This window comes from Lysinibacillus boronitolerans JCM 21713 = 10a = NBRC 103108 (assembly GCF_000772935.1).
GTDB lineage: Bacteria > Bacillota > Bacilli > Bacillales_A > Planococcaceae > Lysinibacillus > Lysinibacillus boronitolerans.
Genome location: NZ_JPVR01000075.1, coordinates 1 through 115343, shown reverse-complemented (window position 1 = coordinate 115343; position 115343 = coordinate 1). Strand labels below are relative to the sequence as shown.

Annotated in this window: 104 protein-coding genes, 1 other RNA gene, 1 riboswitch and 1 other annotated feature (1 of these 107 running past the window's edge); of the genes, 44 read left to right on the top strand and 61 right to left on the bottom strand. The window is 36.8% G+C overall.

Annotated features, from left to right (window positions below):
• Nucleotides 1–1495, top strand: the 3' portion of a protein-coding gene (locus tag CD31_RS12815; protein WP_036078130.1) for a DNA topoisomerase III. It extends 695 nt beyond the left edge of the window; only the last 1495 of its 2190 coding nucleotides appear in the window; its start codon lies off the left edge, out of view; it ends in the stop codon at nucleotides 1493–1495.
• A 118-nt stretch (nucleotides 1496–1613) separates the two neighbouring features.
• Here CD31_RS12815 and abaF read toward each other — a convergent pair whose 3' ends face one another.
• From abaF to dapA, 3 genes are read right to left on the bottom strand one after another with little or no spacing between them, the layout of a single operon-like run.
• Nucleotides 1614–2921 carry a fosfomycin efflux MFS transporter AbaF gene (abaF, locus tag CD31_RS12810; protein WP_036078129.1) on the bottom strand — a complete coding sequence of 436 codons (1308 nt, stop codon included), beginning with the start codon at nucleotides 2919–2921 and terminating at the stop codon, nucleotides 1614–1616.
• Between the two features lie 32 nt (nucleotides 2922–2953).
• Nucleotides 2954–4438, bottom strand: coding sequence for an aldehyde dehydrogenase (locus CD31_RS12805; protein WP_036078128.1), 1485 nt, complete (start codon nucleotides 4436–4438; stop codon nucleotides 2954–2956).
• Nucleotides 4439–4454: 16 nt separating this feature from the next.
• Nucleotides 4455–5321: a 4-hydroxy-tetrahydrodipicolinate synthase gene (dapA, locus tag CD31_RS12800; protein WP_036078127.1), complete on the bottom strand. Its 867-nt coding sequence runs from the start codon at nucleotides 5319–5321 to the stop codon at nucleotides 4455–4457.
• A 540-nt stretch (nucleotides 5322–5861) separates the two neighbouring features.
• Here dapA and CD31_RS12795 point away from each other — a divergent pair.
• Nucleotides 5862–6407 carry a helix-turn-helix domain-containing protein gene (locus CD31_RS12795; RefSeq protein WP_036078126.1) on the top strand — a complete coding sequence of 182 codons (546 nt, stop codon included), beginning with the start codon at nucleotides 5862–5864 and terminating at the stop codon, nucleotides 6405–6407.
• Between the two features lie 337 nt (nucleotides 6408–6744).
• Here the strand turns inward: CD31_RS12795 and CD31_RS12790 are convergent, their stop codons facing one another.
• The 5 genes from CD31_RS12790 to CD31_RS12770 all read right to left on the bottom strand — a co-directional run bounded on the left by CD31_RS12790 (nucleotide 6745) and on the right by CD31_RS12770 (nucleotide 14137).
• Nucleotides 6745–7815 (bottom strand): glycosyltransferase family 2 protein, encoded by a 1071-nt coding sequence (locus CD31_RS12790; RefSeq protein WP_016992355.1) that lies wholly within the window; start codon nucleotides 7813–7815, stop codon nucleotides 6745–6747.
• Between the two features lie 159 nt (nucleotides 7816–7974).
• Nucleotides 7975–8727: a hypothetical protein gene (locus CD31_RS12785; RefSeq protein ID WP_036078124.1), complete on the bottom strand. Its 753-nt coding sequence runs from the start codon at nucleotides 8725–8727 to the stop codon at nucleotides 7975–7977.
• Nucleotide 8728: 1 nt separating this feature from the next.
• Nucleotides 8729–12511 (bottom strand): DEAD/DEAH box helicase, encoded by a 3783-nt coding sequence (locus CD31_RS12780; protein ID WP_036078123.1) that lies wholly within the window; start codon nucleotides 12509–12511, stop codon nucleotides 8729–8731.
• A gap of 112 nt (nucleotides 12512–12623) precedes the next feature.
• Complete coding sequence (locus CD31_RS12775; protein WP_026023374.1) at nucleotides 12624–13178, bottom strand: NADPH-dependent FMN reductase; 555 nt, start codon at nucleotides 13176–13178, stop codon at nucleotides 12624–12626.
• Between the two features lie 128 nt (nucleotides 13179–13306).
• Nucleotides 13307–14137 carry an oxidoreductase gene (locus CD31_RS12770; protein ID WP_036078121.1) on the bottom strand — a complete coding sequence of 277 codons (831 nt, stop codon included), beginning with the start codon at nucleotides 14135–14137 and terminating at the stop codon, nucleotides 13307–13309.
• A gap of 402 nt (nucleotides 14138–14539) precedes the next feature.
• Between CD31_RS12770 and CD31_RS12765 the strand changes: the two genes are divergently transcribed.
• From CD31_RS12765 to CD31_RS12745, 5 genes are all read left to right on the top strand, one after another.
• On the top strand, nucleotides 14540–15586 hold the full coding sequence (locus CD31_RS12765; RefSeq protein ID WP_016992350.1) for a PseG/SpsG family protein: 1047 nt from the start codon (nucleotides 14540–14542) through the stop codon (nucleotides 15584–15586).
• 192 nt (nucleotides 15587–15778) lie between these two features.
• Nucleotides 15779–15964: an SE1832 family protein gene (locus tag CD31_RS12760; RefSeq protein ID WP_016992348.1), complete on the top strand. Its 186-nt coding sequence runs from the start codon at nucleotides 15779–15781 to the stop codon at nucleotides 15962–15964.
• Nucleotides 15965–15998: 34 nt separating this feature from the next.
• Complete coding sequence (locus CD31_RS12755) at nucleotides 15999–17570, top strand: ABC-F family ATP-binding cassette domain-containing protein (RefSeq protein WP_016992347.1); 1572 nt, start codon at nucleotides 15999–16001, stop codon at nucleotides 17568–17570.
• Nucleotides 17571–18005: 435 nt separating this feature from the next.
• Nucleotides 18006–18410 (top strand): transcriptional regulator Spx, encoded by a 405-nt coding sequence (gene spx / locus CD31_RS12750; RefSeq protein WP_004225558.1) that lies wholly within the window; start codon nucleotides 18006–18008, stop codon nucleotides 18408–18410.
• A gap of 23 nt (nucleotides 18411–18433) precedes the next feature.
• Nucleotides 18434–18880 (top strand): MarR family winged helix-turn-helix transcriptional regulator, encoded by a 447-nt coding sequence (locus tag CD31_RS12745; RefSeq protein ID WP_016992346.1) that lies wholly within the window; start codon nucleotides 18434–18436, stop codon nucleotides 18878–18880.
• 108 nt (nucleotides 18881–18988) lie between these two features.
• Here the strand turns inward: CD31_RS12745 and CD31_RS12740 are convergent, their stop codons facing one another.
• Both CD31_RS12740 and CD31_RS12735 read right to left on the bottom strand, forming a co-directional pair.
• The gene (locus CD31_RS12740; protein ID WP_036078118.1) at nucleotides 18989–19537 is read right to left on the bottom strand and encodes an RNA polymerase sigma factor; all 549 of its coding nucleotides are present in this window, start codon (nucleotides 19535–19537) and stop codon (nucleotides 18989–18991) included.
• A 302-nt stretch (nucleotides 19538–19839) separates the two neighbouring features.
• Nucleotides 19840–20970: a response regulator transcription factor gene (locus tag CD31_RS12735; RefSeq protein ID WP_036078116.1), complete on the bottom strand. Its 1131-nt coding sequence runs from the start codon at nucleotides 20968–20970 to the stop codon at nucleotides 19840–19842.
• 191 nt (nucleotides 20971–21161) lie between these two features.
• On the opposite strand from CD31_RS12735, the gene CD31_RS12730 reads away from it, so the two are divergent.
• From CD31_RS12730 to CD31_RS12720, 3 genes are all read left to right on the top strand, one after another.
• Nucleotides 21162–21917 (top strand): SDR family NAD(P)-dependent oxidoreductase, encoded by a 756-nt coding sequence (locus CD31_RS12730; RefSeq protein ID WP_036078113.1) that lies wholly within the window; start codon nucleotides 21162–21164, stop codon nucleotides 21915–21917.
• Between the two features lie 20 nt (nucleotides 21918–21937).
• Nucleotides 21938–22681 carry an SDR family NAD(P)-dependent oxidoreductase gene (locus tag CD31_RS12725; protein ID WP_036078112.1) on the top strand — a complete coding sequence of 248 codons (744 nt, stop codon included), beginning with the start codon at nucleotides 21938–21940 and terminating at the stop codon, nucleotides 22679–22681.
• Between the two features lie 251 nt (nucleotides 22682–22932).
• Entirely contained in the window at nucleotides 22933–24315 is a 1383-nt protein-coding gene (locus CD31_RS12720; RefSeq protein WP_036078110.1) for a dipeptidase, read from the top strand.
• A 57-nt stretch (nucleotides 24316–24372) separates the two neighbouring features.
• Here the strand turns inward: CD31_RS12720 and CD31_RS12715 are convergent, their stop codons facing one another.
• Nucleotides 24373–24945, bottom strand: a complete 573-nt coding sequence (locus CD31_RS12715) for a nitroreductase family protein (protein ID WP_016992008.1) — start codon at nucleotides 24943–24945, stop codon at nucleotides 24373–24375.
• A gap of 95 nt (nucleotides 24946–25040) precedes the next feature.
• Nucleotides 25041–25535, bottom strand: a complete 495-nt coding sequence (locus CD31_RS12710; protein WP_036078108.1) for an amidase domain-containing protein — start codon at nucleotides 25533–25535, stop codon at nucleotides 25041–25043.
• Nucleotides 25536–25717: 182 nt separating this feature from the next.
• On the opposite strand from CD31_RS12710, the gene CD31_RS12705 reads away from it, so the two are divergent.
• Nucleotides 25718–26740: a DUF2804 domain-containing protein gene (locus tag CD31_RS12705; protein WP_016992006.1), complete on the top strand. Its 1023-nt coding sequence runs from the start codon at nucleotides 25718–25720 to the stop codon at nucleotides 26738–26740.
• A 96-nt stretch (nucleotides 26741–26836) separates the two neighbouring features.
• Here CD31_RS12705 and CD31_RS12700 read toward each other — a convergent pair whose 3' ends face one another.
• A complete protein-coding gene (locus CD31_RS12700; RefSeq protein ID WP_036078105.1) occupies nucleotides 26837–27553 on the bottom strand; it encodes a glycerophosphodiester phosphodiesterase in 717 nt (238 codons plus the stop codon).
• A gap of 157 nt (nucleotides 27554–27710) precedes the next feature.
• Here CD31_RS12700 and helD point away from each other — a divergent pair, with 157 nt between their 5' ends.
• Nucleotides 27711–29939 carry an RNA polymerase recycling motor HelD gene (helD, locus tag CD31_RS12695; protein WP_036078103.1) on the top strand — a complete coding sequence of 743 codons (2229 nt, stop codon included), beginning with the start codon at nucleotides 27711–27713 and terminating at the stop codon, nucleotides 29937–29939.
• A gap of 35 nt (nucleotides 29940–29974) precedes the next feature.
• On the opposite strand, the gene CD31_RS24035 is transcribed toward helD, so the two are convergent.
• The 5 genes from CD31_RS24035 to CD31_RS12675 all read right to left on the bottom strand — a co-directional run bounded on the left by CD31_RS24035 (nucleotide 29975) and on the right by CD31_RS12675 (nucleotide 35951).
• Nucleotides 29975–30097, bottom strand: coding sequence for a hypothetical protein (locus CD31_RS24035; RefSeq protein WP_004229664.1), 123 nt, complete (start codon nucleotides 30095–30097; stop codon nucleotides 29975–29977).
• A gap of 109 nt (nucleotides 30098–30206) precedes the next feature.
• Entirely contained in the window at nucleotides 30207–31076 is an 870-nt protein-coding gene (locus CD31_RS12690) for a GNAT family N-acetyltransferase (protein WP_244905043.1), read from the bottom strand.
• Nucleotides 31077–31437: 361 nt separating this feature from the next.
• The gene (locus CD31_RS12685; RefSeq protein ID WP_036078100.1) at nucleotides 31438–33270 is read right to left on the bottom strand and encodes an ABC transporter ATP-binding protein; all 1833 of its coding nucleotides are present in this window, start codon (nucleotides 33268–33270) and stop codon (nucleotides 31438–31440) included.
• Nucleotides 33270–34991 carry an ABC transporter ATP-binding protein gene (locus CD31_RS12680; protein WP_036078098.1) on the bottom strand — a complete coding sequence of 574 codons (1722 nt, stop codon included), beginning with the start codon at nucleotides 34989–34991 and terminating at the stop codon, nucleotides 33270–33272. Before CD31_RS12680 ends, CD31_RS12685 begins: the two co-directional genes overlap by 1 nt.
• A 66-nt stretch (nucleotides 34992–35057) precedes the next feature.
• Nucleotides 35058–35951 (bottom strand): DMT family transporter, encoded by an 894-nt coding sequence (locus tag CD31_RS12675; protein ID WP_036078096.1) that lies wholly within the window; start codon nucleotides 35949–35951, stop codon nucleotides 35058–35060.
• A 186-nt stretch (nucleotides 35952–36137) separates the two neighbouring features.
• Between CD31_RS12675 and CD31_RS12670 the strand changes: the two genes are divergently transcribed.
• Entirely contained in the window at nucleotides 36138–38165 is a 2028-nt protein-coding gene (locus CD31_RS12670; protein ID WP_036078094.1) for an EAL domain-containing protein, read from the top strand.
• 53 nt (nucleotides 38166–38218) lie between these two features.
• On the opposite strand, the gene CD31_RS12665 is transcribed toward CD31_RS12670, so the two are convergent.
• Together CD31_RS12665 and CD31_RS12660 are read right to left on the bottom strand one after the other, a co-directional pair.
• The gene (locus CD31_RS12665; RefSeq protein ID WP_081010948.1) at nucleotides 38219–38695 is read right to left on the bottom strand and encodes a threonine/serine exporter family protein; all 477 of its coding nucleotides are present in this window, start codon (nucleotides 38693–38695) and stop codon (nucleotides 38219–38221) included.
• A 12-nt stretch (nucleotides 38696–38707) separates the two neighbouring features.
• Complete coding sequence (locus CD31_RS12660) at nucleotides 38708–39460, bottom strand: threonine/serine exporter family protein (RefSeq protein WP_016994658.1); 753 nt, start codon at nucleotides 39458–39460, stop codon at nucleotides 38708–38710.
• Between the two features lie 328 nt (nucleotides 39461–39788).
• Here CD31_RS12660 and CD31_RS12655 point away from each other — a divergent pair, with 328 nt between their 5' ends.
• Complete coding sequence (locus CD31_RS12655) at nucleotides 39789–41198, top strand: polysaccharide deacetylase family protein (protein ID WP_036078091.1); 1410 nt, start codon at nucleotides 39789–39791, stop codon at nucleotides 41196–41198.
• 349 nt (nucleotides 41199–41547) lie between these two features.
• Here CD31_RS12655 and CD31_RS12650 read toward each other — a convergent pair whose 3' ends face one another.
• The 4 genes from CD31_RS12650 to CD31_RS12635 form a co-directional block, all read right to left on the bottom strand.
• The gene (locus CD31_RS12650) at nucleotides 41548–43644 is read right to left on the bottom strand and encodes a beta-propeller domain-containing protein (RefSeq protein ID WP_016992931.1); all 2097 of its coding nucleotides are present in this window, start codon (nucleotides 43642–43644) and stop codon (nucleotides 41548–41550) included.
• 130 nt (nucleotides 43645–43774) lie between these two features.
• On the bottom strand, nucleotides 43775–44968 hold the full coding sequence (locus CD31_RS12645) for an acyl-CoA dehydrogenase family protein (RefSeq protein ID WP_036078088.1): 1194 nt from the start codon (nucleotides 44966–44968) through the stop codon (nucleotides 43775–43777).
• Nucleotides 44969–44977: 9 nt separating this feature from the next.
• Nucleotides 44978–46150 (bottom strand): saccharopine dehydrogenase family protein, encoded by a 1173-nt coding sequence (locus CD31_RS12640; protein WP_004229703.1) that lies wholly within the window; start codon nucleotides 46148–46150, stop codon nucleotides 44978–44980.
• Between the two features lie 26 nt (nucleotides 46151–46176).
• On the bottom strand, nucleotides 46177–47655 hold the full coding sequence (locus CD31_RS12635; protein ID WP_036078085.1) for an aldehyde dehydrogenase family protein: 1479 nt from the start codon (nucleotides 47653–47655) through the stop codon (nucleotides 46177–46179).
• A 578-nt stretch (nucleotides 47656–48233) separates the two neighbouring features.
• Here CD31_RS12635 and CD31_RS12630 point away from each other — a divergent pair.
• On the top strand, nucleotides 48234–49034 hold the full coding sequence (locus tag CD31_RS12630) for a TIGR00266 family protein (protein ID WP_004229711.1): 801 nt from the start codon (nucleotides 48234–48236) through the stop codon (nucleotides 49032–49034).
• Nucleotides 49035–49072: 38 nt separating this feature from the next.
• Here CD31_RS12630 and CD31_RS12625 read toward each other — a convergent pair whose 3' ends face one another.
• The 4 genes from CD31_RS12625 to CD31_RS12610 form a co-directional block, all read right to left on the bottom strand.
• Entirely contained in the window at nucleotides 49073–50035 is a 963-nt protein-coding gene (locus CD31_RS12625; RefSeq protein WP_036078082.1) for a 2-hydroxyacid dehydrogenase, read from the bottom strand.
• A gap of 215 nt (nucleotides 50036–50250) precedes the next feature.
• Complete coding sequence (locus tag CD31_RS12620) at nucleotides 50251–51543, bottom strand: globin-coupled sensor protein (RefSeq protein ID WP_036078078.1); 1293 nt, start codon at nucleotides 51541–51543, stop codon at nucleotides 50251–50253.
• 295 nt (nucleotides 51544–51838) lie between these two features.
• Nucleotides 51839–52675 carry an undecaprenyl-diphosphate phosphatase gene (locus CD31_RS12615; RefSeq protein WP_004229718.1) on the bottom strand — a complete coding sequence of 279 codons (837 nt, stop codon included), beginning with the start codon at nucleotides 52673–52675 and terminating at the stop codon, nucleotides 51839–51841.
• A 103-nt stretch (nucleotides 52676–52778) separates the two neighbouring features.
• Complete coding sequence (locus CD31_RS12610; RefSeq protein ID WP_036078076.1) at nucleotides 52779–53858, bottom strand: metallophosphoesterase; 1080 nt, start codon at nucleotides 53856–53858, stop codon at nucleotides 52779–52781.
• Between the two features lie 308 nt (nucleotides 53859–54166).
• Between CD31_RS12610 and CD31_RS12605 the strand changes: the two genes are divergently transcribed.
• The gene (locus tag CD31_RS12605) at nucleotides 54167–55315 is read left to right on the top strand and encodes an acyl-CoA dehydrogenase family protein (protein WP_036078074.1); all 1149 of its coding nucleotides are present in this window, start codon (nucleotides 54167–54169) and stop codon (nucleotides 55313–55315) included.
• Between the two features lie 35 nt (nucleotides 55316–55350).
• Here the strand turns inward: CD31_RS12605 and CD31_RS12600 are convergent, their stop codons facing one another.
• The 4 genes from CD31_RS12600 to CD31_RS12590 form a co-directional block, all read right to left on the bottom strand.
• Nucleotides 55351–57561: a sensor histidine kinase gene (locus CD31_RS12600; protein WP_036078072.1), complete on the bottom strand. Its 2211-nt coding sequence runs from the start codon at nucleotides 57559–57561 to the stop codon at nucleotides 55351–55353.
• A 16-nt stretch (nucleotides 57562–57577) separates the two neighbouring features.
• Nucleotides 57578–57733: a hypothetical protein gene (locus CD31_RS23330; RefSeq protein WP_016994457.1), complete on the bottom strand. Its 156-nt coding sequence runs from the start codon at nucleotides 57731–57733 to the stop codon at nucleotides 57578–57580.
• Nucleotides 57711–58403 (bottom strand): response regulator transcription factor, encoded by a 693-nt coding sequence (locus tag CD31_RS12595; RefSeq protein ID WP_016994456.1) that lies wholly within the window; start codon nucleotides 58401–58403, stop codon nucleotides 57711–57713. The genes CD31_RS23330 and CD31_RS12595 overlap by 23 nt, the downstream gene beginning before the upstream one ends.
• 76 nt (nucleotides 58404–58479) lie before the next feature.
• Nucleotides 58480–59343, bottom strand: coding sequence for a DMT family transporter (locus CD31_RS12590; RefSeq protein WP_016994455.1), 864 nt, complete (start codon nucleotides 59341–59343; stop codon nucleotides 58480–58482).
• A 155-nt stretch (nucleotides 59344–59498) separates the two neighbouring features.
• On the opposite strand from CD31_RS12590, the gene CD31_RS12585 reads away from it, so the two are divergent.
• A complete protein-coding gene (locus CD31_RS12585) occupies nucleotides 59499–59729 on the top strand; it encodes a MerR family transcriptional regulator (protein WP_016994454.1) in 231 nt (76 codons plus the stop codon).
• Between the two features lie 57 nt (nucleotides 59730–59786).
• Here the strand turns inward: CD31_RS12585 and CD31_RS12580 are convergent, their stop codons facing one another.
• From CD31_RS12580 to CD31_RS12570, 3 genes are all read right to left on the bottom strand, one after another.
• A complete protein-coding gene (locus tag CD31_RS12580; protein ID WP_036078069.1) occupies nucleotides 59787–60773 on the bottom strand; it encodes a homoserine dehydrogenase in 987 nt (328 codons plus the stop codon).
• 466 nt (nucleotides 60774–61239) lie between these two features.
• Entirely contained in the window at nucleotides 61240–61626 is a 387-nt protein-coding gene (locus CD31_RS12575) for a hypothetical protein (RefSeq protein WP_036078066.1), read from the bottom strand.
• Nucleotides 61627–61959: 333 nt separating this feature from the next.
• A complete protein-coding gene (locus CD31_RS12570) occupies nucleotides 61960–63261 on the bottom strand; it encodes an O-acetylhomoserine aminocarboxypropyltransferase/cysteine synthase family protein (protein ID WP_036078065.1) in 1302 nt (433 codons plus the stop codon).
• Between the two features lie 117 nt (nucleotides 63262–63378).
• Nucleotides 63379–63492: riboswitch (SAM riboswitch) on the bottom strand.
• Between the two features lie 155 nt (nucleotides 63493–63647).
• Between CD31_RS12570 and CD31_RS12565 the strand changes: the two genes are divergently transcribed.
• Both CD31_RS12565 and CD31_RS12560 read left to right on the top strand, forming a co-directional pair.
• Nucleotides 63648–64280, top strand: coding sequence for a glycerol-3-phosphate acyltransferase (locus tag CD31_RS12565; protein WP_036078063.1), 633 nt, complete (start codon nucleotides 63648–63650; stop codon nucleotides 64278–64280).
• Between the two features lie 195 nt (nucleotides 64281–64475).
• Complete coding sequence (locus tag CD31_RS12560) at nucleotides 64476–65957, top strand: DASS family sodium-coupled anion symporter (protein WP_036078061.1); 1482 nt, start codon at nucleotides 64476–64478, stop codon at nucleotides 65955–65957.
• 72 nt (nucleotides 65958–66029) lie between these two features.
• Here the strand turns inward: CD31_RS12560 and scpC are convergent, their stop codons facing one another.
• On the bottom strand, nucleotides 66030–67553 hold the full coding sequence (scpC, locus tag CD31_RS12555; RefSeq protein ID WP_036078059.1) for a succinyl-CoA:acetate CoA-transferase ScpC: 1524 nt from the start codon (nucleotides 67551–67553) through the stop codon (nucleotides 66030–66032).
• A gap of 367 nt (nucleotides 67554–67920) precedes the next feature.
• Here scpC and chrR point away from each other — a divergent pair, with 367 nt between their 5' ends.
• Together chrR and CD31_RS12545 are read left to right on the top strand one after the other, a co-directional pair.
• The gene (chrR, locus tag CD31_RS12550) at nucleotides 67921–68652 is read left to right on the top strand and encodes a class II chromate reductase ChrR (RefSeq protein ID WP_016994441.1); all 732 of its coding nucleotides are present in this window, start codon (nucleotides 67921–67923) and stop codon (nucleotides 68650–68652) included.
• A 204-nt stretch (nucleotides 68653–68856) separates the two neighbouring features.
• Nucleotides 68857–69282 carry a hypothetical protein gene (locus CD31_RS12545; protein WP_036078057.1) on the top strand — a complete coding sequence of 142 codons (426 nt, stop codon included), beginning with the start codon at nucleotides 68857–68859 and terminating at the stop codon, nucleotides 69280–69282.
• Between the two features lie 41 nt (nucleotides 69283–69323).
• Here the strand turns inward: CD31_RS12545 and CD31_RS12540 are convergent, their stop codons facing one another.
• A complete protein-coding gene (locus CD31_RS12540; protein ID WP_016994436.1) occupies nucleotides 69324–71003 on the bottom strand; it encodes a hypothetical protein in 1680 nt (559 codons plus the stop codon).
• Between the two features lie 132 nt (nucleotides 71004–71135).
• Here CD31_RS12540 and CD31_RS12535 point away from each other — a divergent pair, with 132 nt between their 5' ends.
• From CD31_RS12535 to CD31_RS12525, 3 genes are all read left to right on the top strand, one after another.
• Entirely contained in the window at nucleotides 71136–71786 is a 651-nt protein-coding gene (locus CD31_RS12535; RefSeq protein ID WP_036078055.1) for a lysoplasmalogenase, read from the top strand.
• Nucleotides 71787–71876: 90 nt separating this feature from the next.
• Nucleotides 71877–73106 (top strand): peptidase T, encoded by a 1230-nt coding sequence (pepT, locus tag CD31_RS12530; RefSeq protein ID WP_016994434.1) that lies wholly within the window; start codon nucleotides 71877–71879, stop codon nucleotides 73104–73106.
• A 170-nt stretch (nucleotides 73107–73276) separates the two neighbouring features.
• Nucleotides 73277–74239, top strand: coding sequence for a DMT family transporter (locus tag CD31_RS12525; protein WP_036078053.1), 963 nt, complete (start codon nucleotides 73277–73279; stop codon nucleotides 74237–74239).
• 262 nt (nucleotides 74240–74501) lie between these two features.
• On the opposite strand, the gene CD31_RS12520 is transcribed toward CD31_RS12525, so the two are convergent.
• Nucleotides 74502–74933 carry a DUF4395 domain-containing protein gene (locus tag CD31_RS12520; RefSeq protein ID WP_036078051.1) on the bottom strand — a complete coding sequence of 144 codons (432 nt, stop codon included), beginning with the start codon at nucleotides 74931–74933 and terminating at the stop codon, nucleotides 74502–74504.
• 119 nt (nucleotides 74934–75052) lie between these two features.
• Between CD31_RS12520 and CD31_RS12515 the strand changes: the two genes are divergently transcribed.
• A complete protein-coding gene (locus CD31_RS12515) occupies nucleotides 75053–75763 on the top strand; it encodes a hypothetical protein (RefSeq protein ID WP_036078049.1) in 711 nt (236 codons plus the stop codon).
• Between the two features lie 61 nt (nucleotides 75764–75824).
• Here CD31_RS12515 and CD31_RS12510 read toward each other — a convergent pair whose 3' ends face one another.
• Together CD31_RS12510 and CD31_RS12505 are read right to left on the bottom strand one after the other, a co-directional pair.
• Nucleotides 75825–76508 carry a hypothetical protein gene (locus tag CD31_RS12510; RefSeq protein WP_036078047.1) on the bottom strand — a complete coding sequence of 228 codons (684 nt, stop codon included), beginning with the start codon at nucleotides 76506–76508 and terminating at the stop codon, nucleotides 75825–75827.
• Nucleotides 76509–76519: 11 nt separating this feature from the next.
• On the bottom strand, nucleotides 76520–77632 hold the full coding sequence (locus tag CD31_RS12505; protein WP_036078045.1) for a mandelate racemase/muconate lactonizing enzyme family protein: 1113 nt from the start codon (nucleotides 77630–77632) through the stop codon (nucleotides 76520–76522).
• 80 nt (nucleotides 77633–77712) lie between these two features.
• Between CD31_RS12505 and CD31_RS12500 the strand changes: the two genes are divergently transcribed.
• Complete coding sequence (locus CD31_RS12500) at nucleotides 77713–78954, top strand: helix-turn-helix domain-containing protein (RefSeq protein WP_016994426.1); 1242 nt, start codon at nucleotides 77713–77715, stop codon at nucleotides 78952–78954.
• 55 nt (nucleotides 78955–79009) lie between these two features.
• On the opposite strand, the gene nhaC is transcribed toward CD31_RS12500, so the two are convergent.
• From nhaC to CD31_RS12475, 6 genes are all read right to left on the bottom strand, one after another.
• Entirely contained in the window at nucleotides 79010–80458 is a 1449-nt protein-coding gene (gene nhaC / locus CD31_RS12495) for a Na+/H+ antiporter NhaC (RefSeq protein WP_026023485.1), read from the bottom strand.
• 281 nt (nucleotides 80459–80739) lie between these two features.
• Complete coding sequence (locus CD31_RS12490; protein WP_036078042.1) at nucleotides 80740–81849, bottom strand: amidohydrolase; 1110 nt, start codon at nucleotides 81847–81849, stop codon at nucleotides 80740–80742.
• 204 nt (nucleotides 81850–82053) lie between these two features.
• Complete coding sequence (locus CD31_RS23530) at nucleotides 82054–82197, bottom strand: hypothetical protein (RefSeq protein ID WP_016994421.1); 144 nt, start codon at nucleotides 82195–82197, stop codon at nucleotides 82054–82056.
• Nucleotides 82198–82397: 200 nt separating this feature from the next.
• Nucleotides 82398–82949, bottom strand: a complete 552-nt coding sequence (locus CD31_RS12485; RefSeq protein WP_016994420.1) for a superoxide dismutase family protein — start codon at nucleotides 82947–82949, stop codon at nucleotides 82398–82400.
• A gap of 159 nt (nucleotides 82950–83108) precedes the next feature.
• Nucleotides 83109–83870, bottom strand: coding sequence for a 3D domain-containing protein (locus CD31_RS12480; protein WP_016994419.1), 762 nt, complete (start codon nucleotides 83868–83870; stop codon nucleotides 83109–83111).
• A gap of 394 nt (nucleotides 83871–84264) precedes the next feature.
• Complete coding sequence (locus CD31_RS12475; protein WP_036078040.1) at nucleotides 84265–85281, bottom strand: GGDEF domain-containing protein; 1017 nt, start codon at nucleotides 85279–85281, stop codon at nucleotides 84265–84267.
• Nucleotides 85282–85745: 464 nt separating this feature from the next.
• Here CD31_RS12475 and CD31_RS12470 point away from each other — a divergent pair, with 464 nt between their 5' ends.
• The 4 genes from CD31_RS12470 to CD31_RS12455 all read left to right on the top strand — a co-directional run bounded on the left by CD31_RS12470 (nucleotide 85746) and on the right by CD31_RS12455 (nucleotide 90114).
• Entirely contained in the window at nucleotides 85746–86435 is a 690-nt protein-coding gene (locus CD31_RS12470; RefSeq protein ID WP_016992180.1) for a response regulator transcription factor, read from the top strand.
• Nucleotides 86432–87418, top strand: coding sequence for a sensor histidine kinase (locus CD31_RS12465; RefSeq protein WP_016992179.1), 987 nt, complete (start codon nucleotides 86432–86434; stop codon nucleotides 87416–87418). The genes CD31_RS12470 and CD31_RS12465 overlap by 4 nt, the downstream gene beginning before the upstream one ends.
• Before the next feature lie 103 nt (nucleotides 87419–87521).
• A complete protein-coding gene (locus CD31_RS12460) occupies nucleotides 87522–88283 on the top strand; it encodes an ABC transporter ATP-binding protein (RefSeq protein WP_016992178.1) in 762 nt (253 codons plus the stop codon).
• Complete coding sequence (locus tag CD31_RS12455; protein ID WP_036078038.1) at nucleotides 88273–90114, top strand: FtsX-like permease family protein; 1842 nt, start codon at nucleotides 88273–88275, stop codon at nucleotides 90112–90114. Before CD31_RS12460 ends, CD31_RS12455 begins: the two co-directional genes overlap by 11 nt.
• A gap of 363 nt (nucleotides 90115–90477) precedes the next feature.
• Here CD31_RS12455 and CD31_RS12450 read toward each other — a convergent pair whose 3' ends face one another.
• On the bottom strand, nucleotides 90478–90918 hold the full coding sequence (locus CD31_RS12450; RefSeq protein ID WP_016992176.1) for a DUF2269 family protein: 441 nt from the start codon (nucleotides 90916–90918) through the stop codon (nucleotides 90478–90480).
• 172 nt (nucleotides 90919–91090) lie between these two features.
• On the opposite strand from CD31_RS12450, the gene CD31_RS12445 reads away from it, so the two are divergent.
• A complete protein-coding gene (locus tag CD31_RS12445) occupies nucleotides 91091–91729 on the top strand; it encodes a YfbR-like 5'-deoxynucleotidase (RefSeq protein WP_016992175.1) in 639 nt (212 codons plus the stop codon).
• Between the two features lie 103 nt (nucleotides 91730–91832).
• Nucleotides 91833–92345, top strand: a complete 513-nt coding sequence (locus CD31_RS12440; protein WP_036078034.1) for a zf-HC2 domain-containing protein — start codon at nucleotides 91833–91835, stop codon at nucleotides 92343–92345.
• Between the two features lie 52 nt (nucleotides 92346–92397).
• Here CD31_RS12440 and CD31_RS12435 read toward each other — a convergent pair whose 3' ends face one another.
• Nucleotides 92398–92736, bottom strand: a complete 339-nt coding sequence (locus CD31_RS12435) for a zinc ribbon domain-containing protein YjdM (protein WP_016992173.1) — start codon at nucleotides 92734–92736, stop codon at nucleotides 92398–92400.
• Nucleotides 92737–92983: 247 nt separating this feature from the next.
• Between CD31_RS12435 and ssrS the strand changes: the two genes are divergently transcribed.
• Nucleotides 92984–93176: non-coding RNA, 6S RNA (gene ssrS, locus CD31_RS22995), on the top strand.
• A gap of 181 nt (nucleotides 93177–93357) precedes the next feature.
• Nucleotides 93358–93822 carry a hypothetical protein gene (locus CD31_RS12430; protein WP_238542703.1) on the top strand — a complete coding sequence of 155 codons (465 nt, stop codon included), beginning with the start codon at nucleotides 93358–93360 and terminating at the stop codon, nucleotides 93820–93822.
• 22 nt (nucleotides 93823–93844) lie between these two features.
• Here the strand turns inward: CD31_RS12430 and ytxJ are convergent, their stop codons facing one another.
• The 6 genes from ytxJ to CD31_RS12400 form a co-directional block, all read right to left on the bottom strand.
• Nucleotides 93845–94189 (bottom strand): bacillithiol system redox-active protein YtxJ, encoded by a 345-nt coding sequence (ytxJ, locus tag CD31_RS12425; protein WP_036078031.1) that lies wholly within the window; start codon nucleotides 94187–94189, stop codon nucleotides 93845–93847.
• A 98-nt stretch (nucleotides 94190–94287) separates the two neighbouring features.
• Nucleotides 94288–94701, bottom strand: a complete 414-nt coding sequence (locus CD31_RS12420) for a VOC family protein (protein WP_016992170.1) — start codon at nucleotides 94699–94701, stop codon at nucleotides 94288–94290.
• Between the two features lie 69 nt (nucleotides 94702–94770).
• Nucleotides 94771–95406, bottom strand: coding sequence for a 3-oxoacid CoA-transferase subunit B (locus CD31_RS12415; protein ID WP_036078029.1), 636 nt, complete (start codon nucleotides 95404–95406; stop codon nucleotides 94771–94773).
• Entirely contained in the window at nucleotides 95406–96113 is a 708-nt protein-coding gene (locus tag CD31_RS12410) for a CoA transferase subunit A (protein ID WP_036078027.1), read from the bottom strand. Before CD31_RS12410 ends, CD31_RS12415 begins: the two co-directional genes overlap by 1 nt.
• Nucleotides 96114–96196: 83 nt before the next feature.
• On the bottom strand, nucleotides 96197–97105 hold the full coding sequence (locus tag CD31_RS12405; protein ID WP_036078024.1) for a LysR family transcriptional regulator: 909 nt from the start codon (nucleotides 97103–97105) through the stop codon (nucleotides 96197–96199).
• A gap of 374 nt (nucleotides 97106–97479) precedes the next feature.
• The gene (locus tag CD31_RS12400; RefSeq protein WP_016992167.1) at nucleotides 97480–98118 is read right to left on the bottom strand and encodes a LysE family translocator; all 639 of its coding nucleotides are present in this window, start codon (nucleotides 98116–98118) and stop codon (nucleotides 97480–97482) included.
• A 227-nt stretch (nucleotides 98119–98345) separates the two neighbouring features.
• Here CD31_RS12400 and CD31_RS12395 point away from each other — a divergent pair, with 227 nt between their 5' ends.
• Both CD31_RS12395 and CD31_RS12390 read left to right on the top strand, forming a co-directional pair.
• Nucleotides 98346–98768, top strand: coding sequence for an SRPBCC family protein (locus CD31_RS12395; RefSeq protein WP_036078021.1), 423 nt, complete (start codon nucleotides 98346–98348; stop codon nucleotides 98766–98768).
• Entirely contained in the window at nucleotides 98768–99088 is a 321-nt protein-coding gene (locus CD31_RS12390) for an ArsR/SmtB family transcription factor (protein WP_036078020.1), read from the top strand. Before CD31_RS12395 ends, CD31_RS12390 begins: the two co-directional genes overlap by 1 nt.
• A 40-nt stretch (nucleotides 99089–99128) precedes the next feature.
• Here the strand turns inward: CD31_RS12390 and CD31_RS12385 are convergent, their stop codons facing one another.
• The 3 genes from CD31_RS12385 to CD31_RS12375 all read right to left on the bottom strand — a co-directional run bounded on the left by CD31_RS12385 (nucleotide 99129) and on the right by CD31_RS12375 (nucleotide 102912).
• Entirely contained in the window at nucleotides 99129–99908 is a 780-nt protein-coding gene (locus CD31_RS12385) for a YqhG family protein (RefSeq protein ID WP_036078017.1), read from the bottom strand.
• A 17-nt stretch (nucleotides 99909–99925) separates the two neighbouring features.
• Nucleotides 99926–101440, bottom strand: a complete 1515-nt coding sequence (locus CD31_RS12380; RefSeq protein ID WP_036078015.1) for a DEAD/DEAH box helicase — start codon at nucleotides 101438–101440, stop codon at nucleotides 99926–99928.
• Nucleotides 101441–101862: 422 nt separating this feature from the next.
• Complete coding sequence (locus CD31_RS12375) at nucleotides 101863–102912, bottom strand: NAD(P)/FAD-dependent oxidoreductase (protein ID WP_036078013.1); 1050 nt, start codon at nucleotides 102910–102912, stop codon at nucleotides 101863–101865.
• A gap of 313 nt (nucleotides 102913–103225) precedes the next feature.
• Here CD31_RS12375 and CD31_RS12370 point away from each other — a divergent pair, with 313 nt between their 5' ends.
• The 4 genes from CD31_RS12370 (at nucleotide 103226) to CD31_RS12355 (ending at nucleotide 106470) form a co-directional block, all read left to right on the top strand.
• A complete protein-coding gene (locus tag CD31_RS12370; RefSeq protein ID WP_036078010.1) occupies nucleotides 103226–103804 on the top strand; it encodes a dienelactone hydrolase family protein in 579 nt (192 codons plus the stop codon).
• Between the two features lie 11 nt (nucleotides 103805–103815).
• The gene (locus tag CD31_RS12365) at nucleotides 103816–104772 is read left to right on the top strand and encodes a LytTR family transcriptional regulator DNA-binding domain-containing protein (RefSeq protein WP_036078007.1); all 957 of its coding nucleotides are present in this window, start codon (nucleotides 103816–103818) and stop codon (nucleotides 104770–104772) included.
• Between the two features lie 145 nt (nucleotides 104773–104917).
• Entirely contained in the window at nucleotides 104918–105766 is an 849-nt protein-coding gene (locus CD31_RS12360) for an ABC transporter ATP-binding protein (RefSeq protein ID WP_036078004.1), read from the top strand.
• Entirely contained in the window at nucleotides 105763–106470 is a 708-nt protein-coding gene (locus CD31_RS12355) for an ABC transporter permease (protein ID WP_036078002.1), read from the top strand. Before CD31_RS12360 ends, CD31_RS12355 begins: the two co-directional genes overlap by 4 nt.
• Here CD31_RS12355 and ldmS read toward each other — a convergent pair.
• Both ldmS and CD31_RS12345 read right to left on the bottom strand, forming a co-directional pair.
• Nucleotides 106467–107639: an L-aspartate--L-methionine ligase LdmS gene (gene ldmS, locus CD31_RS12350; RefSeq protein ID WP_036078000.1), complete on the bottom strand. Its 1173-nt coding sequence runs from the start codon at nucleotides 107637–107639 to the stop codon at nucleotides 106467–106469. The two genes, CD31_RS12355 and ldmS, sit on opposite strands and share 4 nt — an antisense overlap.
• A gap of 118 nt (nucleotides 107640–107757) precedes the next feature.
• Entirely contained in the window at nucleotides 107758–108342 is a 585-nt protein-coding gene (locus CD31_RS12345) for a GNAT family N-acetyltransferase (RefSeq protein WP_036077997.1), read from the bottom strand.
• Nucleotides 108343–108441: 99 nt separating this feature from the next.
• Between CD31_RS12345 and pdxR the strand changes: the two genes are divergently transcribed.
• Together pdxR and CD31_RS12335 are read left to right on the top strand one after the other, a co-directional pair.
• Nucleotides 108442–109803: a MocR-like pyridoxine biosynthesis transcription factor PdxR gene (pdxR, locus tag CD31_RS12340; protein WP_036077995.1), complete on the top strand. Its 1362-nt coding sequence runs from the start codon at nucleotides 108442–108444 to the stop codon at nucleotides 109801–109803.
• Nucleotides 109804–109908: 105 nt separating this feature from the next.
• Complete coding sequence (locus tag CD31_RS12335) at nucleotides 109909–110715, top strand: EcsC family protein (RefSeq protein WP_036077992.1); 807 nt, start codon at nucleotides 109909–109911, stop codon at nucleotides 110713–110715.
• Nucleotides 110716–110763: 48 nt separating this feature from the next.
• Here CD31_RS12335 and CD31_RS12330 read toward each other — a convergent pair whose 3' ends face one another.
• Entirely contained in the window at nucleotides 110764–111732 is a 969-nt protein-coding gene (locus CD31_RS12330; protein WP_036077989.1) for a quinone oxidoreductase family protein, read from the bottom strand.
• Nucleotides 111733–111796: 64 nt separating this feature from the next.
• Here CD31_RS12330 and CD31_RS12325 point away from each other — a divergent pair, with 64 nt between their 5' ends.
• Together CD31_RS12325 and CD31_RS12320 are read left to right on the top strand one after the other, a co-directional pair.
• A complete protein-coding gene (locus CD31_RS12325; RefSeq protein WP_036077987.1) occupies nucleotides 111797–112420 on the top strand; it encodes an alpha/beta hydrolase in 624 nt (207 codons plus the stop codon).
• 52 nt (nucleotides 112421–112472) lie between these two features.
• Nucleotides 112473–112737 (top strand) — a binding site (T-box leader).
• A 66-nt stretch (nucleotides 112738–112803) separates the two neighbouring features.
• Complete coding sequence (locus tag CD31_RS12320) at nucleotides 112804–114048, top strand: MFS transporter (RefSeq protein ID WP_036077983.1); 1245 nt, start codon at nucleotides 112804–112806, stop codon at nucleotides 114046–114048.
• Between the two features lie 81 nt (nucleotides 114049–114129).
• On the opposite strand, the gene CD31_RS12315 is transcribed toward CD31_RS12320, so the two are convergent.
• Nucleotides 114130–114858 carry an IclR family transcriptional regulator gene (locus tag CD31_RS12315; protein WP_036077981.1) on the bottom strand — a complete coding sequence of 243 codons (729 nt, stop codon included), beginning with the start codon at nucleotides 114856–114858 and terminating at the stop codon, nucleotides 114130–114132.
• Between the last annotated feature and the right edge of the window lie 485 nt (nucleotides 114859–115343).

The window sequence follows — 115343 nt, the reverse complement described above, 5'->3', positions numbered from 1 at the left end:
AAATGGAAATAGTCGTAGCTTCGATAAAGATAAAATCGATACGCTGGTCAAAAAAATTGGAAATAGCAATGCCATCGTTGTGGACATTGAAAAGAAACCAAAAAAATCATTTGCACCTGGACTTTATGATTTAACAGAGTTGCAGCGTGATGCCAATAAAATCTTCGGCTACTCAGCGAAAGAAACTTTAAATATCATGCAAAAACTCTATGAACAACATAAAGTGTTAACTTATCCACGTACGGATTCTCGCTTTATTTCACAGGATATTGTTGCCACATTACCTGAACGCTTAAAGGCCTGTGGTATTGGTGAATATCGCTCCATCGCCAATAAATTACTTACAAAACCTATCAAGCCAACAAAGGCATTTGTCGACGATAGTAAAGTATCAGACCATCATGCAATTATTCCAACAGAGGGCTATGTAAATTATTCTGCTTTTACAGATAAGGAACGTAAAATTTATGACCTTGTTGTGAAACGATTTCTAGCTGTGCTACTTCCTGCTTTTGAATATGAGCAATTAACATTACGTGCAAAAATTGGCGATGAAAGCTTTATTGCTCGAGGGAAAACAATTTTATCAGCTGGCTGGAAAGAGGTTTATGAGCATCGCTTCGATGATGACGACTCAGCGGATGATGTAAAGGAACAAATACTTCCACGAATTGATAAAGGCGATATGTTAAAAATTAAATTGCTTGCCCAAACATCTGGTCAAACAAAGCCACCTGCTCGTTTCACTGAAGCCACACTGTTATCAGCCATGGAGAACCCAACAAAATACATGGCGACGAATGACAAAAAACTGGCCGACACATTAAAATCTACGGGTGGACTTGGCACAGTCGCAACACGTGCAGATATTATTGAAAAGCTTTTCAATTCCTTCTTAATAGAAAAGCGTGGTGGCAAAGATATTTATATTACCTCTAAGGGTCGTCAACTACTCGACCTAGTGCCAGAGGAATTAAAATCCCCTGCCCTGACAGCAGATTGGGAGCAAAAACTTGAGCTCATTGCAAAGGGCAAGCTAAATAAAGATGTATTTATTAGCGAGATGAAAAATTACACAAAGGAAATTGTTACAGAGATTAAGGGTAGTGACAAAAAGTATAAGCATGATAATATCTCTACCAAATCATGTCCTGATTGCGGTAAACCAATGCTTGAAGTGAATGGCAAGAAAGGAAAAATGCTTGTTTGCCAAGATCGCGAATGTGGTCATCGTAAAAATGTCTCACGTACTACGAATGCACGTTGTCCACAATGTCATAAAAAATTAGAGCTTCGCGGAGAAGGCGATGGTCAAATTTTTGTTTGTAAATGTGGCTATCGTGAAAAATTATCTGCCTTTGAAGCGAGACGCAAAAAAGAGGGCGGAGGCAAGGTCGACAAGCGATCTGTACAAAAGTACTTAAAGCAGCAAAACAACGAGGAGCCTGTGAACAATGCACTTGCTGAAGCATTGAAGGGGTTAAAGTTCGATTAAAAATTAATAATGAGCATGTTTTGAAAGAAATCATCAAAACATGCTCTTCTTTATATTAATTGAACTTTTAAATTGATTCTGGTACATAATTTTAATAGTTATAGCGAGCAAACCCTATTTATTGTGCTTTCTTAAAAGTAAGTGACTTTCCTTTTGTTTCTTTCACCAGCATGATACAGGAAATAGAGATGATACTTGATATAACCAAATAAATTGAAATTGGGATGGAGCTATTAAATTTATTTAAAAGACTTAATGAAATTAATGGAGCCAACGAGCCTGCTAAAATTGGTGCAACTTGATAACATAAGGACAAGGCTGTATATCTGATATGAGTTGGGAATAACTCTGTCATTAATGCAGAGTATGGAGAATACGTCATCGATTGAATGAATAAACCAAGAGTAATAGCAGACATTATAATCCAATCATTTCCTGTATCCATCATTGGAAACCCAACAAATCCCCAAAACGCTGTTAAAACGGCTCCTGTAATATAGATTGACTTTCTACCCCAAATATCACTTAAGTGACCCATTAATGGTATGAAGAAAAAGTGAATAGCATGAGCACCAAACATTAACAATAAGATTTGCGTAGTGTCTTTATTGACGACAAGTTTTAAATAACTAATGGAGAAAGTAACCACCATGTAGTATAAGATGTTTTCTGCAAAACGAGCTCCGATACCTGCAATAATCGCTTTTTTGTGGTATTTAACTACTTCTATAATACCTAATTGTTGTTTTTCTAATTGCGCTTGTTTTTCTTGTGCTTCTTTGAAAACAGGAGCATCATCTACACTTTTACGAATCCAGAGTCCAATTAGTACAACAACGGCTGAGAACCAAAATGCTACACGCCAACCCCAATCCATAAATTGCTCAGGGCTTAAGTTTTTAGATAAAAGTAAAAGGATAATTGTCGCTATTAAATTCCCCAGTGGCACACCCGCCTGTGGCCAACTTGCCCAATAACCACGACGATTGTTTGGGCTGTGCTCAGATACTAAAATAACAGCCCCTCCCCATTCTCCACCAAAAGCAAATCCTTGAATTAAACGTAAAGTAACAAGTAAGATAGGAGCCCAATAACCAATACTACTGAATGTCGGAATACATCCCATTAAGAAAGTCGTAATTCCAACGATGATCAAGCTAATCTGTAATAAATTTTTACGTCCAATTTTATCACCATAATGACCAAAAACAAGTCCACCGATAGGTCTGGCTAGAAATCCTACTGCATAGAGTGCAAATGCAGCTAAGATGCCGTCAATAGCATTTCCTGTTTTCTGGAAAAATAATTCTCCAAAAACGAGAGCAGATGCGGTACCATATAAGAAAAATTCATACCATTCAGCTACAGATCCAATCATCGATGCAGCAACAACTTTTTTCAGTTGCTTATTGTCTGTTTTCTCCATATATTCTCCCCCATAAAAGCCGATTCAAATTATTATGACTGAACGTACCAAATTACTTTTGTTTGCACATATTGCTCAAGCGCTTCCAAGCCATTATCTCTACCACCAAAACCTGATTGTTTAAAGCCACCAAACGGGGTGGTGATATCGCCCTCGCTAAAGCCATTCACTGAAACAGTGCCTGCTTTTATAGCACGTGCCACGCGCATCGTTCGCTGTACGTTTTGGCTATAAAAAGATGCAGCCAGACCATAGGAAGTGTTATTGGCAAGTGCAATGGCTTCTTCTTCTGTTTCAAACGTACTAACTGCTAATATCGGACCAAATACTTCATTTTGGAACAAGGTCATGTTAGCGGTTACATTATCGAAAATAGTTGGTTCAATGTACCAACCACTGCCCATATCACAGTGAATATTGCCTCCAGTAACTAAGCGACCACCTTCTTGAATAGTAATGTCGAAGAATGATTTTACTTTATTAAAGTGCGCTTCTTCAATCATGGGACCAATGGATACCGACTCATCCATTGGATTTCCAACTTTCCAGCTCGTTAAGCCAGCCCTTAATTTTTCTAATAACACCTCTTTAATAGATTCATGGACGATCAATCTAGAACCACAGCTACAGTTTTCACTCATATTCCAGAATGCCGCTGATAAAATATGTGGAACTGCCGCATCCAAATCTGCATCTTCGAACACCACTTGTGGGCTCTTACCACCGCACTCTAAAATGATTTCTTTAAGATTACTTTCTGCTGAATATTTTAAGAAGTATCTACCCACTTCTGTTGAACCAGTGAACGAGACAACATCCACATCCATATGCCTCCCCAAAGGTTCACCTACTTTTTCCCCCAATCCACACACCAAGCTTAAAGCTCCTCTAGGCACGCCCGCTTCATAAGCAAGTTCAATCATACGGTATGCACTAAGTGACGTTAACTCAGCCGGTTTTACAATCACAGAATTACCCACTGCTAAAGCAGGTGCTACTTTCCAAGCAAACATTTGCGCTGGGAAGTTCCAAGGTAATACTGCACCAACTACGCCAATGGGCTCAGTGACAATCAACCCCAAAGCATCTTTACCTGTAGGAGCAACTTTGCCAAAGACTTTATCAATTGCTTCGGCATACCAATAAAATGTATCGATGGTTGCTGGCATATCAGTATTCAAGCATTCGGTAATAGGTTTACCTGCATCTACGCAATCCAAGGCAGCCAATTCTTCACTGTGTTTTTCTAGTAATTGTGCCCATCGAATCATTACTTTTTTTCTCTCACTCGGGGATAATTTACTCCAAGTACCTATTTCAAATGTTTCTCTAGCTACCTTAACAGCCACCTCTACATCCTGTGCATTACCATCGGCTATATAGCCAATTATGCTGTTGTCGATTGGAGTACGATTTTCTATTTTACAGTCTGTACTCGAAAAACCATCAATTAAGTTACCAGCCCAAAGCTTCCCTTCTTTAGCAAGTGCAAAGATTTTTTCTTTTGATACGGTCATTTATCTTTCCTCCAATTTATTTATTAAAGAAAGCCAAAAACTCCTCTTTTTCCTCTTCTGACAAATCAGATAAAGGTAGGCGCACTGTACCAACTTTGATTTCACCTTTCAGGCAACCTAACTTGGCCTTTTGGTTGTAGTTACCAGATTCCATCGAGTGAATAGCAGGATAGATATCCCTCATGATTTGACGTGCTTTGTCCCAATCCCCAGCTATGGCAGCATTGAACATAGCCACTTGCTCCTCTGGGAACACATTACCTGCTCCAGCAATCCAACTTTTTGCGCCCCAAAAGAAAAAGTCTATTGGTTGATCGTCACAACCACAAATCACTTCAAAATTCTCAAATGGTGTTTGTAGCAAACGTAATGCACGGCTAAAATCACCACTACTCTCTTTAATAGCAACAATATTCTGATTTTTAGACAAATGCACCACCGTTTCATATTCAATTTCAATGCCGATACGAGCAGGAAAATTGTACATGATAATAGGTAAATCAGTTGAGGCCGCGACTGTTTCGTAATGGGCAATCAAACCACTTTGGTCAGGCAAGCTATAAGGTGTGGGTGATAACATTAAACCTTCATACCCTAAATCTTTAGCTTGTTTGGCACGGTTAACTGCCCCTTCAGTTGATAAATCATTAATACCTGCAATTAACGATATACGACCTTTAGCAACTTCCGACACCGTTCTTAAAACTGTTTCACGTTCCACTTCATTCAAGGCGTAATATTCACCAGTTGTGCCACATACCACTAAACCATTAACACCTTTGTCAATAAATGTGTTAGTCAATTGCTTTAAAGTTTCTACATCTAGGCTTAAATCCTGTTTAAATGGAGTCACTATCGGAACCAAAATACCATGAAAATTCATCTTCATTCTCCTTTATTATTTGATAGAATACTTGATTCAATAAAAAACAGTATTGAAGTACAGCTTCAATTATTGAAGATAATAGCACACCGAATTTTCTATGTAAACTAAATTTTCCGAATATTTTCAAATGAAATCTTCTTTTATTTAGATATTACACATAATTGTTTAAGTGACACTTAAACTCGAATAAATACTCTTATTGATGATATAGATTGCTCTACACCCGAATTTTTGTAACCGTTCTGAAATTAAAGCTTTTGTGTTATCCTTATCAACGTGGCTCCTTCTATTTGGTGAAATATGTAGATAAAGGACCACTGCAATAGAAGAATCGTGACAAGGTAACTACTATCGTGTGGTTACTATAGGGTCTGAATAGTTCTCGAAAAACGGAGTTTATTGTGGCTAGTCAAATCCCAAAATAATAAAATAACCTTTAACATATATCTATGAAAAAAATTTACTTAATGAATTTCACCCAAATAATTTTCCTTGTATAGTAAATAAAACTAATATTTGTAACAGGAGTGGAGAAAAGTGACTGATATAATTGGAGCAAAAATAAAAAGTTTACGAAAAGAACGGAAGTTAACATTAAAACAAATTGCTGATCAAACGAATCTTTCAATTAGCTTTTTATCCCAGGTTGAACGATCAAAATCATCCATAACACTCGAATCATTGAAAAAAATCTCTGAAGCACTTGGTGTCAATCCGAGCTATTTTTTTTCAGAATCTGATGAGAAGATCGCACCTACAGTTATGCGTAATATTATTAATAAAACGAATACCATGCATAACCAATTTTTTTATAGAGATTTAGCAGGAAACATAGAAAATCCACTCTTTAATCCCATCTTAGTATTGTTGAATCCAGGTGCAAATCGAGAGGATTCTTATTCACATTCAGGCCAAGAATTTCTTTATGTTTTGGAAGGAACACTAACCATCGTCATTGACAAAGAGGAGCATGATTTACATCCTTATGATTGTATTTTCTTAGATTCAACCACCCCTCATAATTGGATCAATAAAACAGATTCAATTGTAAAGTTCCTTTGTATTTCTAGTATTCCAGTATAATGATTTAGCAGGTTCAAAATACTCTTTAATTGAATGAAAAATACTCACAGCTCATTACACACTGTGAGTATTTTTCATGAATACAGCTAATTGCAGACAGTTATCAACGAGCAAATTCACCTTTAAAGTGAATTTGCTCTTTTATTATGCATACTCATCCCTTCAAAACATATCTTGAATTGACTGAATATTCTATATCAAGGGAGGTTTTGAATGGAAGCAAAAAATTTTAGGCCACGCAACGTGATTTTTATGACGGTTGTGGTAGGTGTCTCTGTGTTAATTGGCCAAGCTATTTATGTCTTGTTTATTGATGTGCCTTTCCCATAAAAAAGATTTATATCCTTAATTGACTAAGTAAATATTTTTCATTATTAATTATTTCCTGATGATGCGGTTTCCATTTTTGCGCCTCTAGATTATGCTGATAGGCATTTTCAAATAACCGTAACTCCCTGTATAAAAGGCTTAATTGTAGATGAGGAATCCATGTTGAATATGCCCGTTTTTGGACAGTCATTGTATCGACAGGAGCTTGTTGCAAGGCTTGAGAGTACCAGTAAATAGCCTCTTTATGTTTTAGTTGCTCCATAAAAAATTGGCCCATTCGGCAACATGCTTCTGGCTTTGGTCGATCATATAAGAAAGATTGCAAAATAGCTTGCTGTGCTTGTTGATCATCATGTAAACGTCGATAGCATTCCCCTACATGTAAGCAAGCTTCAATGCAATCATCTGTTGTGCCTAAGTTACTATCCAAAAATAGATTGTATTGATTAATAGCTTCTAGGTAACGTTGATGTAATTTTAATTCATTCGCATAATGAAATGTCTCAATTGCTGAAAGAGAATGTCCATCCTTTATTAATCCCTCATAAATACGAATATTACGATGAATATCTTTTGTTAACGGTAAATGTGTAACAGCGATATCACTATGGTAGAGCTGCCCAGACACCCTTAAATTCTCATGGACAGCACCTTCCCATTGAAAATGATTCGCCCTTTTTACTAGACGATATTTTCGTTCACTACACTCCACTTCTCCGTCACAGTCAAGCGTCAAATAATAATCCATTGTTACAGCATCAATAGAGGGAAATAAGGATTGCTTTAGTTGGCTGAACTTGTACTGATTTTCCTTTGTCATAACATCATCAGCATCGAGCCATAAAATATAGTCTTTTGTTGCTTGCTGAAAGGAAAAATTTCGTGCTTTAGCAAAATGATCACACCAGGAAAAATCGTAAATTCGAGAGGTAAAATTTTGGACAATCTCCTTTGTTCGATCAGTTGAGCCTGTATCAATGATGTTGATCTCATCCACTAGGTGCTGAACCGAATCTAAGCATCTTTCAATCGTACATTGTGCATTTCTCACAATCATACATAAACTAATTGATAACATTTGTCCCCTCCTTAACAAGGTTTTACTATATGCTAATGTAGTATTTTATCGAAAAAATTTTCCGATTATCACCTAACTTTGTAAATTAATCATGTAAATCAAAAAAAAACCGAACGCGTCTCACGTTCGTTTTTTTCTAGCATTTGATATCCTGCTGAATCAAGATAAATATTGCTCGCGCCATGATAATTGTTCTTTGTCTGTAAGCTGTTGCTCTAAATGGTGATCCCATTGATTGAGTAATGTATTCCACACTCGTACAAATACTATATCCTGCTCCTTATCATAAAGAACAAACTCTAAACACGGGCTATCATTAATTTGTTGAGCTTCTGTTTGAACAATATTTGCGATGACTTTCTGAGAGTTCCCTTCCTCCTCTTCATCCACTTCCTGTAAAGCTGCGATCACCATTGACTCCTCAAACTGTTCCTGTTGCTCTGCTTCTTTGTCAATATAACGATAGAGCTCTGGCAATTCATCATATTCATCATTATTCGTATCGACTGTGAGAAATGATTGATGGCAAGGACTAAAGTAAAGCGTGGAGGTTTCTTCTTCTAGTTCTTCTTCAAAAATACCTCGTTCTAGCTGTTGCTGCCCTTTCTCAGTTAGTCTATAGAAATCATCTTCATTCCTCACAAGATTTACTCGAATCATTAAAGAAATCAAGTCCTCGATAAATAATGGATCTACAAGCAATAGCTCACTCAATTCCTGTGTGTTTCCAAAATCGGCCTCTTGAATACTAAGCAGAAGCATTGTCATTAAGACATCCATTGTTGAACGGCGAACTGGCTTATAGGTCACATCAACTGTCCGAATGGGAATACACCATTCAGCCGTTTTGACAATCTTAATATTACGATTCTGCTGAAGCTCACGCATAAGCCGTTGCTGTAATTTTGACAATCTATATCACCAATCCTTCATGATTACGCAAGCCATCGTAGGATTTTACTGTCTTTAATAAATTTGCATACATCTCTCTTGTATCTTGATGTTTTGCACGTTTTGCAAACATTTCTGCACTTCCAACAAGCAGTAGTAACTCACGAGCACGAGATAGCGCGACATTTAAACGACGATAATCTCTGGCAAAACCAATATCCCCGCCTTTAGGTGTATTACGAACCATACTCACTAAAACGACATCCATTTCCATTCCTTGGAATTTATCAACAGTCCCTGTTCTAAATTGCAGGTGTGGTAGCTGTAATTCCTGCTGAAGAAGGCGATTAATTTTCTTTACCTGCTCACCGTAGAAACTGATGACACCAACGCTTTTTTGAGCATCCTGTGGCATACGCCCTGCTTCTTTTGCCGCCTTCACCGCTTCATTGAGATCCAGCAAAATACGTCTAATTGTTAGTAATTCACCTTCATTATAACGACTCGTTCCACCTTTTACTTGCTCCTCTAAATAAGGTTTTTCTGTTGGAATATCAATCCATAGTAAATGGTCATCACGTTTTATAAATTGCCCCTCTAAGCCATGATCTCTTGCTGCATCCGAATCTGGTAAGCCACATTGCAAGCCATTTTCCTCTTTCGCATAAAATGGTGTGATACTTTGCATAATCTTCTCATGCATGCGGTATTGCAGTGCTAGCATTTGCTTATGTGTTGGTGGCAAATTATTAAATAAGCGCTCAAATAGAGATTCACGCAACAGATTTTTTAATTCCTGTGCACCCTCAAAGTTTGGATTTTCTTCAAGCATTGCCTTTAATGTTTCCTCTAGTGTATCATCCCCAAGCAATGGTGGTAGCTGATGATGATCACCTACTAATATAACTTTCTTCCCCTTCAGCATTGGTAAAAGTAATTCTGGGGGTGTTGCCTTTGAAACTTCATCAATAATAACCACATCAAAGGTTGGATAGTTTTCCATAAACTCCTTACTAGCAGAGGCTACGCATGTTGTTCCAATAACGTTCGCATGACGCACATATAATTTTCGAATTTCATCTAAATCATACTCTGTTGCGTTTTGTAGTTTTTCACGCCATTGTTCTTGTAGTTTTTTACGAAGTGGTAGCTGTTTTTCCTGACGTTGTAATGCTTTAATTGCTTGGTTTGCAGTTTGTATAGCTTCCTTCACCTCTTCTGCCGTTCGTTCTGGCGTAGATTGTAAAAGCTTTGTATAGGAAGCTAATTGCTTTTCTTTCTTCAATCCAGCTATATTAATGTCTTTTATCTGTTCTTCCATCTGCGTTAGCTGCTGCTCTACTTCCTGCAAGTTTGTTTGGATAGTCTGTAAAGAGGCTTGTTTAGGAACAAGTTGTACTTTAGCCTGTTCCACTGCCTCAAGCTGCTGCTTTGCTTGTTGAAGAGACTCTCTAGCTTGTGAGGCAAGAATTTTTAAATATTCTACAGATTCTTCTGGTTCTTCAGTAATCTGAAAGGCGTTTGCCAGTTGTTGTAACCGTTCAGTATGTTGTATAAAGGGTTGGAGCTGCCGCTGGTAACTTTGCACATCAAAACTAGTTATTGCACACTCCTGATGAATTAAAGTTACTAGATTTTTACGAAAAGTTTCGTATTCCTGATCTTTATGGTCTTGCTGTTGCTTTAGTGCTATTCCCTTTTGCCAAACAAAATCACGACGCATATATAGCCCGAGCAAATAACTTTCAATAACATCAGTTGCTGGTGCTTGACCATCTTGAAAAGCCGTGTTTAACTGTGCGAATACACCAGTAAGGTTTTGCAAAGAAAACGGTTGTACTGGTTGTAGTCTACTTTTAGCAAGGGCACGCTCCTTGACTTCATGCGTAACCAAAGCCTCTAGCTTCACAATTGCTTTTTGTAAACGAGCATTAATTGTTGACCATGCCTCTAAATCCTTAGCATCTTCTAAATGCTGCAAGCGACCAATTTGCTGCGAAAGTACATGAGAAGGACGAATTTGATAATGTTGTAAAAAACGCTGGATAAGCTCAAATGAGGTTAAGGTATATATATATTTTTGCGCTTCCTTCATGATAACGAGACGATTGCTTTCGATTTCATATTTCTGCTGTATCTCTTCAAATTGCTGTGTTAACTGGTGCTTTTGCTCTTGTAGTTCTTTATATTGAGCAGCAGCCTCTAGATGTTTTACTTTTTCAGTAGTTTCCTGAATCGTACTTTGTAATTGCTCAACTGAAGGGTAATCAGCAAGTGTCTGTTCAAGCTGCTGTACAATTGGCTCAATTTGTGCGAGCTGTTTTACATAATGCTCTTTTTGAGCTTCACATGTTTGTTGCTCTGTTTTAGCAGCCTTCAATTCTTTTTTTAATGCTTGAATCTCCTGCTGTAGAATGGGTTCTTCAATAGCTGCTTGCTCTTTTGCAGCAATTTCCTGTGTTAATTGCTCTAGCCATTGCTCTAATTTCTCTTGCTCATCCTTTGCTTTTACAAGATTTGCTTCTAGCTCTTGCTGACGTTCTGGAAATATTGTAATTGCTTCTTCAATCGCAGCAAGTGTCTGCTCACGCCACTGCAGTGCAACATTTTCCTCTATAAATTTTTTACCCTCTTCCTCAATACTCTCCGTTCTACCATAGCGTAAAATTCGAATTTCTTGATTGGACAGTAAGCGTCCTAATGCATTATCTACAGCTAAATTAGACTGTGAGGCAACAAGTGTTTTTAAGCCTGCTTTAACATTTTGCTGACAAATCTCTGAAATGACAGTTGTTTTCCCCGTACCAGGTGGACCCTGAATGACATACAAATCCTCAACGGATAATGCACCTAAAACGGCTCGTCGTTGATATTCATTTAAATTATTATGAAACTCAATATCTTCGCGTAGCTTGGATGCGCGAACTGTAGGACGCCGCTCAAACAGTATTGTTTCTAAATTAGGGTTTACTGCCTCACCCTTTTCTAGCTTTGTAAAACCATTACGTAGTCGTCGAATTTGGCTTAATGTTGCAAAATTACTGAAGCTCGCTTGTTTTGTACGAAGATTCAGCTGATCTCTGCGAGCTAAATCCTGTACGAAAGGTTTTAAATCAATTTCAACCGTTTGCTTTCCTGCATTCGCCTTTAAAATCTGCCCAATTTCGCCACGAACTCCTTGAATGCTAACACTTAAACCCTCTAGCTTTTTCCACTCTTTACTCTTTATGTAGGGGCATACAATGGTTAAGCGTGTAAAGTCTTCATTGAAATAGCTTTGCTTAAATTCTGTATGAATATCATCAATTGTCGCGTCTTGTTCTTGTATCTTTAGATAGCCTTCCCAGCTGGCTATACGTTTTTTTACATACTCTGTACGTTCTTCTGCAATCGGTAGCTGTCTTATTTTGCTGTGCAGCTCAAGTGGAATACCAGCTCCATTATTAGGCTTCGTCACAAATTGTAATGCGGCTGCTAGGCGACGGTTTGTGTTAATAGGTCCACGCATATGGACAAATCGTATATTGGTTGCCAGCAAACCTTCCACCTTTAGCACACAATCCATAATGACCGTTTTCTCAGCAAGAAGATCGGATAATTTTTCGTTGTCCTCCGCATTAAAATAGATGGATAAAAAGGTTTCACCAACTGTTTTTGCTTTTCGTTTTTCAATATAGACAGTAAAGGATCTTTGTAACGCAAAAAAGGCATGCTCGTTTGCTGAGCATTCCTCTACCGCTTCCTTCGCCTTATTGGTCAAAATAAGATTACAGCGTTGTTTTTCTAGTAAAGCGATGTCCTGCATGAGCAGCCCTCCTTCCTGTGTCACTAAAGTTTTATTTTATCACATCCTAAAACAATACTTACAAAGAAAAATCCCCTGCACAGTGATTTCTTACCACCGTACAAGGGCTATCTTAATGTTGATCAATTGTTTCCTTCGGCAAATTCTTGCTCATTTCACAGTACTGAACAAATACCCGTGCTAATTCACGTAAACGGCTATGAACGTCTGCATCTACAATATTATTGTTTGCATCAAAATGTGATGTATGTGTATACACATAATTTGGCGTAACAAGCGCTCGGAAGTAGTCTAAAATAGGCTTTAATTGATTTTCGACTACAAGATGATGCTGGTATGTGCCTCCATTTGCAACAATGGATACAGGCTTATAGCGCATTGTTTTAGGGTGTAAGAAGTCAAAGGCATTTTTCAAAACACCTGGAATAGACGCTTGGAAAATAGGCGTTGCAATAATGTAAGCGTCTGCCTCCTCAAATTGTTGAATCATTTTTTTCATATCATCATTTAATGGAGAACCATCCACAATTTGATGCTTATATTGACTAAAATGCATCATTTCTAACTCGAAACTAGCATCTAATTCTTTAATATATTGCTCCACTTGCTCTAAAATAGCACCAGTTTTACGACCAAACATCGTGCCATCTACGAGTAAAATTTTCATCATTACTATGCCTCCACATTCATCTTCTACAATAATATTGTAACAAATGAAAAGTGGCTCGGAAAGGATTGTCATGACTTTAGATATAAATTCAGCCTTTAGACGGAACGATAAAATTATTCCCTAAATTAATTATCCTGATCATGATGTCTGAAATGGACTTCCTTATCAATGACCGTTTCCTCAAGCTTATATTTATCTCGATTAATAACAACCTCACGATTTACTTTCTCGCCTTCATTCAGCTTATCCCAATTAAATAATATCTCTCTTGAAATGTCCTCTTCTGATACTTCTGGATACTCTAATGTTGCTAACTCATCTGATGGATAAATAGTGACTGGCTGCTGTTTACCATATAGGGCAATGATAATCATAGCCTTTGCCACTTGTGTAGCTTCGATTGCTCTAGAACGCTTTAAAGGTCCAATTAATAAAGGCTGTGCAAGCTTTAATAATTTTTCTCCTGCCTTTTCTCCTAATCGAAATTCTCCTCGGTTCCCTACTAAGAGTGAGGGACGAATAATGGAAAGTCTTTGTAAGCCTAGTTCCTGTAAATCATGCTCAAGTTTGCCTTTAACTCGATTATAGTAAAATGGAGAATTCTCATTAGCTCCCATTGCCGTAATCACAAGAAAATGAGGGATTCCTCGTTTTTTTGCTAAAGAGGCAATTGCTAATGGGTATTCAAAATCTACCTTTTCAAACATTTCACGAGAGCCTGCCTTTTTAATGGTTGTACCTAAGCAACAATACAACTCGTGAGCAAATCCTATATCGTTTTCTTCTATTCTATCAAAATCACGAATTTTCACTTCTAACTTCGGATGCGTAAAAGTTAGCCCTCTTCGTGCAATAACTGTTACTGAAATATACTCATCATTTTCACATAATTGTTCAACTAGAGCGGTGCCGGTTAAACCAGTCGCCCCTACAACAATCGCTGCACGCATACTCATTTTTTCTCCCATCCTTCTACATATTGATAGTGTATCAATGACGCCTCACGCTAACAGCATCCAGATTTTTCCGAATTCACACCACAAGCTCGTCTTCCAAATCCGCGATACCCTACGTAGGCTGTATCCTGACACATTGGAATTAAACAAAAACATGCTATCGTCTCTCCTTGTGCAGAGGGATTTTTCTAAATCAAGATAAAGACCTTCCAGTTGTTATGTATCATTCCTACCATTGGCCTTACTATCTATATCGGCCATTTCTTTAATGATTAAAACAGATTAAAGATAGCTATTTTAGAGGATTCCTCTAGAGACATTCATGATCAAATCCTAAATTTTACACATACTTGCTCTTTCTTCGCCATAATTTAAAGAGACAGAGGAAAGGATGGGATACATTTGCAAAACGAAACACACGCAATTGAACCGAAAAAAACGATTGTTTTCATTATTGAAAGCTGTATTGATAAAGGGCTGTATCCTTTTGAACGGGTTTCAACATTAGCTAAACTACTTTCGAATGAGAAGGTTTTTATCTTTGTAAAGACTCCTTCAAATGACGGAATCCAAATTTTAATGAATGAAGGAGTTTCTCCTATTCTATTTGATCACTTTAACGAATTACCTAAGCAAATCAAAGGGCTTCAACCTGATTTAATTGTTAGAGATGGGCGAAATTCTGAAAGTTGGCAAGTAGAAGAATTACGACCTTTCTGCAAAACAATTATTCATTTTGACGATTTTGGTGAAGGTGGCCAAGCCTGTGATTGTGTACTACTAGCACTCTATCAAGAAGTGAAAGATTATTTACCATCGCATTATATTGGTGGAAGCTTTGTTTTTGCTCTTCCAGATGCCTATCAACATTTCGATAATATACCTGATAGTAAAACACCTGAAAATCCGCCTCATATCGTTGTCGCTTTTGAGGATGGGGACGAGCATAATTTAACATATCGAACACTTCGACACCTAACTCAACTACAAATACCACTACAAATTACAGTTATGATTGACGACAGCTATCGCCATGCAACGGATGACTTGCAAATGATGGTACTTAGTCGTCGCAATACTGCCATTCTTCGAGATAAAAATGCACTCCTCAAACTACTACCTAAAGCAGATGTCATTATTTGTAATGCTAACTATACACCTTATAAAATTGCCTCTTATGGTGTACCATGCATTACACTTGCGCAAACTGAAGCTGAGCTTTTACACGCCTTCCCTCGCGAGCACAACGGCTTTATTCATCTAGGACTTGGTCGTAAAATGAAGCAATCACAAATACAAAATGCTGTCATGGAATTTCTTTTACACGAAGCCCGCAGTGAACGAGCAGTGAGAAAACAGCGACAGCTCAATCTTGCTGGTAATAATGAAACACTCCAAGCATTACTCTTAGATTTTGCTTATGATCGTCATAATATCGCTTCTACTTAGTGCTACTTCCAAGATGATTATGATACAATATATAAGAATTTTTCACTCCAACTCCTCTTATAGAAGTTGGGACATCAGTATATTCAACAAGTACCCGATTGATTTTAAAGAATAAGCGGTGGGGGATTAGCAAAACCTCCATCGCTTTTACACGCATTCACTATAAAAACATTCTCAAAAGGAGTAGTCATCATGCCAACAAAAAGTGATATTGAATACCAAATTAGAGAGTTAAAAATGGACTATATCAATTTACAAGGTGATATAGAAAAGTTGGAGTCCACTGGGCACAATGATCAGGTAGCTAAGGCAGAGCAACGTCTTGCGAATATGGAAGCACAATTAGCCGAACTTAACAAGCAACTTGCAGAACTATAAAATGTAAACAAGAAAGATAGTTGGAGGAACAAATATGGCAATATTAACAGTAGAAAATTTAGGTCACTCTTTCGGTGATCGTACACTCTTTAAAGATGTATCGTTTCGCTTAGTGGAAGGTGATCATATTGGACTTGTAGGAGCGAATGGTGTCGGTAAGTCTACTTTAATGGGCATCATTACAGGTCAAACGATCCACGATACAGGAAAAGTTGAGTGGCTGCCTGGTACACACTATGGTTATCTAGACCAACATACCGTCCTATCGGCTGGTAGAACCATGCGTGAAGTATTACGCGATGCCTTTTTACCATTATATAAAAAAGAAGAAGAACTGAATGAAATTACTGGCAAGATGGCAGAGGCAACGCCTGAAGAATTAGAAGTACTTTTAGAACAAATGGCAGAAGTGCAAGATGCATTAGATGCAGGAGATTTTTATTCATTAGATATGAAAATTGAAGAGGTGGCACGTGGACTTGGACTTGATGCCATTGGCTTAGAGCGTGATGTAGCTGCTCTTTCTGGTGGACAACGCACAAAGGTACTACTTGCTAAGCTTTTATTAGAAAAACCAAAAGTACTTTTACTAGATGAGCCTACGAACTATCTTGACGAAGAACATATTACTTGGTTGAAAATTTATTTAAAGAACTATCCATATGCCTTCCTTCTAATCTCACATGATACAGAGTTTATGAACGAAACAGTGGATGTCATCTTCCAACTGGAATTTTCAAAGTTAACTCGTTATACTGCAACATACGAAAAATTCCTTGAACTTGCTGAAATTAATAAACGTCAGCATATTGAAGCCTATGAAAAGCAACAGGAATTCATCAAAAAGCAAGAAGATTTTATAGCCAAAAACAAGGCACGTTACTCCACTACTGGTCGTGCAAAATCACGTGCTAAGCAACTTGATCGTTTAGAGCGAATAGATCGCCCAGAAACAGCTGTAAAACCAGAATTCGGTTTTAAAGAAGCCCGTTCATCTAGCCGCTATGTTGTAGAGGCCGAGAACTTAGTTATTGGTTACGATAAAGACAAGCCATTACTTCCCCCACTATCTTTCGCTATTGAACGAGGGGAAAAAATTGCTTTAGTCGGTATGAACGGTGTGGGTAAATCCACATTATTAAAAACAATGTTAGGTAAAATTAATGCGCTTGGCGGGAAAGTAGTCCGTGGTGACTACCTGTATCCTTCTTATTTTGAACAGGAAGTAAAAGCAGAGAAAATCACCCCGATTGATGATGTTTGGAATGCCTTCCCTTCTATGGAACAAGCCCAAGTACGTGCAGCTTTAGCAAGAGCAGGTCTAAAAACCGACCATATTACACGTCCGCTTAATTCATTATCTGGTGGCGAGCAAGCTAAAGTTCGTTTATGTAAATTAATGATGGAGGAAGCTAACTGGCTACTCTTCGACGAACCGACAAACCATTTAGATGTAGATGCAAAAAATGAATTAAAACGTGCCATGAAGGAATTTAAAGGTACTATTGTGCTAGTAAGCCACGAACCTGATTTCTATGAAGGACTCGTAACAAAAGTTTGGAATGTACAAGATTGGTTTACTTCTGGACAACAAAGCCAAGACTAATAATTATTTCAAGGGCAGCTCCAACATTTTATGGAGCTGCTCTTTTATTTTTTTTTAACTCCGATGTATAATTAGCCTCATTTAAACATACTATAATCAGTGGACTAACAATTTTACTCCAACTAACTCTCTCCTACAAGGTAAACTCAGAATCCTAGTAGTCCCTATGAACTCATCACCAATTTTATAGCTTAAAAAGTCATATTCTAAATGGTTAACATAAACTTACATCATTGTAAGCTGAATAAACGAAACTTTTTACGCTTATCTTCGTATATTTTAATATAAATGAAAAAACAATATTTCGATTGAGAAATTTTTTCAATTAACTATTGATTTATATATAGCTTACTAGTAAGATATATATATAAACTATTAACTTACTAATAAGCTATTTGTAAAATATAATCTAAAAAAGAAAGCGAGGAATGAAGAATGACAGTTACAATTTACTCACAAGCGAGCTGTTCTTCATCCAGAAAAGCACTTAAATGGTTAAAAGATCACAACATAGAATATAAAGAAAAACGTATTACTTCTCACCCACTTACATTGGCAGAATTCAAAGAAATTCTAAGCATGACTGAAGATGGTACAGATGAAATCATTGCAACAAACTCAAACGATTTTAAAAACTTAAATATCGACATCGACCAACTTTCTATTCAAGAGCTATTTGCTATCATTCAGGCACACCCAAGAATGTTGCGTAGCCCTATTATAATAGATGAAAAACGTATTCAAGTTGGTTACAATGAGATGGACATCCGTCGTTTTATCCCACGTAAAGTACGTGCTTACGAATTAAATGCGATGACAAGATTGGCACAGGAAAGTTAAAACAGTTTTGGAGATGACCTTCTATGGACCAAGAAAAACAAAAAGCCATTACCTCGTTGTTTGAAGTCGTTTCATCTATTGAGCGTAAGTGGGCAAACGAGTGGAATAATCATAATGTACTCGGCTTTTCAAAATCCCACATTTTAATTTTAGACTACTTATCGCAGGAGGGCCCAAAACGCCCTTCTGCTATTGCTGAGCGGTTAAAAGTAACTACTGGCGGTGTCACTGTTTTAACAACCAAGCTGATAAACGGTGGCTTTATTGAAAAAACGCAGCATGCCACAGACCGCCGTGCTTCTCAGCTAATCATTACTGCTGACGGTGAAAACATATTAAAAGAATCTCGTCAACAAGTGAGTGAAATCATTAATAATATGTTTGGTATGCTAACAGCAGAGGAACTGCAAACCTTACGAACTATTTTTTCTAAATGTTTACTGGACGTGGAGACAAATCGGCCAGAATAAAGCACAATAAAAAGATGCATTCGCAACTATTTGCGAATGCATCTTTTTTAGATTAGTCGACCAAATACTTCCGTCTAAGTACTGTGTTGTGCGACCAATCTGCTTTCATTACGCTGGTAGCACAGATTCCACAATAGCTGTATCTGACATGAGCATTTCTTTTAATCGAGCCTTTGCACGGAATAAACGAGATTTCACAGTACCAATGGAAACTTTCATAATTGTAGAGATTTCTGCAAGTGAATATTGGTCTATGTAGAAATACCATAAAGTCTTTCTATAAATGGCATCTAATTGCTCCATTTTATCCTGCACTAGTTTTGTAACAATATCCTTTTCAATTTTTTCTTCTGTAGAAATATCGTTATTGGGAACCAAATCTAGAATCGGTACGTCTAATGTTTCAGGTTGGTTCATCATATATTTGCTACGTCGTACTTTTTTACGATAGCGATCTCTGAATGTGTTCATTGTAATAGTCGTCAACCAAGCTTTAATGTGCTCTACTTCGGCCACGCTATCTTCATAGCGTACAACTTTTACCCAAACTTCTTGCATTAAATCTTCAGCTTCTATATTATTGCGAGTTAGTTTTAAACATAAGTGATATATATATCGATTGTATTCCTCGTATACGCCTTCTAATTTTTCATTCATTGTGTATGCCTCCGCTTCTTGTTCTTGCTTCTATACACATTCTCGCAAAATAATGTATTACACTCTATCGCATTGGCTTTCAATTTCATTACAATCGTGTAAGCTTAATCGCTTTCACTTGTAATATTCGTAAAAATTGTTTTACTACTATATTGCTTTCACTCCAAAAAGTCCATTTATGACAATAGTTACCTATTATTTAAACTATATTTTCAATAATATTTATTGTCAGAATTTTTATCAGCCATTTATTGGTGTTGGGGAAATAAAACATGCACTCCTAATTGAAGTGCATTGGTTTGTTAGCTTAACAGTCCTAGACGAAAGGCAGAGGCAACGACCTGTGTTCGATTCTTTGCTTTGAGCTTTGTCATAAGACTACTTACATAATCCCTGACCGTATGCTCGCTTAAAAATAATAAACCCGCAATTTTTTTATTATCATATCCTTCGGCAAGCAGGCCGAGTATCATCGACTCCCTTTCAGTTAAGTGAAGCTCGGTATTCTTTTCTACCTTCTCCCCCTTACGTGATAAAAATAAACCTAATCGCTTCCCTACTTCCTCAAGGAGTAATAATTCTTCCTTTGTACAATCAAATTCCTCACCTAGCTGATCAAATGTTAGCCAACCAAATAATTGGTCTTGTCTCAAAATGGGAATAAAAATAATCGAGGATAAATTAAATAATTGGATATGCTCTTCTTTCACGTAATTTTTAGGGTTTCTTAAATAAATGGGTTTTTTTGAACTAAGTATCGTATTTTCCCCAGTCAACTCCCCTTTCATGCTTTGCACCTTAGGGAGCTCTGCGCCAATAACTCCATAAAACTGATTTGACCATGGGACATATGCGTAAAATACGCATCTTTTATAACTAAAATACTCTTCACACTTTTTTAAAATATGGGCTAAATCCTGATAGCCTGAGGAACTAATGAGCAATTTATCAAGCCTATCTAATAATTGTAGGTGCTTAATTTTCTGGTTTTCGGTAGCTATGTTACTAGTTTGGTTGGCTCCCTCACAGTCATAGTAAAGCTCTACAAGTAACGTAAATAACGATAATACATACATTAAGACGGCGTTCGTTCGGCTGCTCTTCTGTTGAATCATAAAAGTAATCAATGATTTCTCGAAAATTAATTGGAATAAATTAAAGCTCTTCCTATCAATAATGGACAAGTGTGATTGAAGCCATATGTTAAAAAAATACTTATCATCATTATTTAATTCATCAATATTTGCATGTGTCATTACACGCAAAAATGAATCTAATAGTATTGCTGCTCTTTTTCGATCTGCCCCAGTTATAGAAGGTTCTAGATTAAGGTAGATATTTGTATTCTCTTCAATTTGCTTATGATGAATTTTAATAAACAACACAAACTCTTGAAGTGTAACTTCTTCAATTGACTGAAATGGATGCGTCATAGGAAATTCTTCTCCTTCACACTAAAATACCCCTATAAATAGAGGATATTCACTCACTATATTATACAGCATCTTATAGGATAGTATTTCAAATTGAAAGGAGTAAGATGAAAGTATCGCTAAATAATGCGAATACTTTTGAATCCTAAGGTAACCATATAACCAGAAATAATGAAAGGTGCGTGCTTGAAATGAGATTAGAAAATAAAGTGGCCATTATTACAGGTGGAGGTACAGGAATCGGGAAAGAAACTGCACTATTATTTGCTAAAGAAGGAGCAAAAATAGTTATTACTGATATAAATGAGCAATCTGGTAACGAGGCAGTCCGTGATATTCAAGCTATTGGCGGTGAGGCATTATTTATCCGTCACGATGTTAGTAATGAAGAAGACTGGAAAAAGGTTGCAGATGAATCAATAAAAACATTTAACAAAGTCGATATTCTTTTCAATAATGCAGGTATTTATATCATAAAACCACTTGCAGAAATCGAGCTTTCTGACTGGAACCGCTTAATGTCCATTAATGTGACAGGTGTGTTCCTAGGTATGAAACATATTATGCCACTTATGGCTAAGCAACATAATGGATCTGTTATTAATGCCTCCTCTATTGCAGGCTTAACAGGTGCTGCTGGTCACGTCTTATATGGAGCTAGCAAAGGAGCTGTTCGCATTATGACCAAAGACGCTGCTATGGAATATGCTCCATATGGCGTACGTGTCAATTCTATTCATCCTGGCTACATCGATACAGGTATGGCAGACTATGCATCAGCAACAACAGGAAGCTCAAAAGATGAATTAGGCAAAAATTTATTCCCATTAGGACGTTTGGGCTCAGTTAAGGAAGTAGCGCAAACTGTATTGTTTTTAGCTTCTGATGAGTCTTCCTTCTCAACAGGTGCAGAATTCGTCATTGATGGCGGAGCAACAGCAAAATAACATTAAAGGTGGTCATTAATATGAAACTAAAAGATAAAGTAGCAATTGTTACAGGTGGGGCTAGTGGTATTGGTGAAGCCACAGTTCGTCTCTTTGTAGAAGAAGGAGCTAAAGTGGTTATTGCCGATTTTTCTGATCGTGGACAAAGCGTCTCTGAAGAATTAAATAACAAGGGTTTTGATACACTCTTCGTGAAAACAGACGTAACAAATGAAGCAGACATTCAAAACATGATAAAAGAAACCGTTACTAAATACGGTAAACTTGATATTATGTATGCAAATGCTGGCGTAGCTGACGATGCACCAGCACACGAGCTTTCTTTCGAAAAATGGAAAAGAACAATTGATATTAATTTATCAGGTGTATTTCTTTCTGATAAATATGCCATTGAACAATTCCTGGCTCAAGGAACAGGTGGCGTCATTGTTAACGCTGGTTCAATTCATAGCTTCGTTGCCTTACCAAACCCTACAGCCTACTCATCTGCAAAAGGTGGCGTTAAGTTATTAACACAAAACCTATGTACTGCTTACGCTAAACAGGGTATTCGTGTAAATGCGGTTTGTCCTGGCTATATCGACACCCCTCTACTGGCTGAAGTAGATGCTCAAAAGAAAGAATATTTAGCATCCCTGCATCCACAAGGTCGTCTTGGTAAACCAGAGGAAATCGCTAAAGCCGTTCTCTTCTTAGCTAGCGATGACGCAAGCTTCGTCAATGGGACAACGCTTCTTGTTGATGGCGGTTATACTGCTCACTAATGGGACTTTGTATAGTCTGATAGCTAGTGCATGTAATGATGCAGTTCTAGCCATTAATGGTATGAAGCGATCTGGCTGGTGTGTCTGATCCCTTTAAACTACTCAAGTAAGACTCGACCACAATTGCTATTTAGCTCTTGTGGTTTATTTTGTAGGTGCTATGTGTAATCTTTCAAGACAATTTAAGATTCCTAAAAGCAAATTGTGCTATACTATTTCTATTATCGAAATATTGGAAAGAGGGATACTAGATGACTAATTTACAGCAAATAGATGCTTATTTTACAGAACATCGTGAGGCACATTTAAATGAACTGAATGAATTTTTACGAATTCCAAGTATCAGTTCTTTATCAGAACATAAAGAAGATATTCAACATGCAGCTCAATGGCTAGCCAGTGCATTCGAAAAACTAAATCTTGAAAATATCTCTATTACACAAACAGCTGGACACCCTGTTGTTTATGCAGATTGGCTACATGCTGAAGGTAAACCAACTATTTTATTTTATGGTCATTATGATGTTCAACCTGTGGATCCTTTAAATTTATGGGATAGTGAGCCTTTTAATCCTACGATTCGAGACAATAAATTATTTGCTCGTGGCGCTAGTGATGATAAAGGGCAAGTATTTATGCACTTAAAAATGATCGAGGCATTGTTTGCTACAACAGGGACATTACCAGTCAATGTTAAATTCATTTATGAAGGTGAAGAAGAAATCGGTAGCCCTCATCTCCCTGCCTATGTTGAACAATATAAAGAAAAACTAGCAGCCGATTTAATTTTAATTTCCGATACTGGGCTTTATGGTCCTGGTAAGCCTGCTGTGTGCTATGGACTACGTGGCTTAACAGGCATTCAAATTGATGTTCGTGGAGCTAAGGGCGATTTACACTCGGGTCTTTATGGTGGTGGCGTACAAAATGCCATTCATGCATTGGCTGAAATTTTAGCATCTTTCCGTGATGAGCATGGTACGATTCAAGTTGAAGGTTTCTATGACAAAGTGTTGCCATTAACTGAAGAGGAACGTGAAGCCTATCTTGCACTTGGCTTTGATGAAGAATCTGTTAAACAGGAAGTTGGCGTAAAAGAATTATTCGGTGAACAAGGCTATTCTTACTTAGAACGAACTTGGGCGCGCCCAACACTAGAGGTTAACGGTGTATTTGGTGGTTTCTCAGGGGAAGGCATCAAAACAGTGCTACCAGCTGAAGCTGGCGCTAAAATCACATGCCGTCTTGTACCAAATCAAGAGCCCGATGAAATCGTGGCACTTTTAAAAGCACATGTTGAAAAGCACAAACCTGCTGGTGTAGAGATCAACATTTCTGAATTCGATAAAGGCCGTCCATTTCTAACGCCTTTCGATCATCCATTTATTCAGGCTGCTGGACGCTCCTATGAAAAAGTGTATAATGTACCAACAGCATACACACGTGGCGGTGGATCCATCCCTATCGTCGCTGCGTTTGATGAAATTTTAGAATTACCTGTGGTGTTAATGGGCTTCGGTCTATCAAGTGAAAACTTCCATGCACCAAATGAACACTTCCATTTAGAAAACTTTGATAAAGGCTTACGTGTTCTTAGTGATTATTTATATGAGGTTTCAGCATTACAAAAATAAATATCGAGTAATTAGAAAATCCCCTCACTTTTAAAGTGAAGGGATTTTTTTGTTTGATTACTCACCAAAAATCGTAACGATATCAGCTGCTTGTTTGCGTTCTTTGCCTTTTGGCACTTCATCAAAATAACCAACTTGTAGCATAGCAATGACACGCTCACCTGGCTGAACCTTTAATGCTTCACGGAATTTAGGATTATCTAGGAAGCCTGGCGTTTTCCAGCAAGAGCCTATGCCTCTATCCCATGCAAGTAATTGGATATTTTGAATAAATGTACTTGCTGCTGCATAATCTTCTAAACGTTCTTTTTGACGCACATCCTCTGGCACGATCACAAAGGCATAGCCACCTGGTAATGTAAATTTCAACATCTGCTTCGCTAAATCTTCACTTGAAAGCTCCTGCCATTTCGGAATTGTCAGGTCACGTAATAGCTGATGAAGGTTTGCTAATTCCTTTCCACAGGCAACAACTAATCGCCACGGCTCACGATTACCATGGTTTGGAGCCCATACCGCATCGTCAATAATAGCCATTAAATCCTCACGCTCTACAGGCTGACCATTAAACTTTTTAATGGAACGACGCTGAATAATTGCATCTCTAACAGATAAAATTTGTTCGCTCATATCAATTCTCCTTCTACCATAAGACAACATATTAGAGTTTATCTCTTCTATCTTTCACATTATCATAAATTTGTATGCTTTAAAACTACCTGTCCTTAAGCAAAGCTGTCATCTATATGATAGAAAAAGTAGGTCATGCTTGGCGTATAGGCAGTGGAATCCTCATAAAAATAAGGTCGATTAATACTATCTGAGGTATGGGCATTCACATATGGAATACCATTTTGAATACTTGTAACAATAACAGAGTGGTCAATTCTTCCATTTCCTTGAAAATCATAAAAAATGACATCTCCAAGCTCTAGTTCTTCTGCATATTGTACACGTCTACCCTTCAATCCAGTCGTAGACCCTTCTAAATACCATCGTAATGAATGGGCAACAGACCAGCTAAAGCTCCAATTTCCTTGCTGAATCCACCAGCCTTTATCTCTATTTGGTGCACCTCGCATTGGTGCCCCCCCTGCAAGTAAACACTGAGATATATAGTTCGTACAATCTACATCAAAGTTTGGAAAAGCTGGATTACGTCTGTTCCACCACAAATTAGCATATTGAACTGCAGCCTGCCTATTATACATTTTTGCCATACATCCCCTCCTCATGCCATCATATGTCTATTCAAGTATTTCTATTAGTTAGGTCCTTCCTCATAATTCTTATTGAAATCCATTATATTCAGCATGTTCCTTTCCAATTTCAAGAACATTTTTGCTACAATAAGGATTAAAGATATGTCAATTTTATTTTATGACCAGAAGGGATGTTGAATGTGAAGCAGCATGCTGAGAAAGAGATTTTACAGCCAACTCTTTTATGCGATAAAAAAGGTAATTTAAATCCAGCAGCCATCGGATTTGCACGCAAGCCACTTATTAACAGCAATTTAAGCGGCCATCTCATGCGCAAAAAGAAATGGAACTATTGGTGTGTCTACGGTGATGAAATCTTGTTTTCAGCTACGATTAGTCATCTAGATTACGCAGCAGTCTGCTTCGTTTATTTTCTTGAATATGAAACACAGCGCTATTTCGAAAAAACGATCACAATTCCCTTCGGTGGTAAATTAAAAATGCCTACACAGGTTTTAGAATCTGTTTCATTTAAAAATAGCGAAATGATGATTGATTTAGTATATATACAAAATGAGACGCATCTATCTGTTTCCATACCAAACTTTGATGGAGATGTTTTACGAGCAAAGCTTATCATTCAGCACCCACCAGCGGATGAAACATTAAATGTCGTTATTCCTTGGAATCGCAAAACATTTCAGTTTACAGGTAAGCATCACATACTGCCAACCTCAGGTGTTGTCACAATTGGTACTCGACGTTTTAATTTCTCAGCTGAGGAGAATTTTGCTGTGTTAGATTATGGACGAGGTGTATGGCCACGTGAGGCATTATGGAATTGGGGAATGGCCTCTCAACGAGTACGTGGACGACGGATTGGACTTAATTTAGGAGGTAAGTGGACAGATGGCACCGGCATGACTGAAAATGCTGTTTTTGTAGATGGTAAAATGACAAAAATACATGAGGATTTATTATTTCAATATGATTCTGAAGATTATATGCAGCGTTGGAAAGTGGACACAAAATTTTCCAATCAGGTTTCCTTAACCTTTTCGCCTTTTTTTGAGCGTACTGCTCTAACGAATGCCAAACTAGTTAAATCAGAGGTACATCAACTATTTGGCTATTACGACGGTTCCATTTTACTCGACAATGGCGAAACACTTGTTATTCAACAAATGCTAGGATGTATTGAAGAACATCGTGCAAAATGGTAGCACAAATCCTCTAGAAGACGTTGCTTTCCGTGGATATTTTGAAAATGCAAATGATTCCACGGAAGCTTTTTGTCTCCTACCTGTCACTAATTTGCTCTAACTAAGGGCCCGTAATATTTTTTCTGGATCATCTGTAAATATCGCCTGTACACCTAGTTGCTGTAAGCTTCGAGCATCACGTTGCTCATTTACGGTATATACACGTACAGTTGCACCTTCAGTGAGGGCTAGCTTAACTGATTTGCGAAAGGAAGTTGGCAAACTTACATGTAACGCCTTAGCTGGAATAAGAGCAATGTAAGTAGGAAAATCCACCAACACCTCTGCAAACAATGCTGCACTTTCTATATAAGGCGCTATTTTTGATACAGTTTGCAATGATTCATGATTGAAAGAGGAAATGATCACCCGCTCTGTCATTTGCTGTGCTGCTACTTCTTTGAGCACGAGCGCTTCGATCCCTTCATATGCAATAATGTCTGTTTTCAGTTCAATGTTGATGCGATGATTGGTACCTGCAAAAAGCTCTAACACTTCCCCCAACGTTGGAATTACTTCATCTCCGAACTCCCGCGAAAACCACGAACCGAAATCAAATGTACGCAATTGCTGTAATGTAAAATCTTTTACATAGCCTGAGCCATTGGAGGTACGATCAATGGTTTCATCATGAATCACCACTACCTCTTTATCTGCAGTTAAATGAACATCTAGCTCTACCCCTGCTATAGGGAGCTTTGCTGCTGCTTGAAAGGCTGCCAACGTATTTTCTGGATAGTTTATCGAAACACCTCTATGTGCAAATATGTCCAAATTCATTAACCTCCTCTATTTTTTATTAAAGAAAAACCTTCCATCCCCTTGTAATAGTAGCATAATTAACTTTTTAGCTTTCACTTGATGGTAAATATTATATATAGTAGTATGATAATCTACTTTGAAATTGTAAGTACCTAGGAGGTGCTAAAAAATGACTGTACAACATCCAGATTTTCAGGCTGAAGTAGAACGGTTAGCGTATACCCAAGGCTATATGCAACAAATATTAGACGAATCACAACGAGATTTACAATCTGCTCAAGAAAATATCCGCAAATCTATGGCCGATCTTGATTACTTAGATTCAAGTTTAAGTTATTTAAATATCTTAACAAATGCCAGATTCTTTGAAATGGCACGTAATCAAAAAGAAGGTCTAGAGGCCGTTCACAAGAAGCCCTATTTCGCTAGAATCCATTTCCAAAAAACAGGTGACCCGGAAGAATTTCTTTATATCGGGAAAACGTCTCTATTTCATCGTGAAACCCATGAGCCCATTATTGTTGACTGGCGTTCACCCGTAGCGAATGTTTATTATGATGGACGTCTTGGCGATATGGAGTACGATGTCCGTGGAGAAGTTCATAAAGGGCATCTCTTTGCTAAAAGGCAATACAAGATTGAAAATGGCGAATTACTCGATATACGAGATATTGACTTAACAACAAATGATGAACTCCTACAAGAAGCATTGGCTGGAAAAGCAGATGTTCGTCTAACTGAAATTGTTTCAACCATTCAAAAGGAACAAAATGAAATTATTCGAGCACATCTTCGTCAACCAATCATTGTGCAAGGTGCTGCTGGCAGTGGAAAAACGACCATTGCTCTACACAGAATATCCTATTTCCTTTACACAATGGGTGAACATTTTAATCCTGAGCAGCTCATGATTTTAGCACCGAATAAGTTATTTATTGATTATATAGGCGATGTTTTACCAGAGCTTGGCGTCGATAAAATATGCCAAACTACTTTTACAGACTATGTTCTTTCTGCCACTAAGTTAAAGCTTAAGCTTCAAAATCCGAATGAGCAATTAGAGTCGCTCGTTGCTGGAGGTAGTCATCAGCCTACTGCCTGGATTGCTGAAATGAAAGGTTCCCTATACTATCGTGATGTCATCGAACGATACTTACAAAAGCTGGAACAAAAGATCGCAGAACAATTCGAAGATGTCTATATTGAAAAATACTGTATCATGCGCGCCTCCCACCTGAAGAAGCTGTTTTTATATGAATTTTCATATATGCCTATCGAAAAGCGACTTGAACATATTAAAAAAGTGTTAGCAAGCCATGTTCGTCAAAAAAAACAGGCTGTTTTAGCTACACTCCATAAAAAGTATGATGAAGCATTGGGTAAAGCCTTAAATGGAATACGAGATGATGAGAAACGGCGACGTGTTGTCACAAAATTCATCGATGAGCGAGATGAGCGAATTCCCGCCATTGAGAAAGAAGCTAAATCAACGGCATCAGCTTATATGCGTCGCTTTACCAAACATAATATTAAAACACTCTATCGTACCCTTCTCACCGATGCAGAACTATTAGCAGAACTCGCTCCTGAATGGCATTATCTTGAACAGCAACAATTTTTGCAGGCACATCGTAAAGAACAATGGGTACTCGAAGATTTAGCTGCACTATACTATTTACATGCACGTTTAAAAGGCATTGCAGATGAATGGAAAATGCGTGTAGTCTTTATCGATGAGGTCCAAGATTATAGTTTATTTCAGCTTGCTGCTTTAAAAGCAGGTCTTGATACGGATATGTTCACAATGGTCGGTGATTTAGCTCAAGGTATTCATAGCTATCGCTCATTAACAGCATGGGAGCCTGTCCAAAGCTTATTTCCTCGTGCAACCTTCCGAACTTTGCAAAAAAGCTATCGAACAACCATTGAAATTATGGAAGTCGCGAATCAAATTCTAGCGCAAATGAATGAACAGCTACCTCTAGTAGAACCCGTTGTTCGTCACGGTAGCGTACCAAGTTTTATTCAAGCAGAGCAATTTGATGCTTTAAAAATTAAAGAAATCTTTGAAGCCATACGTCAAAATGGCCATCGATCCATTGCTTTAATTTGCAAAACTACTGCAGAAGCCATTACTATACAACAGACATTAAAAGACAATGAGATTGCTTCACAACTACTAACGGAAAATGAATCCATTAATCAAGAAATGTTACTTGTTGTGCCAAGTCACCTAGCTAAGGGACTTGAATTCGATGCCGTCATTGTAGCTGCCTATGATACACCCTTTTACGATACGCCAATTGACCGAAAGCTACTTTATGTAGCTCTTACACGAGCCATGCATGAGCTATACTTAATCGGTCCATCTAAAAGTTCGTTCTTATTAGAAAATTAAAAAGTCGCTAATGGGCGACTTTTTTCTTTGCATCATTAATTTCTTGGTGGTAATTTATAAAACTTCCCTTTGGATAAATAAGCTTTCACAACTTTCCACCATGAGCTAGGGGCTTCCTTCGGAGGAGACTTTTTCTTTGGCAATGCTGGCATGCGCATGATCACGGCTCCTTTCTTAAAGCTTATTAATATTATATGAAGATAGTAGGTGATTATGATAAAAAAGGGCAATGAGTTGATATTAAATATCACTCATTGCCCTTTTTTTCTATTGTTTTACATAATAATCAATTTGCTGCGCTTTCATAAAGCCCGCTTTTTCATAGACAGAAAGTGCTTTTTTATTGTCTACTTCTACATCTAGCATGACGAATGCTGCACCAACCTTACTCGCATAATCCTTTGAGAAGGAAAGAAGTGCTGTCCCAATACCTTGTCCTTCACAATTCGGATGTACAGCAAGTGCTGTTACCCACTGGATTTCATTTTCCTTAGCCGTTGTCACTGTTCCAACAACTGCGCCATCCCGATAAGCAATCCAAAGCTTTCGTCCATTTTTTGATGTATTAAAGGCAATAAGCTCTTCTGATTCTTCTGGTAAATCTCCAAATGCTTCACTATAAATAGTAATCAGTTCAGCTTGTTCACCATTATAGGGTTGAATATTAATATCTTTTTGTAATGTAACGGCCTCTGCTTTTGTTTCTAGAGTAGCTTCGGAAAAACTGTAGGTAAAACCTTTGTTTTCAATAAATGTGTGCCCATAAGGTGAGCCATCAATTATTACAGCTAATTGCCCCTCTGCCCCTCTCTCTTCTAGCCCAACTTGTATACCTTCAACTAACGCTGTTCCAATACCCTTTTGTCGATATGCAGGTGTCACCACTAATGACCACTCATATGTATGAAGCCCCATTAAGTCAATTGCACTAGCAGCACCAACTAATAAATCCTTATCATCCTCATACGCTAGTACCATAAAGCCCTTAGTCTCGAAAGAGCTAGCCATTGGTACATTCATAATGGTTTCATATACTCGATAATCTTGCACTGTTGCTTCTTCACATAAAAACTTTACTTCTTTCAATGTTTCTCCATCTAATGGAAAAGACACTGTCATCACTGAAATATTCATCATTTACTCCGTTCCTGTAACAGACTATTGCCCTATTGTAGCAAGAATGAAAATAAGCTGGCAACAAAATATATTTATCCCCTCTATTAATCAGAATTTTACTCCATATAATGGGAAAATAAAAGGATTTTTACTATAAAAATTTAGAAAAGTGACTGAAATTTACTAGAAATAATAGCTATAAAATATTATACTCATTCTGCGAAAATAGAGATATTCATCCTTTTACAACCTGCTACTTTTAAACTATATACTACTTTCTGTTTTAATAATGTTTTATAATAATTATACTATTTATTCAAATTAATAACATTTTTAATTCAATAAAAAAGAGCAATTTCAAATGAAATTGCTCTTTTCCCATCTATTCCTCAAGATGGTGTGAGGATGAATGTAACATTTGTGCATAAAGACCACCTGATTCGATTAGTTTTTGCTGTGGTCCAGCCTCAACTAATTCCCCTTTATGCATAACTAAAACCATATCGGCATTATGCACAGTATTTAAACGATGTGCAATCACAAAGCTGGTGCGCCCTTGCATTAACGTATCAAGAGCCTCTTGTATCGCTAGTTCTGTCACAGTATCAATACTGCTTGTGGCTTCATCCAATAGTAAAATTTTCGGATCAGCAATAAGTGCCCTTGCTATAGATAGTAATTGCTTTTGACCCTGTGAAATCTCGCGCCCATCCGCAGCAAGAATGGTATCATACCCATCCTTGAGTTTCATAATGAAATCATGTGCATTAGCTCGCTTGGCCGCTTCCTCAATCTCAGCATCAGTCGCATCCAGTCGACCATATCGGATATTCTCGCGAACAGAAGCCTCAAACAAAAATGGATCCTGTAAGACAAAGGCCATCTGTGAACGAAGGGATTGTCGATCAATTTGCTGTACATTTATACCATCAAATAATACCTCTCCCTTTGAGACCTCATAAAATCTTGCAATAAGTTGAAGGATTGTCGTTTTCCCAGCACCAGTTGCACCAACGAGTGCTACCGTTTGACCAGGTTCCACTTTAAAGTCTACATTTTTTAGTGTGTACCCTTCTTCTTCTTGTACATATTTAAAGAACACCTGCTTAAACGCTACATGTCCCAATAGTTGATGCTTTTGTGCTGACACGTTTTCTGCCTCTGGTTGTTCATCGAGCAAGGCAAATACACGTTCTGCACCAGCAATAGCTGACAATACCGTATTAAACTGGTTTGCTAAGTCATTTAAAGGACGTGTAAACTGTCGTGCATATTCAGTGAATATCACAATTACTCCTATCGTTACATGTCCATATAATGCGAGAACTCCTCCTACACCTGCGACAATGGTAAAGCTCATATTATTTAAGAAGTTCATAACCTTAGGAATATAACCTGAGTAAGTCTGTGCCCAAAAACCAGTCCTTTTTAAGCGCAAACTTTTTTCACGAAACTCCGCTTTCATTCGCTCCTCTTGTGAAAATGCCTTCACAATCCGCTGTCCTGAAATTGTTTCTTCTATCATTCCGTTTAAGGCACCAATAGCTACCTGCTGTTCTTTAAACAGTGGTGCTGTACGACGTGTAATCCAACGCATCGCCCAAAACATCAGTGGAATAATAATCATCGTCAAAACTGTCAACAATGGGCTTAAACTGAGCATAATAATAACGGTCCCTCCAAGCGTAAGTACACTTGAAAATACCTGGATAAAAGAACTGTTCAATGTTGAGCTAACCGCTTCAATATCATTCGTCATTCTACTCATCAATTCACCATGCTGACGACGATCAAAGAATGCCACTGGCAGTCGTTGAAAATGAGCGAATACACTTGTTCTTAATCTATAGATCGTTTGCTGGGCGATGCCAATCATCCAATAGTTTTGTAGGAAAAGTGAAACGGCTAATAAAACATAAATAGCAATTAATACGCCAATCCCCTTACCTAAGCCTAAAAGCTCGCCATGCATAACATAGTGATCAATCATATGACCAATTAGATAAGGGCCAAGTAAAGCTAATATGGAGCTAATCATCACTAATAAAAGCACCACAATGAGAAGTGCACGTTGTTCATCGACAATTTTCCATAACCGCAGCAATGTACTTCTCCAATCAGCTGCACGTGGCCCCTTCTTTTTCTTCACAGCCTGTTTCAGATCATCTTTTGTCAAAATCGGTTCATAACCAAAAGGTTTCTGGAAAAATCCCATTATTCCTTCACCTCCTGTTGTGAGATAGCTATTTTTTTATAAAGCGAGGAAGTCTGTAAAAGCTCTTCATGTGTGCCATAAGCAACAACTTTTCCAGCATCAATCAGTAAAATGCGATCCGCGCCTTTTGCTGTACGTATTTTTTGCGTCACAACAAGCATCGTCGCCTTTTCTTCACTCAATGCCTCCCACAAAGACTGTTCTGTTTTAACATCTAAGGCACTAGTGCTATCATCAAGCATTAAAATATGTCCTTTTCTCAAAAGAGCTCTAGCTATGGATAATCTCTGTTTTTGCCCTCCCGATAAATTAACACCTTTTTGCCCAACCTTGGTATCATAACCATTTGGAAAATCTTCAACAGATGCATGTATTTGTGCCTGCATTGTAGCCTGTAGTACAGCATCCATTTCAGCCTGTGTATCTCCCCAACGCACATTATCTGCAATACTTCCTGTAAATAACAATGACTGCTGAGGGACATAGCCAATTATTTCCCGTAACTCTTGTAAATCCCAATGTTGAACATCCTGGCCCTCGACAAGTATTCTGCCTTGCGTTACTTCATAGAATCGAGGAATGAGCTGTAATAATGTTGATTTTCCCGCACCAGTAGCCCCCATAATCGCGAGCTTCTCACCAGATTTAACTTGAAAGCTCACATCTGACAAAACAGGAACATTTCCTCCTGGATAAGTAAAACTAACATGGTCAAACGTTAATTCTCCATATTGTGTTGCATGGCCTACTTCTTCTATAAGGGACGTATCTTCAACCTCATTTTCAATCGAAAGGATTTCTGCCATACGTTCTGCAGATGCCTTGGCACGTGCGTAGAAGATAATAATAAACGCGAACATTGAAAATGAGCCTGTCATACGCATTGCATAATTCACAATAGCCACAATATCTCCAAGCGGCGTTGTTCCTGTCGCAATTTGTTTTGTACCAAACCATAAAACTGCAAGCAGGCTCATATTCATAATTAACAAAAGAACCGGCATAATATATTCCATTATGCGTAAAGCCTTCACAGTATCAACTTTTAACCGCGATGCAACTTCATCAAAGCGTGTAGCCTCATATGCTCCTCTTAAGTAAGCCTTCACTAACCGTATTGCCTGTAAATTCTCCTGTAAAACCCTGTTTAAACGATCAACCCTCTTTTGTACACGTCCAAAATAAGTCACACCTTTTGCCACCATAAAAATAAGAAAAATAAAAATGATCGGTGCACCGATAACCAAAAATAAAGCCAATTTCGGATTTACGACAAAAGCCATAATAATACTTCCTATAACAGCAAGTGGCGCTCGAAGCATAATACGTAAGCTCATAAACAGCACTGTTTGTACTTGTGTGACATCATTTGTTAATCGCGTAATAAGCGATGCTGTGGAGAATTTTTGATAGGTTGCTAGCGTAAAGGATTGAATCCTATCAAACATGGCATTTCGAAGATCATACGAAAAGCTTTGAGCTGTATGGGAAGAAAAATAAGAATTGATAATGCCCGCCAGAAAGGCAACAAAAGATAGCGCAAGTAAAACAGCCCCCCATTGCAAAACCATTCCTTGATTTTGAGCCCTTACTCCTTCATCGATTATTTTGGCCATAATGAGTGGCTGCACTAGCTCCACAAATAATTCTAAAAGCATTAAACATAAAGCAAAAATAGCTGTCCATTTATATGGCTTTACATAGGAAAAAACTTCTTTCATATTCTTTCCCCCTTGTTGGTAGATAAAATTTCCAGGTAGTCAAAAACTACTAACACTATAGTATATTTATGCTTTTTCTCCTGCTATTGAAAGCCAAGTTACACAAACAAGCATAACGAATACTCCTATTAATTGCCAGAAACCTAAAGAGGTACCGAAAATAATAACTGAAATAACCATTGCTGTTAATGGTTCAATACTGGAAAGAATGCTCGTTTCAACTGCCGAAATGTATTTCATACTACTTAAAAACAATATAAAAGCTACTGTTCCAAAAAATATTAAAGCAACTAATAACATTAAAATTTTAAAGTCTACTAGAACACCCCATTGAGTGGACTGCCAAACACGGCTTACTAAGCCTAAAGTGAAGCCACCCACCAGCATCCCCCAGCCAACTACTAAAAGCACACTCCACTCCTTCATTAAGCGTGCAGGATACAAGGTGTAAAATGCAAATGTTAAGCCTACTGCTATACCCCACATCAAGGCTTTTGGACTAATAAGCAAACTATCAAATGATGCATTCGTTAGTAATAGAAATAACCCTATAAGGGTACCAATAATACCTAATACTTGATATTTTGGTGGCCACTTCTTTAAACTAAGAGAGACATATGCGACAACAAATATTGGCGCTAAAAACTGAAGCAAGGTAGCCAACACAGCGTTACTTTCATTAATTGCAGCAACAAAGGCAAATTGTACACCCAGCATACCTGCAATACCAAAAACGATGAGTTGCCTCCCCCATAGCTTGTGCTGCCATATTCCAAAAATATTTTTTCCTGTTAACAATAAATATGTAAGTAGTAATATACCTGCAACCGATAAACGGATTGTTAACATAAAGGATACAGTCAAAGGTGTATGATTTAGCAACCACTCCATTAAAGGGCCAGTTGCTCCCCATAACATAGCACCTGAGACGATAAATATTATTCCTTTTAAACGTTCCATACCAATCCTGCTTCCTATATACGTACTAAAAATTGTTACTTTTCTTCAAATCATTTCTTGAACTTCACTAGAAAAGTCCTATTATTTTTCACTATCAAATATTTACAAATATATTCATAATGACTAATTCCCGATTATTATCTATAATATTAGTATATATTGATTACCCAAGGAGATCGAATAATCATGAGTCATATGCATAAATCATTTACGATTGATGAACATTATTTAAATTCACTTCCTTTTCCTGCAATTATCATTAATCAAGATGGACAAGCGACAGTTTGGGGAAAGAGTGCTGAACATCTGATTGGCTTATCAGCTAATGATATTAAAGGAAATACTACTCCATCTATACACGAAAATCTACTGCGTCAGCTTCCTGTCGAAACACTTCAATCTATTTTACAAAAAGAGGACAGTACGTATCTAGAAAAAATTCAAGTACACACAGCTTCCAATGTAGAAATAACAACAGCTCTGCTTGCTAAACCTTTTACAAATGAGGAAGAACGTTTTATTCTATTGATTTTTATGCTACCAGAATTAATGACGCAAGCTATCTCTCATTGCAATACCTTTGTAAATCTTAAGCAAGGTTTAGATGCGACCTTCATGACTGTTACACTCGATCACGATGGATTTATCTTAGAATGTAATAATGAATTTTTAAAAACAAGCCAATGGACACCAAAGCGTGTTATCGGCAAAACCTTTTGGCAACTGTTCCCTGATAATGAAGCGAGTGAAAAAATAACACATACAATCTGGCGTAATTTAAATAACGGTCATACATGGCAGGGAGAAGTTGAAAAAATTACAAAAACGGGGCAATCCTATTGGGTACTACTAACGGCTATTCCCCTCGTTAATCTTGAAACAAATGAACAACAGTTTATCCTAATTGAAAAAGATGTTACAAAGTCAAAAACAATTCAACACCAACTTGAAAAAATTGCTTACATCGATACAGAAACTGGTTTGATGAATGCACATCGACTTGAAAAAGTAATTACCAATATGATTGACGATGAAAGACACTTTTCATTTGTTTATCTAAGTATTGATAAATTTTATACACTTAAAGAATTACATGATCAACAAATTGATCAAAGCCTAATTGTTGAATTTACAAATCGTATAAAAATGTATTTCCAAGATAGCACGATGGCTCGTATAAATGAAAATGATTTTGTTGTCATCACGCCTTTAAGTGAATGGTTTATTCAAGGCTTCTTATCTTACTTACAACAACATCCGATTTATAGCGGCAATATTGCTGTACCAATTTCTATTAGTGGCGGCATAACTAGATATCCTGAAGATCAATCAACATTCTCTCAGCTTATGAAGGCATCCATTGCTACTATTTCCACAGTACGTGAGGCTGGTGGAGACAAAATTGTTTCATTATCAACAGCAACACATAAAGCTTTAAATCGTAAAGCATTAATTGAAAAGCGCTTACTCCAAGCACTTGACCAAAAAAACTTGAAGGTACTCTATCAGCCACAAATCGATGTGTATTCGGGGAAAGTTACTGCTGTTGAAGCACTTGTACGTTGGGAAGATGAGGTAATAGGTGTTGTAACGCCTGATGAGTTAATTCCTATCGCGGAAGAAACAGGTCTGATTAATAATATTGGGTCCTTCATGCTGGAAAAGGCTTGTGAACAAGCCTTACTTTGGAAAAAGGCTGGCTATGATTTAAAAGTATCTATTAACTCTTCTGTACGTGAATTCCGTGATAAGAATATGGCAAAATCCATACTTGAAATGATTACAAAAACAGGTTGTCCAGCAAATCTATTACAAATTGAGATTACTGAAAAATTTGCTTTAGAAGCTGAAGCTGCATCTTCTATCGCACAGCAAATGCGTAAGCTTGAAAACGAAGGTATCGCTTTTGTATTAGATGATTTCGGTACTGGCTACGGTTCATTTAGATATATGCAAATTTTACCAATAAGTACTTTAAAAATCGATCAAACCTTTACAAATTCACTCTTGAAATCCGAAAAGAGCCAAAAGCTTATGCATGGTATGGTACAGCTAGGTAAATCCATGGAATTGAAAGTTGTTGCTGAAGGTGTAGAAACAGCTGAACAAGCAGATCTATTAATCACTTACGGCTGCGATGCCATTCAGGGCTATTATATTAGCAAACCCGTGACACCAGAAGAAATTGAACTAGTACTGACTAAAAAACAATAAATAAATAAATAAATAAATAAGGAGGCTGCGTTTATTGTGCACGCAGCCTCCTTCTATTTTTTATAAACCTTTTGTAATTTTACTTTACTTGAACGCACTGAGCGGAAGATGAGTTGAATAATTACTTCTGCAAAAACTAGTCCAATAACAATGGCACCTGTAATTAAAAATGCCTTCAAGCCATATTGCAAGCCTTGTAAGTAATCATCTTCTACCACATTTCTCATTGCATTATAGGCCATGCCCCCTGGCACTAACGGTATAATTCCACCAACAATGAAAATAATCATGGGTATTTTAAAACGTCGGGCATATAAATGAGCAACAATTGCAATGACAAATGAGCCAAAGAAAGAAGCTTTGACAACATCCATACCTTGCTCTGTTAGAACATAGTATATAATCCAGCCAATTACCCCAACGAGTCCGCAATGAAGTAGTGTTTTTCTAGGAACATTAAAAATAATGGCAATCCCAGCCGTTGCAAAAAAACTAACTATTAATTGTATAATAATGTCCATCATCTGCATATTGTCCGCCTCCTAAAATCCTAGTGTGACGGCGATTGCTGCACCAATAGCAAAGGCTGTTAAAAAGGCCTCTGCTCCCTTTGCCATCCCTGACATAAAATGACCTGCCATTAAATCACGAACTGCATTTGTAATCAAAATACCTGGTACGAGTGGCATGACGGAACTAATAATAATTTTATCAAGTTCAGTACCATAACCATACTTTACTGCAAAGAAGGCAACAAAGCCGAGGACGAGTGATGCTGTAAATTCAGAAAAAAACTTTACCCTTGTTAAATGATTGATTATTACAAGTACTAGGAAACCTAGCCCACCTGCTAAAAAGGCGATAGGAAAATCAGACCATCCACCCTTAAACATAATAAGGAAACAACCACTAGCAAGTGCAGCAGCCAAAACTTGTAAATAAGTTGGTAAAAAATAATTTGTTTTTTGTATCGACTTTAGCTCGTCATAAGCTTCTTCTAGTGTTATGATTTGAGATGTGAGTCTACGAGATACTGAATTTACCAAGGCTATTTTTTGTAAATCTGTAACCCTGCTGGGAATTGATGTAATTCTTGTTGGCTGTGTCTTGCCTAACGAAAAAATGATGCCAGTTGGTGTGGCATAACATTGAGCATTTGGCATATTTTGAGAATGTGCCATGCGCAGCATCGTATCCTCTACGCGATATGTTTCTGCACCACTTTCGATCATAATACGTCCCGCAAGCAACAAACAGTCAATCGTAAGTTCATTATCCACATCTTGTAAGACCATTGCAGCTATCTGCCTCCTTCAAAAGGTTCCTTGCCAATATTAACGAACTGCCAATAAAAACTCAACTGAAAATTTTTTCATAAGCAATGGGTTATTATCGTTCAATTTATTTTCAACTAATATTGAGCATTTTTTCTATTTTAGTAGGTATTTTACAACCTCTTATATAGAAGTACAACTACAATTCATTCACTAATTATAGAAGAAAAGTGATGTTAATAATTTTCCATAAAATAACATAAAAAGATTATAGATTTGTATAACTTTTTTAATGACTGACACGTCTGATTGTATAGAAAATAAAAAAGAGGGGAGCGTATCCAAAACCATGCAGGAACGCAGAAAAAGACGCGGTCCAATAATTGATTTCTTATTACTTAGCCTTATTGTGACCTTAACGACCGTTATACTTTTTATTATCCTTTCAAAGGATGAATTTAAGTTTCAAAAGATTAGTGCTTCAAAAGAATCCGAGACAGAATCGGTAAATAGTCATTTATCGACTGAAAGTTCTGCGTTTCCTGGCATACGTATTGTTACAGACGTTTCAAATGACAAACGAACACCATTTGCTATTCATTACCCACAAACAGATAACGAGGTTCTTAATGATGCCGTATTACAATACATATCGGATTCAAAAGAAAACTATCTAACATCGATGAAAAAAAATAAAGATAAAGAAGCAATGGGTGAATTAAATATTAGTCTTGAAACTTTTCCATACCGAGAGCATTACTATTCCTTTGTGTTAACAAAAATGCTATATCTAGGTGGTGCCAATCACGAAGTCTCAACAAAAACATTCTTTATTAACAACGAAACTGGCGAACAAATTACGATCCAAACACTCTTACAAAATGATGAGAATAATCTATCTACGTTAGCTGTAAACGTCCGAAAAGATTTGCAAAAAAACCTCCAATTAAAGGATGAGCTTTTCAACGATGAATTATTAAAAGCTACGGAACCAAAATGGTCTAACTTCAGTCGCTTTGCTATTGTTGACGATTCATTACAAATCTATTTCGATGAATATGAGATTGCTAGTGGAGCAGCAGGTACCCCAATAGTGAAGCTACCCCTTTCACTTATTAATCCATTGTTAGCCTCCGAGTTTCAAATCGCAATGGAAAATGTAAAACCAATTAATCCACCACCAACCGGTGATCCAAATAAAAAACGTATTGCATTAACGTTTGATGATGGTCCACATCCAAAAGTGACAGAGCAAATTTTAAATATTCTCGATAAGTATCACGCAAAGGCTACTTTCTTCATGCTCGGTAGTCGTGTACAATATTACCCTGACATCGTAAAAGATGTTCTTGCACGCGGTCATGAAATTGGAAACCATTCGTGGAACCACCCTGTCTTAACAAAGCTTCCGCAAGAGCAAGTGATGAAAGAGTATAACACTACTGCCACTGAAATAGAGAAGGCAATCAATCAAGATGCCACCGTTTTTAGACCGCCATACGGCGCAACTAATGACACAATTAACGCTGAAATTCCTATTCCTGTTGTGTTATGGACGATTGATACATTAGATTGGAAACACCGCAATGCACAGCAGCTTTTACCACATGTAAAAAATAATTTACACAATAATGCCATTGTTTTAATGCATGATATTCATCAATCCACTGCTGACGGACTTGACGCTGTTCTTGCCTATTTACAAGAGCAGGGTTATGAATTTGTGACTGTATCCGAGATACTGCCATATCGACAATAGTAATTAACAAAGAAAAGTCCAATGAATTTCATTGGACTTTCCTTTTTGTTGAAAAAAGATGATGTCAACGGCAGAAAAAGCAACTTTGCAAGGTGAGAGGTTGATCAGCTTCCTTTCTAGGGGGCGTCCGCTGAGCCGCTCAATCCCCTAGTAGTGACGCTGTCTCCTCTCCAATCAACCATTCTGCATAGGTCTTACTTTTTCATAGTAGTTTAGCGATCAAATAGCCCTTTTTCTGTATACTTAGAGTAAACTCTTATTTTCAATGCGGAGAAGTGATGGGTGACAACACCTCTTCATAAAGAGTAGGCTACTTGATACCTTTCAATTGACTGTTTTGTTTTTCTTATTATTTTATTGTTAATGTATCTAAAGGCTTGAAGTCATTTAACTGATAGCTTTTTATCTCGTTACGCGCTATTGTATACAGCGTATTATCTATATAGACAACACGTTGTACAACCTGCTCCCAATTTTCATATGACTCACCATTCTTTCGATTGATTATATTTCCTTTCAATACAATCCCTTTCTCAGCAGTAATCTCATAAATTTGAGCACCTTGACCTTGATAGACAACTTCATCGCCCTTACCTGCCTCATACAGTACTACAGGGAAGCCAAAATAGTTGAATTCCTTATTGCGGAATAGCGCTTTAGGATTGTATTGCACTTCAGAGGAAGAACCTTTCCCACCGATTTTTACGGTCGATTGCTCTTTCGGATTTCGGAAGTCTGATACATCAAATAGGGACATCTTCATATTGGTTGTCACAGTGAAATTACGTTTCGTATACGAATCATAGCGTTGCTCCGTATCATAACCAATACCAATTAAATGCGTATCATCTAATGGATGGAGGTAATTACTGAAGCCAGGAATCTTCAATTCACCTAGTACAGCAGGCTTTTTCGGATTCGCTACATCAATGACAAACAGTGGATCCACTTGTTTAAATGTCACCACATATGCTTTTTCTCCCATAAATCTAGCTGAATATATCTTTTCTCCAGGCGCCATATCTTTTACTGAACCAAGCGTTTTTAAATGTTCATCCAAAATAAAGAGATGGTTATAAGAAGTACTTTTTTCATTCCACGTATTACCTTCTGTTGTAAAGATTCGGAAGTTCCCCTTATATTCATCCATTGAATACTGATTTAGCACAGTTCCCTTTACTTCAGTACTTCCAACAAAGTTCAAAGTCGTTCCATCTACATTCCACTTGAAAATTTGAGTGTCAGCTGACCTCGGTAACCAAATCATATCCATGATGCGCTTTTCTGATGAAACATCAATATTACTTTCATACATTGGTGTCGTTAAATATAGAGCATTCTCTGACATATAAAGACCACTACTTCCGCCTAAGTACCCTTTCGTATTGGCCGTTGTCTTAGCTCCATTTTTTAAATCGACAGCTGTAATTAAACTATAGGTACCATCCATCGTATTTGGTAAGATCGAGATTTTTTCTAATGGTAGACTTTTGTATTCGGATCCTGCCATACTATCAAACGTTTTAGGCTTTAAATCCGTTTTATTATTTTCTTGTAGCATCCAATAATTTGGATACATATTACCAATTAAATATAATGTGTCCTTTGTTATTCGAATATCCTGTAAGAAGCCCTCTTGCCCCACATCACGTACATGCGTTGGATTGCTCGGATTTGAAATATCATAAAATGAGGCTGTTACCATAGCAGTGCCTGCTTTTTCAATATATTGATCCCCGATGGCAATTAATAGATTGTCATATAGCGCAAGCTTAGAAATGTATTGGGACTCTTTTAATTTAATACTTGTAGCCATCTTTAAATTCTTAGGATCTTTAGCATTCACAACAGTAATGCTCTGATCTTTTGCAGTGTAAATAAAGCCATCTTTTACAACTACAATGTCTCCCTCTTCTACCCCTTCTACTTGATTATTGGTAGTAGACTCATTATTAGCAGTTGCCTTATCTTCACTTGTTGCATTTTGGGCGCTCTCTTCTTCTCTAATTTCTACTCTTTGAGTTGTTAACAACTTTTTAAAATACTGCTGTAACTCTTTCTCAGATTTGACGGCTGTTAAAGTCTCGATAATTGTAAATGGGATTGTTTGTGAAGCTACATTCAGTCCGCCTTGTGCAAAGGCTTCCTTTTTCACATGCAACTGATAACTACCTGGTGCTAACTTTTTCACCACTACCGTTTTCTGATCTTCCAACAATTCAATTGTTGCAGGTACTTTGCGTCCTTTTTCCGTAGTGATATAGACATATTCTTCAGTAATTTTGTTTTTCTTTAAAGCAACCGAAAAAGATGCTTGCCAGTTTTGTGTTGCCATACTTGCACTAGCGGCCTTTGCCGTCACATCTGTATTCACTATCCATGTAAAAATGCCAGGCACGATAGCTAGAACAATAATCAGCATAATTGCGAGCCATTTACTTTTCATCATTTTCCCTCTCTTTCATATACTTGTTTATCAATTAGACTAGTAAAAAGGAGGAAAGTTACATTTTTCTGAAATTTTCTAAGTAAGTTAAACCACTACAAAAAGCGAGAGGGAAATGTTTCCCTCTCGTTTATTCTTCAAATGGCCATTTAGGCAACATATTTTTTAATGGCTTATCTTGTCGTCTTCCCAATACATAATCAGCCTGCATAATAGTATGAATTTCTCGAGTTCCTTCATAAATGACTGGAGCTTTGGAGTTTCTTAAATAACGGGCAACTGGATATTCGTCTGAATAGCCATATGCTCCATGAATCTGTACCGCATCATCAGCAGCCTTATTGGCAAAATCACAAGACTGCCATTTTGCCAATGATGTCTCTCGAGTATTTCGAACACCCTTGTTTTTCAATTCTCCAACACGATAGACAAGGAGACGACTCATTTGATAGCCTGCTTCCATATTAGCAATCATTCGTCCAACAAGCTGATGCTCACCTATAGGCTTACCAAACGTCTCTCGTTCATGACAGTATTTCACACTAGCCTCTATGCAAGCTTGGATTAAACCAACAGCACCTGCTGCTACTGTAAATCGACCATTATCTAAAGCAGACATGGCAATTTTGAAGCCCTCGCCCTCTTCACCAAGTCGGTTTTCGATTGGCACGCGTAAATCTTCAAAAAAGAGCTCACCAGTATTACCAGCCCGGATACCATATTTCCCTTTAATCGCTTTAGATGTGAAGCCAGCCATGGAACGTTCTACAATAAACGCACTAATCCCATGATGTTTCTTCGATTTGTCTGTATAGGCAAATACGATAAAGTGATCTGCAATATCACATAAGGAGATCCACGTTTTTTGCCCATTGAGGATATAATGATTTCCATCAAGAACAGCAGTTGTTGACATAGCAGCTACATCAGATCCAGCGCCCGGCTCTGTGAGACCAAAAGCGCCAATCCGAACACCCTTAGCTTGTGGAACAAGGTATCGCTGCTTTTGCTCTTCAGTCCCCCACTGCATTAAGGTCATGCTATTTAAACCTGTATGGACAGATACAGCTGTGCGAAATGCTGTATCTCCTCGTTCAAGCTCCTCACATACGATAGCAAGTGAATTATAATCCATGCCACTACCTCCGTATTGCTCAGGAACACAAACCCCCATTAAGCCAAGCTCAGCTAGTCTTGACCAAATTTTAGCATCAAAGCCACCTTCAGCATCCCACTTTGCAATATAGGGAATGATTTCATCATCAACAAACTGCCTTACTGTTTTTCGTAGCATTTCTTGCTCAGTGGACATTTCAAAGTTCATGGTCAGCACCTACCATTTCACAATCATAGCAGATTTATGTGATGTCTCTTTAATCACCACGCCGCGTTTTGCCATCTCTTCAATATACGTATCACCTGGCACGATTGCTTCAGGCGGGAATACACCATGCTCTGTAATAGCACCCGCACCAATCATCTGTGCTACAACTGAAATTGTATTTGCGGTAGCACGCGCCATAGCTGTTTCATTAATTGTCATATCCTTACGTACAACCATTTCATATTCATATGTCACCTGCTGCTGGGCTTTTTCACCAGCCACAATAACACGTAACAATACAGCATCAGGTTTTGTGCCTAATTCTAGTTTCTTTTTGAGTGCCTCTCGTACGACTGCACGAACAGGTACTTCTTGGTTATCCACTTCTACCTTATTTGCAGAATCAAGGAAACCTAAATCAGCTAAAAGTTTAAATTTCTCAGCATGGCCTTTATAACGAATGGTTTTATATTCTAATGTGCGGACATTCGGGAATGTCTTATACAATGTGGAGATACCACCAGATGTATAAAATGCCTCAAGCACACCAAAATCATCAAAATAAATAGGTTCAACGCCTGATAGGGATGGAACTTCTTCAAGCTTGCCCTTCTGAATCGTTTTTGAAGGCTCAGTATAATGATCGAATACGCCATCTAAAGAAAATACGCGTGTATAATGAAGTGGAGGCTTTGGTTCAGTTGGAATACCACCAACAAATAGTTTAATAGATTCTACTTCGTCTAATTTTGAAGCACCATAGCCCGCTAGAATATTGACCATGCCGGGAGCAACACCTAAATCAGGGATAATTGTAACACCCTTTGCCTTTGCTTCCTCATGTAAATCTAGTATCTTCTCTGTAACGCCACCGATATGACCACCTAAATCGACGGAATGGACACCTGCCTCAATAGCTGCTCTTGCTACTCGCTCATTGAACGAATAAAACAATGCATTGACGGCAACATCCCCCTTCGAAATAACGTTCATTAATGAATCGTCACGTTCTGCGTGTAGTTCTACCACTTCTACCTTATTCGTATCTAGCGTATCTACAAAGTCCTGTGCAACTTTTACATCGATATCACCTAAATACACACGCTCCACTTTATCGTTTTTTATTAAATCACGAGCTACCTCTTTCCCCATTAAACCTGCACCTAATACAACAACTTTCATCAAGAACATCCCCTTTCGTTGATCTGTTACTCTGTATCGATTTGTGCTCTTTGTAATTTACCGCTGTAGTCTACATAAATACTTTTCCACTCTGTGTATACATCTAGGGCTGCTACACCTGAATCGCGGTGACCATTTCCTGTCCCTTTAGTACCTCCAAATGGCAAATGGATTTCAGCACCTGTTGTGCCAGCATTTACATAAACAATACCTGTGTCTAAATCACGTTGTGCGCGGAAAATTGTATTGACATCTTGTGAGAATATTGAGCTAGATAAGCCAAATTTCACACCATTATTTACTTCAATTGCTTCTTCCAAACTTGCCACTTCAATTAGAGATACGACTGGACCAAAGATTTCTTCTTGGGCAATAATCATGTCAGGCTTCACATTCGTAAACAATGTTGGCTCATAATAGAACCCCTTATCATAAGGTGGTTCATTTAATATCCTGCCACCTGCTAATAATGTAGCACCCTCTTGTTTACCTATTTGTACATAGTGATTAATTTTTTCCAATGCTGCTTTATTAATCACTGGCCCGATTTTAACTCCCTCATCTAGACCATCCCCAATTGTGAGCTTTTGCATTTCATCTAAGAGACGTTTTTCTAATTGTTCTTTTACATCTTTATGCACAATGACTCGACTACATGCTGTACACCTTTGCCCAGCAGTACCAAATGCGCTCCATAAAATCCCCTCTGTAGCTAGCTGTAAATCCGCATCATTCATGACAATAACAGCATTTTTTCCACCCATCTCTAAAGAAACCTTTTTCAAATGTTTCCCGCCAAGTTCAGCTACTTTACTGCCAGTTGTTGTAGAACCTGTAAATGAAATAACTTTGACGTCAGGATGTTCAATTAATGCTGTACCTACTGTAGGTCCTGTACCAAATACGATATTAGCAACACCATCAGGTAAGCCTACTTCCTCAAAAATTTTACCCATTTCATAGGCCATCATTGGAGTCTCATTAGACGGTTTCCAAATGAATGTATTCCCTGCTACAATGGCAGGAAATGACTTCCACGTGGCGATAGCAACAGGGAAATTCCAAGGTGTAATGAGTGCTACTACGCCTATAGGTGCCCTTACACTCATAGCAAATTTATTGGCAAGCTCAGACGGTGTTGTTTCACCAAACAATCTACGTCCTTCACCAGCCATATAGTATGCCATATCAATTCCTTCTTGGACTTCTCCTCTAGCCTCTTCAATGACCTTGCCCATCTCTTTTGTTAAAACGGTCGCCAAATGTTCTTTTTTTTCTTTCATTTTTTGACCGATGGCATATAAATAATCTGCACGTTTTGGTGCTGGTATAAGTGCCCAGCTCTTTTGTGCTTGTTTAGCAGCAGCTACAGCCTCGCCTACCTCATTCGAAGTAGAGCGTGGAATGGTAGCAAGCTGCTCACCGTTTGCAGGGTTCGTCACTGCTATACTTTGTAAATGTGAATGTGTGATCCATTTACCACCGATATAGTTTTTAATCTCCACTACATACACCCCCTGAAATACTCTATGATGCCTCAGCTGTTGTACCAGTCGTATTCCATAGGTATAAGTCTATGAATTTAACCAGAATCCATTTTGCCTTTGGAAATTGTGTCCGAGCAGTGGAATGTGCTTGCACGCTTCACTATTCGTGACAGCTACCAGTGGCTTTATCTCCATACATCAATAGTTGCTCCCCACCAAAAGAAAAAATGTCTCATTAGGAATCTTGGAGTGAGCGGAGATAAAATATGTCAAAATTCCGAATTTTCAATATACACCACACCTTGTAATACTAGCATTTCAATAATAATCGGTGACAACTGCCAGAGGCTTTATTTCCACTTAACTTCATTGCCTCCATATAGAGGATGGCTTCTTAATTTAGAAGCCTCTTAGGGTTATGTATATTCACAATACCCTTAGTTAAATGAAAATAAATAATACACATTCTAGTTTTTTATATTCGACATTTTCTAACTAATTCCCTTTTTTTCTAAAATATTTAATTTTCTATTGAAACCAATGCAGCTTATAATCGTATACAATATCATTAAATTTATTTTTGGAGGAATCCCTTTATGAATAATCATGAAATTGACTACAAGTTATTTGGTGACGACATGCAATATGTGCAAGTTGAGCTTGACCCTCAGGAAACAGTTGTTGCAGAAGCAGGTGCGTTAATGATGATGGATGATTCGATCCATATGGAAACTATTTTTGGTGACGGCTCACGAGGTGGCTCACAAAGTGGTCTAATGGGGAAATTATTAGGTGCAGGGAAACGGCTAATAACAGGGGAAAGCTTATTCATGACAACATTTACAAACGTTGGCTCAGGTAAAAAACATGTTTATTTCGCTTCACCATACCCAGGGAAGATTATTCCAATGGATTTAAGCCAATTAAACGGTAAAATTATCTGTCAAAAAGATGCATTCTTAGCTGCTGCTAAAGGTGTTTCTGTTGGCGTTGAATTTCAGAAAAAAATTGGAGTAGGCTTCTTTGGTGGTGAAGGTTTCATTATGCAAAAGCTAGAAGGTGACGGCATGGCGTTTGTGCATGCAGGAGGAGCCATTCATGAAAAAACATTACAACCGGGTGAAGTTTTACGTGTGGATACAGGATGTCTTGTAGCAATGACATCCAATGTGGATTACGATATTGAAATGGTTGGAGGCGTAAAAACAGCACTGTTTGGAGGCGAAGGAATCTTCTTTGCTACATTACGTGGTCCTGGAACAGTGTGGGTACAATCATTACCATTTAGCCGTTTAGCCAGTCGTGTCTTTGCAGCTGCCCCTATTTCGCAAGGCGGAGGCGGTCAATCAAAAGGTGAAGGCGGTATCGGCGGCTTATTCGATTTATTCAATAGATAAAAAAATGGAGCATATCTTTCACCGATATGCTCCTCTTTTTAATCAATTCGATTGGATATTGCCTTGCCTTGTCCATAAGCAGTCAAAGCTTTTACATTTAACATTAGCATAGCTGTTCTCGTTTCTAATGACGCGCTACCGATATGTGGCAGAGCTACTACATTTGGAAGTGTTAATAAGGGATGATCCATCGCAATCGGCTCTTGTTCAAACACATCTAGTCCTGCAGCCCAAAGCTTCCCATTTTTAAGAACATCGTATAGCGCACCCTCATCAATAATTCCACCTCGTGAGGCATTAATTAATACCGCATCTTCTTTCATCAATGCAAGTTCCCGCGCTCCAATAAGTCCTTCCGTATCACTATTATAAGGTGTCATGATCACAACAAAATCGGATTGTTTTAATAGATCCTCCAGTGAAACATACTGGAAGCCATACATTTCTTCCGCTTCATGACGACGTCTGCGATTATTATACAAGATTTTCATATCAAAACCTTTTGCTCTTCTAGCAACGGCTTGGCCAATTCTCCCCATGCCAATAATGCCAATTGTGGCTCCTGAAACATCCTTGCCAACCAATTGCATTGGATACCAGCTTTTCCATTTGCCCTCACGTAAATATCTTTCACTTTCTGGAATTCTACGGGCAGTTGCAAGCAGTAAGCCAAATACTAAATCTGCAGTTGTATTCGTTAAAACACCCGGCGTATTTGTCGCCATAATGCCTCGTTTTTTTAAAGCCTTCACATCGATATTATTATATCCAACTGCTAAATTCGTCACTAATTTTAAGTTGGGTGCATGTGAAAGTAATTCTTCATCTACTTGGTCGGCTAACGTTACCCACAGTACCTCACAGTCAGCGACAGCTGCTAGTAATTTTTCACGTGGGATCACAATCTCTTCCTCATCCCACTGTGAGATTTCATAAAACTCCTGTAATAGTTCAACAATATGTGCAGGAAACTTACGTGCTATAAATAATTTCTTTTTCATGCTCCAAACACCCCTCTACTCAATTCCCTAATTCGCCTATAGCGTAACACTTAAAACAAGCATTTTCTAGGGTTTTGTAGTCTTCCTCTTTCTATAAAATTTGTTATTAGCTATTTCATCAGCCTATTAGTTGATTCATCCATAAAATAAGACCTTTCATCCTAATTCACATACTAAAAAACTATGCATAAATAGAATGCATAGCTATGTTTCTTTTAAAACTCTCTAATTGTTGTATTTAAGCGATTCGCCACTCTCTCTAATTCTTCCGAAGATTCACCAATCGATTCAATAATAGTAGCCAGTTCAGATACTTGATTACCAACCTTTTGAAAATTAGAGATCGAATCCTCTACAGAGCCAGAAATCGCATCAAATGCTTTTAGAGATTCAGCATTACGTTCGATACTACTATTCACAAGCTCCTGTATGTCCTGAATAGCTTGTACAACTTGAGTTGTAATACCATTTGACGTCATGATTAACTCAGCAATCTGTTCAACAGAGCTTTTCGTTTGATCCGCAAGCTTGCGTACTTCGTTTGCAACAACTGCAAAGCCTTTACCATGCTCACCAGCACGTGCTGCCTCAATCGCAGAGTTTAACGCAAGTAAATTTGTTTGCCCAGAAATACTTTTCACAATTTCTACAACGGCATTTATTTTCGAAGAAGATGCATCTAATTGCTCCACCATATTTGCCATTTCAACGGTCTTGTGATGAATCTTCCCTGTTTGCTCATCAATAGATATTATTTTAGTATAACCTTCACTAGACACTTTTTGCATAGATTCAGCCTCATATACACTTTCCTTCAAGAAAGCGTTGACACGCTTTGCGCTATAGACAAGCTCTGTTACTGTTTCAGTCGTAGTTTGAGATTGAACTTCTAATTGCGTAGAAATTCCGCCTATAATATCCTTTACATGATCCCTAACATTATTGCGTTGTTCCTCAATTAGTATGCTTGCATAGTTATCGTATTCTTCTAAAACGATTTGTTGTTCAAAATTACATATTTTACTGATAGCATCACAAAACTTCTCTTCCTCACCCTTTGGTAATCGAAGCTCATAGACTATTTTGCGAAGTGATTTCTCAAGAATTTGAAAAGCAGCTAAATACCACTTCGGATATAAATTAATCTTTACATGCATTTTTGCCACACGTCTCCGCTTCTCTAAAAAGGCTTCATCTATTCGCCCCTCAAACATTTCAATAATATGATGACGTAATGTTTGACGTAGACGTTCGCTGGAGCTATTTGATTGAATAACCTTTTGTAAGGAAGGAACACTTTCTATTGCATGATAAAATGCCCCTACCACTTCTACTACATTTCTTTCTACATATGGTTTTAAACTACTAATCAGCTGAAGATCATGAACACTTAACCCTACAAGATTTAATTGTAGTAAACGGTCTGGATCTTCTATAAAAATACCGAAAGTTGTTTCATTGCTTATTTCAATTGTATTTTTCTTAGATCTATTGATAAGTTGAAACATTTTCTCCACCTCATATTTTAATCATATATATTTAACTAAGTCTATATTCCTATTTTTCATTATAAAACAACATATAATTAGACACTTTATGTATCAATTATAATCTCAAAACAGATAAATGAACAATATATAGGTAAATGATGTCTAATATTATTATAATTTGCTATTATTTTATGTATAAAGATGATTCTTTATACTCACTTTCTTTCACTTTAATGAAAAAATGGATGGAGGATTCAATAAATTTAACGCAAAAAAAGCCACTGCTTCTTGAAGAAGAAGCGTGGCTTATTGTTTACATGAAAATAATAACGCAAAGAACTGCGGCTAAAACTAAACGATAAATTGCAAAAGGCATTAATTTTACCTTTGAAATAAGTGCTAAGAAAAACTTAATGGACAGTAATGCAAAGACGAACGAACTAATAAATCCGACAGCATAAAAACCGAAATAGTCCATTGATAAAGTATCCCAGTTTTTCAAAACGGATACGAGGCTAGCTCCTGCCATGATTGGCACAGCCATAATGAATGTAAAATCAGCTGCAACACGATGACTCATACCAAATAGTACCCCACCCGAAATAGTTGCGCCTGAACGAGAAAAACCTGGCCATAGAGATAGGCATTGTACTAGCCCTACCTTAAATGCTAAACCATAGGAAATCTTATCTAAAGAATCTACTTTTGGTTTTCTAGGTGCTAACTTATCTGCAGCAATCATTAGAATTGCTCCCGCCACTAATGCATAAACAACATGCTCTACTTTAAAAAGATGGTCGTCAATAAAATCCTTGAATGCAAAACCTAAGACAACTGCCGGTAGCATCCCAACAATAACATGCAATAAGTTAAAGCGGCCATTTATGGACTTAGCTTGACCTTCAATATTATATAAACCGACTAAGCTTAACATACGTTTCCACATAACTACGATAACCGCTAATATGGACCCAAGTTGTACAACAATTTTAAATGTGTTGGCAGGATATTTCCCTAAAAACTCCTCTGTCTTTAACCACATATCATCCACGATAATCATATGACCCGTAGAAGATACTGGTGCAAATTCCGTCATACCTTCGACAAAGCCCAATATTAATGCTTTTAATAACTCTATAATTTCCACCATGTCACCTTACCTTTTTTAATCAAATACTCACTTATTATAGAATACTCCGTTCTCATATACTACTGCCATTTCACCTAACAAGCCATTGTTAGATTATCACATACTATTGAAATTTTATATCTACTACCCAAAGCTCTGATCTACTGCCAATTCGCATCGGTGGGCCCCAGAAGCCATAGCCTGATGAAACAAGTGTATGCATCTGTTCCTTTAACTTATAACCATAATCTAGTTCAAATACACGAGCTGTTATATACTGATTTGGCCACAGTTGTCCCTTGTGTGTATGACCAGACATATGTAAATCAACGCCCATTTTAGAAGGCGTAATCAAGTCGTCAGGTGTATGATTCATCACAAGCCATGGTAAGTTTGCAGAAGGCTTTAGTACTTCAAGTGTTTTTCTTTCTTTATTCGTTTTGTCTTCTTGCCCTGTTAATATAAACGCATCTTCTATAACAATTGTTTCATCTAGGAGCATTTTTACATTGGCATTTTCCATTTCCTTAATAAATTCAGGAATTTTTTTCCCGTAATATTCATGGTTACCTAATATACCATATGTTCCGTATGTAGAGGTTAATTGTTTCATGACATCTGCCATACCCTCTTGAACAAACCATTTCGGGTCATCGTCCACGATATCCCCAGCTAACAACACGATATCTGGTTGTGCTTCATTAGCTAAACTTACAAAACGTTGCAAATGCTTTTTATGTGATAAAACACCTAAGTGAAAATCAGATGCCACAACAGCTCTTAGTGTGTTTAACTCACTATCTTTTTTATCAATTGTTATTTCTAAATGACGAACAACTGGAGAGTAGGCTAAATAAGAGCCAATGATACTTAACAAGAATAGGATTGCTACTGCTATACTACCTATTAATTGTACATTTTTTAAAGGTGTGAACCAAATAATGATTTGTGCAACTAAGCATAGCAATAAGCCATATTCAAAGATAAACATCCAGTAATTACTGATTACAGAAAACACTCGTAAAGACTCATGTAATCTTCCGATTATAATACTAAAAGCAACAAAATACAGCACTAACCAAAATAAAGCTGGAAAACGGAACCATCCCATTGCTACAAGCCACTGCTTTACTCCCCACCCTAAATAGAAAGTCAACGCACTATAAATACTAATTAAAAGAACACCGCCGATTACTTTTGGCATAACCAAGTCCTCTACTTTCTTTCTATAATTTAGTTGATTATATCATTACACTTAGCAATCATATTGCTGAAAGCACTTGAATAATCTTCTAGAGAAAATAGGAACTTGTCACTTTATGCAATGACAAATATAATTTTACCTTTTCATTTCATTAGTTACTCTCGTTTTACATGACATTTCACTGTATATAGATGTCATTTTCGTCATTTACACACTAAATTCACTTTAATTTTCACAAATCTTCCAGTAACATAGTAGATGAACGAGCAAATTTACGCATTTACGAGGAAAAAGGGGTGCTATTTCAAATGACACGTTATAAATTTGAAACAACAGAGCATGAGTTATTTCGTAAAACCTTTCGTAAGTTTTTAGCTGAAGAAGCTGAACCACATTATGCACAATGGGAAAAGGATCATCTTATTCCGCTTTCTTTTTGGCGTAAGCTTGGTGATATGGGCTATCTTTGTCCACAAGTAGAAGAACAATATGGTGGGCTAGGGCTGGATTTCAGCTTTGGCATCATTATTCAAGAGGAACTTGAACGTATAGGCTCTAGTCTTATCGGAATCGGCCTGCATAATGATATTGTCGTCCCTTATATCGAAGCATATGGAACACACGAACAAAAATCTCGTTGGCTACCCAAATGTGTTACAGGCGACTATATAACAGCTATTGCAATGACTGAGCCTGGTACAGGTTCAGATTTGGCGAATATAAAAACGTCAGCCATTCGCGATGGCGATCATTATATCGTAAATGGTCAAAAAACCTTTATAACAAATGGCATCCATACAAACTTAGCGGTTGTTGCAGTAAAGACAAATCTTCAGGCTGAGAAAAAGCATCGTGGCATCAGCCTACTTGTTATTGAAGAAGGTACACCTGGCTTTACAAAAGGAAGACAGCTCGAAAAAGTTGGTATGCATGCCCAAGACACAGCTGAACTCTATTTTGAAGATTGTCGAGTGCCTGTTCAAAACCTACTTGGAGAAGAAGGCAAGGGCTTTCAATACATGATGGAAAAACTACAACAAGAGCGATTAGCAGTAGCGATTGCCGCACAAACAGCCGCTGAGGATATGCTTGCGTTAACGCTCGATTATGTGAAATCACGTCAGGCTTTTGGCAAAACAATTGGTGACTTCCAAAATACACAATTTAAAATAGCTGAAATGGCGACTAAAATCGAGCTTGGTAAATCATTTTTGGAAACCTTGATTGAAGAGCATATTGCAGGAAATGATGTTGTGACAAAAGTATCTATGGCAAAATACTGGATTACTGAAAATGCACGTGACCTTGCTACCCAATGTATGCAATTACATGGTGGCTATGGCTATATGGAGGAATATAAGATTGCTAGAAGGTATAGAGATATACCTGTTATGTCGATCTATGCGGGTACAAATGAAGTCATGAAGGTTATTATCGCCAAAAATTTAGGCTTATAAAAAAAAGGCGGCAAATGTTTGCCGCCTTTTTACCATTAAATTGCTGAAATTCTAACAATTACTTTAAATAAATCGCCATCTACATCAATGCTCATTCTTGCTCCATGTAAATCAACAATGGATTGTGCAATGGCTAATCCAAGCCCCGAGCCCTCTGTATGACGTGAAGCATCTGCACGTTTAAAGCGTTCAAATAATTCCTCAGCATCCTCACTAATTTCATACTTCGCTACATTTTTCACAGTAAATTCAGCATCGCCATCTGCCGTACGCTTTAATGTCACATAAACACGCGTTCCCTCTAGCGCATACTTCAAAACATTGACAATTAAATTATCAATAAGTCTCCACCACTTTTGACCGTCCACATATGCAAAGATTGGATCATGTGGCATGGTCATTCGTAAATCTAGTTGGGACTGTGTCAAATCTTCTTTATGCTCTCCTACTGCTTGTTGAATAAGCTGCGTTAGATCTACTCGACTGCGGTGAAGTTCAATATTACCGCTTGCCATTTTAGATACTTCAAAAAGGTCTTCAATCAGCACTTTTAAACGTTCAGATTTTTTATCAAGTATATGAATGTATTGTTGGCGTTCTTCCTCTGTAATATTTGGTTTCTTCAGTAAATCGGTATACGTAATGATAGACGTTAAAGGAGTCCGTAAATCATGACTCACATTTGTAATCAGCTCTGTTTTTAAACGCTCACTTTTCGCCTGCTCATGCATGGACGTACGAACACCTTCTCGTAAATGGTTAAGGTTTTCCGCATGACCTGCAAGTGGAGACTTCCCTTTCACCTTCACATCACGATTCAATCGCCCTTCAGCCATATCCTTCGTATCCTTCATAATACGATTTAAGTAACCCATTCTAGATAGGAAAACGATCATAGCAGGGAATCCTATAAACATACAAATACCAAGCACAAGGACTGCGAAGCCCCCTACTCCTGCTCCTATCATGGTAGCGACAAGGCTACCTCCTCCAAAGAAGGCTGCAGCTAGCATTACAATTGAATGCAATGCAATCGAACGATTGATAAATAAATCAGTTATTGAATCCCCTAGTGACCATAGATAGCTAGATTTCACATTTTCCTCTAGCTTTTTCAAAGTATCTACTCTTGTATACAACCATATTAATTGCACGAAGAAAGCACTGCCAATTATCACTAAAACAGCAATTTTAAAAGCAACATCTAATATATAGCGTACATAATTATGTTGATAATTGTAGTCGTAAGTGTATTCAATCGATTCAAAAACAACTTGAGAAGCAATAAGATACATCAACCCTGTGATCAATACTAGAATAACTTGAAAGTCGAATCTTGCTTTATTTAAAATCTCTTGTTCCTTCATACCTTTGACAGTTTGTAGTAAATCCTTACGCCCTCTCCAAGCAAAGATTGCCGTTACAATACTAGTGAGCCACACAAAGAAAAAGGTATATTGATTCCGATGAAAACGGCTATAATCCTGCATAACCCCTAATGATTGGACTGCCTTTTTTGAGATGGTTAAGACACCCGTATATTCAGCAGTTTCATAAAGATTATCTACATTCACATAATTTTCTGTACGGTAAAAAGTATCCCTTAAATTCTCACTTATGTTCCCTACATATAATGGATTTCGCTCAGTATACTTGATTTTATAGGCACTACTTTCTGAAATATTCCCTGCACGGTACGTTTTGCCTGTTTCACTATTCGTCAGCTCATAAGACCAGTAATCATAAGCCTTTTTAAAGTTTTTAGCTTCTCCTTGTGCTGCCTTGATATATTGATCGATAAGTGCTTCTTCCCCAGCAAGAATCTTCTTTCGTACATGCTCATCATCTTCAAAATTTGTCGTAATATCTTTAATTTTATTATCGCGTTCAGCCTCTAGCTTTGCCTTTAGTTCTGTTGCATTGGCATCTACAGCTTCCTGAATGCGCTGTTCGTATTGTGCTTTAATATTATCGATTTGCTGTCCCAGTGTTCCGTAGTAATTACGATGCTCTTCTATTTCCGATTGCGTAACCTCTATTTTATCTTTCAAATCTTCAGCATTCGGTACATTTATTACTAACGGTCCTAGCTCTGCCGTGAAATTATCGATTTCATGCTGAAAATTTTCTGAATCGAAATATGATTTACCAATATACTGATAACCTACTTGCCAAAAAGTAAACATACCGAAAATCGTCCAGATTAAACACATTAATACGAGAAGGGATTTCCATTTTTTCACCATAAATCTTTACACTCCTCTAAAAAATTCTTTCTAGTAACTGTAAAACCTCTGAGGAGCGAGAATTGACAATTTGATAGGCATAAACACCAAAATAAATGAGTCCAACAACGCCTGCAACAAATCCTGCAATTGTCATATACTTCTCTAGTTTATTTTTCCATTTTATAGCCAACGCCCCATACCACCTTTAGATAGCGCGGATTTTTCGGATCAGCTTCAATTTTTTCACGTATTTTCCGAATGTGAACAGCTACAATATTTTCAGCATTATAAGCTTCCTCATTCCAAACACGTTCATAAATTTCACGAATCGAAAATACACGCCCTACATTTTTCATTAATAATTCCGTTATTTTATATTCTATCGGTGTTAGTCGAACAGGCTCTCCTTCTAATACAACCTCTTTTGCCTCTTCATCAAGAACAAGTCCGTCTATTTCCACTTTTGTAGCACCCTCACTATACGTTCCTAGCTGAACATAACGACGCAGCTGGGATTTTACACGTGCCAATAGCTCTAATGGATGGAATGGCTTTGTTACATAATCATCTGCTCCAACTGATAATCCATGAATCTTATCGCCATCCTCCGCCTTTGCACTCAGCATGATAATGGGAATATTACGCTCTTCTCTAATTTTAAATGTTGCTGTAATTCCATCCATGTTTGGCATCATGATATCTAAAATGATTAAATGTACTTCATTATTCTCTAGCTTTTTTAATGCGTCTAAGCCATCTGCTGCTTTAATGACATGATAGCCTTCATTTTTCAAATAAATTTCAATACCATCACGAATATCTTGATCGTCATCTGTAACAAGAACTGTTAATTTCGTCATGATATACACCTCGCTCTCAAATATAAGTGTATCTTCTAAATCTTAAAAACCAGCTATTATAAAAATGAAGAATTTCTTAAGGTTTTAGCTTTTTTCTCCCACCTAAAGTTAAAACAACAATGCCTCCTAAAAGCATCGCTACACCAAGCCAGGATACTATACTTAAGTGTTCTCCTATTAAAAACACACCAAGAATTGCAGCAGTTAATGGTTCTGCTAATGAAAGTGTTACAGCTGAGGATGAACTAATTTTTTGTAATCCACTTAAAAACAGTAAATACGCTACGCTTGTACACATAATCCCCATAAACAGCATTGTCCATAAGTTGTCCACGTTTCCTAGCCAGGAAAAACCACCTTCTAATGAAAATGGCAGTAAAAACAAGGTGCAAATGGAAAATGTCATAGCAACTGCGGGTAATGCATCTTCCTGTGCCATTAATTTTTTACTTATGTTTGTGTAAAATGCAAAGGATAAACCTGCACAAAGAGCTAATGTGAATCCACCAACGTGTACTGACTCTTCTCCATTATTCATGAATAATAAAAGACATCCGATAATCGCCATCAATGTAGCAAGTCCCCATACAGCTGTAGGACGTGTTTTCCATACTAGCCATTCTAATACACCAGAAAATACTGGTGCACTACCAATAGTAGCAACAGTTCCAATGGCTACACCTGTTAGACGAATGGATGAGAAGAAAAGTCCTTGGAAAAGGGCAATACTAGCCGCAGCTAAAATTGTCCATTTCCATGACCATCTTAAAAAGTTAATTTTCTTCATTATAATTGTAATAGCTAATAATAAACCGCCACCAATTGCAGAACGAATTGTGGCCACTGCTATAGGAGAGACCCCTTGTTCCAAATATGTTTGGGCAGTTCCTGTCATTCCCCATAGAATAGCTGCTAGTAATACAAACAATGAATTTAACATTTTTCAACTCATCCCCGCTTCACAACTTTATTAATACTAATCATACATATTTATCCAAAATCAAACAATTATCATTTTTACTTTTCTTTTAATTACCACAGTATGCATTCTCATTAATGGACGTTATAATAAAAACAGTAAAAGGAGCGAATCGTATGTACAAAACAATTGAAGAGACAGCTATTGATCTTGGCATGCCTGTGGATCAAGTAATGCGTCTAATTTACGAAGGACGCATCCGTTCTGTTTATGATGGCCAACAAATTTTAATCAATAGTGGACAATTCAGCACTTATTTTAATCAATTGGAACGTATTAAAGAAGAAATTGAGATTTGGCGTTCTACCCCTATTCCAGAGGATATTGATGTCAAAGATGAAGACTAAAAGCCCACCATTCATACAATGAACATTGTTGAATGGCGGGCTTTTTTAAAGCTTTTATTAGATTGTCACAACAAATCCTGCTCTTTTCCCAATGATTTCCGCATAATCCTCTACCATGACACTCGCAGTTGGATACATCCCTGCTCCAGGACCGACTAATGTTAATGTACCAATATAGTTAGTCTCTAATGCCACTGCATTAAACACATCATCGACTGGATAAAGTGGATGCTCTTTATCAACTAGTTGTGGACCGACTTTTGCAATAATTTTACCGTCAGCTCGTTTCTCCACTTCAGCAACATGGCGGTAACGCAGACCCTTTTCACACGCTTCATGAACTTGTTCAGCAGAGATACTATCGATTCCAATTACTTCTACATCTGACCAATCTGGTTGCTCACCAAAAGCTAAGGCACTTAATATCATTAATTTTTTAAATGCATCCTGCCCAGATATATCATTATACGGATCTGCTTCAGCATAGCCTAAGCCTTGTGCCTCTTTTAGAGCTGTTTCGAACGACCAGCCCTGTGCACGCATTTTTGTTAATATGTAATTACATGTGCCATTTAAGACGCCTTGTATACGACTTACATCATTAACAAGTAAAATATTTTTCATTGTTTTAATAACAGGTACGCCACCAGCAGTGGTAGCCTCATAGCCTACAAAAACGCCATTAGCTTTTGCAAGATCCTGTAACTCCAAACCTCGTTTGGCAAACATCACTTTATTAGCAGTAATAACATGACATTTATGTTCAACAGCTCGCTTTAAATAACTGTATGCAGGTTCTTCGTTCACAATTGCTTCAAACACAACCTGCATACCTGGCTCTGCTAAGACTTCATCCATACTTGTTGTCATTAAATGTGCTGTGCCAGGCACACGTTCACGACTAGCATCTGTCACTAAAATCTTCGCTACCTCTAATTCAATACCTAATTTATTTTTTAGCTCTTCTCGTTTTTCATTTAAAATATGATAGATCCCCTGACCTACCGTTCCAAATCCTAAAATCGCTGCCTTTATAGTTGCCATTCTTGTTATTCCCTCCAACTTACATTCCGCAGTTTCATTAATGCTAATTTTCCATGGGGTTGTGTCATGACTATTTGACACCCACCGCAGTCTTTAGCCAACAACTCTTCTTTGTATGAGTTTCGCTATTTCTATATGTGTTGGAACACATACAAATTCAAATAATTCAAAATTTAACTTAAAGAAAATTGTAACGCAAATACATACATTGCACAAGAAAAATCTTTCTAGGAAGGACATTTGTTTTCTCTAGATGTGCAAAAGAAATCGGTTTCATTCCCTTTATTATACGTTTTATTAATCATTCTATAAGATTTGAACAAATATTGACTCTTTACATTTCAATATATGAATGTCTTTCTTCTATTATATATATATGTATGCTCAGACATTCATAACAATCCCTTTAAAGAAAAAACTCATTCCCTGTAGCAGCAGAGAATGAGCATAAAAATATGAGGGGATTTTAACTTGCTTTTGAAAGCAATTGATAGCGATATTGTTCTAAAGCGTGTTGAACAAGACTAATTTCTTCTTCTGTAAAATCTGGTATTGCATACGTACGTTCCACTAATTGAAATGTACCATACTTTAAGTAAATCTCTGTGGCAGGAAGTGAGATATGGCTCACACCGTACTGTTCATATGTCTCAAATACTTCCTTAACAGTATAGTCTTCTTTTTCAGTAAAAACTTGTTCTTGAAATGCTGTATGACCAAAAACTTGTTGCCATTTCTTTTCGACTGATGTAAGAAGGTGTTGAATGGATTTATTGTTGACAAAAACGTGTCCTTCATTTAGCTCATATATTAGATAGGATACAATGTTTTGCGCACTATAGATGTTACCCATTTTAAACACTCCTTTATCATCAGTTTTTTGGGAAGAGCAGTTACTGGCTAGGCAACTACTCTTCTATATATTCAAAAGTGGGGGAGCACTTATGAAAACATTTTCCTTTTTAACAATAATTTCCGTACTCTTAACTTATTTCCTAGTATATAGCATGGATTTAATTAAGTCAATAATACATATATAATTACTTGGTATTATTTTTTATAAGGTTCTGATAATTAACGGATGCTGTAAATAGTTGATGTAGCAATGTTTAACGCATTACCAAATGAGGCAAATCGAATGAGAAAATACGTAAACGCTACACCATTCTTCCCTCTGTTCTAAATCTTAAGCTTCTACAGTTTGTTCACTTGTTGTTGCCTGTGTAATGGCTTGATCTAAATCAGCAATAATATCCTCTACTGCCTCTAAACCGATGGATAAGCGAATGAGCGACTCGGTTACACCAGCTTGAACTAATTCGTCTGCTGATAGCTGCTGATGGGTAGTGGAAGCAGGATGTATAATTAATGACTTAGCATCACCTACATTTGCTACATGTGAGAATAGTTTCACGCTATCAATAAGCTTTCGCCCAGCTTCACGTCCACCTTTGATGCCAAATGTAAGCACTGAACCGAAGCCATTTCTTAAATATTTTTTTGCCAACTCATGTGTCGGGAAATCTTCTAGGCCATTATAATTTACATACTCCACAGATGGGTGGTTTTGTAAATATTCAGCCACTGCCAATGCATTCTCATTGTGTTTAGGGATACGCAAATGAAGCGTTTCTAACCCTTGCAATAAATTAAAGGCAGCATCTGCACTTAATGTTGGACCAAAATCACGTAATAATTGTACGCGTAGCTTTGTAGCAAAGGCTGCAGAAGCTGTATCAATTCCATAGCGTAACCCATGGTAAGAGGCATCTGGTTCAGTAAAACCTGGGAATCGCCCACTAGCCCAATCAAACTTACCAGCGTCTACAACAACGCCCCCTAAGGTTGTACCATGGCCTCCTATCCATTTAGTTGCTGAATGAACAACAACATCTGCACCATATTCAATAGGTGTAGAACCATAAGGAGAAGCAAACGTGCTGTCAATAATTAGTGGTAGCCCATTATCATGTGCAATCTTAGCTACTGCTTCAATATCTAAAACCTTTAAGCTTGGATTACCATAAACTTCTGCAAAGACAGCTTTTGTTTTATCAGTAATCGCCGCATTGAAATTCTCTGGGTTTGTTTCATCTACAAAAATTGTTTTAATACCATAGTTTGGTAATGTGTTAGCAAATAAATTATACGTACCGCCATATAAAGAACTAGCTGCTACTATCTCATCACCAGCTCCAGCTAGATTTAAAATGGAAAATGCGATAGCCGCTGCACCAGATGAAAGTGCTACTGCTGCTGTTCCACCTTCCAATAAAGCCACACGTTTTTCAAACACATCAACAGTCGGATTGGTAATTCGTGTGTAAATATTCCCTGCTTCCTCTAGGGCAAAAAGACGTTGCGCATGAGCAGTGTCTTTAAATACAAAAGCAGTTGAGCGATAGACTGGAACTGTCCGAGAACCCGTCACTGGGTCTGGCTCTTGACCACCATGTAACAGCAATGTTTCTGGTTTAAAATTTGTCATTGTGTACCTCCAAATGGTTATTTTTTTACGATGGTACCGGAGATGAGGAGGATTTTTCTGTAGAAAACAAAAAACCCTCTTCAGCTAAGAAGAGGGTTGCGGTTGCAAGTTTTCCTCCCCTTATCTGCCAGATCCAAGTTAGAATCTGTAGGAATTAGCACCTTAGTAAGCTCATTACTTACTGGTTGCCGGGCATCATAGGGCCTATCCCTCCGCCGCTCTTGATAAGAGTATGAGATTCAATTTCCATCGTTGTTACACAGTATAAACATAGAGTTTTTTTCTGTCAACATGTAAATTTTATTTTTTCCGAAACTTCTGTCTGCTCTTATACGTAATATGAACGCATACACTATTTTAGAAAAAATTTTGAGAGGAGTATTTTTATGGTAAAGGCCGTGATCATTTTTCTTATGATTGGCTATTTAATAGGCTGTATTCACGGCTCTAAAGTGGCTCAATTTTTATCTGGGGTTGATTTAAAAAAAGCTGGCCACGGAAATGCGGGTGCCTCGAATGCTACTCTTTCCCTTGGCTGGAAATATGGCGTTTTAGTAGCCCTCATCGATATAGGCAAAGGCGTTGTCGCTATTATCGGTGCACATTTTTATCTAGCTGATGCCACTCATTTGACACAAGAACAAATATGGCTGCTTACTTACATTATGGCTGCTGGGGTTATTTTAGGTCATAATTTCCCATTCTATATGGGCTTCAACGGCGGGAAAGGAACGGCCTCCATCATTGGCATTTTACTTGCTGTTGATTGGAAAATTGGTTTATTTGCACTTATTTTATTTGTTATTTTATCCTTTGCAACAAATTTTTTAATTGTTGGTGTTCTAGAATTTTATCTCGTTTTTTGTACAGCAACTTATTTATGGATTCCAGGCATTGGCCCAACCATTATAGCTCTTCTTCTTTTTGGCATAGCTATCATCCTGCATATAGAAAATATTAAACGTTTAGTTAATGGGACAGAGCCTAAAGTAACTACTGCTTTTAAGAAAAAGAAATAATATTTTATGGATATTTTTGTATTTTGTGTGACCATATATTTTCTCTTTATCTACTAATATTGCTGTAAAAAACATCTATTTTACACAGGTTTTTTTCTACAATAAAATAGACATATTCTTATCTTAATAAAACATTACGGAGTCCGATGTTATGGATAATAATCGTCATTTTTATCGTAGAAAGGATGAGAAATTATGTCTTCACCAAAACAAGCAGCTACAAAACGTAACTTAAAGCCACTATGGATTGGCTTAGCATTCGCTTTACTAATCATTATTACTTTTTTACCTAATAACGGCGATTTACCTATAGCTGGGCAACGAGCTTTAGCCATCTTAGCTTTTGCAGTCATCCTTTGGGTAACAGAGGCTGTTTCATATCCTGTTAGCTCGGCCATGATCATTGCACTAGTAACTGTTTTACTAGGACTCGCTCCGTCAATGGATGATCCATCTACAGAGCTAGGAACAGCTGGCGCATTAAAATTATCCTTAAGTGGATTTAGTAATTCTGCCGTTGCTTTAGTAGCAGCAGCTCTTTTTCTAGCGGCTGCAATGCAAATTACTAATCTACATAAACGACTTGCTCTGTGGATTCTTTCACTGGTAGGAACGAAAACAAAAGCTATCGTATTTGGCGCCATTTTAGTTTCTATCGTCCTCGCATTTTTTGTTCCTTCTGCTACAGCACGAGCTGGCGCTGTAGTACCTATATTGCTTGGAATGGTGGCAGCATTTGGTTTACCACGTGATAGTCGGCTCGCTGCTTTGCTAGTTATTACTTCGGTACAAGCCGTTTCCATTTGGAATATCGGCATTAAAACTGCAGCAGCTCAAAATATGGTGGCTTTAAACTTTATCCAAGAGCAATTTAATGTGGATATTTCCTGGGGTGCTTGGCTACTTTACGCTGCTCCCTTCTCGATTATTATGTCTATCGTTTTATTTTTCATTATGATTGCGTTAATTAAACCTGAGACTAGCAATATCGAAGGTGGTAAAGAGGTCATCAAAAAACAGCTTGCAGAGCTTGGCCCATTAAAGGCTCCTGAAATTCGCTTAATCGTTACTTCCTTAGTTTTACTATTTTTCTGGGCAACTGAAGGTAAATTACATCCCTTCGATACGACAACAGTCACAATAATTGCTATCGCTATTCTATTAATGCCTAAAGTTGGTGTGTATTCATGGAAGGAAGTTGAGCCTCATATTCCATGGGGGACAATTATCGTCTTTGCTGTAGGCATTATGCTAGGAACCATTTTACTGAATACGAAAGGTGCTGCATGGTTATCAGATAAAGTTTTTGGTTCACTTGGGCTAGATGCAATGCCTTTACTAGCAACAATCGCACTCGTAACTTTATTTAACATTTTGATTCATTTAGGCTTTGCAAGCGCAACTAGCTTAGCCTCAGCACTTATACCTGTGTTTATCGTTTTAGCCTCCACATTAACGGCTAATGTGGATCAAGTTGGTTTTGTTATTGTGCAACAATTCGTCATAAGCTTTGGCTTCCTATTACCGATTAGTGCACCACAAAACATGCTTGCCTATGGTACAGGTTCCTTTACAACAAAGGATTTCTTGAAATCAGGCATTCCATTAACCATTATTGGTTTCCTTCTCGTACTTTTGTTCTCTGCAACTTATTGGAAATGGATTGGATTATTATAAGACTTTGATTAAATAAAACGTAAAAGCCTTGAAGAAACAGACCAACTGTCCTTCAAGGCTTTTAAAGTAGTATTATTGTTTCGTGAAAGCAGGGTCCTTCATCGTACCATTTTTCGCATAATTAACGTGCCATGATAGTGCTTTTTCTAGGTCATGTGGTGTATGATGTCCGCCCGTTGCCTCATTGGCATCATTAAAGTACTGCCACAGCTGTTCCCTATAATCAGGATGTGCACAGTTATCAATGATAAGCCCAACTCGTTCTTTTGGAGCAAGTCCTCGTAAATCTGCTACGCCCTGTTCAGTTACTATGACATCAACATCATGCTCTGTATGATCCACATGTGAGACCATTGGGACAATACTCGAAATATCTCCACCTTTAGCATAAGACTTTGTCACAAATATCCCTAATCGTGCATTACGTGCAAAGTCTCCAGACCCACCGATACCATTCATCATCTTTGTACCAGAAACATGAGTCGAATTAACATTACCGTAAATATCTAATTCCAATGCCGTATTCACTGAGATTAATCCGAGTCGGCGAATAATTTCAGGCTGATTTGAAATTTCTTGAGGGCGCAACACTAATTTATCAGCATATTTTTCAAAATTCCCATAAACACGTTTTCCTACTTGCTCAGAAAGGGTAATAGAAGTTGCAGAAGCAAAATTCACTTTCCCTGCATCAATCAATTCAAACACTGCATCCTGAAGAACTTCTGAATAAACTTCTAAGTTCTCAAACTCAGAATCTTTAAAGCCTAGCAATACAGCATTGGCTACTGAACCTACCCCAGATTGAATTGGTCGCAAACTTGTTGTTAAGCGACCTACTTTAATCTCTTCACGTAGGAAATTTAATAAGTGAGTAGCCATAACATCTGTCTCTTCATCCGCGGGGACAATAGTTGATGGCGCATCTAATATATCCGAAATGACGATGCCTTTTACTTTATCTAAATCTAGTGGAATTCCAATTATACCAAGACGATCAGAAACATTCTGTAAAGGAATTGGATCACGTTTTCCTTGTGGTGCAGGCACGTAAATATCATGTATACCTTCTAATGCATCAAGCTGTGCTACGTTTAATTCAATGATGACTTGGTCTGCTTCTTGCACAAAAATAGGAGAGTTACCAACTGAAGTTGTAGGAATTAATAAGCCATCTTCTGTAATTGCAGCCGCTTCAATGATCGCAAAATCGATTGGTCCAATAATACCTTGACGAACAAGCTCAGCATTATGGGAAAGATGGGCATCGACAAATGTGATATCACCGCTATTGATTTTATTACGAATGCCAGCATCTGCTTGGAAAGGACCGCGTTTACGAATGACCCCTGCTTCTGCTAAGTATTGGTCTACCTCAGGGCCAAGTGATGCACCTGTAAAGACATCTACTTGGAAATCCTCTTTTTTCGCTTTCTCTACAAGTGCAAGAGGTACAACCTTTACATCGCCAGCACGTGTGAATCCACTCATCCCTAATACCATGCCATCCTTAATCCAAGATGCTGCTTCTTCGGCTGTTACAACCTTACTTCGTAATTGTTCATGACGAAGCTTTTTTGCTAATTTTTCTTCCATTCCCTATTCCTCCATTCCACTTTATTTTTGTTCAACTTGCATATTTGGTTCCAGTAAATCTGTGACATCCGTCAGAGGCTATATCTTTATTCCAGGAGCATTTCATCACCTAATAGCTAATGCTGTCTAAACATTTGAGAATAAAGATTTTGTAATTTTTGGTAGCACAACCAAATAAACAGTCGCACCTATAATTTTATACTATTTAGAATATTTAATCTATATCAAATGAAATATTTTACTTTACGAGATAATTTCTACATTTATAAATTATTGATGTATAACTTTTTATCCCTCATTATTCGATTTTGCTAGAAAAGCGTGCTATGCTCAAGGTATAGAACAGACACAAAGGAGAGAGTTTTTAATGGTTAAAGAACTATTACGTAGCCATTCCTCGGTACGCATCTATGATGGTGAACCGATTTCAAAAGAAATCATTGAAGATTTAATTGGAACAGCACAAATGGCTGCAACATCCCATTTTGTGCAAGCCTATAGTGTAATTTGGGTAACAGATGCAGATAAAAAGGAAAAATTAGGCTTACTATCTGGTAATCCACGTCAATATGAAACCTCAGGTGGGGCATTTGTTTTTTGTGTAGATTTCAAGCGACTTCAAATGGCTGGGAAACTAGAAGGAGTAGATATTGTAGCCGATTCTGCTGAAAATGTCCTTGTTGGTGTAGCTGATGTATCATTGTTTGCACAGAATTTTGTTATTGCAGCTGAATCAATGGGTTATGGCATTTGCTATATTGGAGGGGTACGCAATAAACCTTCTGAAATTAGCGAATTATTCAATCTACCTGATCACGTTTTCCCATTATTTGGGCTAACAATCGGTGTTCCAGCACGTCGCAATGAGGTAAAACCTCGTTTACCTGTATCTGCTGTATTACATGAAAATGAATACAATGTTGAAAAATATGAAGAGCTTTTACCAGCCTACAACGAGGAAATGGAAAAATATTATAACAGCCGTTCATCAAACAGAAAAATTGATAATTGGACAAAACAAATGGCTGATTTTTTAATCGAGCAACGACGTCCGCATATTAAAGAATTTTTAGCAACCAAAGGGTTTAATTGGAAATAGTATAACAGAAATGGAGTTACTATCGTATGATAATAATTCCATTTTTTGCATAAAAGTATTACCTACTTATGTTCAATACAGGTATATTGCCACACTTGTTAATTTAACTATATCTATAAATTAAACGAAAAGACTCTTTCCTTTTCCAACTATTCCATTCATATTAATAAATGATACCTAACAAAGAAAGGAGTTATACCAATAATGTCCAATATCAATAAACATCTTGCTCGCACCTTAGAACAACAGCATAAGAGAAGTGTAAGAGGTTTATTTTTAAAAATTGAAGACTTAAATAATGAATGCACCCAACTAAGAAAACGACTAGAGTCACATATTGATTTGAATGTATATAAAAAACCCATTGATTATGTCAATCAGTTCGTTTCTCATACTACTATTCTCAATTTAAAATTCGTTACGAATACACAGAATTTAGAAGTCGTTGTCTTGCATGCTCTTTTATTATCCTATATTTTAGAAAACACTTACGGCCATGCTTTTGAATATGAAGATAAATTATTAAAAGGGTATATACAAGAAATCTTTACACTAAATGATCATGCCGAAAGACTATTTATGAACCATAGAGAAAAAATGCTTACCTATGTTCAAGAACAATCTACATAAAAAAGACGATCTTCGTAATATCAAGATCGTCTTTTGTTCTTTTATTGTAGTCCTTTAATTATAAGAGAGCGCACTGGTAGGAACTGCTCTCCTGTATCACCATAAGTGAGTATTACCTCATCACCCTCCTGTAAATAAATTGCTAAAGGTTCTGTTTCAGCACTCACTAAATAATTTTCGCCATTGTTTAATAAGAAAGATACAGTTGTAAAATCGCCTAGACGTTCTTTATATACACGCAATACCTTTCCGCTAACTTGTTTCTCCTCAGCACTTGAGCTACCATCTACAGTATTTCCTCCTCGACTTAAGGCAGTTTTATATAATTTCAATGCCTCCTTAGGAGTAGTAGCGTAAACGGAAATTTCAGGATTGGCTGCGGACACGATAAAATAGTTTTGTAAGAAACCATTGGAATCTAGCACAGCTGTCAGCCAACTCGCTTCTCCATAAAAGTTATACAACACTGGCATTTCACCATTCCACTTTTTCTCAATGAATTTCTTCTCGATTATTTGTAAATTACCTTGTGAATCCATATAACTTGAGTCTTGATTCCCTGTATAGTATGTTGCATGCCCTGTTCGTGCGTTTGTTAGTGAATAGCCTAACATTGAATCCACACCTTCTTTAGGACTTGTAAAATCTGTAAAGTAATACATATCACCCTTCTCGTCGAAGATTGGGCTAACATTCGATTCTGTTCCTTCATCAGAAGGAATCTTTACATCCTTTTTACCAAACATACTATTCCAAAAACCATGTACATAGTTACCAAAATAACTGTTTTGTAAACTTACTGTCTCTGGTGATACAGCACCATCAATAAATTCAGGTACTTGATCCAGTTTAATTACTTCTGATTTCCCTGTCAGTGCATCAACCAAGACAATTCCTTTTACATCAAAGCCATTACGCGCGGAAATAAATTCACCATATGAGCGAATGTAGTATGGCTTTCCTTCATCATCTACTTCCAGTTGTACGTCACCATAAAAAATAAGGAATGGATGTTGTAAACGAATATGACGCTCTAAATTAGCATTTAAATATGCAGAAGGTACGTATTTCATTTCCTCTTTAATAAATTTAGGATTATCCGCAGAATCTGTAGCACTCATTATGAAGTAACCAGGTGTTGTACTACCGTTCATCCATTTAAAGAATCCCGAAAATTCAACTGGCGCGATATAAACATATTCGCCCTTCACTTTTTGAATTTGTAAGCGTCCTAATTCATAGTAACTCGTGTTTGGCACTTGTCCAAAAGCCTTTTTCATTTTATTACGAGCAAATTTCGGTGGTACACTTGCAGGTGTTTGTGTCTCATCGAATGGTTTTATTTCTACTTCTTCCTTCATTTCAGATGACTTAAATTTTTCATTAGCATTCCATAAAGGTGCTGATAATACATACACAGCTACACCCAGACTTGCTAAAAATAAAAGACCTTTTATTTTCCGTTCGATACCACTTGCTAGCAGAGCTCCCGCCAATGTTAATAAAATAATAGCAGGCCAAAAAACAAGCCAATTTACATCAATTTTTGTTACATATAATGTAATGCCTGTGGCTAAAAATCCTAATACAAAGATTCCAATAAAAAAGTATCCGATTACCTTTTTCGATTGTCCATCTTCTCGCTTCTTCGTAATAAGCGGTGTCACTAACACACTTGCGATCAATGCAATGACTGCAGAAGCTATCAGTAGCTTAGTCATTTGGTTCATCCTCTCTTCTTCTTTCTCACTACTTACTTTACGGTCACATACTAAAAAAGTTTCATACATACGTTGTACAGAAAGGAATTCTACCATAAATATTGAATTTCAAAAGGAAAGGAGCTGAAAAATTTGTTAAAAAAATTATTAATCGGTGTCATTATTTTATTGGGTCTTTATTATATTTTTCTCTTTTCCCATATTGCGGAAAGTTTAAAACTCATCTTTAAAGTAATTCCAATGTTGCTCATCATTATTTTAGCAGCGATTCAGAAGCCATTACATATTAAAAAATACCAGCTTTTGATTATTGCGGGACTTATTTTTTGTATGATTGGAGACTATACATTGCAGTGGTTTTTAATTGGGCTAACTAGCTTTCTTATCGGGCATATTTTTTATATTTTTGCTTTCTCTACTGCAAATGAGCGGCATATACCAACATGGGCAAAAATACTTTTATTACTCTACGGAGCAAGTATGGCAATATGGATTGCGGGGTCTGTCTTTAAAACAGGCGAAACCATACTTGGTATCGCAGTAATCGCCTATATTTCTGTGATACTTACAATGGGATGGACAGCTATTAAAACTGGATCTACGCTAGCGACAAGTGGTGCATTATTATTTATTGCATCTGACTCTTATTTAGCTATTAACAAATTTGTCATGCCACTAGCTTTTTCTCATGAAATTATCATGCTGACTTATTATAGCGCCCAATTACTTATTGCTTTAAGTATCCTTCAATATTCCGAAATCCGAAGTAAAGTGTTACAATAATATCAATTATGCCAAGGCATAATTGCGTCTGAAATCTGCTTTGTAAATGCACAAAGAATTTTAACATATACACATTAGGGGGCCATACTTATGAAAGAACAAGTAATTGAGCGATTAATACGCTATGCAAAAATTGATACACAATCAGACTTCACAAGCGATACAACTCCTTCTACCCAAAAACAATTTGACCTATTACATGTTTTAAAAGACGAACTTGCCGAAATTGGTTTAACAGACATTACATTAGATGAAAATGGCTATTTATTTGCGTCATTAGAAGCTAATACAGATAAAGAAGTACCAACTATCGGCTTTTTAGCCCATGTTGATACAGCTACTGACTATACAGGCACAAATGTGAAGCCACAGCGCGTAGATAATTATGATGGTGGCGATATTCAGTTAAATGAAAACTTAGTTATGTCTCCAACTGACTTTCCTGAGCTTAAAAACTATGTAGGTCAAACACTTATCACAACAGATGGTACTACATTATTAGGCGCTGATGATAAGGCAGGAATTGCTGAAATTATGACGGCAATGGAATACCTCATTAAAAACCCTACTATTAAGCATGGTAAAATCCGTGTAGCCTTCACTCCAGATGAAGAAATTGGTCGTGGGCCACATAAATTTGATGTCGCTGCCTTTGGTGCAGACTATGCCTATACTATGGATGGTGGACCTCTTGGTGAACTACAATTCGAGAGCTTCAATGCCGCTGGCGTAAAAGTAGTTACCAAAGGCACTAGCGTGCATCCTGGTTCTGCCAAAAATAAAATGGTAAATGCTATTACAATGGCCATCGCCTTCCAAAATGAAATGCCTGCTGACGCAGTTCCTGAAAAGACAGAAGGTTATGAAGGTTTCATTCATTTAATGGGCTTTAAAGGGGCTCTTGAGCATACTGAGCTATCTTATATCGTGCGTGACCATGATCGCCAAAAGTTTGAAGAGAAAAAACAATTAATGCGTGATGCTGCAGCTAAAATTCAAGCACAATTTGGTGAGCATGCACTGAGCATTACAATTGAAGATCAATACTACAATATGGGTGAAAAAATTGAGCCTGTAAAAGAAATTGTTGACATTGCACGGACTGCAATGGAAAAATTAGATATTACACCGAATACCCTACCAATTCGTGGTGGTACAGATGGCTCACAATTATCCTATATGGGCCTACCAACACCAAATATTTTCGCTGGTGGCGAAAACATGCATGGTAAATTCGAGTATGTATCCGCTGAAACAATGGAAAAAGCAACTCAGGTTATCATAGAAATCGTTCAGCTTTTTGAACAGCAAGCAAAATAATAGTTTTGAGTGAGCTTATTTCTATACGCATTTACCTAAGGAATCATGAAAAATTTTTATAGCTACGAAGAGAGGTTTTTCCTCTCTTCGTAATTTTTTCAGCCTTAATTACTGAATTTTCAAATTACATAAAGGGCTTGAGGCAATAAACTCAGATTGAGGTGATGTTTATGAAAGAAATTGCATTAGGTATTTTAGCTTCCCTTTTCTTTGCCGTGACATTTATTCTAAATCATGCAATGGAAATGCAAGGTGGTAGTTGGCTATGGAGTGCATCATTACGATATTTTTTTATGCTCCCCTTCTTGCTCATCATTGTCTTTTATCGTAAAGGCTTTTCTCAGCTTTCTGGTGAAATAAAAGCACAGCCTATAGCATGGCTACTTTGGAGCTTTGTTGGTTTTGTCTTATTTTATGCGCCCTTAACATATGCTGCTGCTTTTGGTCCAGGTTGGTTGGTTTCTGGTACATGGCAGTTTACAATCGTTGCTGGTGTATTATTAGCTCCTCTTTTTGTTTCGGTCATTGCTGGTAAAACAGTGCGACAAAAAATACCTTTTATATCTTTGCTTATTTCATGTGTCATTTTAGTAGGTATTTTGCTTATACAAATACCTCATGCACAATCAGTATCGTTTAGAAGTTTAATGCTTGGTATTTTACCTGTCATTGTTGCAGCGTTTGCTTACCCTCTAGGCAATCGCAAAATGATGGAAGTTTGTGGGGGGCGAATTGATACTTTTCAGCGAGTGTTAGGTATGACAATTGCTTCGCTGCCAGCATGGATTATCATGGCTATATATGCCCTTCTTACAGTAGGACTTCCCTCAGCAAGTCAAATGTTCCAATCATTGCTTGTCGGAATTAGCTCAGGCGTTATAGCAACTGTTTTATTTTTCATAGCAACGGATCGCGTAAGAGACCATCAAGGCAAGCTAGCTGCTGTGGAAGCAACTCAGTCAACAGAAATTCTTTTTGTTATTATGGGTGAAGTATTACTATTAGGAATTGCCTTTCCTAGCCCTATTGCACTTGCAGGTCTCGGTGTCATCATTGTTGGTATGCTATTACATAGCTACTATACAATGATTATTGGGAAAAAGAATGCTGTGCAACAAAACACAACTTCCTAGCAGTCCATTTTATGGGCTGTTTCTTTGGCAAAAAAAAAGACGACTCTATTCTAAATTTAGAATAAGTCGTCTGAGATTTTCACGTTCCTAAAAAATGAGGGGGGTTTTAGGAGCGTAATCATGAACTAGCAAACTTCTGGAGAAAAGTAGCTAAAGTTCATCCTCTCTACACTGTATTGTAGAGGAGGAATAATCTTTATACGATAATGATAATCATTATCAATTAAAATGTCAATCATAATCTTATAATTTTTTTACTATTTTAAAAAGATTTTTTTAATGAGCGTCGGTACTGCCATTGCTTCAACTGAAAATGCAGAAAACAGCCTATACAAAAGCCTGCTATTGCGATGGACGATGCGATAGCAACCATGCTAGTAAAGATATGACCAACAACCTGCCAATGTAATAGATAACCTAACAAACCCACTGCTAAACAAAGGCTTGCAATACTGGAATTAAATTTTTGTTGCTGAGCATCCTCTGGTATATACACAGATCGAGGCATTGTTAAAAAGAGCTTCCCTACACGAAGTACTGGATTATAGTTACATAAAATACCTAGTAAATTTGCAGCTAGTGGAATTATTAATATCCAGGTAATTCCTGTTGCCCATGATAAAATGACACTCAAAAGAATAGTCCACTGGTTCAGTCTAACTAGTGGTCTTGGAATTGTCTGAGGCTGCGACACTCTAAAACCCACCTTTCTTATATGTTTAATGTATTTTACTACATGATATTCCATTTGTGAAGCAAAAATGATTACTTTATAATGATGTTAACAGATGTTCAAAGGAAAAGAGGATAACCATGCCAGCTTTAACAATGGATCAAGTTCAACAATTAAACTCGTACAGTATTTATACAACTGAACCTAAGCGGACTTTATTTACTTTAGCTGATATACATAAAGACTTTTACCATCCTGATTTTTTAAACCTTATGATGGGTATAACAGATGCAGCAACAGAAACAGCCGCTATTTCACACTTTGCACGCCGCTATGGAATGTTTTTTGCGATGCAATTTTATATGCTTGCCGCTTATGATGAAGTATGGGATGGTAAGCCGCTTGAATTGCGTTTTGATGCTGCAAAGGAATTTAACAGCTTTACTGTTGCCATGTTCGCTAATCCAAATGATTGGCGCTACGTTGATGAAGATGAACGTCAAGCTGTTATTGAGAAAATTCTTTACGATGGCCACGTCATTGTCCAACAGCTTCGTAAAGTAACATCCATCTCCCCTCTTACCATTTGGGAAAATTTCTTTGGCTACTTGCTATGGCATTATCATATATTATTATCTAATCCTGGCTTAGCCGACCAAGCCATGGAGGATATTGAGGCTTTAGAAGACCCTAAAACATGGGCACGCTTCTCCAATAAATCTTGGTGGGCTCAATATACAGGTGGCCTTAGCCCGACTAATTTAGTCAATGTTCCTGTAAGAAAGTCATGTTGTTTTTCTAAAGATATCCCAGGTTTAATGGCTTGTGGTTTTTGTCCAATGAAGAAATAATAGAGCCCTATAAAAAAGCCTTACCCCCCACAAATTCATGTGAAAGGTAAGGCTTTGTGCTTTATTTTTCGTATACAACAAACCAATCGTTGTTTTCTTCATACATCGTTGTGCCAAGGAAACCTTGTTTTAAAAGTTGCTGTTGCGCAGTCGTGTCTCCCATTGATATCACTTGTTTTTCAGTGAAGGTCGGGAATATCTCTTGTCGTAGGTCTTTAAAAAAAATATAACGAAGCTTATCTACATATTTAATTTTCAATCCTTTAATAACGAGATCTTGCGAGAATTTATCCTTTAAGCTCGGAATATTATAGGGCTTTACAGTGGAGCATATATAATCGTATTTTTCTAAATCGATATTTTCCATCACTACAGTGGCTAATGTTTTCTGTAATCCGTAACCTCGATATTTTGGTGAAACATTCGATATTTCCTGATATAACACACGTTGAAATTCGTTTTCTGCAATTCCACAATCATAGCCAAGGTGTTCTTCATCCATAGGTGGATTTAACAGCGCACGAAAGGCAATCAATTCTTCCCCTACATAAGCACCTATCATCATTCCATGCCCATTTAAAATATACTCAAATTCCTCTGTGCTTAAGGGTTGTAGTATACTTTGGTCTGCTAATGCTTCATAAACCGCAACTTGTAGCTCTTCAACTTGTTGTAAATGCTGGGGCGTTAATTTTATAACAAAAAACGGTGTCTCACCAAGCATACCATCATAAATAATTTCCATATTACGCCTCCTTAGGCTGTGACAACAGTTGAAAACTTACATAATTCTTGGATTACAGCTTCATCCACATCTACACCTAATCCTGGTTTTTCATTTAAGCAAATAAATGGTACATCATAATGTAAGTTCCCAACATCTTTTGAGAATTTTAATGGACCCGTTAGTTCTACACTCGTCATAATCTTCTTAGAGAATGCTACATGGAAACCTGCAGCAGAACCAACTGACGACTCTACCATAGAACCAACTTGACATTCAATACCTGCCATTTCTGCCATTACAGCAAGCTTCATAGCAGGGTAGATGCCACCACATTTCATTAATTTTATATTTACTTTATCTGCAGCACGCTTGGCTATAATTTCACGCATTTCGCGTACGCCTCGTAGTCCTTCGTCAATCATTAATGTCACATCAGACTTTGATTTAATTTCTACCATTCCATCAATGTCTTCACTATCTACAGGTTGCTCTAACCAATCGATATTTAAATCTTTCATAGCACGTAAACCTTGTAATGTAATGGCTGCATTACCCCATCCTTGATTTACATCCACTCGAATAGCAATGTCTTCGCCTACTCGTTCACGTACCGCTTTAATACGGGCTACATCGCGAAGTACCTCTGTACCTACCTTCATTTTAAAAGAACGATAGCCCATTTCTACTCGGTTAGCTGCCTCTTCTGCCATTGCTTCAGGTGTTCCAATACTTAGTACATGTGTGATTGGGAATTTTTCATGATAACGCCCCCCTAGAAGTTGGTATACAGGTACCCCTAGCGCTTTCCCAGCAATATCGAAGCAAGCAATATCAATAGCTGCTTTTGCTGCTGGTACATCTTTCACAACTTTATTCATTTTATCGTGTAGCTTTTCAAAGGCCATTGGACTTTCCCCAATAATAGCCGGGACAAGCTGATGTTTCAGCACAGCATATGTGCTTTCCCATGACTCACCTGTTACATGTTCATCAGGAACTGCTTCACCATACCCTACCACACCTGTGTCGGTAGTTACTTTTAAAATAATGGAAGGCATTGTATCATATGTAGCATAACTAATGATGAATGGATCAATTAGCGGTAAATGTATAGCAAAAATTTCTACTTGTTTAATTATCATCGTAATCAGTCTCCCTTGTCGTTAAAGTTGTCGCTAATACGTCGCTAAATGTTTAAAAAAATAGAAAAGGACGGATGCCCATGTCTACCAAAATAGCGATTATATGTTCAAAAGCATTTATGAAGCGTATTATTAGTATCGCACAAAACATAACCGATATTCAATTAGAATTTTATCTTTACAGTCACCCCTCTGAAGCACCTACTTTAATGAAGCAAATAAAACCATGTGATGCAATATTATTCGGAGGAACGTTACCCTATTTACACACTCAATCATTATTATCAGAAGTACCAATACCTTGGAATTATATTAAGCAAGATGAAACAACCATTTCTACAACATTGTTATCATTAGTAGCCAAACATGCAGTGGCAATCGACAGGATATCCATCGATGTAATGAATCCTGCATTCGTTGATAATGTTTTAGCAGAAATAGAATTTCATGGTCAAAAGCCATATGTTCAGCATATTTCGATTACTGAACCAACTGAGAATATTTTAAAACGCCATATCGCCCTATGGAATTCAAAAAACATTGATTTTGTCATTACAAGTATTCATAGTGTATTTGATGAGTTACAAGCACTTCAAATACCATCCATGCGTATGTTAGATGCTACCAAGTCGATTATCCAATGCCTTGAAGAGACAAAATCCAAATCACTATTAACGAAGTCAGAAGCGTTTAAGGCTGTAGTGGGTCTTTTAGAAATCCCTAAAGATTGTTCCATTGGATCAACTGTATTAAGTCAAATTACGAAAGCTACCTTTTCAACTTTTAAGCAAATTTCAACACATTCCTTTGAGCTATACACAACTGCTGGCAATCTGCAAAATGCTCTAGAAAAGGACAACCTAGAACAGCTCATACAGCAAGTTGAACAACCATTTAAGCTAGCATTCGGCTATGGTTATTCCATTTTGGAAGCTACACAAAATGCACAGCATGCTTTAACATTTACTAAACCTTTTGAGATTTATATTCTTGATGAACATAAAAACTTATTAGGACCTTTCCCTAATACAGAAGGTAAAGTTTCTCTGAAAACGGATGATCCTTATGTTTTACATATGGCTAAGCTTACAAGTTTAAGTCCATTAAATATTTCTAAATTAATTAATTTCAGTAATGAACGACAGTCAGCTCAATTTACATCTCAAAATCTTTCTGAATACCTCCAAGTAACACGACGTACTACCGAACGTATTATCAAAAAATTAGTTGATAATGGTTATGTAAAGATTGTTGGTGAAGAAATGACCCATCAGCAAGGACGTCCTCGTAAAATTTATCAATTGAATTTTTCAACTTACTAAACTACCTCATAAAAGAATTCTCGTAGATACACATGAATCTACGAGAATTTTTATTTTAGTCAGCCATTACCAAATTATCCGTATTTTCAGCCTCTTGTGCCTTTTTATGCTTCTCAGCTTCTGCTATTTCTTCTGGTGTTAATTTAACAATAGCAAATCCAATATATCCATAAATAATAGAAATAATCGGTACAGTAAAGTTAAGAATTGCATATGGTGCATATTCCATTGCACTTACACCTAAAGTAGCTAAAATAAACACACCACAAGTATTCCAAGGGAAGAAAACAGATGTTAAAGTTCCCCCATCCTCTAATGCACGAGATAGGTTTTTAGAATGTAAACCACGTTGTTGATAGACACCTGCAAACATACGTGAAGGTACAACAATTGAAATATATTGCTCAGAACATGTTGCGTTAGTTGTTACACAAGCTGCTATCGTTGAAGCAATAAGGCTTCCTGTAGATTTAGCAAACTTCACAATTACATTCATTAGTGCCTTTAACATTCCTGAATACTCTAAAATACCACCAAATGTCATCGCAACGATTGTCATTGAAACCGTATTCATCATAGAGTCTAAACCACCACGGTTAAATAAATCATCCACCATGTGATTACCTGTTGAGATTTCAAAGCCTGCTTGTAATGCTTGTACAGCACTTGCAGCTGAACCACCTTGTACAAAAATCTGAAGTAAGAAACCTGAGACAATTCCAATTATTAAAGCTGGAATTGCTGGCACTTTCTTAGCCACCAATACAATAACGCCAACAGGAACTAGTAATAGTAAAGGAGAAATAACGAAGCTTTCTTCCATCACTTTTAATGTTGTCAAAATTTCTTCAGATTGCATTGAAACTTCTGCAAATTTTCTACCCATGAATCCAAAAACAACAAGTGAAATAATCAACGCTGGAATCGTTGTATAAAGCATATGCTTAATATGAGCAAATAGGTCTGTACCTGTTAAACCCGCTGCTAGATTCGTTGTATCTGATAATGGTGACATTTTATCTCCAAAGTATGAACCCGAAATAACTGCACCAGCAATCATAGCCGCTGGAATACCCATACTTAAACCAATTCCCATACCTGCGACACCAATTGTCGCCATTGTAGACCATGAACTACCAATAGCTAATGACACGATTGAACATAACAGCATGATTGTCACTAGGAACCACGCTGGAGAAATTAACTTTAGACCGTAGAAAATCATTGTTGCTACGACACCGCCGCCAATCCATGCTCCAATTGTCAAACCTACTAAAATAATAATAACAATGGCAGGTAATGCCAGACGTATCCCTTTATACATCATCTCTTCAATTTCTGCCCATTTATATCCATGCATTTTGGCCACAATTGCTGCTACAGTTGTGCCTACAAGAAGAGGTACGTGAGGACTTTGTTCTAAAACAACTACTGTAATCAACATAGTAATAATCATAATTGCAAAAGTTAGTAGTGCCCAGCCCGCATTAATATCCTTTTTCATTTTTCCATCCCCTTTTTTTGCACCAAATTCCATTTCGGTTTTTTCAAGACGCAAATAATTTTTTACGTTTTTTAGCTTAATATTCAAAAAATTAAAAGTCAACGCAAAAAATTTATGCTTCCCTAGCAAATCCCTTTATTTTAGCGTAATAAAACGTTTTCAAGTAGCAATAAAAAACAATGCAAACCCTTGAATATCCATGCATTATTAAAAATGTTCATGCAAAAAAAGCTAGATGAAAAAATAGTTACATTTTTTCATCTAGCTTTTAAAAAATTTTTTTATTCAGGCTTTTTTTCTAATACACATGCAAGCACTTTCGCAGCATCAATTAAGGCACTACGATCAAATGTCATTTTAGGGTGGTGTAATCCTGGAGTTAAATTTGCACCAATTCCAATCATTGCTGCTTTTAATTCCGGTTTTTTAACTGTATAAAAATGGAAATCATCACTGCCTGGTGTAGTTATTTCATCCGCTAAATGCTCTTCCCCCAAAGCTTCAATGATGGCAGTCTTCGCCATGTTCGCAGCAACCGAGGAAACTTCAGCACCTGGTGTGAAATCTATCCAATTCCAACTCATATTAATTTCAAATTGTTGCTGTATCGATTTCAATCCAGACTCAATTTTACTGCGCAGTAATTCAAGTTGTTGATTATGTTGTGCGCGAACATCCATCGAGAAACAAGCATTTCCAGGAATAATATTTGTACTACCACCATCCGCAATAATTTTTGTTAACTTAGCAGAATGCGGTTCAAATGGTGATAAATGAATACTGTGTAGCATTTGTTGCACGGCCATAATTACATCAATGGCATTTTTACCTTGATGTGGTCTAGCCCCATGTGCATCAATACCTTGAATAGATCCCTCTAAAAAATAAGCAGCACCATGATGAATGGCAGGCGAAACTTTGCCAAGTGGTAATTCTTCTATTGGTCTTAAATGAACACCAAATAAATGTGATACGCCATCAACTGCTCCTCTATCAAACGTTGCACATGCGCCATTTCCTAGTTCTTCAGCAGGTTGGAAGATGAAACGAACACGATGTTGTAAGGAGCGATCTTTCAATAGTAATAATGCACCAAGAACCATTGAGATATTCGCATCATGTCCACACGAATGGTTGGCTTGCCATTTCCCATCAACTTCCTGCCATAAAGCATCAATATCAGCACGTACTGCAACAATTTCATTACCTGTCCCAATTTCAGCTATTAATCCAGGTATATCACCTAATAAACGATAACTAACATGTAATTCATCCAGTATGGAAGCAATTTTTTTAGTAGTCTCAAACTCTTTCCAACTTACTTCAGGATATTTATGAAAATGATCAAACCATTGATAAATCGTTTCTTCTACTGTTAAAGCTTTTGACATAATTACACCTCTATACGCATTTTTGTTTCCCATTATACAGGAATCTTTTTCAGAAAAGTACATATGTCTTCAGACCTAACCCACTTATTTAAATTATATAGTACATACATATGCGCTGAAAAAACCCTTTATCAATAGAGGTATAAAATACAATGGGCTATGCTAAAAGTTAATACACTTTCAACATAGCCCATCAAATTCTCATTATAAACTTGTAAAAAACCCTTCTGGATACTCTTCATACTGAATGTTCACCATTTGCTCCTCATTTTTCTCTTCCTCGTCACGTAAATCATATTCTTGATCCATTAAATACGTTTCAAACTTTGAATTTAACAACTTTCCCATCGTATCACTCCTTATTAATTGAATTTTCTGATAAAAGGATTATACAATAGGTTTTTAGTAAATTGCAATAAATTATATACATTATGCATTATAACTATAAAACCTATCGCATTTTTAGATTAAATCACAGGTTTTTTCTATTTATTCCCAAAATAAAAAACTGTATCTTTTAACGTTCAGATACAGTCTCATTTTTCATCCTATTGAATGACTCCACAGGCTATTCTTGCTCCAGAATTACCAGCAGGATCTGTTTTATAATCATCCGCTGATTCATGAATGACAATAGCACTTCCATCACTATCTAATAGCGAATTAGGTTGGTCTTTTTGTAAAGTTAACCCTTCAGCTAAAAAGTTAAGATCCACGTTGCCATCTTCACCAATTTCCAAATTTGGTAAGTCTCCTAAATGATAGCCATTAGGATTTAATTTACCATGTTCCTTTTTTGTTGGATTAAAATGGGCACCAGCTGATTCAAATTTAGGTGGTTCACACTTCCCTACTTCATGAATATGGATACCATGTGTGCCTGGTGGTAAGCCTGTTAACGCGAGCGTCATCATAACGCCGTTATCTTCCTCTTGAAGATATGCATTACCATAGCTTTCATTATTAGCACCAATCACTTTTGCAGTAGCTGTTAAAGGGGAAGAAGCATTGACAGCTACTTTTTCCTCTTTCTTATCAAAAAAACTGCAACCCGCAACAAAAATTAGTAAAGAAAGGCCCATTAAGCTTATTTTTTTCATAAAAATACCTCCTCTCTTTCTGATGATTTCCAATTTCTTCAGTACTTATGCACAATTAATCAATTACGCATCTATAATGGCTCCTATTATTGGAGCTTGAATAGAAAATTCAACCAAGATAAAAGGGATTTCCTAAAGTTTAGGAAATCCCTTCCATAATTAATTTAAGATTTTTACCGTTACTGTTTTAACACCCCATTGAAGTGCTTGTCCTTCAGTAGGGATAAATACATCAATTTTATTACCTTTAATAGCTCCTCCTGTATCAGCAGCGATTGCTTCACCATAACCTTCCACCCAAACCTTTGTACCAAGTGGAATAACTCGTGGATCTACAGCGATTACTTTTAAATTAGGATTAGATCTTATATCTGTTCCATTTGCTGTAATTCCTGAACAACCTTCACAATAGGCTGTATAGGCCGTAGCACGCATTGTTAATGTTTTGCCAGATCCTGTCGCTGGAGCACTTGCAGGTTTTGTTTTAGCCGATGTTGCAGGCTTGGCAGATGCAATCCCCACGGATGTTTTTGGTGCTGGTTTTGCAGCGGAAGCTTTAATAGCTAGCGATTCACCAGCTAAAATTAAATCTGACGCAAGGTGATTCCACTTTTTTAAATCATCTACTGTTACGTTATTAATACGAGCTATTGAAAATAATGTGTCACCACCCTTGATAACATATTCATCTCCCGACGGTTCTTCTTCTTTTGATGTGTCTTTTACTAAGTCTTGCTCTGGATAAAACAATAATGAATCCATTTCATTTAATTGCTGGAACTCACCTACAGTTAAATTATAAATTTGCGGGAGTGCCCATAATATATTGCCCGGCGATTTGTCCTTAGCAAAAGAAGGACTAGCATAGAGACTTACACCAAATGTCAATACCACTGCTAAAGCTAATGCTCTTTTCTTCATGTTTAGTAATACCTCCATCATTTTATTATTTGTTGCAAATCTGTTGCTAGCACACTAGAGTTGAATGCTCTATTATGTAAGCAACAATAAGTTTGCAAATTAATAACTCAGGACTAGCTGCCTGATATTAGGAATTATTACTATAAAAACGGAAAAATATACAATTTTAATTAATTTTTTAGTAAATTAATCAATTTGTTGCGTATATATCTATAATTTAGTAGGGCGGTTTAACCTTTATCATATTAGATGTTTGCTATTTTTTAGCTGATACAAAAATAAATCGAGCAATGGAAATAAGAGCTCTTTCTAAGACCCAACAAGCTTTTAATTGAATTATTTGGAAGACACAAAAAAGCATGCTAGTACCGTACACTAGCATGCTTTCATACATTCATTTAATAATCATTTGTCTCATATTTCTAACAACACATAAACAGTTTCTTCCTGATTGTTTAGCCTTATATAAAGCATGATCTGCAATTTCTATTAATTGATTCGGACTCTGGACATTTGGTGTAAAAGCCGTAATTCCAGCAGACATGGTTACAGGTCTACCACATGCAGTTTCCTGTAAAGCTTGTTTAATCCGTAAGTTTTCTGCCAGTTGGACTGCAGCATCTATGTTCATGGAAGGTAAGATGACCATAAACTCTTCGCCGCCATATCTAAAGCACAAGCCTTGATCCTTTATGCTGCTTTGCATATGATTAGCAAAAGCCTTTAGAACCTCGTCCCCAACTGTATGACCATATGTATCGTTTATACTTTTAAAATCATCTAAATCAATTAAGATGATCGCATGTGGTACTTTTTGAACAATCAACTCATGTAAAGTTTGATCCATTCTTCTTCGATTAGGAATTCCAGTCAATGCGTCTAGATTCAATTGCTCTGTTAAATCTGTAATTTTACTTTCGGAACAAATCATCATATTTTGTACATTACTTTTCAATAATTTTACTTCGTAATACCAATCAGTAATATCCTCTGTTCCTTGCAATGTCTCCCCTATCTCTATTCTTGTTGCAAGATCCTTAAGTGGTCGGGTAATTTTTTTCGCTAACCATATAGCTAACCCTAATACCACAACTACTACTATAATAATATGGATAATGGTTTTCTTAATTAGTAAACTAAAAGAAATAGCTCCTTCATCAAGTAAAGTATCTACTATTTGCTCCATATATGGTTCTAATGAACGATCATCTTTCACAGAACCTTGTAAATAGTCTGTAGTAATTGTGGAAACTTCCTTTACATAGGTTTCTTTCATATCCTTTTTATTTTCCTGCAAAATTTCATTAAAATTTAAATAGCTACTCCAAATACTAATACTAGATGCCGCGAGTACAACTATTATCGCCATACTAACTATAAGAAACGATAACTTTAACTTGAATTTACCCACAATAGATCATTTCTCCCATTGAGATGATTTTTTCGTTAAATTTTATCTTTGTTTCAACTCAAACTTCATATATTTATTCAATCATCATACGCCATGTCTCTTAAAAAATACTTAAAAACTAATAAATTCTCCCCTATTCTCAATACAGCAAAAAAATAAATCGAACTATAATACCCATAAAGTTCAATTTTTTTAGTCTTAAAGTTCTTATTTAAATTTAGAGTGAAACTAGTGATTTATTGCTCCTAACCCTTGTTCATAAATTCATTTGCTCACTACTTCATTTGTATCTTTGTTTTTACGTTTTAGAATCATCCGATTGTCCATATTGCAAATAAAAACGGAATATACTATCTCTATTTGTTTTGAGGTGGCTCTTCCCAAAGTTTCAAGTTACAATTCTTCTATAGATTTTTGGAAACGAGGGTACATTATACATATAAAACAAAGGAAGGATGATTGGTATGTACAAAATATACATAATAGAAGATGATGCAAATATAGCTTCACTGATTGTCGAGCATTTAGTTAAATATCAGTTTGAATGCTATACTGTACAACAATTCCCACACATTATTGAAGAATTTAACATTATACAACCACACCTAGTCATAATGGATATCAATCTCCCCACTTACGATGGCTATTTTTGGTCACGGAAAATCCGTCAACTCTCAACATGTCCCATCATCATTGTCTCTGCCAGAGTAAATGATATTGATCAAGTATATGGAATTGAAAATGGTGCCGATGACTTTATCACAAAGCCATTTTCATTGGATGTCTTCATGGCAAAAGTAAATGGACTACTTCGACGTACCTATGGTGAATACGCATTAACCGAGACAACAACTATAACAATAGCGAATACTACATTAAATCCAGATACAGTTCGTCTTCAAACAACAGGCAATGAGAGCCTGTTAACGCTAAAAGAAATGCAGCTAAGTAAGTTATTATTCGAAGCTTACCCTAATGTAGTACCTCGTCAAAAGCTTTTAAGTGCTATTTGGGATGATGAAACCTTTGTTGAGGAGAATACTTTGTCTGTGAATATTGGTCGGTTACGGAGAAAATTGGAAGCCGTACACTCTCAACTTGAGATTAAAACAATTCGTGGTCTCGGTTATCAATTGGTGGAGGAAGGTAAATGAAGCTATTCTTTCGAGATCATCTTAGTATCATTATTCTCTATAGCATAAGCTTCCTTCTACTTCCTTGGATTATTCATGTATTAGATGACCTATCCTCACACTACGCCTACTTTATTTTTCTTGTCAGCTTTCTATTTATTCTATGGCTTCTTGGTCGTTATTATCGAAGAAGAAAGTTTTATCATCATTTACAAAAAAATATCAAAACGCAGGATGATCTTCATTTATTTGAACCACGTGCAGCTATTGAGCAATACTATAGTGAAAAACTAAGGCAAATACAGTATTTATTTTTAACCCAACAGCACAGATTGGAAGAACAGGCACATGAGAAGCAACTAGTTCTATCACATTTTGCACATCAAATGAAGACACCTTTATCTGTTATTCAATTAATCGTTCAAGCTACGTCCAACAAGACCACTGACGAATTGCAGCAATGGCATACCATCAATAAAGAGTGCAATAAATTGACATTTACCCTCAATCAGTTATTAACGTATGAGCGCACATCTCATTTAGTAGCTGATTTAAAAATTGAACCTATTGTTTTAAAGGGACTCGTGCAAGAAGTCATCAATGATTTGAAGGATTTCTTTATCATAAGTGAAGTTTTTCCAAAGCTGACGTTTGCTGAAGACCAAATCATTTATTCAGATCGAAAGTGGTTAAAAATTGTACTTTATCAAGTATTAAATAACGCCATTAAATATAGTGAAATGGCAAACACCATCCATATTGATTATGAAAACGAAGCTTTACACATAACAAATCGTGGTGAGACCATCCCTACTAGCGAAATAGCACGAGTCTTTGATTTATTTTATACAGGCATAAAGGGACGAACGAGTGGCGAAGCAACAGGTATAGGCTTATATTTAGTGAAAAAGATTTTAACTACGTTAGAGCATCCCTTTACTTTACAATCTTCTGAGCATATCACTACTTTTTCCATTTGTTTTTCAAATAGTCTTAAAAAATGAAGATGACAACTTTGTCATCTTCATGTCATCAAGAGAAATAGGTTATATGCCGCTCCTTTTCTATACTAAAGTTATCTAATGACCATAAAGGAGTTGTTTTAATTTGGGCAACACAATACTTCAAGTAACCAATTTGCACAAGGAATACATCGGTGAGATCACCTATAAGGCGTTAAATGGTATCGATTTTCAGCTACGGCAACAGGAATTTGTAGCTGTCATGGGACCTTCAGGTAGTGGGAAAACAACATTTTTAAATAGTGTATCCACTATTGATCGTCCTACAGCTGGCGATATTGTCATAAACAATCATAATCCATACGCATTAAATGATGAGGAGCTTGCTAAATTTAGACGCTCTGAACTAGGTTTTGTCTTTCAGGATTTTAATCTTGTCCATACATTAACAGTGAAAGAAAATATTTTATTGCCATTAACGCTAGATAGCCTTCCTGCTTCAAAAATGCATCAACGTTTAAAGGATGTCGTTCAATTTCTCGGCATCGAGGAACTATTGCCTAAACGGATTTATGAAATTTCGGGTGGACAAAAACAACGAGTAGCCATCGCTCGTGCCGTTATACATGAGCCGAGTTTATTGTTAGCAGACGAGCCTACAGGAAACTTGGACTCAAAGGCTGTCAATGATGTCATGAACTTATTTTCCTCAATTAATCAAGAGCTTAATACAGCTATTCTCATGGTGACACATGATCCTTATGTAGCAAGCTTTGCCAATCGCATTATTTTTATTAAAGATGGAAAATTATACAACGAAATACATCGAGGCAACAACCGCAAGCAGTTTTATCAGGAAATTATGGACACGCTTGCTTTTCTAGGTGGTGGACAGCATGAGCTTTAACCATATTGTGATTCAAAATATTTTACGTGACAAATGGACATATGTTTCTTACTTCTTGAGTAGTATGTTTTCCATAATTATTTTCTTCCTATTTTCTGTTATCGTCTTTCATCCAAATTTACAAAGCCTAGATTCAGACTCTACACTTGGAATTTCTTTGATGCTAGCTAGTATGCTCGTTTATTTATTTTCTTTTATCTACATCACCTATTCAATCAGGTCATTTTTACGTAAAAAGACCAAAACTCTAGGGATATTTATGATTACTGGGGCTTCTATGAAGCAGATTCGTAAGCTGGTCTTCCGAGAAAATTTCTTGATTGGCATTTTAGCTATTCTGGCAGCTATCGTTCTCGGCCTTGTCATTACACCTCTTTTCTTAATGGGTGCAAAAGTCATTTTAAAAGCAGAAACATTTGGTATGTACATGCCTCTTCAAGCAATTGGCTTAACCATAGGCTTATTTCTGCTTTTATTTGTGGTGATATCGACACTCGTTACGAGGTTCATTAATAAAGAAGCATCTATCCAACTCTTAAAAAGTGATATAGTTATCGAGAAATCCATTAAGCCACATTATGTGGTATTAATACTAAGCATTTTGATGACTGCCACTTTAGCTTACTTGCTAAAAATCGAGCATTCCATTGTAGACACTTTAAGTGTTCTTTATTATCTGTTATTTTTTATTAGCATTCTTAGTACGATTTATTTAGTCATCACACAAGGTTTTCGTTTGTTTTTGAAAATATATGAAAGGTCTCCTGCCTATCTTCAAAAAACAAATATGCTGTTGGCATCCAATTTAAATGCAAAAATGAAATCACATGCAAATATGCTGTTTCTAATTACTATCCTATTAAGCGGTGTCTTTCTATGTACAAGTATTTTATTTAGCTCTTATTACAATGTGAAACAGGATAGTGAAGAGAATTATCCATATAGTTTTCAATACATTGCTGATCCAAAAGCTGATGACAATATGGTAAAGACTGATCTTGATTATCTTGAAAATACTTTATCAACGGTTCAAACTCACAAGTATTTTATTGAATTTAAATCACACGAAGCACAACGAATTGGCTATATGGCATTATCGGATTATAATCTGATCCAGCAGCAGAAAAATGATCTAGGTAAAGATGAGTTTATTGCCGTCGCTGGAAGCCGCGGTATAGCGCCAATAACAAACACTGCCGGCGATCTGTATATAAAGACTTTTAAACTAGCCAGCACCCATGAGCAAAACCTGCTCTCTACTGGCTTCCAACAAAGTTATTTCGTTGTATCTGATGACATTTACGATACCATTGACTACCCCGTCTATAAAACCTATATCTATGAACTAGAGGATTGGACAGCCCATACAGATTTGGCGAAATCGATTACCAATGACTTGCCCTCTTTACCTGGAGAACGTTATGTGACATCCAAAATTGATTTGTATAACTCAGAGATGTTTGTCAAAAGCGTCATGTTCTTTATCGGCTCCATGTTAAGTCTAATTTTCTTAAGTGCAGCCATGAGTATATTGTACTTCTATTTACAAACAACATTACAACAAGAGAAAGAAAAGTATATTGGTATCCGTAAGTTAGGACTTTCTAGAAAAGAATTAGCTACTGTAATTGCTAAAGAATTGGCGATCCTTATTTTTGTACCGTTCACCATAGCTATCACACTCTTGCTAATTACACTTTTGGCTATGCGATCAATGGTTTCTACAGCATTTTTACAAGTTTCCATGGCCAGCTCTTGTTGTTTCTTTGTGCTTTTCCTCATTAGCTATGTATTAATTCGAAAAAGTTATTTTAAACGCTTAGTAAACTAAAAAAATCGCACTCCTTAAGGGGTGCGATTTTTTCAAAGTGTTGAAAAACAAATCAATAAATAAAATCTTTATGAAAGGTGAAAATGTTTCAAATAAATTGAAGGTGTTAACTACTCATTTTAGTGAGGAGTGTCATCACTTCTCACATTGAAAATAAAAGCCCTAATTCAAATAATGGGTTATTTGATCTGATCGATGCTGCTGATAAGGAAAAGACGCTTCTGCAGAATGGTTGATTGGAGTGGAGCCAACGTAAGTGAGTGAAGTGGCTCATCGGACGCCCCCTGGAAAGGACGCTGGCGGAACGGAAATCAATCTCTCGCCTTGTGAAAAGGTCTTTTTCTGCAGATGACAGTATCTTTTTTACCAAAGAACGGGCTTTGCTACCATCAGCCAAAGCATAATAAGCAATAATAAAATATACATCCATGTTTTTCGATGTAACAGTGAAACAAATTGTTGATGGTTATATGCAGGCGTGTTAAATGTGCGCAACGTCGGTTTAAACGCTCTCGCTAGAAATACAATCGATGCAAACATCACGAGGAATGTTAATACAATCCATGAGGTATTCCAATGATAGCCTGCATACCACATTAACAAAATACCCGATGCTACTAGTACATGCCCTGAATGTTTGACGAGCGCAATGGCACCCTTAAATGCTTCTATATATGGTGACATGTCATCAGTGGAAGCTGTGCGCATTTTTTTTACAATGGTTAGTACAACAAACAAAGGCCCAATCGAAAGAATAGCACTTAAAATATGTATATAAAGAAGAAGTGTATAAATGGAAAACATGCTGTGTACTCCCCTTTTCATCAGTCCCCTTCATTATAGCATTCAAGCTGAATCTACTTTTTCAGCAATTGTGAATCCTTTGTAAACACAGCCTGAATCATTGTTAAATTGTTTGAAAACCGTATAAAGAGGGTATTGTTTATAGTAACATGCACTTATAGAACAAAAAGGAGTGATTTTTATAGGAATTCACCAATTTTTTACAAGCCTTAATGATTTAGAGCGTATTATTCGTTGCCCAGGTCGCTTCAAATTTGAAGAGCACAACGTGGCAGCCCATTCTTGGAAGGTGTCCCAATATGCGATGTTTTTCGCAACATTAGAAGAAATGCACGGTGCAACAGTTGATTGGAAATCTTTATATGAAAAAACGATTAATCATGACTTTGCTGAAGTATTTATTGGCGACATCAAGACACCTGTAAAACATGCTAGTCCAGAGTTAAAGCAAATGCTAGCACATGTGGAAGAAAAGATGATGGAAAAATTTATTATCAATGAAATCCCACAAGAATTTCAGGCTATTTTCTTTGAACGGATGAAAGAAGGAAAGGATCAGACTTTAGAGGGGCGGCTACTTGAATTTGCAGATAAACTAGATCAATTTTATGAAGCTTTCGCAGAATTAAAGCGCGGCAATACTGACAAAGAGTTTGTCTATATGTATCAATCAGCCCTTTCAAAACTGTTGGCGATTCCACTTGAAGCGACCGTCCAATATTTCCGCACAGAAATTTTAAAGGACGCAGTAAAGGAAAAAACACATATCGATATTCAAGCATTAACAAATGAAGTATTAACATCAAACTAATAGGGTGCATGTACAAGTTTTCCGATTGAAAAATTCACGGAAGGCTTTTTTTATTTTCCACAAAAAGTCGTATAATGAGGAGAGATTGAATGGAGGGAAAGTATTGTCACAGGAATGCTCAATTGTAGAAGATTTATTACCTCTTTATGAAAAACAAATGCTTCAAGCATCAACAATAGAATTTGTTGAACAGCATCTAACAACTTGTCAGCAATGTCAGAAGCTTGTAGTCAATTCATCAACTCAGAACGCATACTTACCCATGAAAAGAACAGTATCCTTTTTTCATATCATATTTATTGTATTATCCTTTATGTTTGCCATTAACTCGTCCTTACTCGGCAATCAAAAGGGCTTTGTCATCTCATATGCACTTTTCGGCTGTCTTTCTTACCTTTTCTATAAAAACATCTGGATTGTCTTTATCATAAGCTCTGTGCCTGTATTCGTTTGGGCTATCATTAATAATCTTAATAATGAGCTCTATATTACAACTTTCTCCTTAACAGAAATAGGAACGCTTGTGATTGGAGCTGGCTACATTGCACTTTTACATACCATTTTCGCCTTAATTGGAGCAGCTTTTGCCATTCTATTACGTAGGGTTTTTCAATAAACAAAAAAGCACCTTGAACTTTTTTTACCAAAGTTGAGGTGCTTTTTGCTTGTTAGGCCTTTTTCACAAATTCTGATTTTAATTTCATGGCACCAAAGCCATCAATTTTACAGTCGATGTTATGATCGCCTTCTACTAGACGGATACTTTTTACCTTTGTACCAATTTTTAAAGTGGAAGAACTGCCCTTCACTTTTAAATCCTTAATAACAGTAACTGAATCGCCGTCAGCTAACAAATTACCATTTGCATCTTTTACAATAAGTGCATCTGATTCCTGTTCAGTTGCCTCCATACTCCATTCATGCGCACATTCTGGACATACATAGTTGGCTCCATCCTCATACGTATATTCTGAATGACATTTTGGACAATTTGGATAAGCTGCCATTTCCGCTTCCCCCTTTTACATATTTGCTAGGAAAATCCTCTTTATGCTCCTATCTTTACATAGTCGACCTTAATTAGCAAAGGTTGTTCGTATTTTCCGTTCGCATTTGTGAAAAAAATATGAAGCATCCGTACCTTTTTGAAGGTATTTTTAGATGCTCACTATGCTGTTTGGAACACTTGCCCATTGACTAATTTGCCATTATCATCTTACTTGCATGTTTATCGATCATGCTTTATTATATCCATAAAGGCTGCATTGTTCGTATAATATTAAGTTTTAACCTTTAAGCTGTAAAAGGGAGTTTTATTATTGGAGTTGGAATGACGGGCCTCACACTACGGTGCATGAGGATAAGCAGGAAAACTTCTGCGAACACCCACTTTGAGGAGTGGTGGTTTAAAACTTTCTATAATAACTACGGCATACGCGGCTTTTTTCCATTACATTATTGATCCAGCACCTTAGCCATTTTGGTTAAGGTGCTTTTTTATTCAACATATTATCCCCTTCTTCTCTATTCAATCACTTCCAAACCATTCTTAAAAACTGTGGACAACCTTCTTATATTTTGTATAATTCCCTCCCATTTTGCACATAGATGGAGTAACAAGGGAGGTTATGACATTGAAAAAATTAATTTATCTATTGGTTTTTACTTCACTACTATTAGTAGCTTGTGGAAAGAACGCAGAGCCAAAGGAAGTAGCAGTCGATCAAAATACGAATGTTGAAGATATTGTAGGCGCGATTGTGAAAAATGAATTCTCTGTGGATGAATCAAAAAACGGTGTTGTCACAATTTCCATTCAAGATACAGATGTGACAGAAGGATCGAAAAACCAGATGCTAAGAGATTCTACTAAAATTTTCGCTGATTTGTCCAAATTAAAAAATGTGAAGACACCAGCTATTACTTGGTATGCTCCGCTCACTGAACCTGATGGGGACAAAACGATGACAGAGGTTTTGAATATTTATTTTAGTGAAGAGGATTTTCACAAAGTAGATTGGGCCAATTATCTACAGGTCGATATCGAGTCTAGCGCCACAAATTATCATGAAGATGAGGCCTTGGAAGATTAAGCACATACAGATACCCCACACCCTATTGTGGAGTATCTTTTTTTACATATTGTTCTATAGCGTTTACTAAAAGAGATTGCTTTATTTTGTAGTGAGTTGCTTGCCAAATTCCTTTCCCACCCTGCAAAATTATTAGCTGTGGTGATTCGTGCTTCACTTGAAGATCACAGGCAATAGCATTTGAAACTACTCGGTCCATTTGTACAATCACAATATATTTAGGCAATTTCGTTTGTAATACTTTATATTCCTTTAAAGCTGAAATACTACTTATACATGTCATGCTAATTTTTAATACAAGACAAGGTTTGAACTTCGATTGCTCCAAAACTTCGTACCACGTGTTCAATGTTGTTATTCGTTGCATTTAGTAACCTCCTAAACAAATTATATACTACACAGGGTATTTTAGGTCACATAAAAAACACGAGACTACAGACATAGCTCGTGCTTAAAATTTTCTATTTAAATGCCTTCTGTATTCATGAGTACTATACGCCAGCCATCAGGATCTTCAATGGTTACCCCTTTTTCAGCCCAATACAGATTTTCAGGCTCTACTTCGGGATATCCCATAAGCGCAAGACGTTCGACAATATGGCGAATTGTATCTCTGTTTGGAATATAAAGTACGAGAAGATTGTCCTTACTTGGTGCAGGACAAGGGCTACCTTCAATATGCTCTGTAAATTCTAAGTGATAACTTGCATCTGGAAGACCAATCATTAGACCATCATAGCCCCGATGACCTGCAAAAGAGCCTATTTTCTTTAATCCGACGCCTTCACAGTAAAACCGTGCTATTTCCTTTAGCTGAGCGGTTGGTCTTGCCACTCTTACCTGTGAGACTGCTAATTCATTTGTCCATTGTTGTTCCATCGTTATGTATCTCCTTTTAGACTATTGTAAAATGAGACAATAGCGCTGGAAACAGTCATAGGTCTGAAGTTATTGTAGAGCAACTGTAAATGAAGCGGCTGTTTTCTCTTTTACTTCCTCTAAAGAAACACCTTCTGCTAATTCTATCAATTGCATACCATCTTTCGTAAAATCAAATACAGCCAAATCTGTAATTAATCGATGTACGACACCTTTACCTGTTAGTGGAAGCTCACATTGTTTTTTAATTTTAGATTCACCATTTTTATTCACATGCTCCATGACGACAATCACTCTCTTGGCACCAACTACGAGATCCATTGCGCCACCCATGCCCTTCACCATTTTCCCTGGAATCATCCAATTAGCAAGATCTCCTGTTTCAGATACCTCCATACCTCCTAAAATGGCAAGGTCTATATGTCCGCCTCGAATCATCGCGAATGATTCTGCACTGTCAAAGAAGGATGCCCCTGGAACTGTTGTAACCGTTTCTTTACCTGCATTGATTAGATCAGGATCTACTGCATCTTCTACTGGATAAGGACCAATACCGAGAAGTCCGTTTTCGGATTGTAAAAGCACGTCATAATCGGCTGGGATTGCATTCGCAACAAGTGTTGGAATACCTATGCCTAAATTGACATTCATACCGTTGGCTATTTCTTTTACTGCTCGGTTAACAATTTTTTGTCTTGTATCCATTATGCTTCCCCCTTTTTCACCGTTAAACGTTCAATACGCTTCTCATAATTTTCACCTACTAATACACGTTGTACAAAAACCCCTGGTGTATGGATATGATCAGGATCTAGTTCACCAACTTCTACAATTTCCTCCACTTCAGCTATTGTAATTTTTCCTGACATAGCAGCTAATGGATTAAAATTGCGTGATGTTTTTCTGTAAACTAAATTTCCTAGCTTATCTGCTTTCCATGCTTTGACCAGAGCAAATTCGGCAACAATGCCTTCCTCCAAAATATATTCTTTGCCATCAAAAACCTTCACTTCTTTTCCTTCAGCAATCGGCGTTCCAACCCCTGTAGCTGTGTAAAACCCAGGAATTCCCGCTCCACCTGCACGCAAACGTTCTGCAAGAGTTCCTTGCGGTGTCAACTCTACTTCTAGCTCACCACTTAAAAATTGTTGTTCAAAAATCTTATTTTCTCCTACATAAGAAGCAACCATTTTTTTAATTTGCTTGTTTGCTAATAGTAGACCCAACCCCCAGTCATCTACACCACAGTTGTTACTGATAACCGTTAAATCCTTTGTTCCCTGTTGCACTAATGCTGCGATAGATTTTTCGGGTATACCGCATAGCCCGAAGCCACCTACAGCTAATGTGTCGCCATCCTTAATATCCGCAATCGCCTCTTCAAATGAATTCCATACCTTCCCATTCCCCATCTCGAAACCTCCCTGAATTGCTCGTTTGTTAAGGAAAATTCTACATCATTGCTATTTTACAAGTAAAGGAATTAATTAGAATACTACTTATTCCTATTTAGAATAAATCTCTTCTCGCCATTCCTACAGATCATTTCAAGTAACTGTTTTAATGCATAAGATTGATAGGCATTCTTTTTCGTAATAATCCCTAAACGCCATGGCATTTCAAAATTATCTAATGGAATTATTTTCACATTTGTATTTGTTTGCTTAGCAGCTATGGAATGCGGTAACAATGTAATCCCTAAATTAGAGGATACTAATTCTACAATCAAGTCCCATTGTGAACTTTTATAGCCAATTGTAGGTGTAAAACCAACGCTTTCACAGGATTTAATTATATAGTCGTGAAGGGTGAACTCCTCCGCAAAGATAATGAATGTTTCATTTTTTAAATCTTGTAAAGCTATCGATTCCTGGCATGCATAGGGGTGAGATTCATTCATAAAAACATAAAACTGGTCTTCTATAAAGGATTGAACAGCAAACTTCCTTTCATCTACTGGTAATACAACAATGCCCATATCAACATCACCATTTTCTACTAGCATTTCTACCATTTTTGCACCACGTTCGACAAGCGCTAAATGCACTTCAGGATATAGCTGATGAAATCCCCTAGCAATTTCAGGGAAAAATAATGTTCCAATTAAAGGTGGGATCCCTAACTTGATAGCACCTGTTTTAATATTTAATAGATCATCTAGTAAAATATGTAGTTCTTGGATAGCATGCATTATTTTTTGTCCTTGATTATACACAATACTACCTGCATCTGTTAGTTCTACATTACGCGTTGACCTATTCAACAATTCAACTTGTAATGATTCTTCTAATTTTTTGATACTTTTGCTTAATGAAGGCTGAGATACAAAGGAATCATTTGCAGCCTTTGTAAAACTCCTATGTTCAACAACAGCCATAAAGGCTTTTAAATCTCTTAATTCCATCACTATCTTCTCCATTTATTCATATTTGTTATAAAAACATCTACAAGTAATACCCTTTAGTAATAAATTCTCCACTCTTCCTTTTTAATCCTTTTTAATGAGTTGAACATTAGAGTTTTAGATTTCTATAATTTAATAATGGAAAAATGGAGAGTTTTTGAGGGTTATATGTCCTACAATCAATTATAAACTGGAGCCAGCGTCACTACTAGTGAACGCAGGGAGTGAAGAGACTCGTTGGACGCCACCTGGGAAAGGACGCTGGCGGAACGGAAATCAACTCCTCACCTTTCAAAATTGCTTTTTCTGACGATGACTCACCTTTTTTCAACAACATGAAAATACACCACCTTAAAAAGTGGTGTATTTTCTACTTAGTGTGCTTTTTCTAATGCTAACTTAATCCCAAATGCAATTAATATTGCACCTGTTAGTCCTTCAATTACTGCCTTAGTTGATGGCTTTTTCATAAATGCGCTAATTCGATCTAAAAGGTACACATAGAAGATAAACCATAGCATTGTTAATGCTGTATAAATGAGACCCATTATTAAAAATGGGAGGAATGTTCCACTGTTACCATCTACGAATTGAGGAAGAAATGTTAGGAAAAATACTGCGACCTTTGGATTTGTCACATTTGTGAGAAACCCTTGCTTAAAGCAAGATTGTTGAGAATACTTGTGCTCAATACTTGCTTCATCTTGTACAGCCGGGGATTGTGTGCGAATAGTTCGAAGTGTCCATAAGGTCTTGATTCCTAAATAACATAAATAAACCGCACCAACATATTTTAAAACAGCGAATATATAGGCAGATTTTACAATAATCGCTGAAAGTCCAATAACAGCCGCACAAGTATGAATTAATAAACCGCAACAAGAACCTATGATTGTTTGTAAACCGCCCTTTCTGCTCACAGTCAGTGTGTTCTTTGTTGCAATCGCTGTATCAGGGCCAGGTAAAATAATAAGTAAAATGCACATAACTAAGAACACAGATATATTGACCATATTACGCCCACCCTTTCTGTCAGAAAATTATAAAAATAATTGTAACATACGCCAAGAGCAACAGAAAGATACAAAATGTTTTCGTTGACATATAACCATAAGGTGTTATATATTCATAACACCTTATGGTTATATGTAATACAGATTCCTCTGCTTTAGTGGACTCGAATAACGTTGTACGCCATTACACCAAGGTATCATTCATCAATCAAAAGGAGTAATAGAACATGACTGAAAAATTGCAGGATATTGTCAAAACAATTACATTAAATGCCCCTATCGAAAAAGTTTGGGAGACTGTCGCAACAGCTGACAAAATTGCTTCCTGGTTTATGCCAAATGATTTTCAACCTATTGAAGGTCACGAATTTACTATTCAATCACCGTTCGGCCCTTCACCCTGCAAGGTAGAACGTGTTGATGCACCGCACTTTCTGCGATTTGCTTGGGATCAAGATGGTTGGTTCGTCACTTTTGAGCTAAAAGAAGTAGGCGAGCAAACTGAATTTACTTTAACACATGGCGGCTGGAAGGAAGCATCACATATTATTCCTAAAGCGAACACTGCCACTGAAGCCATACGTACTAATATGGATGGTGGCTGGACAATGATTATTAATCATAAATTAAAAGAGGCTGCTGAATCCTAATGACTGAAGCAGCCATAAGGTATGATGTTTTTCAAGCAATCGCTGATCCAACAAGAAGAAGTGTTTTACAGCTCCTTGCAGCAAGTGACAGACCTATTTCCAATATTACTGAGCATTTTACGATTAGTCGAACCGCTGTCGTGAAGCATTTGAAAATATTGGAACAGGCGGAGCTAATTTCTGCTCAAAAAAAAGGGCGCGAAAAAATCTATACGTTGCATAGTGAGCGCTTAAAGGAGATTGAAGATTGGCTCCAATACTTCCATTTATTTTGGGACAATAAATTGGCTCAGCTTCAAAGCATGGTGGAGGATCATTAAAAGCAAAAAAGAGCTGTCCATTTTTTAGACAGCTCCTTATTTAAAAGAGATAAAATAATCCCCCATTAATGACTTCTATTTTAATTTTTGCTTCATATTGCTCCTCTAATGCTTTTCTTTCAATTTCATAGCATTCTGGTTTATCCTCTACATCTTCATAAAAATAATCTAATACACGTTGATCACGTTGCCATCGTTTTTGTGCTTCCATTGCCCAAGAATGATCATCCTGCTCAATAATTGACTCAATTGTAGCTTTCAATCTTTCAAGTGCTCGGGCAGGCTTAATAATATATTGCACATGAAATACATTTTCTTCGGGTTTTGTGTTAAAGTCCGAAGAACAAATCATTTCATGAAAATCCTCCTTAATAACACCAGTCAATAAATTAATGCCAAATGAGTAAAGCATTTCTTTTGTACGATCACAGCAATACGAAACTTTAAAGTTAACACCTAACCAGGGCGTTAAAATAACCTGCCCCATATCACGATCAACCTTTTCAAACAATTGAACATAGGCCCCTAGTTCTCTTGTAGCTAAAAATACTTGATTTAAACGTGGAGAGCCGTAATGAATAGCTTCCCCAAAAATGTTACCAGCCATTGCTGTTTGGTTTGTAATGAAGGTTACTTGAGCGGGGTTTGGCTCACTATTTGTCGCTTCAACGTATTGCCAATAAAATGGCCTATTCATAATTCTTTTATCTATGTCTACCGTTAATTGAACGGTTAGATAATGATCCTCTTCTCCTAAAATTGCACAGTCATTCTCCATAAAAAATTCCTTTAAATAGTGGTGAACTTGCTGCGGATACATAGCTGCACCTCCCTACCTTATACTGATTCTTTAAAGTTTGTTAAAATGGCATCTAAATCACCAACCACCTTCTCGAACACATCAATCTTCGTATGAAGCAATTGCAGAATTTTTTCTTCAATCGTATTTTCTATTGCAAGATTATAGATATGAACATCATGCTCCTGTCCCAAACGATGGACACGGCCAATACGTTGCTCTAGCTTCATTGGATTCCAAGGTAGATCATAGTTGATTACATGATGACAAAATTGAAGGTTTATCCCCTCTCCTCCTGCCTCAGTAGCGATGAGCACCTGGGCTCGCTCTTTAAATAGGTGCTTCATATAATCTCGTTTACTTTTATTAAACTTACCATTAAACAGCACACTTGATATGCCATTAGAATGTAAGTACCATTGCAAATAAATTTGCGTAGCACGATATTCTGTAAAAATAATAACCTTGTCATTTGCTTGTTTAACAATTTCCAATGCCTTTTCTGCCTTTGAATTCACTTCCAAGGTCATTAATTTAGTTATAATCGCTTCAATTTCTTGTGGTTGTACATGATCATCCAGCATATTCGTTAATGTTAATGCTGTAGCTTCCTTGCTACTACACATTTCTTTTTGCAACGTTATTAATGAAAATGACCCTGTGTTTTGAAGGGTGCCAAGCATTTCGTAAACTTCTCTTTCTTCGTCCGTAAATGTAATCGGTACAATTTGTACACGACGATTTGTCCAATCAATCCCCGTATCTTCCCTTCGATTTCTTACCATTACCTGATTAACCAACTCTTTTAAATAATCATCATGTTCTAAATCGTGCTTACTAGCAGAGAAGGCAGATTGGAACGTGTCATAGTTACCTAGATGTCCAGGCTTTAATAAGGAGATTAAATAATACAATTCAAAAATATCATTTTGAATAGGTGTGGCTGTTAATAATAGGCAGAATTTTTTCTTTAAGCCTTGTACAAACTCGTAAATTTGTGTTTTATTATTTTTTAATTTATGTGCCTCATCAATAATTATCATGTCATAATCCTGCTCATAAATGCGCTCTCTATGTGGACTCTTTTTTGCCGTATCCATACTCATAATAAGGACATCATAGCGCTCTATTGGGCAATTTTTTTTATAGGCAACGGCAGGAATATGAAATTTTATATTTAACTCTTCAATCCACTGATTAATTAAAGAAGCAGGAGCCAAAATCAATGCTCTTTTCACAAGACCTCGAATAAGGTATTCCTTTAAGATTAAGCCAGCTTCAATTGTTTTCCCTAGCCCCACCTCATCAGCTAAAATAGCTTTCCCATTCATACGTTCAATAACTGTTTCGGCTGCCTCTAGCTGGTGTTTCAAAGGTTGTAGATTAGGTAAATACTTTGTAGCCTGCAATCCTGTAAAATCAGGAATTAGTTTCATTTTCACAATATCATAGTTCATCTTGTACAATGTCCAGCTATCCCATTTTTCAAGATGATTTAATCGATCGATAAAGCCTTCTTCCCACTCGGACGACCTTTCTATTTTCATGATCATCACCCCATGTCATTTTTTCTAGTTTAGGGTGTCCAAAAAAGGAAAAGCTATGTTCTTTCTAGAGGAAAAACACCTAATGAAAGTTATTTTTTCATTAGGTGTTTGTTAATTCATCTATTTACGGAATTGGCTAGGCGATTTTTCAGCAAATTCTTTAATGGATAAATGAGATGTTCTCAAGTACATTTTAGACTTTTGAAAACGAAAATCAGTGAGATAATTTGGACTAACACCCATTTTTTCTCAAATATTTCACGATACCATGACAATCATATTCTCTGTATAATTTTCTTCTATATACTCCATAATCAGCGTTATATTTTGTTTATTATATTGATAGTCCCTCAGAAGTGTTTCTTCTAAAATAGACATCAAGATAAAAGAAAGGAACACCATGAATACTTCAGTGCTCCTAAAATCGATTATTTTAAACTTTCCTGTAATAGCTTACGATTACGTTGTTTGAAAATATCATTATGTGAGGAAACGATACCTCCCTCAGAAGCATCAGGTTGGATATATTTCTTCGCACTATTCACTGCATGAAGTGCATCATGAAAGGCTGCTGCAATTAAATGAATTTTACCATCATGGCTCAAAATATCACCCGCAGCATAAAGGCCTGGGATGGATGATTCACTGTTAATCGTACCAGCGATAAAATAATCATTTTTGCGCTCAATGGCTAATGGACTATTATCTAACAATTCTTTATCACGCACATACCCATGACTAATAACAACTTCATCAATAGGAATTTCTGTTACAGTCCCTGTTTCATGATTTGTTAAAGCAATAGCTTTAATCATTCCTGCTTGATCGTCTGCAATCAGCTTGGTAATTTCAGAATTGAAATGGCATTCGATCGAACTATTTGCAAGCTCTGTAATTTGAGCCTCATGTGCAGACAATGTATCTTTTCGATAAGTTAAATAGACCTTGGATGCCACCTCCGTTAATTCTAATGCCCAGTCTACCGCTGTGTTACCACCACCAGAAATAATAACTGCCTTATCTTTAAATTTTTCATAGGATTTAATTGTGTAATTTAAATTAGATACTTCAAAGCGTTCAGCCCCCTCAATTTCAATTTTTTGGGGATTTAGGATGCCACCACCAATAGCAACGATAACAGTTTTGGAATAATGAATATTTCCTGACTCTGCTGTTATGACAAATATACCATCTTCATTTTTTGCAATGGACAGGACTTTTTCATTTGTATAAATAGAAGGATTAAAGGTTAAGGCTTGCTCAACTAATTGTTTAATTAGTTGTCCCCCTGAAATAGGCGTTACACCTCCAACATCCCAAATCATTTTCTCTGGATAAACATGAATTTTACCGCCTAGCTGCGGTTGTGATTCAATTAGCTTGGTTTTCATTTCACGTAAACCACAATAAAAGCTAGAATATAAACCCGCTGGCCCACCACCAATAATGGTTACATCATATAATTCTTGTTCTAACAATTTTTAACACACCTTTCAATTTGTCTTTACCTATTTCAACAATTGGACTAACTCATATCGCATGACAGTCCTACTGTGTATTTCTAATTGTGTAAACTGATTTGAACTTCCTCCTTAAATTCCATTATACGATAATGATAATCATTATCAAATAAAATTATAACAAATTCTAATTATATAAATAATAATGTTAATAATTGGTGACCAAATCATTGTACTTTTGAAAATAATTATTACGGTTCATTCTAGAAGCGAATTATACGTTTTACTTACTTTTTGATACACTATTGGAAAAAAGATAATAGAGGACGCAATGAAAAGAAAAATCTATATACTACATGAGATCTATGGAGTTAATCATTTTATTGAAGAACAAGTTCAAGAATACGGCGATGAAGACACTGCTGTTTCCCTTATTTCGCTTTATCCAGAAGGACTTTCCTTTCCATATGAGCAGGAAAAACAAGCCTATGACTTTTTCTTACAGACAGTTGGCTTTGATGCTCCTCTTGAGTTACTTTCACAAAAATTATTGGAGGCTTGTGAAAATGACGATGAGGTAATATTAATTGGATATAGTGTAGGTGCAACTTTAGCCTGGAGATTATCTACACTCCCCTTACACCGTGTCATTTGTGTGTATGGCTCACGGATCCGCCAATACCTTGATAACATTCCATCTTGCCCAACTTTGGTTGTTTTACCTAGCCATGAAGATAGCTTTGATGTTCAATCATTGAAGGATACACTTGCAAGCATACCGAATGTTCAGGTCAAACAATTTCAAGGCTTACATGGCTTTATGGATGCCTCTAACTCAAACTACTGTCAGATGAGCCACTCGCAAGCACTCAATGACATCAAATACTTTTTACAAGCTAGCAAGCTATAGGAGGAATAAACGTGGAACAAAATATTGATATTCAGGTTGATCCATATATTGAAGCAGGCAATGTTATTTATCCAAGCTTTCATCTTTCTCTACAACCTGGCATGATTATAGGCATCTATACAGATGTTTCCAAAATACATACATTAATGCAATGGTTTATGAAACGAGATGATACGTATACTTCTTTTCGTGAAAGCTCGTTATATGAGCGACTCACAGCGCGCGAGTATATCCAGTTCATTTTAAAGCTTTTTAGCCGCCCAACTAATGAAACAGAGAACATATTGAAGCTTTTTAAACTTACTGAACAAAAAAACAATAGAATTAGTAAGCTTTCTAAAAGTGAAAAACAGCGATTAAAACTATTGAATATGTACCTACATCCGGCATCTATTCAAATTTTAGAAGAACCCTTTCAAAATATAGATGAATTTTCAAAGCAAACTATCCAACAGTTATTAAAAAACCTCGCAAAAGAGCACAAAATTATTATTTTATTATCAAATAATCTAGAAGACTTAATGGTTGCAAGTACAACTATACATCGATTAGATGGAGCAGACTTACATGCTTTAGACGTAAAAGAGGATGGTGTAGAACAGGCACCAATAACCATTAAGAATGCACCAATTCGACTAGATAAAATCCCAACAAAGAAAAATGAAAAGATTATTTTATTTAATCCACCCGAAATTGATTATATTGAAAGTGTTGAAGGAGAAGTATCTATTTATGTAGCAGGTGAAGCTTATCCATGTACTCTATCGCTAAATGAGTTAGAGCAAAAATTGACACCATTCGGCTTTTTTAGAAGCCATCGTTCTTATATTGTGAATCTACAAAAGGTTCGAGAGATTATTACTTGGACACGCAATAGCTATAGCTTAGCACTCAACAGTACAGAAAAGACAGTTGTTCCACTGTCGAAAAATAAATTGGCAACTTTAAAGGAAATACTCGGAATTTAGTAGATTTCCCAGGAAATAATCGACTCCTGTCACCTATAATAAAATTCCATTGAAGGTTCTTTTTCTGCCTTTCACATGATTTTTACTGTGAGCCTTACCCTTGTTGTTTATAGTGTAGACATCAACAACAAACAGGAGGTTACACATGAACGCAGTGATTGATGTGCAACATTTGAAAAAAACTTTTAATAATGAAACAGCATTACAGGATGTTTCCTTTACCATTAAGAAAGGGGAAATATTCGGCTTTCTTGGCCCAAGTGGTTCTGGTAAAACTACTACTATTAAAATATTAACCGCACAAACAGATAAATCGGCTGGTAATGTTCTATTATTTGGGCAACATGCATCTGAAATGAAGCAAAGTCACAATCGTAAACGTTTCGGTATTTTGACAGATAATAGTGGCTTGTATACGAGACTATCAATTGAAGAAAATTTAATACTTTATAGTAATTTATATCAGCTATCTCCATCTGCTGTAAAAGAAGCTTTGGACTTTGTCAATTTATATGCAGAACGTAAAAAGAAGATCAGTCAACTTTCCAAAGGAATGATTCAACGTGTTACACTTGCTCGTGCAATTATGCACAAGCCCGAATTATTATTTTTAGATGAGCCTACTTCTGCTTTGGACCCAGTAAATACACAGCATATATATAATGGCTTACGAAAATTAAATGCTATGGGTACAACAATTTTTTTAACAACACACGATATGAGCGAAGCAGAAATACTTTGTGATCGTGTTGCTTTCCTGCATAAAGGGAAAATCCGAGCAATCGGCGCTCCAAAAGATCTAAAAAAAGAATTTGGCTCTGACACTATTACAGTAGAGCTTAAAAATGGCGAACAGGAAATTATAGAGAATGGTTCTCAAGATGCAGAGAAGTTATATCAATGGATGCAATCCGATCAAGTTACACGTATCTATACAAACGAGCCAACACTAGGTGACATTTTTATGCAAATAACAGGGAGTGATTTAGTATGAATATTTCAATGACACGTATTCAAGCTATATTGATGAAGGATTATAAGGAATTCTCACGTAACTATGCCGTATCAACTATGGTATTACTACCACTTATAATGGCGTTTTTATATAATCGATTAGGTGCAAATACTATTAGCATGTATTTTCTACCAATTAACATGACATTTTCCATAGTGACTACTTACGTACAATGTAGTTTAATTGCAGAAGAAAAGGAAAAAAACACTCTTCGCAGTCTTATGCTCTCCCCTGCCTCACTTGGAGATATTTTAATTGGTAAAAGCCTGTTTGTTCTAATTGTTACAATTGTATCTGTAACAATGGCTATTTTTCTAGTTGGCTACGAACCTGCAAACCTTTTTATCTTAGCAATTGCATTATTGCTTTCTGCTGTGTTTTATATTGCTCTAGGTACAATATGCGGTTTATTTGCTAAATCTATTATGGAAGCATCTATTATTGTGTTACCTGTAATGGTTATCTTCTCATTTGGACCTCTGGCCTTAGCTCTATCTTCGGCATACCCAATCTTAAAATTAGCTGAATGGCTACCAAGCTCACAGTTATTACTTTTAGCAGAGGCGTTAGAAGGTAAGTATTCTATGGCAGATGTTCTTATTCCTATGATTACGATAATTGTATGGTCTCTTCTTTCTTGGATTTTCGCAGCAATTATCTATAAAAAAAGAATGGTCGATTAAAGACCATTCTTTTCTTCAGGTAATAATTCCTTCTCCCGTTTTTCAATTTCCTCTAACGTATCTGCATACCATACACCGACAAATCTAGAAGGTACAGACTCCTCAAAATAATCTCCATCATAGAAAGATAAGGGAAATAACATACCTTGTTTTATATATTTCTTAATTGTTTGATAGAAGTAATTATTCTGTTGTGGGCTTTGTGCTGAATAGGAGCTAAATTTATTGATGGGCTTTCCTAAAGCATCATGAAACATCAGCATAGAGGTTGAACCATTTTGACGGAAATTTAAATCTATCGCTTGAACATCACCAGCTTCAGTGACAATTAAATCAAAGCCTGCCACACCGACAAAGCCTTCTTCAACGCCACGTTCCATAATATGCTTTCCTACTTCAATTACTTTTTCGGGCACTTTATCTACAATGATATTCCCTTCGTAAATGCCATTGTCATCCGTAATTTGCTGGGAAGCTCCTAAGTATTGAATACCTAGCTCCTCCGAGTAAACAAATTGACAGCTATAGTTGTCCTTTGTCTGTAAAAGCTCCTCAATGATTATACTTTCAGTTCCAGTCATCCGAAATTGTCGTAAACCCTCCGTCAGCTCCTCTTTATTATGACAAATGGTAACGCCATATCCTCCCGATGTCGGAGAATCATCGCCAGGCTTCAGTACTACAGGAGGCTGCCAATTTTTAATGGCATCTGAAAGTCTATATGTCTCTACATTTAAACGGCTTGGCACATACTTGCTATCGATTAAATGATCGATATAAGCTTTTGTATTCAACTCATTAAATTTCTCCGCATCCATCCAATAACATTGACGATCCATATGCTCCAGGTCATGTATATATTGGCATACAATAGTCTTCCCTTCCTTACACCAAGCTTGGATTTGTGCCAGATACTCCTCTTGCGTCTCATAGCTATAAGGCTGTTCGATCCATGGTAATCCTGCTAATTGATGAAGCTCTTGTGCTTTTTCTGTTTGTGTTGCTCGATGTACTAGCACGGGGATATCAGCAATAGCAACTTCTCTTGAGGTTAAAGCATCTAGCTTATGAGGATCATCCATCATCCACGGATTATCACTATACGGTGTTCTTGGTGTATACACAGCATTATCACCATAAATTTGTCTTAAAGTATATTTAGGTTTCAAGTAGATTACCCTCTTTCAATTTTTCGGTACTCTACTCTACCCTCCCCTTTATTTTTTGACACTTTTTATAAGAAAAAACAGTTTTATGGATTATATAAATACCTTTTTATACCTATAATTACCCTAATTGAACTAATAGACTTTCTATATGTTTTTTCACCTGTGGCCATTCTTCCATTGTGATACTATACATAACGGTATGCCTAGTCGTACCATCCTTGCGAATCATATGGTTACGCAATATTCCCTCTTTTGTAGCACCAATTCGCTCAATTGCTTTTTGAGAACGGATATTATCATGATCCGTTTTTATTTGTACACGTTGTAAATGAAGATGCTCAAAACAGTATCGTAATAGTAAATACTTACAGTTAGTATTAATAGCTGTACGCCAGTATGCAGGCGTTAGCCATGTATAGCCAATTTCTAATCGCTGATGCTTGTCATCAATATCCATAAAACGTGTAGACCCGATAATGTCCCCTGAGTGTTTATCCACAATCACAAATGGAAATTCTGTTTTTTCGTTTTTTGCCTTTAAGGCGTTTTCCACAAATTTATTCACATCCTCCCTTTTTTCTATCGTTGTGGACATATGTGACCAAATTTCTGGATAACTTCCTGTCTCTAAAATTCCTGGTAAATCGCTCAATTCTAAAGGCTTTAGTTTAACCACTTCATTTTCTAATGTTATAAATTCCATTACACTTCACTCCTTTTTTTCTTATTTAACGGTAAAATTGATATGATATATATAACCAATTACTAAAAAATCAACCATACCAGAGGAGGAGGCATTTATATGGAGCTCTCCATTATATTTACAGGCAATCTAGCGAAATACATCCAAATCTATGAAGAGATAAAGCATGCTATTATCACTAAAAAATTACTTGCTCATGAACAACTGCCTTCTAAACGAGCTCTCGCCCTAACATTGAATGTGAGTGTACACACCATAAAGGAAGCCTATGAGCAGTTACTTGCAGAAGGCTATATTTATAGTAAAGAGCGTTCTGGTTATTTTATTGCGCCCTTTGAATTTGATTGGCTACAGCAAGTACCCCAGCATGTATCTGTTCCAAGTAACAATATCCCTAACAATATACAATTTGATTTTACAAATGGACATGTGGATAACGAGGCTTTTCCCTATGCTGCTTGGCACAAGCTTATTAAAAAGCATTTTAATAGTAACAATTTATCAACAAGCCCTTGGGAGGGAGAGACAACTTTACGCACAGAGATTGCCCGCTATGTAGAGCGTTCTCGTGGGGTTAGCTGTGATGCTTCACAGGTATTTATATACAGTGGTACACAAAGCCAGCTTCAGGCTCTTTGTCATTTTCTTGGGTCTGCGACACGCGTTGGGTTAGAGGAGCCAGGATTTAAAAGAGTGCGTGCCGTTTTACAGCAATGTGGATTGTCCACAGAGGCGATTCCTGTGGACTATTCTGGGGTTACACTCCCTGCAACACCAATTCACATGTTATACACAACACCTGCTCATCAATTTCCATTAGGCATGATTATGACTATAGAAAGAAGAGTGGCATTGTTACAATGGGCTAACTCGAACGCGGGGCTTATTATTGAAGATGATTATGATTCCGAATTTCGTTATAAGGGGCTACCAATCCCGTCTTTAGCAAAAATGGATCAGCTTCAACGTGTCATTTATTTCGGAACATTTTCGAAAACATTGCTTCCATCCTTACGCATTAGTTATATGATTCTTCCAAAGTCTCTAGTAGTGCCGTTTATGACTTTTCATCATGAGCAAAAATCGGTTGTCTCGAAAGTAGACCAGCTTGTCTTAGCAGACTTTCTTGCACAAGGTCTATTTGATAAGCATTTGGCAAAAATGCGAACAATCTATCGTAAAAAGCAGCAAGCATTATTGACCGCCATCTCTACACATTTTTCAAATGAATTTCAAGTAATCGGTGAAAAGTCTGGACTTCATATAGTCATCAAGCTACCCCAACATCTCACCGAGAGTAGAGCAATCCAGCTTGCTCAAGAGGTAGGGGTTCAAGTCTACCCATGCTCTACCTCTTATCAAAATGGAACAAATGAAACAATGATCATTATAGGGTATGGTGGACTGACACTTCAGCAAATAGATGAAGGAATTGCACTCCTTGCGTCTGTTTGGCAATAGTATGTGATTCATTAGTTTGTCGAAATCTCATTTAAATAAAGCGAAACTTTATATAGTTTTTTTCGTATTTAAAGTTAAATGGACACATAAGGGGATAAAACAATAATGGAGAATCGAGAGTTATTAGAGCAGCATTTACAAGAGATTCAAGTGTGGGAAAAAGATCAAAAAGATTTATGGTTTTGGGAGAAATTAGGGAGAATACCATTTAAATTATTAGATAAAATGACACCTGCCTTTCTCCAAAATAAAATTGCTTTATTGGTAGATGAACTAGGCAATTATATTCAGTCAGGTGGAAAGTATTTAATCAATGAACAAGCCATGATACAAAAAATTCGTGACCATTCTTCCACACAGCATATTATAACGATTTCTGATATTGGTCAGATTCCTATAGAGGACATGATCTCCCTCAGTGATAAATTACAAAATGAACGTGTGAAATTTGCTACTGTACAAGGAGCCTCTACTGGCTTTGGTGGCATCTTTACTTTAGCTATTGATATTCCAATGATTTTAGGGACTGCACTAAAAACTTTGCAAGAAATAGCAATTATACATGGCTATGATCCGAACGATAAAATGGAACGTATTTTTATTGTAAAATGTCTACAATTTACCTCTGCTGATATTGTTGGTAAAGAAGCAATCTTACAGGAGCTTTCTGCTATGAATAGCTCAAAAAAGGCTTCCGATAACATGATTTCTCAGCTTCAAGGATGGCAGGAAGTATTTTACACATATCGTGATCAGCTAGGCTGGAAAAAGCTGTTTCAAATGATCCCTATTGCAGGGATGGTTTTTGGAGCCTATGCCAATAAGGGCATGATTCAGGATGTAGCCGAAACGGGTATGATGCTGTATCGTAAAAGACGTATTTATGAAAAACTTACTGAATTAGATGGTTGATTGACAAAAGATGACACCCATATTTGGAGTGTCATTTTTTTTGTGCTTTTATATTTTAATAAGTATTTTTCCTTGATGCTGACGACTTTCCATAAATTCGTGAGCCTTTTTCATTTCCTCTAAGGTAAATATTTTAGCAATCGGCACCTGAAAACTGTCTTCTTTTACTAAAGAGAAAATATCCTGTGCCACCTGTTGTAACAGTTCTGGCTTCAAAGCTCTTGTCGTACCTAAGCTAAATCCTTTTATATTGCGGCAACTATTGTGTAAATCTGCTGTTTTAATATTACCTGCTCTGCCTCCACTATTCCCAAATTGGACAAGCGTACCATAAGGCGCTAAGCAAGTTAAACTCTCCTCGGTGATAGCTCCTGCAATGGAATCGTACACAATATCAACACCCTGACCCTTTGTAAGTTCATTGACATTTGTACTAAATTGATCATATGTTAGTACATGATCCGCACCAAGCTGATAAACGATTGGGGCTTTTTCTAAATTACTCACTGTACCTATAATCTGTTTAGCTCCCAGCCTTTTTGCCATTTGAACAAGCATTGTCCCTACCCCACCAGAAGCAGCATGAATTAGGACGGCATCCTGCTGACCAATGGCTGCTATTTGATGTGTTAACATATATGATAAAAATAAAACAGTCGGTACAGCTGCTACCTTCTCGATTGGTACACCACTAGGTATTTTAAAGACTAGTTGTTCCTTTGCTACAACAAATTCTGCATAAGCGCCGTTTTTCGGGAATGCGATAACTTGGTCACCCTTTTGAAAACCACTGCTATCATTAAAAACTTCTTCAATTACCCCTGCAACATCTAAACCAAGAACCATCGGAAAATTTGCTTTAGCTTTATTACCTGTGCGATTTTTAATATCTGCAAAATTTACGCTTGTATAGGTTGTCCGTATTAAGACTTCACCCTCACAAATAGTCGGTTTTGGACAATCAATAGATGTTAAAACCTCAGATGTGCCAAATTCATTGATAATAATAGCCTTCATAAATTTCTCCCTCCTTGCTATAGTAAAATTATATACTATATATAGAAATGATGGAGGAATATTCATGAAAATCAAACCTAAGCACGCCATGTACAATGGTCTATCCTACAGCTTTTTTGATAGAAAAAGCGATAAGGTATGTTTTATGCTCTCTGGCACAGGCTATACCTATGATAAACCTATACTTTATTATTCTACGGCATTACTGCTAGAACTTGGCTATGATGTCATCCAAATCAATTATACATTTGAGCAGCAGCACTTTGAACAGGATTCCCAAGCCATATCAGAAATGGTCTATCGTGTTGCCAATCCTATTGTAGAGAAATGCTTGCAATCAAAGCCTTATAGAGAAGTCGTCTATCTAGGAAAATCTTTAGGTACTATGCCAATTGTCGATTATTATATGCAGCAGACTCCTTCTATCCCTGCTCGTTATGTACTTTTCACCCCATTACTTTCTCTTCAACATACAATGGCAAATCTATTAGACAAACATGCATTTTTGGCAATTGGTACAGCGGACCCTCATTATTCACAGGAGAAGCTAGCGCAACTTGCTACCCTTCAGCTTGCTGTTTTGGAGGACCTTAATCATTCACTTGAAATTCCCTTGAATGTTGATTTATCCATACAGCACTGCCAATCGCTGATAACACAATTAAAAATCTTTCTACAAAATAATTAGTATTCTTTTTATAGGACTATTTACCAAAATCATGTACATATGTTACACTAGCGAAAATACATTGAAGAGAAGAGTAAATAAGGCTGTTCTTCCCAGAGAGCTCGGATTGCTGAAAACGAGTAAGAACGAATTATTGAAACAAGCCTCGGAGTAGCGCATTGGATTTTGTTTGAATGATGGTGCGACGGGAACTCCCGTTATAGAGTTACAGTATAAGCATAGGCACTATGCCGTACTGAAAAGGCTATTATGGTGACATAATAGTGAACTAGGGTGGCACCACGTGAGTATATAAATTCTACAACCTCGTCCCTAAGACTAATCGTCTTGGGGGTGGGGTTTTTTATTTTGCAAATCGTCACTTTGCTTAAGGAGGAATTTATATGAGAAAAGCTTTAGAAAGCTGGCGCTATCCTGCCATCCTATTATGTAGTATTGGTGTTTCCAGTGTTGGCGAATGGATTTATTTTATCGCCTTAAATTTAATTGTGTTAAACCTCACAGAATCTGCTTTGGCTGTCTCTGGATTGTATATTGTAAGAGCGATTTCTTCCTTGTTCACTAATTTTTGGTCAGGAAGCCTAATCGATCGTTTTAATAAGAAAAAGCTAATGATTATTCTAAATATGATTCAATCTATACTCATTGTCATACTCCCCTGCTTTTCAAGCCTAGTGTGGATGTATGTCTTTGTCTTTATCATTACAGTAGCTAGCTCTATGTATCAGCCGACATCTATGACTTATATCACTAAGTTAATTCCTATCGAACAAAGGAAACGCTTTAATTCATTACGCAGCTTGCTCGACTCTGGTGCATTTCTAACTGGGCCAGCAATCGCAGGTTTCTTGTTCACAGTTGGAACACCTCATATGGCTATATATTTAAATGCGATTGCGTTATTTCTATCAGCCTGTATAACGTTCAAAATGCCGAATATTGAAGCCTTTGAAAAATTTGTTGGACATACAGAAAGAACATCCCTTTATCGCGTATTGCTTCAGGATTGGCAAATGGTCATACGCTTTAGCTTAAAAAATTCCTACGTGATGGTAGTCTATTTATTGTTTAGTGCTATCATCATCTTGATGACAGCTACTGATTCTTTGGAGGCTGCCTTTGCAACACAAATATTAGCTTTATCTGAAGGGGAATATGGTATTTTAGTCAGTATCGCGGGGGTAGGTGTTTTAATTGGCTCGCTAACTAACTCTGTTACTGTCGAAAAAATACCAACTTCTTGGTTAATAGGTATGGGGTCTCTCGTAACAGCATTGGGCTATTTAATATTTACCTCATCCTTTTCCTTTCTTATAGCTGCTATAGGTTGCTTTGTATTATCCTTTGCAACTGCCTTTGCGAATACAGGATTTTATACATTTTATCAAAATAATATTCCCTCTGAGAGCATGGGTCGTATAGGAAGTATTTATGGATTTTTTGAAGCTCTTTTTATTATTATGTTTACTACTATTTTTGGGATTTTCGCTGAATGGATTACCATACGCTCAGTTGTCATTAGTGCATCCTTTATGATGGCATTTGTAGCTGTCATTCTACTATGGCTAAATATAAAACCTTCGAAAAGCCACTATTATAAAAGGTTGATAAGTAGCAAGCAACAATAATCTCACTTTTCATATAAAAATTAACCATCTAATGTCTACTAATTACTGACACTAGATGGTTTTTTATCGAAATAAGCAATCTTATATATACCCTAATTCATAGGATAGCTGCTGTGCAGTTTTAATGACTTCCTGTGTTATACTTTCTAATTTTTCAGCATCTGTATCATATTCAAAGCACTCTGCACTAATGGCTGCAATTGTTTGTTTATTTGAATCAAATATAGGTGCTGCTATGGATACTGTCCCCTTTGTTTTTTCTCCAACGCTTATGGCAAAGCCTTTTTCTCTTACATCATTGAGGCTCTCTATCAATTTTTCTTTTTCAGGCTCCTCAAGTTGTTGGAAAAATTGTTGCTGTACATCGCTTTTAGAAAACGCAAGCAATACTTTATTTGGAGCCCCTATAGGATATGGGATTTTTTCACCAATCATATCAATAATACGGACATTTTTAGGACTATCAATTCGATCAATAATAATGGATGCAAACTGTTTAGCAATACTTAAATAGATTGTTTCGCGAACATTATATGCAAGGTTTTCTAATAGAGGATGCGCTTTTTCTCTAATATCCGTCTCATGATACATTTTCATACCCAGTTGCAACCATGTATACCCTAATCGAAATTCTTTTTTATTCTCATTTCTCTCTACTAAATCAAAACTTTCTAATGTATATAATAATCTGTATATTGTGCTAGTAGGCAAGTCTGTTTCATTAAAAATTTCTTGCACAGTAAAAAAACGCTTCGGATGCTTCGCCAGTATATTTATAACTAACATAGCTCTTTCGATTGATTGAATCATTACAATTACTCCCTTTCATTTCCCCATATGATCACTATCTTAAGGTTTTTATAGATCCAGTTAGCTTTAACTGGGATCATTATGAAATTAAAATTCATGCAAATTATCAAATTTTTATGTACCTTCAATTTTTTACATGTAGCCCTGCTTTTGAATGTAGTTTCATTTTATTTTAACTAATTTTTATGCATATAAATAGATGCTACATGAAATATATACATAGTTCCACTCAATTAGTGCGGAAAATTACGAGTATTCACAAAAATTAAAATTGACAATTTGCTGTTTTCCATTTACGATGAATTTATATTCCACTATATAGATTTAATTTCGTATAGTGAAAAATAAATGACAGTAAAAATATGTATTTCTCTTCTAATTATCTATTTATATCATCATGAAAATAAAACATATTACTATAAAAGGAGAAAAAATCATGAATGCTTTTATGTGGGATACACCTGAAAAACTACGTGCCCTATTAT

Coding starts and splice junctions, on each gene's coding strand:
- abaF (WP_036078129.1), bottom strand. CDS start 2,921: ATGGAGAAAACAGACAATAAGCAACTGAAAAAAGTTGTTGCTGCATCG.
- CD31_RS12805 (WP_036078128.1), bottom strand. CDS start 4,438: ATGACCGTATCAAAAGAAAAAATCTTTGCACTTGCTAAAGAAGGGAAG.
- dapA (WP_036078127.1), bottom strand. CDS start 5,321: ATGAATTTTCATGGTATTTTGGTTCCGATAGTGACTCCATTTAAACAG.
- CD31_RS12790 (WP_016992355.1), bottom strand. CDS start 7,815: ATGTTATCAATTAGTTTATGTATGATTGTGAGAAATGCACAATGTACG.
- CD31_RS12780 (WP_036078123.1), bottom strand. CDS start 12,511: ATGCAGGACATCGCTTTACTAGAAAAACAACGCTGTAATCTTATTTTG.
- CD31_RS12775 (WP_026023374.1), bottom strand. CDS start 13,178: ATGAAAATTTTACTCGTAGATGGCACGATGTTTGGTCGTAAAACTGGT.
- CD31_RS12770 (WP_036078121.1), bottom strand. CDS start 14,137: ATGAGTATGCGTGCAGCGATTGTTGTAGGGGCGACTGGTTTAACCGGC.
- CD31_RS12760 (WP_016992348.1), top strand. CDS start 15,779: ATGCCAACAAAAAGTGATATTGAATACCAAATTAGAGAGTTAAAAATG.
- CD31_RS12755 (WP_016992347.1), top strand. CDS start 15,999: ATGGCAATATTAACAGTAGAAAATTTAGGTCACTCTTTCGGTGATCGT.
- spx (WP_004225558.1), top strand. CDS start 18,006: ATGACAGTTACAATTTACTCACAAGCGAGCTGTTCTTCATCCAGAAAA.
- CD31_RS12745 (WP_016992346.1), top strand. CDS start 18,434: ATGGACCAAGAAAAACAAAAAGCCATTACCTCGTTGTTTGAAGTCGTT.
- CD31_RS12740 (WP_036078118.1), bottom strand. CDS start 19,537: ATGAATGAAAAATTAGAAGGCGTATACGAGGAATACAATCGATATATA.
- CD31_RS12735 (WP_036078116.1), bottom strand. CDS start 20,970: ATGACGCATCCATTTCAGTCAATTGAAGAAGTTACACTTCAAGAGTTT.
- CD31_RS12730 (WP_036078113.1), top strand. CDS start 21,162: ATGAGATTAGAAAATAAAGTGGCCATTATTACAGGTGGAGGTACAGGA.
- CD31_RS12725 (WP_036078112.1), top strand. CDS start 21,938: ATGAAACTAAAAGATAAAGTAGCAATTGTTACAGGTGGGGCTAGTGGT.
- CD31_RS12720 (WP_036078110.1), top strand. CDS start 22,933: ATGACTAATTTACAGCAAATAGATGCTTATTTTACAGAACATCGTGAG.
- CD31_RS12715 (WP_016992008.1), bottom strand. CDS start 24,945: ATGAGCGAACAAATTTTATCTGTTAGAGATGCAATTATTCAGCGTCGT.
- CD31_RS12710 (WP_036078108.1), bottom strand. CDS start 25,535: ATGGCAAAAATGTATAATAGGCAGGCTGCAGTTCAATATGCTAATTTG.
- helD (WP_036078103.1), top strand. CDS start 27,711: ATGACTGTACAACATCCAGATTTTCAGGCTGAAGTAGAACGGTTAGCG.
- CD31_RS24035 (WP_004229664.1), bottom strand. CDS start 30,097: ATGCGCATGCCAGCATTGCCAAAGAAAAAGTCTCCTCCGAAGGAAGCC.
- CD31_RS12690 (WP_244905043.1), bottom strand. CDS start 31,076: ATGATGAATATTTCAGTGATGACAGTGTCTTTTCCATTAGATGGAGAA.
- CD31_RS12685 (WP_036078100.1), bottom strand. CDS start 33,270: ATGGGATTTTTCCAGAAACCTTTTGGTTATGAACCGATTTTGACAAAA.
- CD31_RS12680 (WP_036078098.1), bottom strand. CDS start 34,991: ATGAAAGAAGTTTTTTCCTATGTAAAGCCATATAAATGGACAGCTATT.
- CD31_RS12675 (WP_036078096.1), bottom strand. CDS start 35,951: ATGGAACGTTTAAAAGGAATAATATTTATCGTCTCAGGTGCTATGTTA.
- CD31_RS12670 (WP_036078094.1), top strand. CDS start 36,138: ATGAGTCATATGCATAAATCATTTACGATTGATGAACATTATTTAAAT.
- CD31_RS12665 (WP_081010948.1), bottom strand. CDS start 38,695: ATGCAGATGATGGACATTATTATACAATTAATAGTTAGTTTTTTTGCA.
- CD31_RS12660 (WP_016994658.1), bottom strand. CDS start 39,460: ATGGTCTTACAAGATGTGGATAATGAACTTACGATTGACTGTTTGTTG.
- CD31_RS12655 (WP_036078091.1), top strand. CDS start 39,789: ATGCAGGAACGCAGAAAAAGACGCGGTCCAATAATTGATTTCTTATTA.
- CD31_RS12650 (WP_016992931.1), bottom strand. CDS start 43,644: ATGAAAAGTAAATGGCTCGCAATTATGCTGATTATTGTTCTAGCTATC.
- CD31_RS12645 (WP_036078088.1), bottom strand. CDS start 44,968: ATGAACTTTGAAATGTCCACTGAGCAAGAAATGCTACGAAAAACAGTA.
- CD31_RS12640 (WP_004229703.1), bottom strand. CDS start 46,150: ATGAAAGTTGTTGTATTAGGTGCAGGTTTAATGGGGAAAGAGGTAGCT.
- CD31_RS12630 (WP_004229711.1), top strand. CDS start 48,234: ATGAATAATCATGAAATTGACTACAAGTTATTTGGTGACGACATGCAA.
- CD31_RS12625 (WP_036078082.1), bottom strand. CDS start 50,035: ATGAAAAAGAAATTATTTATAGCACGTAAGTTTCCTGCACATATTGTT.
- CD31_RS12620 (WP_036078078.1), bottom strand. CDS start 51,543: ATGTTTCAACTTATCAATAGATCTAAGAAAAATACAATTGAAATAAGC.
- CD31_RS12615 (WP_004229718.1), bottom strand. CDS start 52,675: ATGGTGGAAATTATAGAGTTATTAAAAGCATTAATATTGGGCTTTGTC.
- CD31_RS12610 (WP_036078076.1), bottom strand. CDS start 53,858: ATGCCAAAAGTAATCGGCGGTGTTCTTTTAATTAGTATTTATAGTGCG.
- CD31_RS12605 (WP_036078074.1), top strand. CDS start 54,167: ATGACACGTTATAAATTTGAAACAACAGAGCATGAGTTATTTCGTAAA.
- CD31_RS12600 (WP_036078072.1), bottom strand. CDS start 57,561: ATGGTGAAAAAATGGAAATCCCTTCTCGTATTAATGTGTTTAATCTGG.
- CD31_RS12595 (WP_016994456.1), bottom strand. CDS start 58,403: ATGACGAAATTAACAGTTCTTGTTACAGATGACGATCAAGATATTCGT.
- CD31_RS12590 (WP_016994455.1), bottom strand. CDS start 59,343: ATGTTAAATTCATTGTTTGTATTACTAGCAGCTATTCTATGGGGAATG.
- CD31_RS12585 (WP_016994454.1), top strand. CDS start 59,499: ATGTACAAAACAATTGAAGAGACAGCTATTGATCTTGGCATGCCTGTG.
- CD31_RS12580 (WP_036078069.1), bottom strand. CDS start 60,773: ATGGCAACTATAAAGGCAGCGATTTTAGGATTTGGAACGGTAGGTCAG.
- CD31_RS12575 (WP_036078066.1), bottom strand. CDS start 61,626: ATGGGTAACATCTATAGTGCGCAAAACATTGTATCCTATCTAATATAT.
- CD31_RS12570 (WP_036078065.1), bottom strand. CDS start 63,261: ATGACAAATTTTAAACCAGAAACATTGCTGTTACATGGTGGTCAAGAG.
- CD31_RS12565 (WP_036078063.1), top strand. CDS start 63,648: ATGGTAAAGGCCGTGATCATTTTTCTTATGATTGGCTATTTAATAGGC.
- CD31_RS12560 (WP_036078061.1), top strand. CDS start 64,476: ATGTCTTCACCAAAACAAGCAGCTACAAAACGTAACTTAAAGCCACTA.
- scpC (WP_036078059.1), bottom strand. CDS start 67,553: ATGGAAGAAAAATTAGCAAAAAAGCTTCGTCATGAACAATTACGAAGT.
- chrR (WP_016994441.1), top strand. CDS start 67,921: ATGGTTAAAGAACTATTACGTAGCCATTCCTCGGTACGCATCTATGAT.
- CD31_RS12545 (WP_036078057.1), top strand. CDS start 68,857: ATGTCCAATATCAATAAACATCTTGCTCGCACCTTAGAACAACAGCAT.
- CD31_RS12540 (WP_016994436.1), bottom strand. CDS start 71,003: ATGACTAAGCTACTGATAGCTTCTGCAGTCATTGCATTGATCGCAAGT.
- pepT (WP_016994434.1), top strand. CDS start 71,877: ATGAAAGAACAAGTAATTGAGCGATTAATACGCTATGCAAAAATTGAT.
- CD31_RS12525 (WP_036078053.1), top strand. CDS start 73,277: ATGAAAGAAATTGCATTAGGTATTTTAGCTTCCCTTTTCTTTGCCGTG.
- CD31_RS12515 (WP_036078049.1), top strand. CDS start 75,053: ATGCCAGCTTTAACAATGGATCAAGTTCAACAATTAAACTCGTACAGT.
- CD31_RS12510 (WP_036078047.1), bottom strand. CDS start 76,508: ATGGAAATTATTTATGATGGTATGCTTGGTGAGACACCGTTTTTTGTT.
- CD31_RS12505 (WP_036078045.1), bottom strand. CDS start 77,632: ATGATAATTAAACAAGTAGAAATTTTTGCTATACATTTACCGCTAATT.
- CD31_RS12500 (WP_016994426.1), top strand. CDS start 77,713: ATGTCTACCAAAATAGCGATTATATGTTCAAAAGCATTTATGAAGCGT.
- nhaC (WP_026023485.1), bottom strand. CDS start 80,458: ATGAAAAAGGATATTAATGCGGGCTGGGCACTACTAACTTTTGCAATT.
- CD31_RS12490 (WP_036078042.1), bottom strand. CDS start 81,849: ATGTCAAAAGCTTTAACAGTAGAAGAAACGATTTATCAATGGTTTGAT.
- CD31_RS23530 (WP_016994421.1), bottom strand. CDS start 82,197: ATGGGAAAGTTGTTAAATTCAAAGTTTGAAACGTATTTAATGGATCAA.
- CD31_RS12485 (WP_016994420.1), bottom strand. CDS start 82,949: ATGAAAAAAATAAGCTTAATGGGCCTTTCTTTACTAATTTTTGTTGCG.
- CD31_RS12480 (WP_016994419.1), bottom strand. CDS start 83,870: ATGAAGAAAAGAGCATTAGCTTTAGCAGTGGTATTGACATTTGGTGTA.
- CD31_RS12470 (WP_016992180.1), top strand. CDS start 85,746: ATGTACAAAATATACATAATAGAAGATGATGCAAATATAGCTTCACTG.
- CD31_RS12465 (WP_016992179.1), top strand. CDS start 86,432: ATGAAGCTATTCTTTCGAGATCATCTTAGTATCATTATTCTCTATAGC.
- CD31_RS12455 (WP_036078038.1), top strand. CDS start 88,273: ATGAGCTTTAACCATATTGTGATTCAAAATATTTTACGTGACAAATGG.
- CD31_RS12450 (WP_016992176.1), bottom strand. CDS start 90,918: ATGTTTTCCATTTATACACTTCTTCTTTATATACATATTTTAAGTGCT.
- CD31_RS12435 (WP_016992173.1), bottom strand. CDS start 92,736: ATGGCAGCTTATCCAAATTGTCCAAAATGTCATTCAGAATATACGTAT.
- CD31_RS12430 (WP_238542703.1), top strand. CDS start 93,358: ATGACATTGAAAAAATTAATTTATCTATTGGTTTTTACTTCACTACTA.
- ytxJ (WP_036078031.1), bottom strand. CDS start 94,189: ATGCAACGAATAACAACATTGAACACGTGGTACGAAGTTTTGGAGCAA.
- CD31_RS12420 (WP_016992170.1), bottom strand. CDS start 94,701: ATGGAACAACAATGGACAAATGAATTAGCAGTCTCACAGGTAAGAGTG.
- CD31_RS12415 (WP_036078029.1), bottom strand. CDS start 95,406: ATGGATACAAGACAAAAAATTGTTAACCGAGCAGTAAAAGAAATAGCC.
- CD31_RS12410 (WP_036078027.1), bottom strand. CDS start 96,113: ATGGGGAATGGGAAGGTATGGAATTCATTTGAAGAGGCGATTGCGGAT.
- CD31_RS12405 (WP_036078024.1), bottom strand. CDS start 97,105: ATGGAATTAAGAGATTTAAAAGCCTTTATGGCTGTTGTTGAACATAGG.
- CD31_RS12400 (WP_016992167.1), bottom strand. CDS start 98,118: ATGGTCAATATATCTGTGTTCTTAGTTATGTGCATTTTACTTATTATT.
- CD31_RS12395 (WP_036078021.1), top strand. CDS start 98,346: ATGACTGAAAAATTGCAGGATATTGTCAAAACAATTACATTAAATGCC.
- CD31_RS12390 (WP_036078020.1), top strand. CDS start 98,768: ATGACTGAAGCAGCCATAAGGTATGATGTTTTTCAAGCAATCGCTGAT.
- CD31_RS12385 (WP_036078017.1), bottom strand. CDS start 99,908: ATGTATCCGCAGCAAGTTCACCACTATTTAAAGGAATTTTTTATGGAG.
- CD31_RS12380 (WP_036078015.1), bottom strand. CDS start 101,440: ATGATCATGAAAATAGAAAGGTCGTCCGAGTGGGAAGAAGGCTTTATC.
- CD31_RS12370 (WP_036078010.1), top strand. CDS start 103,226: ATGAAAAGAAAAATCTATATACTACATGAGATCTATGGAGTTAATCAT.
- CD31_RS12360 (WP_036078004.1), top strand. CDS start 104,918: ATGAACGCAGTGATTGATGTGCAACATTTGAAAAAAACTTTTAATAAT.
- CD31_RS12355 (WP_036078002.1), top strand. CDS start 105,763: ATGAATATTTCAATGACACGTATTCAAGCTATATTGATGAAGGATTAT.
- CD31_RS12345 (WP_036077997.1), bottom strand. CDS start 108,342: ATGGAATTTATAACATTAGAAAATGAAGTGGTTAAACTAAAGCCTTTA.
- pdxR (WP_036077995.1), top strand. CDS start 108,442: ATGGAGCTCTCCATTATATTTACAGGCAATCTAGCGAAATACATCCAA.
- CD31_RS12335 (WP_036077992.1), top strand. CDS start 109,909: ATGGAGAATCGAGAGTTATTAGAGCAGCATTTACAAGAGATTCAAGTG.
- CD31_RS12330 (WP_036077989.1), bottom strand. CDS start 111,732: ATGAAGGCTATTATTATCAATGAATTTGGCACATCTGAGGTTTTAACA.
- CD31_RS12325 (WP_036077987.1), top strand. CDS start 111,797: ATGAAAATCAAACCTAAGCACGCCATGTACAATGGTCTATCCTACAGC.
- CD31_RS12320 (WP_036077983.1), top strand. CDS start 112,804: ATGAGAAAAGCTTTAGAAAGCTGGCGCTATCCTGCCATCCTATTATGT.
- CD31_RS12315 (WP_036077981.1), bottom strand. CDS start 114,858: ATGATTCAATCAATCGAAAGAGCTATGTTAGTTATAAATATACTGGCG.